General features: G+C 38.4%; 96 protein-coding genes (1 of these 96 only partly in view). 71 read left to right on the forward strand and 25 right to left on the reverse strand.

The features are described 5' to 3' along the window. Positions 1–205 precede the first annotated feature (205 nt). Positions 206–574 carry a winged helix-turn-helix transcriptional regulator gene (locus WH223_RS03760; RefSeq protein ID WP_340046192.1) on the reverse strand — a complete coding sequence of 123 codons (369 nt, stop codon included), beginning with the start codon at positions 572–574 and terminating at the stop codon, positions 206–208. 108 nt (positions 575–682) lie between these two features. Between WH223_RS03760 and WH223_RS03765 the strand changes: the two genes are divergently transcribed. Further along, positions 683–1,045 (forward strand): DoxX family protein, encoded by a 363-nt coding sequence (locus WH223_RS03765; RefSeq protein WP_340046193.1) that lies wholly within the window; start codon positions 683–685, stop codon positions 1,043–1,045. Positions 1,046–1,248: 203 nt separating this feature from the next. After that, positions 1,249–2,679 carry a S41 family peptidase gene (locus WH223_RS03770; RefSeq protein ID WP_340046194.1) on the forward strand — a complete coding sequence of 477 codons (1,431 nt, stop codon included), beginning with the start codon at positions 1,249–1,251 and terminating at the stop codon, positions 2,677–2,679. Between the two features lie 840 nt (positions 2,680–3,519). Here the strand turns inward: WH223_RS03770 and WH223_RS03775 are convergent. Beyond that, positions 3,520–4,188, reverse strand: a complete 669-nt coding sequence (locus tag WH223_RS03775) for a response regulator transcription factor (protein WP_340046195.1) — start codon at positions 4,186–4,188, stop codon at positions 3,520–3,522. Between the two features lie 89 nt (positions 4,189–4,277). Here WH223_RS03775 and tssO point away from each other — a divergent pair, with 89 nt between their 5' ends. The 26 genes from tssO (at position 4,278) to WH223_RS03905 (ending at position 34,837) form a co-directional block, all read left to right on the forward strand. Then, positions 4,278–4,799, forward strand: a complete 522-nt coding sequence (gene tssO, locus WH223_RS03780) for a type VI secretion system TssO (protein ID WP_340046196.1) — start codon at positions 4,278–4,280, stop codon at positions 4,797–4,799. An 8-nt stretch (positions 4,800–4,807) separates the two neighbouring features. Continuing rightward, entirely contained in the window at positions 4,808–5,335 is a 528-nt protein-coding gene (locus WH223_RS03785; RefSeq protein WP_340046197.1) for a type VI secretion system transmembrane protein TssO, read from the forward strand. 12 nt (positions 5,336–5,347) lie between these two features. Further along, on the forward strand, positions 5,348–6,265 hold the full coding sequence (locus tag WH223_RS03790; protein ID WP_340046198.1) for a PKD domain-containing protein: 918 nt from the start codon (positions 5,348–5,350) through the stop codon (positions 6,263–6,265). An 11-nt stretch (positions 6,266–6,276) separates the two neighbouring features. Next, entirely contained in the window at positions 6,277–8,652 is a 2,376-nt protein-coding gene (tssR, locus tag WH223_RS03795; RefSeq protein ID WP_340046199.1) for a type VI secretion system protein TssR domain-containing protein, read from the forward strand. Between the two features lie 116 nt (positions 8,653–8,768). Then, positions 8,769–11,249: an ATP-dependent Clp protease ATP-binding subunit gene (locus WH223_RS03800; RefSeq protein WP_340046200.1), complete on the forward strand. Its 2,481-nt coding sequence runs from the start codon at positions 8,769–8,771 to the stop codon at positions 11,247–11,249. Between the two features lie 14 nt (positions 11,250–11,263). Then, on the forward strand, positions 11,264–12,133 hold the full coding sequence (locus tag WH223_RS03805; protein ID WP_340046201.1) for a lytic transglycosylase domain-containing protein: 870 nt from the start codon (positions 11,264–11,266) through the stop codon (positions 12,131–12,133). Next, a complete protein-coding gene (locus WH223_RS03810; protein WP_340046202.1) occupies positions 12,126–12,566 on the forward strand; it encodes a GPW/gp25 family protein in 441 nt (146 codons plus the stop codon). The genes WH223_RS03805 and WH223_RS03810 overlap by 8 nt, the downstream gene beginning before the upstream one ends. Positions 12,567–12,578: 12 nt before the next feature. Further along, the gene (locus tag WH223_RS03815) at positions 12,579–14,462 is read left to right on the forward strand and encodes a type VI secretion system baseplate subunit TssF (protein ID WP_340046203.1); all 1,884 of its coding nucleotides are present in this window, start codon (positions 12,579–12,581) and stop codon (positions 14,460–14,462) included. Beyond that, positions 14,455–15,405, forward strand: coding sequence for a type VI secretion system baseplate subunit TssG (locus WH223_RS03820; RefSeq protein WP_340046204.1), 951 nt, complete (start codon positions 14,455–14,457; stop codon positions 15,403–15,405). The genes WH223_RS03815 and WH223_RS03820 overlap by 8 nt, the downstream gene beginning before the upstream one ends. A gap of 19 nt (positions 15,406–15,424) precedes the next feature. Beyond that, positions 15,425–16,333: a TssN family type VI secretion system protein gene (locus WH223_RS03825; protein WP_340046205.1), complete on the forward strand. Its 909-nt coding sequence runs from the start codon at positions 15,425–15,427 to the stop codon at positions 16,331–16,333. Positions 16,334–16,337: 4 nt separating this feature from the next. After that, positions 16,338–17,486: a hypothetical protein gene (locus tag WH223_RS03830; protein ID WP_340046206.1), complete on the forward strand. Its 1,149-nt coding sequence runs from the start codon at positions 16,338–16,340 to the stop codon at positions 17,484–17,486. Between the two features lie 30 nt (positions 17,487–17,516). Next, complete coding sequence (locus WH223_RS03835) at positions 17,517–17,900, forward strand: hypothetical protein (protein WP_340046207.1); 384 nt, start codon at positions 17,517–17,519, stop codon at positions 17,898–17,900. Between the two features lie 234 nt (positions 17,901–18,134). Then, on the forward strand, positions 18,135–19,481 hold the full coding sequence (locus tag WH223_RS03840; protein WP_340046208.1) for a DUF5458 family protein: 1,347 nt from the start codon (positions 18,135–18,137) through the stop codon (positions 19,479–19,481). A gap of 79 nt (positions 19,482–19,560) precedes the next feature. Beyond that, complete coding sequence (locus tag WH223_RS03845; protein WP_340046209.1) at positions 19,561–20,055, forward strand: hypothetical protein; 495 nt, start codon at positions 19,561–19,563, stop codon at positions 20,053–20,055. Positions 20,056–20,411: 356 nt separating this feature from the next. Then, positions 20,412–20,819 (forward strand): type VI secretion system tube protein TssD, encoded by a 408-nt coding sequence (gene tssD, locus WH223_RS03850; protein WP_340046210.1) that lies wholly within the window; start codon positions 20,412–20,414, stop codon positions 20,817–20,819. A 177-nt stretch (positions 20,820–20,996) separates the two neighbouring features. Beyond that, complete coding sequence (locus WH223_RS03855) at positions 20,997–22,925, forward strand: type VI secretion system Vgr family protein (RefSeq protein ID WP_340046211.1); 1,929 nt, start codon at positions 20,997–20,999, stop codon at positions 22,923–22,925. 2 nt (positions 22,926–22,927) lie between these two features. Continuing rightward, complete coding sequence (locus WH223_RS03860; RefSeq protein ID WP_340046212.1) at positions 22,928–24,424, forward strand: hypothetical protein; 1,497 nt, start codon at positions 22,928–22,930, stop codon at positions 24,422–24,424. Further along, positions 24,414–25,520, forward strand: coding sequence for a hypothetical protein (locus WH223_RS03865; RefSeq protein WP_340046213.1), 1,107 nt, complete (start codon positions 24,414–24,416; stop codon positions 25,518–25,520). The genes WH223_RS03860 and WH223_RS03865 overlap by 11 nt, the downstream gene beginning before the upstream one ends. Positions 25,521–26,091: 571 nt before the next feature. Next, on the forward strand, positions 26,092–27,066 hold the full coding sequence (locus tag WH223_RS03870; protein ID WP_340046214.1) for a hypothetical protein: 975 nt from the start codon (positions 26,092–26,094) through the stop codon (positions 27,064–27,066). A gap of 6 nt (positions 27,067–27,072) precedes the next feature. Then, positions 27,073–27,558, forward strand: a complete 486-nt coding sequence (locus WH223_RS03875; RefSeq protein WP_340046215.1) for a DUF4280 domain-containing protein — start codon at positions 27,073–27,075, stop codon at positions 27,556–27,558. Beyond that, complete coding sequence (locus tag WH223_RS03880; RefSeq protein ID WP_340046216.1) at positions 27,551–30,118, forward strand: T6SS phospholipase effector Tle1-like catalytic domain-containing protein; 2,568 nt, start codon at positions 27,551–27,553, stop codon at positions 30,116–30,118. The genes WH223_RS03875 and WH223_RS03880 overlap by 8 nt, the downstream gene beginning before the upstream one ends. A 71-nt stretch (positions 30,119–30,189) precedes the next feature. Next, positions 30,190–31,170: a DUF2931 family protein gene (locus WH223_RS03885; protein ID WP_340046217.1), complete on the forward strand. Its 981-nt coding sequence runs from the start codon at positions 30,190–30,192 to the stop codon at positions 31,168–31,170. A 62-nt stretch (positions 31,171–31,232) separates the two neighbouring features. Then, a complete protein-coding gene (locus tag WH223_RS03890; protein ID WP_340046218.1) occupies positions 31,233–32,210 on the forward strand; it encodes a DUF2931 family protein in 978 nt (325 codons plus the stop codon). A 62-nt stretch (positions 32,211–32,272) separates the two neighbouring features. Beyond that, positions 32,273–33,253 carry a DUF2931 family protein gene (locus WH223_RS03895; protein WP_340046219.1) on the forward strand — a complete coding sequence of 327 codons (981 nt, stop codon included), beginning with the start codon at positions 32,273–32,275 and terminating at the stop codon, positions 33,251–33,253. A 557-nt stretch (positions 33,254–33,810) separates the two neighbouring features. Beyond that, entirely contained in the window at positions 33,811–34,404 is a 594-nt protein-coding gene (locus WH223_RS03900) for a TetR/AcrR family transcriptional regulator (RefSeq protein WP_340046220.1), read from the forward strand. Between the two features lie 4 nt (positions 34,405–34,408). Continuing rightward, on the forward strand, positions 34,409–34,837 hold the full coding sequence (locus WH223_RS03905; protein WP_340046221.1) for a GNAT family N-acetyltransferase: 429 nt from the start codon (positions 34,409–34,411) through the stop codon (positions 34,835–34,837). Positions 34,838–34,898: 61 nt separating this feature from the next. Here WH223_RS03905 and WH223_RS03910 read toward each other — a convergent pair whose 3' ends face one another. Beyond that, the gene (locus tag WH223_RS03910) at positions 34,899–35,486 is read right to left on the reverse strand and encodes an RNA polymerase sigma factor (protein ID WP_340046222.1); all 588 of its coding nucleotides are present in this window, start codon (positions 35,484–35,486) and stop codon (positions 34,899–34,901) included. Between the two features lie 138 nt (positions 35,487–35,624). Here WH223_RS03910 and WH223_RS03915 point away from each other — a divergent pair, with 138 nt between their 5' ends. The 6 genes from WH223_RS03915 (at position 35,625) to WH223_RS03940 (ending at position 45,212) form a co-directional block, all read left to right on the forward strand. Beyond that, on the forward strand, positions 35,625–36,806 hold the full coding sequence (locus tag WH223_RS03915; RefSeq protein WP_340046223.1) for a FecR family protein: 1,182 nt from the start codon (positions 35,625–35,627) through the stop codon (positions 36,804–36,806). A 541-nt stretch (positions 36,807–37,347) separates the two neighbouring features. After that, positions 37,348–40,980, forward strand: a complete 3,633-nt coding sequence (locus WH223_RS03920; RefSeq protein ID WP_340046224.1) for a SusC/RagA family TonB-linked outer membrane protein — start codon at positions 37,348–37,350, stop codon at positions 40,978–40,980. Between the two features lie 12 nt (positions 40,981–40,992). Continuing rightward, positions 40,993–42,447: a RagB/SusD family nutrient uptake outer membrane protein gene (locus tag WH223_RS03925; protein WP_340046225.1), complete on the forward strand. Its 1,455-nt coding sequence runs from the start codon at positions 40,993–40,995 to the stop codon at positions 42,445–42,447. 7 nt (positions 42,448–42,454) lie between these two features. Beyond that, positions 42,455–43,324: a putative zinc-binding metallopeptidase gene (locus tag WH223_RS03930; protein WP_340046226.1), complete on the forward strand. Its 870-nt coding sequence runs from the start codon at positions 42,455–42,457 to the stop codon at positions 43,322–43,324. 18 nt (positions 43,325–43,342) lie between these two features. Continuing rightward, positions 43,343–44,356 (forward strand): DUF4302 domain-containing protein, encoded by a 1,014-nt coding sequence (locus WH223_RS03935; protein ID WP_340046227.1) that lies wholly within the window; start codon positions 43,343–43,345, stop codon positions 44,354–44,356. Between the two features lie 49 nt (positions 44,357–44,405). After that, positions 44,406–45,212 (forward strand): hypothetical protein, encoded by an 807-nt coding sequence (locus tag WH223_RS03940; protein ID WP_340046228.1) that lies wholly within the window; start codon positions 44,406–44,408, stop codon positions 45,210–45,212. Here WH223_RS03940 and WH223_RS03945 read toward each other — a convergent pair. Further along, positions 45,209–45,661, reverse strand: a complete 453-nt coding sequence (locus WH223_RS03945) for a hypothetical protein (RefSeq protein ID WP_340046229.1) — start codon at positions 45,659–45,661, stop codon at positions 45,209–45,211. The two genes, WH223_RS03940 and WH223_RS03945, sit on opposite strands and share 4 nt — an antisense overlap. Before the next feature lie 475 nt (positions 45,662–46,136). Between WH223_RS03945 and WH223_RS03950 the strand changes: the two genes are divergently transcribed. The 3 genes from WH223_RS03950 (at position 46,137) to WH223_RS03960 (ending at position 49,272) form a co-directional block, all read left to right on the forward strand. Then, positions 46,137–46,739: a hypothetical protein gene (locus tag WH223_RS03950; RefSeq protein WP_340046230.1), complete on the forward strand. Its 603-nt coding sequence runs from the start codon at positions 46,137–46,139 to the stop codon at positions 46,737–46,739. Between the two features lie 73 nt (positions 46,740–46,812). Further along, positions 46,813–47,493: a YdcF family protein gene (locus tag WH223_RS03955; protein ID WP_340046231.1), complete on the forward strand. Its 681-nt coding sequence runs from the start codon at positions 46,813–46,815 to the stop codon at positions 47,491–47,493. A gap of 66 nt (positions 47,494–47,559) precedes the next feature. Continuing rightward, positions 47,560–49,272: a WG repeat-containing protein gene (locus tag WH223_RS03960; protein WP_340046232.1), complete on the forward strand. Its 1,713-nt coding sequence runs from the start codon at positions 47,560–47,562 to the stop codon at positions 49,270–49,272. Between the two features lie 20 nt (positions 49,273–49,292). On the opposite strand, the gene idi is transcribed toward WH223_RS03960, so the two are convergent. The 7 genes from idi to WH223_RS03995 are packed head-to-tail and all read right to left on the reverse strand — an operon-like array spanning position 49,293 to position 54,496. Beyond that, the gene (gene idi / locus WH223_RS03965) at positions 49,293–49,811 is read right to left on the reverse strand and encodes an isopentenyl-diphosphate Delta-isomerase (RefSeq protein WP_340046233.1); all 519 of its coding nucleotides are present in this window, start codon (positions 49,809–49,811) and stop codon (positions 49,293–49,295) included. Between the two features lie 51 nt (positions 49,812–49,862). Then, a complete protein-coding gene (locus tag WH223_RS03970) occupies positions 49,863–50,552 on the reverse strand; it encodes a lycopene cyclase domain-containing protein (protein ID WP_340046234.1) in 690 nt (229 codons plus the stop codon). Continuing rightward, entirely contained in the window at positions 50,549–51,004 is a 456-nt protein-coding gene (locus tag WH223_RS03975) for a beta-carotene hydroxylase (RefSeq protein ID WP_340046235.1), read from the reverse strand. The genes WH223_RS03970 and WH223_RS03975 overlap by 4 nt, the downstream gene beginning before the upstream one ends. Before the next feature lie 2 nt (positions 51,005–51,006). Next, positions 51,007–51,474, reverse strand: a complete 468-nt coding sequence (locus tag WH223_RS03980) for an SRPBCC family protein (protein ID WP_340046236.1) — start codon at positions 51,472–51,474, stop codon at positions 51,007–51,009. Between the two features lie 49 nt (positions 51,475–51,523). Continuing rightward, positions 51,524–52,360, reverse strand: a complete 837-nt coding sequence (locus WH223_RS03985) for a phytoene/squalene synthase family protein (RefSeq protein WP_340046237.1) — start codon at positions 52,358–52,360, stop codon at positions 51,524–51,526. Next, the gene (locus WH223_RS03990; protein WP_340046238.1) at positions 52,344–53,837 is read right to left on the reverse strand and encodes a phytoene desaturase family protein; all 1,494 of its coding nucleotides are present in this window, start codon (positions 53,835–53,837) and stop codon (positions 52,344–52,346) included. Before WH223_RS03990 ends, WH223_RS03985 begins: the two co-directional genes overlap by 17 nt. Then, on the reverse strand, positions 53,837–54,496 hold the full coding sequence (locus WH223_RS03995) for a MarR family winged helix-turn-helix transcriptional regulator (RefSeq protein ID WP_340046239.1): 660 nt from the start codon (positions 54,494–54,496) through the stop codon (positions 53,837–53,839). Before WH223_RS03995 ends, WH223_RS03990 begins: the two co-directional genes overlap by 1 nt. A gap of 216 nt (positions 54,497–54,712) precedes the next feature. On the opposite strand from WH223_RS03995, the gene WH223_RS04000 reads away from it, so the two are divergent. From WH223_RS04000 to WH223_RS04035, 8 genes are all read left to right on the forward strand, one after another. Next, entirely contained in the window at positions 54,713–55,483 is a 771-nt protein-coding gene (locus WH223_RS04000) for an MBL fold metallo-hydrolase (protein ID WP_340046240.1), read from the forward strand. Positions 55,484–55,687: 204 nt separating this feature from the next. Continuing rightward, a complete protein-coding gene (locus WH223_RS04005; RefSeq protein WP_340046241.1) occupies positions 55,688–58,411 on the forward strand; it encodes a DEAD/DEAH box helicase family protein in 2,724 nt (907 codons plus the stop codon). A gap of 465 nt (positions 58,412–58,876) precedes the next feature. Beyond that, positions 58,877–59,407 carry a hypothetical protein gene (locus tag WH223_RS04010; RefSeq protein ID WP_340046242.1) on the forward strand — a complete coding sequence of 177 codons (531 nt, stop codon included), beginning with the start codon at positions 58,877–58,879 and terminating at the stop codon, positions 59,405–59,407. A gap of 3 nt (positions 59,408–59,410) precedes the next feature. Next, entirely contained in the window at positions 59,411–59,881 is a 471-nt protein-coding gene (locus WH223_RS04015) for a helix-turn-helix domain-containing protein (protein WP_340046243.1), read from the forward strand. Continuing rightward, positions 59,871–60,290, forward strand: a complete 420-nt coding sequence (locus tag WH223_RS04020; RefSeq protein ID WP_340046244.1) for a hypothetical protein — start codon at positions 59,871–59,873, stop codon at positions 60,288–60,290. Before WH223_RS04015 ends, WH223_RS04020 begins: the two co-directional genes overlap by 11 nt. 1,192 nt (positions 60,291–61,482) lie before the next feature. Further along, the gene (locus WH223_RS04025) at positions 61,483–62,097 is read left to right on the forward strand and encodes a TetR/AcrR family transcriptional regulator (protein ID WP_340046245.1); all 615 of its coding nucleotides are present in this window, start codon (positions 61,483–61,485) and stop codon (positions 62,095–62,097) included. Positions 62,098–62,257: 160 nt separating this feature from the next. Continuing rightward, positions 62,258–63,472, forward strand: a complete 1,215-nt coding sequence (locus tag WH223_RS04030; protein ID WP_340046246.1) for an MFS transporter — start codon at positions 62,258–62,260, stop codon at positions 63,470–63,472. Positions 63,473–63,548: 76 nt separating this feature from the next. Continuing rightward, positions 63,549–64,460 (forward strand): Rpn family recombination-promoting nuclease/putative transposase, encoded by a 912-nt coding sequence (locus WH223_RS04035; RefSeq protein WP_340046247.1) that lies wholly within the window; start codon positions 63,549–63,551, stop codon positions 64,458–64,460. Positions 64,461–65,057: 597 nt separating this feature from the next. Here the strand turns inward: WH223_RS04035 and WH223_RS04040 are convergent. Next, a complete protein-coding gene (locus tag WH223_RS04040; protein WP_340046248.1) occupies positions 65,058–66,524 on the reverse strand; it encodes a TPM domain-containing protein in 1,467 nt (488 codons plus the stop codon). Between the two features lie 346 nt (positions 66,525–66,870). Here WH223_RS04040 and WH223_RS04045 point away from each other — a divergent pair, with 346 nt between their 5' ends. Further along, positions 66,871–67,980 carry an AI-2E family transporter gene (locus WH223_RS04045; protein WP_340046249.1) on the forward strand — a complete coding sequence of 370 codons (1,110 nt, stop codon included), beginning with the start codon at positions 66,871–66,873 and terminating at the stop codon, positions 67,978–67,980. A 55-nt stretch (positions 67,981–68,035) separates the two neighbouring features. On the opposite strand, the gene WH223_RS04050 is transcribed toward WH223_RS04045, so the two are convergent. After that, complete coding sequence (locus tag WH223_RS04050; protein ID WP_340046250.1) at positions 68,036–68,356, reverse strand: winged helix-turn-helix transcriptional regulator; 321 nt, start codon at positions 68,354–68,356, stop codon at positions 68,036–68,038. Positions 68,357–68,477: 121 nt separating this feature from the next. Here WH223_RS04050 and WH223_RS04055 point away from each other — a divergent pair, with 121 nt between their 5' ends. Beyond that, positions 68,478–69,539 carry an NADH:flavin oxidoreductase gene (locus WH223_RS04055; RefSeq protein WP_340046251.1) on the forward strand — a complete coding sequence of 354 codons (1,062 nt, stop codon included), beginning with the start codon at positions 68,478–68,480 and terminating at the stop codon, positions 69,537–69,539. Positions 69,540–69,582: 43 nt separating this feature from the next. Here the strand turns inward: WH223_RS04055 and WH223_RS04060 are convergent, their stop codons facing one another. From WH223_RS04060 to WH223_RS04075, 4 genes are all read right to left on the reverse strand, one after another. Next, the gene (locus WH223_RS04060) at positions 69,583–70,254 is read right to left on the reverse strand and encodes a DUF6624 domain-containing protein (RefSeq protein WP_340046252.1); all 672 of its coding nucleotides are present in this window, start codon (positions 70,252–70,254) and stop codon (positions 69,583–69,585) included. A gap of 121 nt (positions 70,255–70,375) precedes the next feature. Further along, positions 70,376–71,260: a DMT family transporter gene (locus WH223_RS04065; RefSeq protein WP_340046253.1), complete on the reverse strand. Its 885-nt coding sequence runs from the start codon at positions 71,258–71,260 to the stop codon at positions 70,376–70,378. Between the two features lie 330 nt (positions 71,261–71,590). Then, positions 71,591–72,106 (reverse strand): GNAT family N-acetyltransferase, encoded by a 516-nt coding sequence (locus WH223_RS04070; protein ID WP_340046254.1) that lies wholly within the window; start codon positions 72,104–72,106, stop codon positions 71,591–71,593. 117 nt (positions 72,107–72,223) lie between these two features. Next, the gene (locus tag WH223_RS04075; protein ID WP_340046255.1) at positions 72,224–73,381 is read right to left on the reverse strand and encodes an FAD-dependent oxidoreductase; all 1,158 of its coding nucleotides are present in this window, start codon (positions 73,379–73,381) and stop codon (positions 72,224–72,226) included. An 80-nt stretch (positions 73,382–73,461) separates the two neighbouring features. Between WH223_RS04075 and WH223_RS04080 the strand changes: the two genes are divergently transcribed. Then, a complete protein-coding gene (locus WH223_RS04080) occupies positions 73,462–74,430 on the forward strand; it encodes a helix-turn-helix transcriptional regulator (protein WP_340046256.1) in 969 nt (322 codons plus the stop codon). Positions 74,431–74,467: 37 nt separating this feature from the next. Here the strand turns inward: WH223_RS04080 and WH223_RS20100 are convergent, their stop codons facing one another. The 3 genes from WH223_RS20100 to WH223_RS04090 form a co-directional block, all read right to left on the reverse strand. Continuing rightward, the gene (locus tag WH223_RS20100; protein ID WP_445265602.1) at positions 74,468–74,677 is read right to left on the reverse strand and encodes a helix-turn-helix domain-containing protein; all 210 of its coding nucleotides are present in this window, start codon (positions 74,675–74,677) and stop codon (positions 74,468–74,470) included. Continuing rightward, positions 74,617–75,321 (reverse strand): cupin domain-containing protein, encoded by a 705-nt coding sequence (locus WH223_RS04085; RefSeq protein WP_340046257.1) that lies wholly within the window; start codon positions 75,319–75,321, stop codon positions 74,617–74,619. Before WH223_RS04085 ends, WH223_RS20100 begins: the two co-directional genes overlap by 61 nt. Before the next feature lie 125 nt (positions 75,322–75,446). Next, positions 75,447–75,806: a RidA family protein gene (locus WH223_RS04090; protein WP_340046258.1), complete on the reverse strand. Its 360-nt coding sequence runs from the start codon at positions 75,804–75,806 to the stop codon at positions 75,447–75,449. A 381-nt stretch (positions 75,807–76,187) separates the two neighbouring features. Here WH223_RS04090 and WH223_RS04095 point away from each other — a divergent pair, with 381 nt between their 5' ends. The 10 genes from WH223_RS04095 (at position 76,188) to WH223_RS04140 (ending at position 94,597) form a co-directional block, all read left to right on the forward strand. Beyond that, positions 76,188–77,354 (forward strand): basic secretory protein-like protein, encoded by a 1,167-nt coding sequence (locus WH223_RS04095; RefSeq protein ID WP_340046259.1) that lies wholly within the window; start codon positions 76,188–76,190, stop codon positions 77,352–77,354. A gap of 227 nt (positions 77,355–77,581) precedes the next feature. Beyond that, positions 77,582–78,190, forward strand: a complete 609-nt coding sequence (locus tag WH223_RS04100; protein ID WP_340046260.1) for an RNA polymerase sigma factor — start codon at positions 77,582–77,584, stop codon at positions 78,188–78,190. An 86-nt stretch (positions 78,191–78,276) separates the two neighbouring features. Continuing rightward, the gene (locus WH223_RS04105) at positions 78,277–79,545 is read left to right on the forward strand and encodes a FecR family protein (protein ID WP_340046261.1); all 1,269 of its coding nucleotides are present in this window, start codon (positions 78,277–78,279) and stop codon (positions 79,543–79,545) included. A gap of 97 nt (positions 79,546–79,642) precedes the next feature. Then, positions 79,643–83,272, forward strand: a complete 3,630-nt coding sequence (locus WH223_RS04110; protein ID WP_340046262.1) for a SusC/RagA family TonB-linked outer membrane protein — start codon at positions 79,643–79,645, stop codon at positions 83,270–83,272. Between the two features lie 22 nt (positions 83,273–83,294). After that, the gene (locus WH223_RS04115) at positions 83,295–84,737 is read left to right on the forward strand and encodes a RagB/SusD family nutrient uptake outer membrane protein (protein WP_340046263.1); all 1,443 of its coding nucleotides are present in this window, start codon (positions 83,295–83,297) and stop codon (positions 84,735–84,737) included. Between the two features lie 25 nt (positions 84,738–84,762). Continuing rightward, positions 84,763–85,698 (forward strand): hypothetical protein, encoded by a 936-nt coding sequence (locus WH223_RS04120; protein WP_340046264.1) that lies wholly within the window; start codon positions 84,763–84,765, stop codon positions 85,696–85,698. Between the two features lie 62 nt (positions 85,699–85,760). Further along, the gene (locus tag WH223_RS04125) at positions 85,761–86,687 is read left to right on the forward strand and encodes an ABC transporter ATP-binding protein (protein ID WP_340046265.1); all 927 of its coding nucleotides are present in this window, start codon (positions 85,761–85,763) and stop codon (positions 86,685–86,687) included. Between the two features lie 21 nt (positions 86,688–86,708). Next, positions 86,709–89,036, forward strand: coding sequence for a Gldg family protein (locus WH223_RS04130; RefSeq protein WP_340046266.1), 2,328 nt, complete (start codon positions 86,709–86,711; stop codon positions 89,034–89,036). 18 nt (positions 89,037–89,054) lie between these two features. After that, positions 89,055–91,736 carry a MutS-related protein gene (locus WH223_RS04135; RefSeq protein ID WP_340046267.1) on the forward strand — a complete coding sequence of 894 codons (2,682 nt, stop codon included), beginning with the start codon at positions 89,055–89,057 and terminating at the stop codon, positions 91,734–91,736. Between the two features lie 20 nt (positions 91,737–91,756). Next, a complete protein-coding gene (locus WH223_RS04140; protein ID WP_340046268.1) occupies positions 91,757–94,597 on the forward strand; it encodes a M16 family metallopeptidase in 2,841 nt (946 codons plus the stop codon). A 165-nt stretch (positions 94,598–94,762) separates the two neighbouring features. On the opposite strand, the gene WH223_RS04145 is transcribed toward WH223_RS04140, so the two are convergent. Next, positions 94,763–96,301 (reverse strand): 3'-5' exonuclease, encoded by a 1,539-nt coding sequence (locus WH223_RS04145; protein WP_340046269.1) that lies wholly within the window; start codon positions 96,299–96,301, stop codon positions 94,763–94,765. A gap of 153 nt (positions 96,302–96,454) precedes the next feature. Between WH223_RS04145 and WH223_RS04150 the strand changes: the two genes are divergently transcribed. The 5 genes from WH223_RS04150 (at position 96,455) to WH223_RS04170 (ending at position 102,871) form a co-directional block, all read left to right on the forward strand. Next, a complete protein-coding gene (locus WH223_RS04150) occupies positions 96,455–99,076 on the forward strand; it encodes a DUF3857 domain-containing protein (RefSeq protein ID WP_340046270.1) in 2,622 nt (873 codons plus the stop codon). Positions 99,077–99,368: 292 nt separating this feature from the next. Further along, positions 99,369–100,406 carry an MBL fold metallo-hydrolase gene (locus WH223_RS04155; protein WP_340046271.1) on the forward strand — a complete coding sequence of 346 codons (1,038 nt, stop codon included), beginning with the start codon at positions 99,369–99,371 and terminating at the stop codon, positions 100,404–100,406. Next, on the forward strand, positions 100,388–101,194 hold the full coding sequence (locus WH223_RS04160) for a helix-turn-helix domain-containing protein (protein ID WP_340046272.1): 807 nt from the start codon (positions 100,388–100,390) through the stop codon (positions 101,192–101,194). Before WH223_RS04155 ends, WH223_RS04160 begins: the two co-directional genes overlap by 19 nt. A gap of 14 nt (positions 101,195–101,208) precedes the next feature. Then, positions 101,209–102,036: an SDR family oxidoreductase gene (locus WH223_RS04165; RefSeq protein ID WP_340046273.1), complete on the forward strand. Its 828-nt coding sequence runs from the start codon at positions 101,209–101,211 to the stop codon at positions 102,034–102,036. A 7-nt stretch (positions 102,037–102,043) separates the two neighbouring features. Beyond that, on the forward strand, positions 102,044–102,871 hold the full coding sequence (locus tag WH223_RS04170) for an SDR family oxidoreductase (protein WP_340046274.1): 828 nt from the start codon (positions 102,044–102,046) through the stop codon (positions 102,869–102,871). Between the two features lie 71 nt (positions 102,872–102,942). Here the strand turns inward: WH223_RS04170 and WH223_RS04175 are convergent, their stop codons facing one another. Further along, positions 102,943–103,734, reverse strand: coding sequence for an AraC family transcriptional regulator (locus WH223_RS04175; RefSeq protein ID WP_340046275.1), 792 nt, complete (start codon positions 103,732–103,734; stop codon positions 102,943–102,945). An 80-nt stretch (positions 103,735–103,814) separates the two neighbouring features. Here WH223_RS04175 and WH223_RS04180 point away from each other — a divergent pair, with 80 nt between their 5' ends. After that, positions 103,815–105,020 carry a CynX/NimT family MFS transporter gene (locus WH223_RS04180; protein WP_340046276.1) on the forward strand — a complete coding sequence of 402 codons (1,206 nt, stop codon included), beginning with the start codon at positions 103,815–103,817 and terminating at the stop codon, positions 105,018–105,020. 68 nt (positions 105,021–105,088) lie between these two features. Here the strand turns inward: WH223_RS04180 and WH223_RS04185 are convergent, their stop codons facing one another. Next, positions 105,089–105,904 (reverse strand): SDR family oxidoreductase, encoded by an 816-nt coding sequence (locus WH223_RS04185; RefSeq protein WP_340046277.1) that lies wholly within the window; start codon positions 105,902–105,904, stop codon positions 105,089–105,091. 197 nt (positions 105,905–106,101) lie between these two features. Between WH223_RS04185 and WH223_RS04190 the strand changes: the two genes are divergently transcribed. Beyond that, positions 106,102–107,067 carry an arsenic resistance protein gene (locus WH223_RS04190; RefSeq protein ID WP_340046278.1) on the forward strand — a complete coding sequence of 322 codons (966 nt, stop codon included), beginning with the start codon at positions 106,102–106,104 and terminating at the stop codon, positions 107,065–107,067. 65 nt (positions 107,068–107,132) lie between these two features. Here the strand turns inward: WH223_RS04190 and WH223_RS04195 are convergent, their stop codons facing one another. Beyond that, positions 107,133–108,014, reverse strand: coding sequence for an alpha/beta hydrolase (locus WH223_RS04195; protein WP_340046279.1), 882 nt, complete (start codon positions 108,012–108,014; stop codon positions 107,133–107,135). Between the two features lie 66 nt (positions 108,015–108,080). Between WH223_RS04195 and WH223_RS04200 the strand changes: the two genes are divergently transcribed. Further along, a complete protein-coding gene (locus WH223_RS04200) occupies positions 108,081–108,974 on the forward strand; it encodes a LysR family transcriptional regulator (protein WP_340046280.1) in 894 nt (297 codons plus the stop codon). Positions 108,975–109,050: 76 nt separating this feature from the next. Further along, positions 109,051–110,034, forward strand: a complete 984-nt coding sequence (locus WH223_RS04205; RefSeq protein ID WP_340046281.1) for a YeiH family protein — start codon at positions 109,051–109,053, stop codon at positions 110,032–110,034. A gap of 81 nt (positions 110,035–110,115) precedes the next feature. Here the strand turns inward: WH223_RS04205 and WH223_RS04210 are convergent, their stop codons facing one another. Continuing rightward, complete coding sequence (locus WH223_RS04210) at positions 110,116–110,265, reverse strand: lmo0937 family membrane protein (protein WP_340046282.1); 150 nt, start codon at positions 110,263–110,265, stop codon at positions 110,116–110,118. Positions 110,266–110,456: 191 nt separating this feature from the next. Here WH223_RS04210 and WH223_RS04215 point away from each other — a divergent pair, with 191 nt between their 5' ends. The 4 genes from WH223_RS04215 to WH223_RS04230 all read left to right on the forward strand — a co-directional run. Next, entirely contained in the window at positions 110,457–110,642 is a 186-nt protein-coding gene (locus tag WH223_RS04215; protein ID WP_340046283.1) for a CsbD family protein, read from the forward strand. 251 nt (positions 110,643–110,893) lie between these two features. Continuing rightward, on the forward strand, positions 110,894–111,577 hold the full coding sequence (locus WH223_RS04220) for a phosphoribosylaminoimidazolesuccinocarboxamide synthase (protein ID WP_340046284.1): 684 nt from the start codon (positions 110,894–110,896) through the stop codon (positions 111,575–111,577). A 1,092-nt stretch (positions 111,578–112,669) separates the two neighbouring features. Further along, complete coding sequence (gene glmS / locus WH223_RS04225; RefSeq protein WP_340046285.1) at positions 112,670–114,511, forward strand: glutamine--fructose-6-phosphate transaminase (isomerizing); 1,842 nt, start codon at positions 112,670–112,672, stop codon at positions 114,509–114,511. A 7-nt stretch (positions 114,512–114,518) separates the two neighbouring features. Continuing rightward, a protein-coding gene (locus tag WH223_RS04230; RefSeq protein WP_340046286.1) for a DUF4954 family protein crosses the window boundary here: on the forward strand, positions 114,519–115,343 show its 5' end (the start). The gene runs 1,350 nt beyond the window's last position; the window shows 825 of its 2,175 coding nt (coding positions 1–825); it begins with the start codon at positions 114,519–114,521; its stop codon lies off the right edge, out of view.

Here is a 115,343-nt window from a genome sequence, read left to right on the forward strand (position 1 = left end):
CGCTATTAAAGAATAGATTAAATGTACTTCTAACAAAAATGTTACGTCAGCTTTTTAGCAATGTGTATAGCTTTTGTGCTTTCGACCTTTTGGTTACTGCTCCCTGGCCATAGTTTTATGGTGGTATACCTTAAAATTGTACTGTATACAGCATACCGCCAACCTGTCTCTATATTGTCGCTTTGGCAAATAGCTCATTAGTTCTTTATCCTTTAGCTTTGATTTTCTGTTTGTGATTTGTGCCCCAATTGGACAGCGCTACAAGTACTTCTCCTAAGCTTGCTGCATAGGTTGTAGGTCGGTATTCGATGATGACAGGCGTTTTATCGGCTTGCACAACTCGCTCCACAAGTCCGTTGAGCTCTAGTTGCTTGAGCTCGTTTGAAAGCACGCGTGCTGATATGCCAACGATGGTTCGCTGTAGTTCATTAAAGCGGATATGCCCACTCAGAACGGCAGTCATTATTTTCAGTTTCCATTTTCCTCCAATTACGTACAAAGCATCCTCAACAGCAGATAAATGCCCTTTACACTGTGCGCTTGGGTAGGCTAAAGTTTCGTCTGATATATTCATTTTATATGTGTTACTAACCCAAAAGTTACTACTAACCTTTTGTATACTACTAATATTTTATTAGCTAATATAGGTAGATTTGCGCAGTAGAAAAAATGATACTATACAATGAAAACAACAAAAATAACCTATTACATCACTACCGGATTATTATCCGTGCTCATGCTTTTTTCGGCCTATGCCTACTTAACTAATCCCGATATGAAAGGCGCTTTTCAGCATCTAGGGTTTCCTGATTATTTTCGCATTGAATTGGCTATTGCGAAGTTATTAGCAGCTTTTGCACTTTGGGTTCCATTTCGTTTAGCAAAAGATGCTGCTTATATCGGCTTGTCAATCAGTTTTATATCTGCTACTATTGCGCATAGTGCTGCGGGCGATCCGGTTTCTGCGCGTATCGTTCCTTTGGTGATTTTTGCCATATTGGTGCTATCTTATTTGACAGGACGAAAGTTAGCAACAGCTAAATAAGAAACGTAGTAGCATCAAAAAATCATTAATACGATGATTTTAGGATATCTTGCGTTATATAAAGGGGAAATATTTCCCCTTTTACATTTTTAAAAAAAACAAGCTATTTCAGCGGGAGGTAATTTATCGAAATTGTATATTTGGCGATTAGCTTGAAAGTCTATTCTACGAGCTAAAGACTAACGATAATAACCAACCAAATAATGCTAAAGAGTAAACTAACATTGCTTTTTGTCTTGTTGCTTGCAAAATTTGCTATGGCGCAAGACTGTGACTGTAAGAAAAATTATCAGTGGATGAAGAAGACCTTTGCCGAAAATGATGCCGGTTTTCCAGAGGTCTTACGTAAAAAAGGAATTGATGCTTACAACTACCATAGCAAGAGTATCGAAAATCGAGTTTCCAAAATTCGTGATTATGATGACTGTAAAAAAGCCTTAGAAGATTGGTTGCGTTTTTTTAGGACGGACCATTTCAGGCTTACCAAAACTAAAGCTACGCTTGATAAACAACATAAAGCGCAACTTTATAGTCCGATTAGCATAGCTAATGAAATAGACCTCGCTCTGTTTAAAGATCAAGTAGCGCTGCTGCCGACTAGAAGTTTAGTTGGCCTTTGGGAGACAGGTGGTAATACCTTTGCTGTTCAGAAAATAAATAACCATTTTGTCGCAAGTTTGGTAGAGGATAGCGGTACTTGGAAAAAAGGGACTATACTTTTTAGCCTCGGTGAAAATCTAAAAGAAGGGACCCGTTACATGTCTACCTACCGACCAGTGCCGATCGAAAAGGTAAATTATTTGGATGACAATTTGCTAACCGTAAATGAGCTTACCCTTAAGCGTGTATTTCCCGAGTCCCATTTAAAAAGTAATGAAGATGAATTTTTTCGCTTGAAAAATTCCGGAGAAACCTTTGGTTATAAGCGAAATGAGAAAACTGTTTATGTACGTATACCATCTTTTAGCTTTAATAAAAAAGCTATCGATAGCTTATTAACAAGCCTAGATGATGTCATTAAATCTACGCCAAACTTGATTATTGACTTGCGTGACTGTCAAGGAGGTCAAGATAATAATTTCGCTAAGTTGGTGCCTTATCTCTATTCAGGGGCTACGCGTACGGTGCTGATGGAGGTTCTTTCTACTCCGAGAAATAATGAAATATGGAATACACTCATCAATAATCCGGATACGGATGATGAAGAAAAAGAATCCTACCAAGCTATTCAAAGTTTGTTGAATAAACACGTGGGCGAGTTTGTGAATATCTACGGGAAGACGGTTGTGGAAGCTAAGAATGGAAAGGTTTTGCCCTATCCACAAAATATTGGTGTCATCGTTCATGAAAATAATTTTAGCACTACCGAACAATTCCTACTGCTTGCTAAGCAAAGCCGAAAGGTTAAGCTTTTTGGGCGTAAGACTGGTGGAGCACTCGACGTGTCTAACATGATTGAAGCAACTAGCCCTATGGGTGATTTTGTATTTGAATATTGTATTTCTAGGTCGTTGCGCATCCCTGAAATGGAAGTTGACGATATGGGTATTCATCCTGATTTCTACCTCGACAAATCAATCGGTGAGCATAAATGGGTCGACTTTGTGAGCGACCGATTGAACGAGTGGAATTAGTCTGATATTCCAAAAAATAATGTTGCTAAGCCTCTAACAGGATAACTGTTTTGAGGCTTTTTTTTATGTAATATGTTCTTTGCTAAGGTCCGATAAATTAAATTTTCGTGATTAATTACTTTTTAATTTTAAGGCTATTCCATTTTTTATTGTTGATTTCACCAGCTTTTTAGGCTTTAGCCAGACTACTTTTATCTTCTTTATTGTGAAAATTATTATTATTTATTCCTGAGTTGGTTGAAAAACCGATAATAAATGCTGTTTATAGGGTGGAAATAAGAGATAAAAAGAGCTTTTGTTACCGAATTACACCAATATATTACAAAAAAGAAATTATTTTTCTTCTAAATTTCTGAGGTGAAAACCATCGTAAAATAAAAATAGATGTCAATTTAAATTTAATCGTATTTCATTGTTTGAGAAAACGATGGGAGAATCGATTAATACTTCTGTTTAAAAATTGAGGGTGTGCTTTTAGTTAATTATGTCGATAGTATTATAGGTTACTGAGTGCGGTTTTTTAATTTAAAATAACTATTAGTTAATTTTGTGGCTTTTTGTAAATGGTTTAATATCTTGTTTTTTTGTTATTGTAAAGGACCATCCTAAGCACTATTTTTTTTGTCGTAATTCCCCAATTTTCAACAAAAAAATATCAACTATTTAAGAACTCTATCTACAGGGATTCTAGTTTTTTTAAACATTTAGTGATCTACATCTTTTTTTTAATCATTGTTATTTATTTCCTTTGGTAGTGAAATGTTTTATGAAATTTAGCTTTATTCAAATATTTGTAAACAACTTAAACGTACAAAATCGTATTTGATAAAAGTGTTTTTTCTAGGTGCTTGAATTGTAATAACCTTGTTCAACAGAAAAGCGTATAAGATCAATTTTGTTTCTTAATCCGAGCTTTTGAGTAAGCCTTTTTATATAGGTCTCAATTGTTCTTGTACTTAAATTTAGGTGTTGACCCATTTCTTTATTACTCAACCCTTCATAGCATAGTTTCATAAGCTGAATTTCGACAAGCGATGGTGAATACCAGCCTTTTTGTTTGCGTTCCATGTATTGGCGCACAACATCGGGTTGTGCTTGCCATTCTTGAAGATAGGTGTCGTAATTTTTTAAAGAGCTTAAAACACAGTTTTTTAAGACGTCAAGGATTACAATACTTTTCTTTTCACAGTAATATACATTAGGAAGTGATTTCAGTAAGGAAAATATATCGTTTTGATAAGTGGAGGAATAAGTAACTATCGGTGTGTTACTTCCTGATTGACGAATTATTTTTATCACTTCGATACCACTTAGTATGGGCATGTAGAGATCTATTAAGAAGACGGTTTCTTGTTTTGAGTAGAGTTGGCTAGCTAATTCATGTCCGTTATTGCAGTTTTTTACCAGTTTATAGAAAGGATTTGTAAGTAGTGTGTTGACTAAAATTTCTTTGAAGTAATAGTCTGATTCTGCAATAGAGAAATGAACCTTTTGTATAGCATTTAGCATATTTATTTCCTTTTGTAGTGAATTAATTTTGGTAAATATAATCAAAAGATGTTTTAGTGTAAATCCAAGAGAAATAACTTTAGTTAACGATGAAAAATATACCAATTAAAAAAAATGGGTCAAGTAAAGGGAAAAGCTTTTTTAGGTTTTTATTCCATTTTGCTGTTCTTTCCCTGTTCAGTTTTCTATCTGTTTATCTGTTTTTTAAGAGCTATGCTGAACAAAGAAATAGCATACAAATCGATGTTATTTCGTACAAGGAAATCCTTAACAAGCAGCAAGTGTTAAAAGCGAAGATTGACACTATCTACTACCAGATGTCATTGCTGAACACAGGAAGGGTGAAGAATGATGTTTTCTTGGGGAACTATATATCTCAAAATATTCAGCAAACACGGGAAATTATTGGCGTCGACAGTATTACTGACTTTAAGCATTACTCATCGCTGTTGAATCAATTGGACTCCATCGTTGGGCTGAAGAATGAAATTATTGTCATCTCCGATCGTGAGCGTCTCGCCCTACGAGATTTGACCGAGTGTATGGGGAAAATAACCAAAGTTAAAACCGAGCTATCCAAAGATCCTACCCGCGGATTTCGCTCAGAATAATCAAAGATATGCAGATACAAACATCTTTATCGCAGCGCGAAAGGCGTTATCAGTTTTGCTATTTACTAGCGATGCTAACATTGGCCATTCTTGTGTTTGGCGTTATTATTCTTCGATCTTTTAGTTCTCCCTTTTCGGGCAATGATGTTTTGGAGGTGCAGATGCTATCTCAAAAAAACAAATTCTCTGTACAGCAGACTCTCGTTGCTCCTCTGCTGGAGACTTCCTATAAAAAGATAAATGTACTAAAGCATGAAACGCCACAGCCATTTGCGGAAAACGATATCAAAAATAGTATCAATAACGTGGCTAATTGTTTCGAGAATGTTAATGTATATGATACGCGGAGGGAGGGATATTTGCAGATAGCCCAGTTTTATCGCATGTATTTCGATGATAAGAAGATAGCCGCTAAAAAGGCCGAAAATATTGTTCTTTTTCAGCTACAATTTGAAGAATGTTCAATTGGCTTTAAGGACAAAGAACAGCAACTTTCTCAAAAACAGAATGCTATACTTTCAAGAAGTAGCCAGTAAATGAAATAACCAATGGAAAGCAATAAACACGAATATACAAAGACGAATACCTTCAAGATAATGCTTCTCGTGGTGGGAATGCTATTGGTTTTGGTGTTGCTCGGATTGTGGTTGCAGAAGAATTTTTTTCATACTGTGGCCGATATTCAAGCAGACGTTTATCCAACGACACTCACCGTGGGCGATACCTTGTTTTACACAGATAAGTCCTCTTTTTCGGCAATTAAAGAGTGGAATTTTGGGGACGGCAATGTCTCGGTGAACGATAGTGGTTACTATTTTTTTAAACACCCCGGCTATTACCAAATTAAGTTAACGCTCAACGGGAAATATAACAAGGTATTTTCTATCCAAGTGCTGGACAGCCCGAAAGGTAGTATCACAGACTCTATTACCACGATTGAAGCACCAATCCAAGCGATGCAGTTTGAAAATATCGTGTTCCGCGCTAATTCCATCAATGCTAAACTCTACAGTTGGAAGTTTGGCGAAAGTGGAACTATCGACTCTAAAGAGCAAATGGTGATTTATGCCTATCAAAAGCCTGGTGATTATACCGTAAGCCTATATACAGACGAGACGGCCTATCCGATTACGCATCGTGTGAAAATTCTACCTTCTTTTAAGGTGTTGGATGACTCTCTTTCTGTGGACGATATATACAAAAAAATAGATAATGATTTTAAGATTCATTTGCAGCAAATAGCGAATGGCTCCAATTTTAATCAAAACTATAATTACCTGTTAAATAAATACCTGTGCAAGGGTGAAAATGCCCCTGTGAAAGTGAATAACAACAAGATAAATACCTTTTACTATTACTGTGCGGGTTTGCAATTTGATAGAAATAGGGTTATTCAAAGCGTTAAGGTAAGCTTTGACGAAACGATGGATTGCGTGATTAAAGTAGATATTATCCAAGGGGAGTAAAAAGTACAGCTATGCAAAAAATTAACAAAATTATATTTTTTAACGTAGTCGGCCTTTTTATTTTGGCCGGTTGTGCTACGCGTGAGGTGATGAAAAGCCCCATGCCTTCATTCTACGATGAGCTGGATAGCACCCTTGTGGACGATGGGTTTTCCATCCAAAGACAACCTTTGATTGTGTTCTCTGATCAAAGTAAGAATAAAATAGCGTCCCGCGCTAATACAGAAAGTTTTAATAACCCTGTAGGTGTTTTAAATTTTTTATCACCGTTACTTGTGTTGAATAAGAAGAACGGTTTTCTTGAAGTGGCCGAGTATAAGCCTGATGTTGTGAAAAATGGAAGGCGCCCGCGCAAAAAGAAATTGAACGTGAAAGGATGGGTGCCAGAAGAAAACCTCTTGATGTGGACTGCAGCATTGAAAGCAACAGCGAACAATTTTGTCGTTAAAGCTGCAGTTGTGGTAAACAATGAGGCTGTTTTTGAACATCCTGAAAAATATCTCGATAAAGACTCTATCCTTCTGTATGATGGGCCAGACTTGAATGTCGCCGTCTCGAAAGTACAAGTAGGTAGTCTTATTTATGTGTACAAACAATCGGAAGATAAGCAGCGACTTTTAATTGGGAGCAAGCCCTTTTTTACCTACGATAGCGTAGCTACTGCTGTTTCTGGATGGGTAAGTAAAGAAGTCGTCTCTATGTACGGTCAGCGTTCTGCCGTAAAAGTAGTAAGTCCTTCAGATCAAACGAAGCTTCTTTTTGTTGGCGATACACTAGGAGAGACTATAGACATGCGTGCAAGAATGGGTATGGAGAATATATATCCGATATCCATGTGTTCTTTCGCTAATAAACCACGCCCTACTAAGTTTTTTGTGAATCCTTTCGATTATAGCAAGAACAAAATTTACAATGTATTGGGGCATGAGCTGTTTTACGATAGATACAAAGAAATATTAGCCGCCAATCGAAAACTAAATATTGTTTTTGTCGTTGATCTTAGCCAGAATAATGCCTTGTACATTCCTGCGGTGAAGTCTATGTTGCAGGAGCTACAGCTGAATATGCTGCAATTGCCTTATTATACATCAGTTCAGTTTGGAGGTGTTGTTTATAAAAATAATAACTGTCGTGTTCAAGACTTATCCGTTCCGCTGACTGCAGATTTTAGGACTGTTACTGACTTTTTTGAAAAAAGAATGGTGGATATGTCTTGCGGAGATAATAGCATTGATCAACCTGTAGATAGCGGAGTTCTAGCGGCTTCACGACTGTTGATTGACAAAAAGGATGAGGCTAATGTTATTATCGTGATTGGTACAACGGCCAATTTCGCTAATCAATCGGCTAGCGTGACGAATGCCTTAACAAGAGCACGTGCAAAGTTGATCTTTTTTCAGACTCAATCGAAGTCATCAGACTATTACAATGATTATGTATTGCTTGCTCAGCGCGCTGTTATGAATAGTGCCGCAAACATTGTAGAGCTCAAAAAGGAAAAAATCGTGAGTCAAGAAAATCTGCTGCTTCACAATAATTTCAATTTAACAGAAAATACATCGGGTGTTTATTTTTTGGATTACCCTAAAAAGAGTATGACACAAGGCTATGTTGTTTTTCCTAAAAAAGGAGATGCGATGCCTGTCTCTATCTTAAAAACTACAATCGATAGTTTGATTGTTCAAATTACCCATGATAACCAACATATCGATGAAGGATTAATGAAATATTTCAACTCTAATATTGGTCTTGGCAATACGACTATCCAAACGGCATATCATAGTCTTATCCAGGTTAATCAAAACATTGTTCCTCCATCAATGGCTGCCGATTTATTGCATAATAATACTTCCTTTTTGTTGAACGCTAAGCTTCATAGTACCGATAGTGTCGCTGTTGAAAAAGGCGTTTTACTGAATGAAGAAGAATATGATCAGTTGATTGCTTTCTACACGATGGTGCATACTGGAGTTTTTAAGCACAGTACGTTTAAACAGAAAAGAGCACTGAAAGATTATGCCTTGCTAGTGTATCAGCATAATACTGCTCGTGAGAAGCCAGCGCTTCATATTCTCTATCGTAAGCTGATTTTAGCCCAAGTTAATGCCATCCATACGGGGTATTTATTTGAAGACAACGAGTGGATGGGCTGTACGCTATATGAATTACGAAAGCAGGCTACAAAGGAACAAATACGCACCTATTTTGAAAGCTATAAAATATTAGCCTCGCATTTAGCGACGCAGAAAAATGACGTAACCAAACGAGTCGTGCATGGCGGACAAGTATTCTATTGGTTGCGTGCCGCGGATATTCCTGTGATAAAGCCCGTAAAAGAGGAATCCGAAAAAGAACCAGCTATTAAAGGTCAACCAAATTTTTCTTAACCTAAAAAGCTGTCTTTTCAAAGAATGTCATACCCTGATACAACTAAAAGTGTGTGGTGTGTGAATTTCTAGTATTGATTATGAATTAAGGTCTCAGGAATAAAAAAAATAGAATTATGAGCATTATCATCACAAACGAAACGATGAAAGAACTCTTTCATATTGCGCAGTCTATTGCGAAAGAGAACTACAATGAACATTACGGGATGCCTCATGTGCTACAAGCCTTGATGCATAAAAATATTGGTCTTCAGGGCTTTCTTGATAGTATTCATCAAGATTCAAATTATATCTACGAATGGGCTGATGTTCGCCTTGAAGAGTTTGCCGTGACAAGCAAAATGCCTTTAGAAGTAAAGCCTAATGCAGCAGTGGACATACTTATTGATGTTGCTGATGATATACGGCTAACGCTTGGTCTGGATGAGATAACACCATTGTGTGTACTCGCGGCCATTGTAAGACCGAACATTGGTTTTTCTGCAGAGCAGTTAAAATCGCTTCCATTGCGGGAGCATGATATTCTCCAAGGTTTTGGTAGCGTGACCCAAACCTTCGTGGCAGATCAATCCACGCTATTTGATCCTCAGGGCGAGAAGGGGCACACTTCATTTCCAGCTATACAAAGTTACTGTATCGATAAGACCGCCCAAGCAAGAGCGGGGAAGCTTGACGCAGTTATTGGTAGAGAGAAAGAAACCCGTAGCCTCATTGAGGTTCTTTGTAGACGAAGTAAACCTAATGTGATTATTGTGGGGGAACCTGGCGTTGGAAAGACGGCCTTGGTGGAAGGCTTAGCACAGGAAATTCTTAATGACAACCTACCAGCATTGTTGAACAATGCTATCCTATTAGAACTGGACACAAGTTTGTTGTTTGCAGGCACGACCTACAAAGGGGAGATTGAAGACCGATTTAAAAAAGTAATAACGGAATGTAAAAAATTAGATAAAGCAATTTTGTTTATCGATGAGATACATAGCCTTTTGGATAATAAAGGGAACGGTGGTAATGTCGCTAATTTGATTAAACCTGAACTTGCTCGTGGGGAGATTACCGTGATTGGTGCCACCACGCAGGAGGAGTATCGTAAAATAATAGAGCCTGAAAAAGCATTTAACAGGCGTTTTGAAATCTTATCCTTAGAGGAGCCTGATGCGGATACTTGTGTAAAGATGATTAGCACGTTGCTGGATAGTTATAAGGAATACCACACGATTGATGTTGATAAGGATGCTTTACCTGAGTGTGTCAGACTTGCGAAAAGGTATGCTAAAGGTAAGAAATTGCCCGATGCTGCCATTGATTTGCTTGATCGCACCATGGCCGCGATTAAGATGTTGGGAGAGTTGTCTCCTAAAGAACTAGCGCTTTGGAAAGTTGAATATGATGGGACTCTCGCGGCCGAATATGACGATGACACGGAGAAAGTAAAAGAACTACAGTGGATGTATAGTCAGCTGAAAAATCGCATAAGCCCTATACTTTGGGGATCGCTAATAAAGCAGCCTGAAATAGAAGCTATGATGCCTATCGAGGAAATTGTACCATTAATCGATAGTGTTTATAATGAGCTATTAGGCTACTCTGCCATCAAAAGAGAGCGTGTTGGCAAGTTAGAATTGGCTGCCGTTATGGCTGCCAAGACGAATATTCCGATTGGTAAAATCCAAGCGCAAGAGAAGGAAAAGTTGCTGAACATGGAGGCTCATCTTCGTAAGCGTGTCGTTGGTCAGGACCATGCTCTAAAAGTTTTGTCCGATGCCATTGTTGAAAGCCGTAGTGGCCTTAATAAACCAGGTCAGCCTATTGGTTCATTCTTTTTATTGGGACCAACGGGCACAGGGAAGACGGAGTTGGCTAAATCTATCGCTGAGTTATTGTTTAATGACGAAAAGGCAATAATCCGATTCGATATGTCGGAGTTTAAAGAAGAGCATGCTGCAGCATTACTGTATGGGGCGCCTCCAGGCTATGTCGGCTATGAAGAAGGGGGGATGCTGGTCAATAAAATCAGGCAGCAACCTTATGCTGTGGTACTTTTTGATGAGATTGAAAAAGCCCATCAGTCGGTATTTGATGTTTTTTTACAGCTTATGGATGAAGGTAAGATTCATGATAAATTGGGTAAGGAGGGAGACTTTAGCAATGCTCTTATCCTGTTTACCTCCAACATAGGTAGTGCCACGATTATAGAGAAGTTTGAGCAGCATCTTGTGCCCTCGTCTTCCGATTTGATGCAGGTGATGACTAGCCATTTCCGTCCGGAATTTTTGGGTAGGATTACAGAAATCATTCCTTTTGCTCCTATATCGGAGCAGATAGCAGAAAGCATTTTTAAAATCCAATTGCAATCGCTAAACCAGTCTCTTCTTCGGTTGGGTATCAACTTCACGATTACTGACGAGGCTTCAAAAAATCTTGCCATCAGTGGCTTTAGTAGTAAATATGGAGCTCGGCAGATTAGTGGGGTTATTCGTACAGAGTTGGCTAGGCCTATTTCAAAAAAAATAGTAGCAGAAGAGCTTAAAAATGGACAGGAAGTAGCGGTCGGATGGGATAGTGAGGAGCATAAAATAAGTTTGATTATCCGTTAAATAAAAGTTCAGCTATGGTTTCATCTTATGTCTATACCTTTTTTCTCTGTGTCTGTTTGTTGCAGAATTACACGGGCTTGGCAGCACAAGAGTTTCCTGTTGTGAAGGTGTCGGCAAGCAAGACAGCTATGTATCGGACAATCCTTGCTAAGCATAAAGATATGGTTGCATTTATCGAGTATACCTTGGTGCAGAACGGTCTGCCTAAAATGATGCGAAATCTGGCTTTAATTGAGTCTAGTTTTGATAAAAGGACGGTTTCTACGGCTAAAGCTGTTGGCGTATGGCAGTTTATGGAAGAGCATGCCGCCGACTATGGGTTGAAAAGCGAAGATCGATACGATGTATATCATAGCACCCAAACTGCGATGAAGTCGTTGAAAAACTTGTATGCGAAGTATGGGAATTGGATAACTGTGGTTGCTGCCTACAATTGTGGCGAAGGTAATGTAGCGAAAGCAATGGTTAAGGCTAATGCTAACCACTATGATCGTTTCTACATGTACCTACCGCGGGAGACTATTCGCCACGTAGACAAGTTTATTGAAGCTTGTGCTGCCACAGGAGAGCTGTCCTTTTTGATAGCCGATTATAAGAAGTCGGCCTTTAAGCAGGATCCCGAAATATCGGTTAAAGCAGAAATAGCGGCTGACCTGATGTTGGCATCTACAGCTATCAATTCGGCTTATAGCTTAGCCATTATCGCCGAAGAGATGGCTATACAACGTACTGATTTGGAGAAATGGAATCCCAAGGTGGCCGAAGAGCTGCTAACGAAGGGTACATCAACGTTGTATCTTCCGATAGATAAGATGCCCGATTTCATCATACGGCAGCATAGTATTCTTATTCGTTCCATTCAGATGCTAAACGACCATGATTAATAAAAATTACAAAATGCCTTTCGACCCAGAAAAACTGATGGGCGAAGATAGCACGGTGGAGATGTGCAGTTTGGCAGAAAGCATAGCACACAATCTGATGCTACTTATTACGACGAAGAAGCGCGAGAATAGGTTTGATTTCGATTATGGTAATGCGGTCTGGGATATTGAGTTTGAAAATGCCGTTACCACGGTGGAGTGGGAAGCCCTATTCGTTGCTAGCATGAAGAGTCATATTGCAAAATATGAACCTCGAATACATGCGGTTCGGGTAAGTGTGCATATTGAATATGTAACGCATACCTATGCCACAAAAAGGTATAGTGAAGTAAAGAAGAAGGCTAAAATTGCTATTAATGCCAAGCTTACAGAAACGGGAGAGACTTACAGTTTTGCAACAGAGCTTTTTTTAAGCCCAATGTCTATTGATTAAAAATTGAAGGTTATGAAAGAAAAAATAAGTGTATACGCTAAAGAAGCCATAAAAGCACGTATGTCTCAAAATGCAGCAAGTATTTGGGGGCTTAAAAGTGTGCGTTCGCTCGATCCGTTTGTATCGTTATTAATCGATGTTTTTGCTACCGAAATATTTAAGGCAAATAATGAAATTCATAATATTAACGCGCGGATATTGGAGAAGTTGGCAAAGCTCCTTACGCCATCCATATATACCTATCCGCAACCGGCGCATGCTATTGCTTATACGACGTCGGAGGAGGCACAGAGTGTCCTCTCAAATCAGACTGAATTTTTTGTAAAAAAGGTATATCCTTCATCTGTAAAATCGGGCGGTGATGTTCAAGTAGATGTTCATTTCACCTCGGTAGGTAAGATTGATTTAGTGAATATGAGTACGCTGATAACGGTGACGGCGAACACCTGTTATTTGTATGATAAGGCGCAGAATAAGACGCCTATTGCGCGAGTTCCAGCACAAGCTATTCGGCATAATAAAATTATTTTGGGTATCGACGCCACCCACTACAGCGCTGTCAAGCTACCTGAGAAACTAACTTTTTACTGTTCGAATCCAACGTTTGAATATATAGACTACGTCTTCAAACTATTGCCTTTTGTTTCGGCAAGTAATGGAGGACATCCCCTTCAAGTAAAGCCAGGTATAACCTACGAAGATTCATCGTCAACAACAGGCTATGAGGAGATTTTTGAAGAATACAGTATGCGGAAGCAGATGGAGGATAACGTAAAGAATCTGTATAAGAACAAATTCATGGAGATATCTGGTTTTTCCGCTACTGCCATAACAGAAGAAATACCTGAAGCATTGCATTTCTTGGAGGAGCATAAGGAAACGGTCCGATTCCTACAAGGGAAGAAGATAATCTGGATAGAAATGGAGTTTCCTCCGCAGTATAGTACCGAGATATTAGAAAGCTTCTCCTTTACCCTAAATGCCTTTCCTGTTTATAATAGAAAATGGAAAAGCAACGAATACATATTGGATATAATGGGCGATAATATTCCCTTAGCGACAGAGGTTGGCGAGCATTTTCTGTACGTAGATAGTGTTGAAGATAGTCATGCTAACCTATATCGAGAGATTCCGTTTCAGCAAACGGCGGATAACAATACAAAAGGGCTTTATACCATTCGGAAGGGAGGGATGGAACGTTTTAATGAGCGCAATGCCTTGGAGATGATTGCTAACGTATTGGAGCTTACAAGGGATGAGGTATCAGCTTTTGGTGCCTTAGGAAGAGATAAGGTCATGGAAACATTAAGGGAAATGACCAGCCAGATGCGAGGTATGGAACAAAAGGTTACCCATGCCGAAAGAATGGCGACGCAAGAGATTAACTACGTTATTGTTAATCCGCATGAAAATATTGAAAATCTGCGTTCAACCTATTGGGTGACGCATTGTGGATTGGCCAATAACATCCGGATTGGTACTACCCTTGTAAAGCCTAAAATGGCTGATGTTAAGGATGAGAAACAGATTGTGCTATTGACGAATACTAGTGGAGGTACGGAAGAACAGCAGGGAACCAATGCTATACAGGCTTATAAATATGCGTTAACCACACGGGATAAACTAATTTCCATAGAAGATATTAAAAATTACTGTCGTCTTGTATTAAAGAATGACGTGAAATCTGTAGAGGTAAAGCGAGGTACCATTATCAGTAGTAAGCCTAAAGAAGGTTTTGTGCGAACTATTGAGGTTGAAATTGTACCCAATGCGTACGAATATTTAGGAGATAAGTATTGGGGTGACTTTTCGGATACATTGAAGTATCAGATTATGCTTCGCGGCATAGACGGTATCGAGTATATAGTTCGCGTTAAAAATGAAGATCATGCGTAAAGATATATTCGAAATTACGGCAAGTACGCAGGAACATAATACGTTGTATTCGGATTATAAGGCTGAGATATTAGCCATTAATCTGCTGAAGTATTATGATAAGGTAGACCATGTGTTTTTAAAACGCCTAGGGAGCAATGACCGATCGTTCAATAAAGATATTAACCAAGTAAGCAGCCGCGTAGAAGATTTAGACCAATTGACGGTCTCTATATCATCCTTCCGAGAAGGGTTTTATGATTACCTGCCAGAGGGAATCTTTCATCCACCGTCGGTGGGCGATTATCAAACGCAGAAGGATAGTGTTATTCTTAAAATGCAGCACCAAAAGAAGACTGAGGCGCATGCGCGTAACTTTTTTTGGCCTTTTGAGCTGGAGTCTTTTTTTCTAGAAATTAATGCACTTACCAAAGAAAATGAGTTCGAGATTACCGACGATTCATCGCTCCTCCTGGACCTATTTAAAGAGCTGTGGCCTTTATTGGAAGCTCTCGATGAGGGGAGTGCCAAAGTGTTTAGTTACCTGTTACCCTTTTTTCATAAAGTGAAAGGTAATAGGCGATGGTTGGAAAAATGCTTGCAAGCCTTTCTGGCTATTCCTGTAAACATATCTTTCGTACCCAATAGAGTACGCAATATTAAGACTGCTTCGGATGCGATATCTCTGGCTAATTTCCGCCTAGGAATTTCTATGGTGCTCAGTGGGGAGCATATGGATGGCGAACGAAATTGGGCGATTCGTTATGGGCCTATTCCCGACAGCAGCATTGCTCAGTATGTGCCACAATCAGGCCTTCGCAAGCTCCTGGAGGTTATGTACGACCATTGCTTACCAGCTACGGTAGAGGTAGAAGAACATTTTGTGGTCGACAAAAATAGCTCTTCATTCTGCCTAGACAAAAATCAGGATACCAGCCGATTGGGGTATTCAACATTCTTATAAAACGAAAAAATATTTACCTATGGATACTCTTGTTATAAAAGGCATCTTTCTCCGCTATATCCTCTTGCCATTGATTGTTATCATATTGGCCGTCGTGTTGGGATATATGAAAAAACAAACCCCGTTACTAAAGAATGGCGTTTTGATTGTCTATATCTTGTTGGGCAGTTTATGTTTGGCTGTTCCTGGCTTTTTAGGATTTGCAGGCAATTTGTTTAATCCGCATTGGTACTTGTTGGCTATGCTGATATACCTGCTCTTAGGGGTTCTACATGTCAATCTGCTAAATAGCTATTTTGATCAGAAGGACAAGCCTATGTGGTTTATGCTTTTTTTTGAAAGCCTTATCACACTTATGGTGATGCTGCTCGGTGGATATCTTTTCTTTTTGGTGTTCGATTGGATCAGTCCTTTTGAAGGGTATGCCTTAATGGCTACGACATCTATTGTTATTTTTATTGTACCACTTTCATTCTACTACTGCTACATCCAATACCTTAATATTCCTTTTGAAATCCATAAGACGTGGAGCCATGCGTCGATAAATGCAAATGTTGATTTTGAGAAAATTGATTTCAAGACGCTGCTGCTACTAAACTTGGAGCTCACGAAAACCGTGGTCGACGGCAAGCGGGTGCGTATAGATGCCAAATCTCCTGAAGAAGGAGTGTCTATAGGAGATTGGTTTTATCGGGTTGTTGACGATTATAATTATAAATATCCGAACAGTACGATTCATTTTACTGACCTCGAAGGGAAACCCTATTCGTGGATTTTCTACACGAAGAAATCCTTCTTTCATTTTCGTCGATTTATTGATTTTGAACAAACGATGCGTGAAAATAGAATTACGCAGCATACCACGATAATTTGTAAACGAGTGATAAATAATGAAATAGAAAATAAAAATACGGCTTCAAAAATATAAAAATATGATACAATCTATAAAAAACTTTGCCGTCAACTGGACTGATGGTATGAAGATATCAGAAAAGCATCTCATTGCTCATGATGATTTTTTGTTGGATACGGTTCGGGATACTAATTCCTTACGTTGTAATAATTTTAATTACGGATTGTTGCCTATACCCACGGTTAAAGGCAGTGACGATATGATTTTTGATGTGCTTAATACGGCAACAAATGATGTTCAAGTGGTTATTAAGCATTGTTCTGCCATCACAGCGGCGGGCTATCGCATTGATTTATCGGACTACCGAACCAATGTAAAATCATTGATGAAATCCGTCGATGATAAGCAGACGCATTTTGATGAGGCTTATTACATACTAATATCTTCGAATCCGTTTGCTCGTATACCTTTTGGTGATATTGATCCCGAAGAAACGCCTCCTAGGCATCCTTATACACAGACAAAATATAGCATTGAGCTGCTGTCAGAATCATTCCTAAAAAATGGGGCTACGAGTGGTAACTATCTCATCATAGGTAAGGTTAATATGAAGGATAATATTGCCTCGGCGGATAAAAATTTTATTCCTCCCTGTACAAGTATTCATAGCCATCCTGTTTTACTAGGCTACTACGGCACTTTTGCGAAATCTATGGGCGATTTACAGCAATATGCGCTTACGATAATTAGAAAGACAGCGAAGGTAAATCAGAGCTCTACATTAGCCAGCAATGTTAAAAACCTATGTGGCACCTTACTTAATCATTTATCAAGTATTTATTTCAACTATAGAAATATAGTACCTCAGCAAGCCCCCATTTATATGGTAGACGTGTTCTCCAGTATGGCTTTACGTATATATTATTTTACAGAGGTGCTAGAAAGTGGGGAGCTAGAAGAAATGCTAAACTACACGTTTGAATGGAGTGAAATTGCACCGCATATGCTAACGAACCAGCTATCGGCGGTTGCCGATTTAAATTATGATCACAACGATTGTGGTGAACACTTTCTGGCAATACAACGCTTGCTGAAAAGCCTTGAAATTATTTTCAGTAAGCTTAGTGACCTCGATTATATCGGACAGCGTAGAGAGAATATCATTGTTCACGACACCGACATTACGCCGACGCCTAAAACAAAATCTGGGTGGAGCCTCCTTGATTAAGACGAAAGTTAACTATTAAACTTCATCAATATGATACGTTTTAAAGAATTAATGAAGCTTGTTAAAAACAAAATTCGAGGTGCTCCCCGGGAGGTCGAACAGCAGGCGGAGCAACCAATAAGTGTTGCAAATAAAAAAATTAACATAAATATTAAATCTCAAAATCAAAAAGCTATGTCAATGTTCAACTATGGTGTTGGAGGAAACGAGGTAAAAGTCGATGCCAACGAAGCAATTCAGGAAATTCAAGAAAACAAGACCTTATTGGTTAGTAAGCTAACAACAGAAGATACGATTTCTCCTGAGGTCGTGAAAGGTCTTAAAACTGTTGAGGATGTTTTCAATCATTTCAGACCTACCATCTCTGTTAATCATGAAACAGCAGATGGTGAAATGGTAAATGAGTCGTTTTGATTAAATAATATTGGGGTTTTTAACCTAAGAGCCTAATTAAGCATTACGAGTTTTTGAATAATAAAAAATTATAGCAAGAGCAGTACAACACGATTATTCGCCAGTTGCGTAATAATAAAGTATTGAACAGCGCGCTTACGAATCCTGAAGCGAAAGCTGAATTTATTGAAGTCCTTAGAGCTGTTGCCTCTGAATTGGAAAAAAAGTAATCATAATTCACTAAAACTAATTATTATGTCTAAAACACAAATAAGTGCCGTTTCAGCAAACCAGCAAGGGAGTCTGGCGGGTCATCAAGCAAATCCATTAGCCAAATTGGGCGGATTTAGCTTCGTAGAATCAGTTGTCGATGGTATTGCCAATATGAATGGCGACCGAAAAGCTCGAAAGCAAATTTTCTTGACAGATGCTAATAAAGCAATCGAGCGCAAAGATTTGTTAAAGAAGCTTAATCTATGGATTGAGTTATTGGAGTCTAACGATTCAACTGAAAAAATACTCGATAGCTGTAAAACGAAATCATTGGCTGCTGCTGATACCTTGAAAAAAGGTCTTAAAAATGCCCTTGTTCAAACGCGCGAGCTCGAGACATCCTATAGGACGGTAGCACAATTTTACAAAAATACTGAGCTAGACAAAGTAGACAATGTTCATATTGTTAATGCTTCTCTAGAACAGGTTAAAGACCTCGATAATCCTTTGTTTATCGATCATATTGAAGCCGAGTTTAAGCAATATTATGACCGGTTAGATTTACGGGATAACTACTCTATTCTTGCTGTACCAGGCTACTTAGGGTCAAATAAGGTTGTTGAAAAATGGGCTAAGGTTTGTAGCGAAAATAAGGTCATGTTGGTGACAGATTTTGCCGATTTAGATAAGGCAGATGATGTGGTAGATCTATTCCATAGTGCAAACCTTACAGGAGGCGAAATACATCGTAGTAATGTTATTATGACATGTAACTGGATTGTTGGTCGTGGAAGGGCTAAGGAAGTTGGTGAAGAAGATAGTGTTTTCTTACCTCCTTCGACTTCTTTAGCCGGTAAGATTCATAAGACGTTAATGTCTCAAGTAGCTGCCGGTAAGAAGCATGGTAGTATTAGTGAGGTGGATGCGGTGAAGTTTGACCTGAAAAAGAGTGAAATTTCACAATTAGAGAAAATGGGATTAGTACCGATGGTTAATGAATATGGTAAAATTATGGCTTTCTCTGCCAAGACTCTCTTCACCGGAGATAACATCGGACTGCAAACCTATTCTGTGGTTCGTGTATTCGACTATGTGACTAAAGTATTGCTTGATTTCTTAAATAGAAGAGCTTTTGAAAACTGGACAGCGAAAAATGAGGATGATCTTAGAAAACAAATCGTTCGTTTCCTTGACGGTATAAAGGGAGCCGATAAATTGATAGAGAAGTTTAAAATCGTCCGTTTTGAGCAAGATAAGTTGCAAAAAGATAGAGTTTGGTTAGATATAAGACTTACTCCATATTTCCCAGCGAAATCCTTTGTTATCAAATTAGATGGACATAAAGGAGATGACGGGAATGAATGGGATGCCGAATACGTGCAAGAGTAATTTTTCCATTTTAAGGTTATTTGTATCATTTAATGAACGAGAATCTGAGCCGTTTTTCAGATTCTCGTTTTCAACAGCTATGAAGTATCATTCAATTTTAATTACGGTATGGTTAGTAATAAGCGTTTTTGGCTTATTAGGAGTGTGTAGCTGTACAGACGATGTGCAAGTAAGGACTGTAGATGACAAGAATAATCGGAGAAATACACAGGCTATTAATCTTTTTCCTGAAGAAGATGTTGTCGATTATTATGTCGATAGAATAACAAGAGAGGAAGCTTTTATTCGTAGTAAACTGGTCATACGATCCACCAATTTGAAGCAAATCAGTAATTCCAATACGCGAAGTGCTAGGCCTTTTTACGTTTATCAAGTGGGTGATGGTAGTTTAGAGAAATCTGTCGGTAAGGAAAAACTTAAGCTTCCTTTATTATTTGTTTCTCGTAGAGAGCTTTTCAAAGGGAAGATACTGCAAGATTCTGTCTATCTATATTTATCGCCTATTAAAAACTATAAGATATTACAGAAAAATAGAGGTATTGCTTTTGTATGGATGGATGAAGCTCCTTTTTAAGTTTATACAGGCTTCTTTGGAAGGCCTATTGTCAGGCTAAATGGCATCGTTCGCTCTTTGTGAACCAAATAACGCATTTAGTTCGTTAGCTATTTCCCTCTCTTTTATATAGGACTTCAAGGAAGATTGTTTTCGCTGTTTAAATAGCTTTTAAGCTTGTTTTTGAGAGCTGCATTAAGCTTGTGTGCTTGTTTTTTAGTAGATCAGAATCCTCCTTATACTACGATAAAAGCCTATCTGAGCAATCGTAGTTTTACTACACTTTCTCAGATATACTTCCGATTGCTAGGAAAGGGCAAAAGGCTTTGTTAGGTTTGATATCAGTAAACTATTAATTCATTATAAATCAATTAGAAATGGCAGAAAGTAATGCAAGAGCCGTGTTGAAATTCAACGGCGGTGATGTTCAAAAAGTTTTGAAACTTCACTACAATGTAGATCGTGCAGTAGATGTGTCGGGGCGTGTGTCTTCAGATCCTTCGAATGCGATTATCAAGGTCACGGTAGAGGCTACGGATAAGTCTGATATCTTGGAGAGTTTGTTGAACGGTAAATACAAGCCTACAGCGGGCGAGGTTACCTTCAACAAGTCGCACGAAGAAGGTACGTTGATTACGCTAAATTGGGAAAACGGCTATGTGATTCAGCATTCCGTGGACTTTGATGCGGTAGACTCGAATAGTATGCTAATCAGTTTTGTGGTTAGCGCCGAGAAAATCAACTATGGCGGAGGTGCCTATGAAGGTGTCTGGCCTAGTGCTTAATTTTTAGCTGCTTAGGCTACCTTCTCTCCTATAGGATAGCCTAAGTAGCTATTTTTTGTAAAAATAGCAGTGTCTATTGCCCGCCCAGCAAGAAGACTAACAAAATATATAAGGACGAGCTTCAGTTTATGGCTCCTGTTTGTCCGTTTCGGATAGTGCATTAAAATGAAATAGCATATGATACCAGGTAACACAAAAGCAAGTAACGCTGTACTTATTGCTGCCAACGAACAGATGGGGGTATCCCATTTGGTTAAGCTCACCATTGTTGTGGAGGGCCGTTTGATTGCGAGTTACAAAGATTTCCGGTTGACTCAACATACGGGTGGGCACCACCAGTTCACCTTAGTTTTAGACCACGACTCTTTAGGTGCTGTTGAAGATCATCACATGGAGCAGGCACAGAAGCTACTGGGCAAGCGCATCTTGGTGACTTTTCGCTATCGCAACCTTACGGAAAGTCCCGAGCGTGATTTTATTGGGGTGATTACCCAAGTTGGTTTAAGTCGAGAGAATAAAAATCATGGCAATATTATATTGTCGGGCTACAGTCCCACGATACTGCTTGATGGGGCAACAAATATGCAAAGCTTCGGCGGTGATGTCACAATTTCACTAAATACGATAGCCCAAGAGGTAATTAAGCAAGGCTTGGGCACTCAAAAATATCAGGTGGCCGTAGAAACGGAGTTTGGTCATGTGACGTATAGTTGTCAATATGAGGAAACACATTACAACTATCTCGTTCGTTTGGCCAACGAACATGACGAGCAGTTTTATTATGATGGCGATACGCTACGTTTCGGCCGCTTTCCTTTTCCTGAAAAAGCGATACAGCTAACCTTTGGACGTAATGTAGATCAGGTAGATATACGGATGAAAGCTCTCCATGTGAAGCCCAGCTATTATGGCTACAATAGCAATAGGCATCAACAACTTTATACAGGTGCTAGTGATATTAAGCATCAGTCTTCTTTAGGGCAGTCTGCTTATAAAATTTCTCAGAACACTTTTACAACGCATGCTTTACAAATAGCCCCTTTGCGCGCTCACACGTCTAAGGACTTGGACGCGGCGCAAGATAGCGCTGCGGGAAGTAGATCTGTAGATACTTTTGTAACCAGCGGTCGATGCTCTATCCCTTTCTTATATCCGAGTTGTCTGGTAGAGATGGAGATGATCCGGCCAGGCACCAAAAAGGCAAGCTATTTTACGCGGTTGATGATTGTCGGTGTGGAGCATCATGTCGATAAACTGGGTAATTATACAGGTCATTTTGAGGCTGTGGGGTACGGCACAGGCCACTTACCTAAGGCTTCCTATCAGCAACCCAAAGCAGAGCCTCAGTTTGCCACCATCATTGATAACAAGGATACGCAAGGGCGGGTGCAGGTTCGCTTCGACTGGCAGAGCAAGGGCGAGCAGAGCGATTGGATACGGGTGCTAAGTCCTGATGCTGGAGCTAGCGAGCTCGTGCAGAAGAACCGTGGTTTTGTCTTTATTCCTGAAGTTGGCGACCGGGTAATGGTGGGCTTTGTGCATGGCAATCCTGATAGAGCCTATGTGATGGGCGGTTTGTTTCATGGAGGCATTGGTGCAGGTGGCTATCAGGATAATCACCTGAAGACTATTCAAACACGCAGTGGCTGTATGATACAGATTAATGACACCGAAAATGAAGGTAGTATTACGATTAATGATCCAAGTGGCAACAGCTGGTATATGGATGGCGATGGTAATGTAACGGTGACGGCGCCAGGAACGATGACCCTAAATAGTAAAACGATGAATATCAATGTTAGCGAAACAATGACGACATCTGTTGGACAGAATCAAACAAGCGTGGTAGGGATGAATAAATCGGAGAGTATTGGACAAAATGAAGTGCAAACTATCGGGGCTACCAAAACGGTATCTGTTGGCGGAAGTTTTATGACTAATGTTATTGGTAGTTTAATCGAGTTTGTGAAAGGAAATCGGGAATCTAAGGCAAAAGAAGTAAAAGAAAGCGCTAAGAATAGACAAATTATTTCAGGAGGTAACAATGATATTCATGCGCAACAGACTTTTAATAACAATAGTGGTGATAAATCAAAACTTCATTAACCATGTCTATCATACGTATAACAGAAGGAGATTTTATCTCACATATAGAAGAAGATTGGAAAGTATTTACGGAAACGTTCGACGCTTATGCTGTAGAAGGTAGTCGATTTACGGCCAAGGAAGGGACGGTCTTTGGAAAGCCGCTGAAAGCTGAAGAGGAAGCTGAAAAACATTATTTTTTGGACGGCTGGTGGAGTTCCGACCCTAAAGGGAACAATAGAATTACGAAGGCTAATATTGGACAGACGGTATATTTTACGTTTGAAATGCAGAATGTTGCTGATGGTGCAGAAATCTTAGTGTCTTTATTTGATTATGAGGGAGAAGGGTTTGAGGATGAGTATATTAAAATAGAAAAACACGGTAAAGGAGGAGAACCTATTTATTATCTTATTTTAAAAAGTAAAAGAGGTACACTGCCGCTGACCCTTAGCCCAGGCATAGAAGGTTATGCGGCGAATGATAGAGATGATGAAATTCAGCTTTATTTTTCTTGCACTTACCAGGATGATGTGATGGTTAAGCTACCCTCTAGTAAGGACAACTACCTTACCGTATATACTTGTGACAAGACTGTGGTACGTAGTTACGAAAATATAGGTTTTGGGAAATGCGAGTTTTACCAATTTAGGTATAATGATTTTATGCGAAGACATAAAGATTGCGGACATGTACCTCCTCATTATTACTATGGACCCATGTTGGAAATGAATGAGAAAACAACACGTTTCTATGACACCTACGCGCTGACCCAAGAAATGAAGAGTGCTCCTGTGAATATGCTTGCTTCAGCGATAAAAATGGAAAATCGAAATGGTGTAGATACTAAACCCCTTTTGTCACATAGTTACGGTTTTAAGTATTGTGTACGGTTTACTCAAGTACTTTATCCAAAGATGTCTTCTGTGGGTAAAGATTGGTTGATGAAAGCAAGAAAGAGATTACAGGTTCTAATGGAGGAAGGTTTGATTGATTATTCATATGAAGCTAAGTATGATAAAATTATCGACTGGATGGAGGGAAGTTTTAATGTTAATTTTAAACCTAATACGCAAGAAATTAGAATTTATGGAAATGATGATAAGGCGAAGTCTGCAAAAAAAAGAGATTATTACAAGAATATAGAGTTGATTAATCATCGATTTCAAGAATTTGCTTTTGCGACACATCCTGAGGCCTATGATCCAAAGAAAATGTCCGAATTGCCGATTATAGATTTGGCTAGGATAGGCTTATCGCCCGATCTCAAAGAATGGATTGGAGAAGGGGCTTATGGGACTTGGCTGCAGGCGGCTATTGTTGCAGCTAATATGGATTATGAAAAGCTAGTTAAAGAAAATATTAACTATTACAGTGCTGAAGATAATAATATCCTTCGCGATGCCTGGTACATCATCAAGGAAGGAATCACTAAACTTAAAAACGAGGGGTACGATTACATTATGAAAGAAGATGTAACAACATTTGTGAAAAAAAATACAGTACAACATGGAGACTAAAGGAACCTATATATTCAAATTAGGCATGTGGATAAGTTGTTTTTTATTTTCCATGCTTTCCTGCTCACCTCAAATACCTGATAATAATATGAAATGGACTGCTAAATATGATTTTTTTGATTTGTACAAGGTACGATTAGGTAAAGGAAAGTTTAATCCAGGAAGTGCGATTAGTCTTAATAAAATAGTTATCCCGAGTGAGGAGGTAATTATCTTAGGTGGAGAAAAATGGGTCTGGGAATTTAATGAAGATTTAGAAGGCCCCACAGTTGTTGTTCTTTATGTTTCTAATGACAAAGGCAAGAGCTATAAGGAGATTAATTTAGAGGATAAATATCTATATAGTTTAGAATCTAAAAGAGATTATACCTTAATTCAAACTAATTTTCGCAATGATGAGTCTAAAAAGGTTTGTAAGATTTACCTTTTGGATAATAGGACTTTTGAACTTCGTCAGGTTGATGAATATATAGAGCCTGAAGATTTTATGAATTATGGCTATCGTAATTTTGATGGTAAATTTATCATTCGCACCTATTATGGAAAAAATACTTTAGTTAATCTATTAGAAAAAGAAGAGGTATATGAAATTCCAAAGGAAGTTGTCGGTGATTATTTTTTTAATATTGGAAATCGGCAAATTGTATATAAGAAGGGTCAGCAAATATTAGCTTATGATGTAAAAACTGAAACGGTAGAAATCATAAGTCAATTAAAAGATAGCTATGATTATTTTCTTTACGAAGGAGATCAGTTATGTTTAATAAAAACTGAATTCGAAGAAGGAAGGAAGTTTCGATACGGTATTTATGATTTTTATGAAAATCAATTGTATATAAAAACGAATGAGAATGAAAGTTTCTATCGCTATAAAAATTTTGTTTGTGATTATCGCAAAATCGGCGTGAAGCCAGAAATTCGTTATTCTTATGATTATGGTAAGACATGGAAGACTCATCGTGTTCAAGGTTTTACCATTTTGCAAGATATTTTTGGTTTTTATAAGGATGAGTTTTTGGTAACGGAGGGCATTTTTTGGCATTTTGATTCACCCGAGAGCGGTGGTCGTGTTATGGTTGGTGAATTTGTGAAATAAGGTTATTTAGCAAACGTACTTTTCTTATTTTTTAGGTTTGTTTTAACCATTATGCTTAAAAACCTTTAATAGTTAATACAGTATTTATAAATCTATTAAAGCTTACGTTATTTATTTTAGAATATACTTAAATAACGATGTTTTTAGTCTAAAAAAAACGCTTTATAGACAAGACAAAAGCAAACTATGCTTTTGATAGAATACAAAATGTATTGCACAAATATTCTTTTTTCTATTGTTTTTTACCCGGTTCTTACGAGAAAATAATACGTAAGAAAAGTCTTATTTTGTCTTTTTTAAACTTTTACGGGATTTCTTAGTTCAGGCTTTACTTTATTTTAGTTTACTAAATTAAGTCGTGGTTTTGTGGATGGATTATCCTTGTTTTTTGTAGTACAAATAATTGTTCCCAATATAATGTCCTAGTACTTAATAGAGTGGTTTTTATGCTAAGCAGAGAGATGATGAGTGATAAAAAAGATTCGTTTTTAAATTCCATTTGTTGAAAACTAAATTTTACAGCGCTTGCTCTCTACGTGTTGAAGTGAATTTGACAAATTAATTAGACAGTATGCGTAAAGAAGAAGATTATATTATACTACAAATAAACGGGTTTGTTAATATCGAAGAAAGGGCGCACAGGTATGCTATTTTACCAGAAGAGTTGGTTGAATTTCATAATCTTCATTGTGGGCTTGCAGATTTGCTGAGTTTGCGATTACCAAAGTATATAGAGTACTTGTATGTCCCTAGAGTTAACTATGAAAAGCAACAGGCTACACTTGTATCAACTACGGATCTGTATCTCCCTCGTGATGAATCTGTGAATGTATATGGCGTTATCATTAATTTCCTGCCTAAAGGAACCGAGATTGATTATACCATGAAGGTAGAACGCCTCTATAAGAATGTAGAATTAACGAAATATCAAACTTTTGTCAATCGTTGCGAAGTCGATTTGCAAATTGAACAGTTTTATGAACAGGCAGGGAAGAGTTTGTATCCTCTAGAGTTGCTTATTAATCAAGATGGGAGCATCGCTCGAATGGCAAGTGGGGAGGAATCAAAAAAACGATGGAAAGAAGAGTATAGACCTCAATTCCTTCGACTTTATAAGTCTGAGCTTGCAGATGAGATGATTAAAGAGCTAGACGATGTATTCATAACTTTAGATGCTAAAGTTGCGAATCTTAAAAGGAGTTTATTTTACAAGCTTTTCTTTCTACCTATTTATCGTTATTATCCAAATTTTGAACTTGATGTAAAGCTTTCATTTTATTTCTCCCCACTGGCAAAAGAGATACTGTATGAGGTTAAGTGTCGGTTGATATCAACCTATACTGAAACGGGAAAAATGGTCGTAAGCATGAATGGTGTCGAGGTTGAAGATATTTATAATGCGCATACGGAAAAAGGGACGCTGGAACTTGTATATCTTCTTCATAAAGATACAAACGAGATATTTTCCATCAAGGCTGAGCTCACAGCGCTGGAAAAAGGGCAAGCGTATAAAGTTGTATTTCAGTTGTATGAATTAAAAAAATAGTGTGTTATGGGAACCAAGTATTTAGTATGCCAAGGTGCTACCTGTCGGTGTAATTACGGAACAGTACCTGATAAATTAAAAGTGTTGACCCAGCGGAAGCGTTACATTAACGATAAAGATGGAATAACGAAATTGATGGCTACACATAAAGATTTAGGAGCAACTTTTGAAAAAAATACTTTTGGCTCTTGTAAAAAACAGCCAACCGTGTTCGGCTATAAGACTTGTCAGGCTGTTGTGGCGGAGTGGACTGGTTTTTATGATAAGATTACACTAACCGATAATGATGGGCATGCGTTGCTTGAAGATAGTAAAGGTAGCTGCCCCATAGGAGGTAAGGACTGTATAGCGATTGTTCAACATGGACAAGAGATAGTCCTTACCGCTCAAAATGTGCATAAAGCTGCACAGGAGGTTTTGTTAGAATTATTCCCTTTTGCAGCTGTAAATAACGAAGACTTATTATCAATAAACCAAGAAGGATATGAATGAATTGCATTTGCAAACTGTTGCGCCTGCTGAAGTTGATCGTTTAGGGGTATTGACTTTGCCTAAGTCTGAATATTTTGAAGTCACGATAGCAGAATATTGGGAGGAGTTAAACCTATGTAGTAATGAAAAAAGTAGGGCTGCTGTTAAAGATAAATATAATAAGGTGGAATGGGTATGGTGTATTCTTCCGTTGAAGCGGACATTAAGTGCTATCTATAAACAGAATGTTTCTCTTAAGTCTGGGCTTGATAAGGGAGGTATTAAAACGCTTTATGTTCCTGAGTTTTTGGTCGGTGGCGGACTTTTGTATGCGGAGGCTTTTTTTCCTGAGGAAGTGCCTGTTGGTAGGTATCCATCAGGACTTTATGTTAAAGCAACGGGTACGCCTACTTTTCTTAGAGCACAATGGACAGATTTCGCTTATTTACCTATCGAGGGACGGGAATTGGCTTTTGGCTCCGAGGTATTACTTCATATCTATACAGCTGGTTTATATGGAGAAGAGATTGAGGTGAAGTTGTTTGATTATGAGTTTTTTTTTGGAAATGAGCGTGTTAATATTTCTGATGGATGGGCTTTTACTAGAAGAGTCGATATTCACGAAATGCATGACTTTGAAATTGGAAAAACAGGTTCGGGCGGGACTATTTATAAAGACGATAAAGGAAGTCAGGTACATGGAGATACTCACATACAAAAAGTGGTTATTAAAGTTAAAATAGATCATCATTGGGCCAATCTTGCGGGGAGTTTTTTGCTACGGGATAAGCTTGATCTTTTTGCAAAAGTTTATCATAATGGAAAACTGCTGGCTATTAGTGAGAAGGAGGCGGCTGAACAGCTAAAAATACGTAAAGATGGTACCTTATATGATGATCCGCAGGAAATAACCAATCAGCCCGTTTTGGTCGATGATTATGTGGATAATTTCCTTGGGGAGTTAAAATCTCCTGTAGACTTTACCATTGGTGTTTTTTTTGACGGCACGCTCAATAATCTGTACAATACGGAGCTTCGGATGAAGGTGGATGAGTCTCGAACAGGAGAGGCGTTGGTTGATGCTACAGGCTTTGGCCTAACAGATAAGGAAGCGAAGGATGTTTACCGCAAACGGCGTGGTAACAAAGTTTTTAATAATCCGAAAGAAGGATCTAGTAGTTATGAAAGTGGCCTCTCCAATCCAGCTATTTTGTTTAAAAATTATGAGATCACTGAGAAAAGTAAAACTTTAAAAATTTATGTCGAGGGAATAGGGACGCATTCTGCTCCTAAACAGCAAGGACAGAATTTAGAAGCCGAAGATTATAGAAATGATGATTTTGTGTGGGGACCTGCTTTTGGTATAGGTTCAGCGGGTATTATTGAAAAGGTACGACAAGCCATAAGGGATATTCGGTCGACTATTACTAATAACATATCGAAAAAAAATGAAGTTTTGGGCGCCCTTACGTTTGATGTTTTTGGTTTTAGTCGGGGAGCAGCGGCTGCCCGACATTTTGTTCATGTAGTTAAGCATGAGGCCTACAAGCCAAAACAATATGATGAAAATGTGTGGGATTTGCATGGAGAAGATCTCGATTCAAAGAAATACCTCAATCAACTGATGCCTGAATTTGGTTATTTGGGGCAATTGCTTCAAGAAGCAGCATTGTTAGATCTGCGGACTAGGGTTGTTATTCGTTTTGTAGGGATTTATGACACCGTTCCACATCATGGTCTGTTTCAATGGAATGATATAGAGCATTTGGGGCTTGATGATGTCAATAAAGCTAATTATGTAGTGCATATGGTTGCTGCTGATGAACATCGTTCAAACTTTAGCTTGGTAGACATCTCTTCGGTTCGGAAGGTAGCTCCTGAATCGGAGAAGAAGGGAGGTATAGAGGTTAGTTATCCAGGAGTTCATAGCGACGTGGGAGGTTCTTATGTGGAAGGATGGCCAACAAAAGCCTACAAACTAGAGACCACTTTATTAGCTAAAGACTTAGAGCTAATGCGCCAAGAGCTTATTCATAAAGGTTGGTTTAATGAGTTTGAAGCTAGTTTATTAAAGGTGTTTGTAAGGTTTAGGAGAAATAAGACCAAGGTGTATCAGTATCACTTGCAGGTTAGTAAAGAACGCTTGAGTAGTCAATACAGTTTTATTCCGTTACATCTTATGGAAGAGATTTGTGCTATGAGAAAAGTCGCGATTAATAAAGATAAGCTTTTGAAATTCTACGATTTTCAGGAAAATTGGATTACTGATAATGTGGCCTTTTTAGAAAGGGTTAAGGCTAGATTGAGAAAGCAAACCTTTGAAGGAGGAAACCCTTTCGTTTTTAAGGATTATGAAGCTTATCAGGAACCTGGTCTACTCTATGATACAGGGGTTATGGAATCTCAAGAAGCTTGGCAAAAAAGACAAGAGGCTGTACAAGAAAATCTAAAAGCAAAAATTGATAAGGAAAATGAGGATATTAAATTTCTACGTATGCATTATCTACACTGGAATTCAAGTAATAAGGGAATTAATGCGGCCAATATAGTCAGCGGGAAACGCAAAAGAAAAATACGTTAATGAAACAATTTGGAATAATTACGCTGTTGAGCATGACAATGCTACTACCGGGGTGTAAAAATGAGATAAAAATGGATAAAGAACAGGTTTCGTATAGTACTACCTTTTCGGCACCACGAGAATATCCTGCTGAAGTATATTATGGTTATTTTGCGAATAAGGAAAAAACTAAGATTGTATCAGGAGTATCAAAGGCGGGGATGGCAAATGACTCTTGGCAGTATGACGGTGCAAAAGCAGGCCAAGGGGGAAGTAGTATACCCGCTCACTTACACTTGGTTTATGTCGCTTATGCAGAAAAGAAATTTTATGAGGTAGATGCGGCTTTGCCTAGCGATAAGATATCGGCCTTATTTCAGGAAGGTTTTTTTATAGAAGGAGAGATAGATACAGACGGAAATTATCCTTGGGTTCCAGCTAGCTATAATGTCTTGACGGTAGGGGCTGCGCCAGGCGGTGTTGTTGTTGTGTGGCTATCGGGCAATCATCATCGGCGTGAAGTCTGCCGTCTGCAGGCGAAGGAAGTTGAAATTGATAAAAATAAGTTTCTTCCTTATCCTGATTTGAAAGAAAGTCAGCAAGATTTTTTTGAGTCTTTATTTAAAATTACAGTTCCCAAACCTGTACAATTGGCTATTGAAGAGAAAGGGATTCCTTATGGCTTGTGGGATAAATACCGTTTGAAGTATCGGTATCGTTTCGTGCTAGATTCCTATAAAGAGGATGATTATCTGGTACAAATTTATCGTATTAATTATAATGGAGAGCGAGAATATTTGAAGGATAGTACAGAAGTGGGACAGTATAAAAACGATGCTATACCTTATAATGTAACTTTTTCGTTTTACAAGAATAATACAGAAATCACCTTTGATGATACGGAGCTAATGAAGGTCTTTAGTGAACTCAAGCGTCAATATCCTAATGATCCGATTGATGTGGTTATTCGTCCAAAATTCAGGTATAAGGATTTTGAGATTTTTGTGCAATGTCGGGATAAACGAATACAGTTGAAAAAAATAGTTATCGAACGGGCATGGGGAATAGGCTAGTTTTTTGGTTTTTTATGCTAGGCATGATGATGCTACTTCCAGGGTGTAAAAGTGAGACAAAAATGGATAAAGAACAGTTTTCGTATAGCACTACTTTTTCAGCGCCTAAGGAATATCCTGCTGAAGTATATTATGGTTATTTTGCGAATAAGGAGAAAACAAAGATCGTAGCAGGCGTACCCAAGGCGGGGATGACCGGAGGAAGATGGCAGCTTGATGGGACTAAAGCCGGCCATGGGGGAAGTAGTATACCGGCTCATTTGCACTTGGTCTATGTCGCTTATGCAGAAAAGAAATTTTATGAGGTAGATGCAGCTTTGCCTGTCGATAAGATTTTAGCCTTATTTCAAGAGGGTTTTTTAATAAAAGGAAAGCAAGATAAGGACGGAAATAGACTTTGGGATCGAAGTACTTATAATGTATTGACTGTAGGGGTTGCCCCAGGTGATGTTGTTGTAGTTTGGTTATCCGGCAATCATCATCGGCGAGAGGTCTGTCGATTACAAGCAAAGGAGACTTTTGTTGATGTAAATAAATTTTATCAAAATGCAGATGAGGAGAATCAAGAGCAGTTTTTTGAATCGTGGTTTAAAATAGCAGTTCCTGAGCCTGTACAATTGGCTATCGAAGAGAATGGTATTCCTTATGGCTTATGGGATAAATACCGTTTAAAGTATCGGTATCGTTTCGTGCTAGATTCTTATAAAGAAGATGATTATCTGAAACAGATCTATCGGATTAATTATAATGGAGAACGAGAATATCTGAAGGATAGTACAGAAGTGGGGCAGTATAAAAACGATGCTATACCTTATTTTGTAACTTTTTCATTTTATAAGAATCATACAGAAATCATCTTTGATGATACAGAGCTAATGAAGGCTTTTAGTGAGCTGAAGCGTCAATATTCTGATGATCCAATTGATGTGGTCATTCGTCCAAAATTTAGGTATAAGGATTTTGAGATTTTTGTGCAATGCCGAAATCAGCGAATACAGTTGAAGAAAATAGTTATCGAAAAATCATGGGGAATAGGCTAGTTTTTTGGTTTTTTATGCTAGGCATGATGATGCTACTTCCAGGGTGTAAAAGTGAGACAAAAATGGATAAAGGACGGTTTTCGTATAGCACTACTTTTTCAGCGCCTAAGGAATATCCTGCTGAAGTATATTACGGTTATTTTGCGAATAAGGAGAAAACAAAGATCGTAGCAGGCGTGCCCAAGGCTGGGATGGCAAATGACTCTTGGCAGTATGATGGGGCCGAAGCCGGCCAAGGAGGTAGTAGTATACCGGCTCATTTGCATTTGGTTTATGTGGCTTATGCAGAAAAGAAATTTTATGAGGTAGATGCGGCTTTGCCAGTCGATAAGATTTTGGCTTTGTTTAAAGAAGGCTTTTTAATAAAAGATAAACAAAATGCAGAAGGGAATTATCCTTGGGTTCCGGATACTTATGATGTCTTGACTGTGGGAGCTGCCCCAGGAGGTATTGTTGTAGTTTGGTTATCCGGCAATCATCATCGGCGCGAGATTTGCCGCCTGCAAGCAAAGGAGGTTGAGATTGATAAAAATAAGTTTCTTCCTTACCCTGATTTGGAAGAAAGTCAGCAAGATTTTTTTGAGTCTTTATTTAAAATTACTGTTCCTAAATCTGTACAATTGGCCATTGAAGAGAATGGTATTCCTTATGGCTTATGGGATAAATACCGTTTAAAGTATCGGTATCGTTTCGTGCTAGATTCCTATAAGGAAGATGATTATCTAGAACAAATTTATCGAATTAATTATAATGGGGAGGCTGATTATTTGAGAGATAGTACAGAAGTTGATCAGTATAGATTGGATGCAATACCTTATAATGTAACTTTTTCATCTTATAAGAATAATACAGAAATTACTTTTGATGATGGAGAGCTCATGAAAGCCTTTCGTGAGCTGAGGCGTCAATATCCGGACGATCCGATTGATGTGGTTATTCGTCCAAAATTTAGGTACAAGGATTTTGAGATTTTTGTGCAATGCCGAGATCAGCGAATACAGTTGAAGAAAATAGTTGTCGAAAAATCATGGGGAATAGGCTAGTTTTTTTTGTTTTTATGCTAGGCATGACAATGCTACTACCGGGGTGTAAAAGTGAAATAAAAATTTAATTATAAATAGACTTTTCAATATAGGTTTCAAATCATAGTGAGCGCTATGCATTTTAAGTGCATCGGATATCTATACCAATTACTACAAACCAATTTTTTCTTTATTGCATACCCCCACTCTTTGTTTGAACTCTCTACAAAGTATTCTTCTGAATTATTTTAAGGCTTATCGAAAATACGGATGAGTACAGCTTTTATAAGCTTTTGAGTCGTTTGATATTGTGAATTAAAAAGTGCACTTTTGAGTAAGTCAACAGAAAAAGTCAAACTGTAACTCCCTTATAGAAACGTTTAACAACGACGCTTAGTCAGGACATATAGCTTATTTTAGGATTATAGAGATTGATTCGTTTCTAGTATAGTTTAAAATGACTTTTTACGTGTAATTTTTTAGCTATGAGACACAGTAAAGCGCAAACAATAACTCCTCAACCCGAACCTAAATTAAAAAAAGTGCCCTCAGGACCAGTGCGAGAAAAGACGCGTACAATGAATAAGTTGATTTTGGCTGTGGGCAAAGTTTTACAAAAGAAAGGCTATGCTGGCCTTACCATCGGAAATATTAGTACTGAGGCGGAGGTCGATAAAAAACTTATTTATCTATACTTTGGCAATGTAAATAATCTAATAGAGACCTTTCTTAAACAAAGGGATTTCTGGAATATCGCCGAAAAGGGAGTTGTTGATGAAATTCTACAAAATCCAGATGAGTTAGGAAAAGAGGCTGTTTCGAAGTTGCTGCAAAGTCAATACAATCGATTCTATAAAGACAAACTTTTTCAAAAATATATACATTGGGAGTTAGGTGAAAAGACTGAATTACTTCGAGATATTGCAAATACTAGAGCAGAAATTGGCGAAAAATTGTTTGAAAGAATTGAAAAGGATTTTTTAGTAGAAGACATTGACTTACGGTCCATATTAGCGTTGCAGATGGCCGGAATATCTTATTTAGTCTTACATGCAAAGACCAATGGAAGCCCGTTCTGTGGGCTTGATATCAATAAGTCTGATGATAAGGAGCGTGTCAATAAAAGTATCGACTACCTCGTTAACCTTTTGTATAAACAGGTGAACAAGTAGTTTCATGCAAATTGTTCCCTTTCAATTAGTCTATAAAGATCAGCTAAGAGCACTTTTTCTGGCCAGTCGGCAAAAGAGTTTTTCGTGGCTTGATACGAGTACGTATAGGTTGGATGACTTTGAGCAACAAACAGCGGGGGAATTAATTTTTGTTGCTCTGCTTGATGGTCATGTTGTTGGTTTCATATCGATATGGGAAGAAGATAATTTTATTCATCATTTATATATCGCTGAAGGGCATAAAAATCAGAAAATAGGTACTACCTTACTTACCACAGCTTGTCAATATTTGGACGGTCCTGTCCAGTTAAAATGTCTTGTTGAAAATGTGAACGCATGTTCTTTTTACAGGAAAAATGGTTTTGTAGAAAAGGAAACGGGAGATTCTGCTGAAGGAAAGTACGTTTTGATGGAGAGATTGCCTCAGCAATAATTTCCTTTTGTAATATTTTAAGTGTCTTTGTAAGTGGTCATCTGTTTTACTAACCAATTATTTATCGTACCCAGAGGAAGAAAAATAACGTTTTTAATTCTTTTTGATGTGTTGCCATGAATTTTCGTAAAAACTTCATTGCGATAACTATTTGACCGCTGACGGTCGATTTAGAAATTGATAACTCATCACTTATTTCTTGGTAGCTTTTACCTTCTAATTTGAAAAGGGTAAAAATTAATTTACGTTGTGGGGGAAGCATATTTATTCCTTCTTCTACCATTAGCCATTCTTCCTTTTTAAGATAGGCTTCTTCTACTGAAGGAGTTTCCTTATTGCCTGTTATGAGTAGATTTTCACAAACAGCCTGTGTTCGAACATTTCTACGCAAGAAGTCAATAGCCATTGAGTTGGCAATTTTTAAAAGATAGCTGTAAAAATTTTTATCTAGGTCTATAGCCTCTTTTTTAGTCCAAACTTTCAAAAAAGTGTTGTGGATAATTTCGTCCACCTCATCTGAATCCTTCAGCAAATACAATAGATTTCTATATAAAGGCATTGAATACGTTTTGTATATGTGTTCAAAGGCCTTTATGTCTCCTTTAGACATTGCTAAAAGAATAGATTTATCTATATTTTTTACATGCATCTAGCGATTCAGGTTAACGATTATGTGAATCTAGTAAAAAAAAAATGGTTGACGGAAAATATTTTTAGTTTTTGAATAGTGACTTTTTACTTCCCGTTCGTATTAGTATTAAAGGGGGGTTGAAATTTTTAATATTATATGAATAAAATAGATATTCAGTATTTGCTGAGGAAATATTTAGAAAATTCTTTGAGTACTAAAGAGAAAAGGGAGTTTGCAAGTCATCTTAATTCGGTTTCTGATAAAGAGCTTGTAGATATTCTGTCTGAAATGGAATTTTCGGCTGATTTTTCTGTCGGTATATCCGATTTAATAATAAAACATCGTACAGATAAGATTTTTGAAAATTTATTGTTAGATGAACGGTTAAATAATTTCCCAAAAGTGGTAAAAGTAAATAAGGCTCGGTTTAATCGGTCGCTGTGGATAGGAATAGCAGCCACTTTTTTACTTTTTATGGGTGTTTTTTTCTACATCAGGTATAGTGATTCAACAGTAACGATGGCTGTAAATTTAGCGAAGGATATTGACCCTGCTCAATCGATGGCTATGATTGTTCTTGAAAATGGTGATAAAATTCATGTGGATTCTACGACATCTGGTTTGGTGTATAGCAAAGCAGGACTAGAAGTGTTTATTAATAAGGAAGGGGAGGTTGTTTATAAAGATGCTACGAATAATGAGTTAACACCGCAATACTTGACTGTAAATACGCCAAAAGGCGGACATACGAAATTGAAACTTAGCGATGGGACCGTTATTGAGCTGAGTGCTGCTTCATCTATTCGCTACCCCATGAGCTTCGCAAGAGACAAACGTGAAATTTATGTGGAAGGGCAAGCTTTTTTTAAAGTTAGCCATGATGAATCAAGACCATTCATTGTGCATTCTAAGAAGCAAGATATTGAAGTGTTGGGTACGACGTTCAGTTTGACTTCGACGGCAGAGTTTGCGAAAACGTTTCTAGTAGAAGGTAGTGTTCGCATAGTTTCCGAAAAAGGTAGTTATGTGTTGAAACCTGGTCAGCAGGCCACGGTAGTAGACACAATGGATATTCGTTACTTAAGACCTGAGGTGATTAAGAGTTGGAATAACGAAAAATTTGTATTCGATAATAGTTCATTTAAGGAGATATTAAGAGAAGTGGAAAATTGGTATAATGTAAAGATGGTTTTTTACGATGCTAACTTTGTGAATATTGAATTATCAGGTACCGTTTCGCGAAACGTTCAGCTATCAGAATTATTAAAAGTTTTTGAAATAAATACAGGCTATAAATTTGAAATTGAAGGAAGGAGGGTTCTTGTAAAACGATACTAATCAAACAAAAACTAGAGGTGTTGTAGCACCTCTAGCAGACGGTTTTAAAATCTGTACATCTAATCACAAAATTTTGTTAACCAGTACAAATATAAGGGAATGTTTAGAAATGTAGTAAACTTTCTTATAGGCGTATCAAGTAGACATTAATGAAAAAATAAGTTATCCTGTTTCCGTATGGGTTAGTTTTTATACCTAAATCAAGCCTTTACGTCATTATTCTAGGTAGAGTCCGTAATTGGAAATCAGTTGTATTCGTTTTCTTTTACGGATGTCAATAGACCTAGCGGCTTTTGTTTGACATGTTTAAAGCTATTTAGTTATCTCGTTTTTCGGGGTAATTCTCGATGTAGGCTTGAAATGGAAAGAAACTTTCAAAGCGGCATGATACTTATTTTTTTAAGCTAGCAGTGTTGTAGCACCTCTAGCAAACTTTTTTAAGACCAGTACATCTAATCACAATTTTTATTAACCAGTACATCTATTAAGGTGTTTTCAGCAATATGTTGGAAAAATCTACAGTTGTGCTTCACTAACATTTATGAAAAAAAAGGAAGTTACAGTGCCTTTTTATGAAGTCCTTCATAAAAAATGGGCCGAGCTTAAACTCAGTTACTCAACAATTTTAGGGATGAAACTAACCGCAGTACTCGTCTTTTTATTCTCAATACAGGCCTCTGCCAATATTTTTGGACAGCAGGTTACGTTGAATTTAAAGAAGCAGAATCTTGCTGTAGCCTTAGGAGAAATCGAAAAGCAAACAGGATATAGCTTTTTGATTAATTCTAGCCACTTCAGGAATTCTGAACCCGTAACGATAGCTGTCAACAAAGTACAGCTGAAAAATGTGTTGGATGAAATTTTTAGATTTCAACCCTTCAACTATATTATTTCGGACAAAATTATCACCATCAACCCAGCGTCTTTACGCGAGGAAGTTGCACAGCAATCGATCTCTGGCCGCGTTGTTGATGCCTTTGGAAAACCCATAGCAGGGGTTACCGTTTCAGCGGTTAATACTTCAAAAGGAACGAATACTGATGGTGATGGGCGCTTTAGTATTGCGATCAATGAAGGTATTACTTTACGATTTTCGGGGGTAGGTTTCAGATCGATAAATAAAGCTGCAGCACAAAATATGACTGTTACGTTGGCGAGTGAAGATCAAAATATTGACGAGGTCGTAATCACGGGTTTTCAGAAGGTCGATAAAGCTAAGTTTACAGGTTCAGTAAGCCAGGTAGATAAAAAGAATATTGACCGATCTGGTTCTTTGGATGTGTCGCGTATGCTTCAAGGAGCAGCCGCCGGTGTTTCCGTACAAAATACATCGGGTACTTTTGGGGCTACTCCCAAAATACGTATTCGTGGTAACTCCTCTATTAGCGCTAATCAGGAACCTTTGTATGTTATTAATGGTGTGCCTATTACATCTCCATCTAACGTTTCTGTTAGTCAGTTGTATAGTGGCGACCCGGCTTCGGTACTTGGGTCAGCTATTGCTGGTTTAAATGCTCAGGATATTGAAGATATTCAGATTTTAAAAGATGGTTCAGCGACTGCGCTTTATGGTACACGTGCTGCAAATGGTGTTATCTCTATTACGACTAAAAAAGGTTCGTACAATAAGAAAGATATTAATCTAAGTACGGCATTGTCTATTGGGGTGAAACCGAATGTCAATAGATTCAATTTGATGAACTCTAAGCAGGAGATGCAGTTGTATAAAGAAATGTATGATAGAGGCTATTTATCTAATGCTAACTGGCCAACTTTTACTGGTGCATTTACGGAAACCTACCGTCAGCTTGCTTTAAGGAATATTAACTTAGATCAAGCTTATGACGAGCTGAATCGTTCAACGAATGCAAATACAGATTGGTTCGACGCCTTGTTTCGAAACAACCTGATACAAGAGCATAATATATCTTTTTCCGGCGGTGGTGATAAGCACACCTATTACGTTTCTGGAAGTTTAGCGGATGATAATGGGCAAGCCATTGGCTTTGGAACTAAACGCTATACAACCGATTTGCGTACCGTTTTTAATATCACTCCTAAGTTTGATGTTGACATTAACTTTAACTGGAATATGCGTAATCAACAAACACCGGGAACGAATGAGTCTGGTGATTTGTCTACGAGTAACTTTTTCGAAATAACACGATCTTTTGAGATAAATCCATTTTTATATGCGATGGGCACTAGCCGTGCGATGTATCCCTATAATCCTGATGGATCTTATAAGCAATATATTGAAAATCTAGCTCCTTTTAACATCATTCAAGAGTTAAAAGAAAACTTTAATGATATTAAAACACAAGAGGTCCGTTTGATTTTAAGACCTTCCTACAAGATTTCTAAGAATTTACGCTTTGATGGTATCTATGCTATTCGTAAAAATAATAGTAAAATCAGCCATATCGTTACCGAACGTTCGAATATGGCTAATGCTTATCGCGTGGATTACAACGATGTCTTGAGAAATCAAAACCCATTATTGTATCAGGATCCCAACGAGCCATTTGGTTTCCGGGAGACAATTTTACCGGAAGGTGGTTTCCGATATATATGGAACACTTGGCAATCTTTTTGGAGCGTGCGTAATCAGTTAGCTTATAATCAACAAATAGATAAACATAAGATCAATCTATTAGCAGGTATGGATCTTGAAAAAACGTTCGTTGAGAGAGATTATGCTAAGGCTTATGGCTATATGTACTACGGTGGGAAAATTGCTTCTCCTTCTCGTTTAGGGATGATTTATGCCGTTAATAGAGATGACCGTACTTATATTGAGAATTTTCAAGATAGAAGGAATGTTGGTTATTTTATCAATCTACAGTATACTTTTAATGATCGCTACAATGTTGATTTAAGTGGCCGTCAGGATGGAAGTAATATGTTTGGTAAAATGCAACGTTCAAAATTCCTTCCTAATTACGGGTTAGGTTTCGCTTGGAATGTTGAGAAAGAAGGTTTCTTTCAGGCTATTAACTCAAGTGGTGTAGTAGATTATTTGAAATTTAGAGTAAGTCATGCCTTACGAGGAAATAGCTTTGAAACATCTCCGATGCTTAATGCCAATATTATCAACATGCCACGTTTGGATGCTGTTAATAATAGTAAAGGTATCCGTGTGATAGCTCCTGAGCTTTACAATTTAGCATGGGAAAAAGATTATACAACGAACTTTGCCTTTGATATATCACTTAAGAATAGATTAACGCTTACAGCGGAATATTATTCACGCAAAAATAAAGATTTGGTTGTTCCTTTTAATGTTGCTCAAGAAGACGGTTTTAATTCTAAACGGATCAATTTTGGAACGATGACAAATAAAGGTGTTGATATTACCTTTGGTTACCGTAATGTGTTGAACAAGAAAGATTTTATCTGGGATTTTAATTTAATCTATGGCTATGTTAAAAATGAATTGATTGAAGGTGAGTTACAATCGGCTTTACTTAGTCAGATTACTAATCCACTTGGTTATCCTATTAAAGGATACCCGTTGGAGGCTCTTTTCGGGTTTAATTATTCTCGATTGAACGAAAATGGACGTCCACTTTTTAATGGTTCATCTGGCGAAGTTAATGGAATTGTTACTACCTCAAGAGATCGTTCTCTAGTTTCATATTTGGGAAGTCGTCAGCCTTTAGGTACAGGGTCTATTGCAAACTCCTTCCAGTACAAAGGATTAGAGCTTCGTGTCTTTTTGACCTATGCTTATGGTCATAAGGTATTTACAAGCCCTATTGCCTCCCGTTCCTATGATGATTCTGGTTCTAAATCAGCTGATTTGAATTACAGATGGCAGGTTATTGGCGATGAGGCTCATACGAATATTCCAGGCTTGTTGAGTACCATTCAGCGCTCATATTTAGGTAGTGTTAATAATATGGACGAGACGGCTTATAATAGAAGTGATTTTCGTGCAGCAAGTGCAAGTAACTTACGTATTAGCGAAATCTTGTTAGCCTATGATTTGAAAAAACTATTAAGTAGTAATGCTAGTTTGGTTAAGAATGCACGAGTGATGTTATCTGCAAATAATATTTACTATTGGGCGAGCGGTCGCTTAAGAGGTGTAGATCCAGATTTGTATTTGATGGGAGGGACTTCTTTGCCTAACCCAAGATCATTCTCAATGCGTTTAACATTTGGTTTTTAGGAGGAATTGTAAATGAAAAAGATAGTAATAATAACGACCATTTTTCTCAGTGTACTGTTAGGGTCTTGTGGAAAATTTTTAGAAGCTCCTTATGATAATAGAGTCGAGCTTACTGATGTAGCGGATATTGAATTGCTTGCGATTAATGCTTATCCAATGCGTGCCGACTTGTTTTCGGAAATATTAACGGATAATTTTCATCATTATGCAAGCACTATGCAGGCTAGTAATGCTGCAACATATGTACCTATTTTTAAATGGGAGGACGAATATTCGGATGCCATTACAACGGCAACGCCAACCCATGCTTATGCTGAGTATTATAAGAAAATTTATGAGGCGAATTTAATAATCGAATCATTGAGCCTAGCAAAAGGTAGCGACTTAAAGAAAAAATCCTTACTAGGAGAGGCATTAATTTTACGTGCTTATAGCTACTTCTCCCTTGTGAATCTTTTCTCACTTCACTATAATGAAGCTACCAATGCTACAAACTTAGGGGTTCCATTGATCTTGGAAGTGCCAAAGGAAAATAGATCTTTATATAATCGTGCAACTGTTAAAGAGGTTTACGACCAAATTGATAAAGACCTTGAAGAAGGGTTAGCCATGTTTAAGGATGGAATTTCTTTAGCTCCACGCACAGCATATCGATTTAGTCTAAGCAGTATCTATGCTTTTCTAAGTCGTATTAATCTTTATAAGGGAAAATGGGATGAGGCAGCTAAGTATGCAGACCTCGTTGTGGCAGAGAAAGGTGTTGTTGTCCGTAAAATGGTTGAAGATTTTCAACGTAAATCTTCAACATCCGAGCAATATTGGGCACAAGAGATTATGAATCCTTCTATTCATCCTAATTTGTTGTTAGTGAACCAAGTTACCTCTACATTTTTATGTAGACCGTTTGGCTACCGCTTGGGTGGGTTCTACATTGCCCATGATATGTTTTATGCTACACCGACCACCGATTATCGCTATCAACATTTTAGTGCTAGTGGTACCGTTATCGATAGTGTTGCTCTCGTCGTTAAGTATGGTAATCAGCCTAATAACCCGAGCGCTGTGCAGGTGAGATACGACTGTTTCACGATGGAGGAAGTTCTATTTAATAGAGCCGAAGCAAACCTACGAAAAGCAAACCCTGATATAGCAAAGGCAATGTCCGATATAGAAGCGATTCGTAAAGAACGTTTCAGCACCGCAAATTATAGACCTTTACCTACACCAGCAACTGTAGAAGCAGCTATTACCGCTATTTTAAAAGAACGGAAACTTGAATTTATAGGACAAGGTTTGCGTTGGTATGATATTAAAAGACTTGGCATACAAGTAGAGCATCGTTTAGTTCGAACAGATCCAAAATCAGCTACGATATTACTACCTAACGATAAGCGTACAGCACTACAAATTCCAGTACAAGCACGCATCGGAAATCCATTATTAGAAAATCAATTAAACCCTAGATAGAGAAGCTATGAAAAGATATTTGTGTTTATTGCTAGTGGTATTCTTTATCACAAGCTGTCAAAAGGATAATAATCCATTGGGCGAAGTGGACGAAACAATTGATTATTTCTCCAAAAAACAAGTGAAGCCTAAATCTCAATGGAATGAATTGGATTACCTGTGTGATTCTATTCAAAAGGCTTTTGGTGTAGAGATTATTTATGAATACTCTCCACGTATTATTGGAAGTTCTACCTTCTTTATGCCTCCTCAATATGAGTTTGCATTGCCTTATACGAAGGTGGTGTTAAATAAATTATGGCTGAAACCTTTGAAGGAGTCCTTTCCTAAGTTCTTCGATAATGAAACCCCAATAGAATTTATTCTTGCCGGTGGATTTGTACACTTTAACGATCCAACGACGACAGCTACGGCAGCTGGAGCTGGTATGAATGCGCAGTACTATCGTTTAGGAATGGGAGGGGTGAATAGGTTTTCTACATCCAAAGCTTGGCTTTGGGACCATATCGTGACCTTATACCATGAACATGCTCACCAAATTGATCATAAGTATGGTCGAGGAATTCCTTTTGATCGTACGTCGCAGGGTAAGTATTATGGTATTCCTGGCTATGCTTCTGTCAATCAGGCGCAAGCACGAAGAGATGGCTTCTGGACAGGATATGGCGGTTTTGCAGTAGAAGAAGATTTTGCCACTACCGTAGAATATATGCTTCGATTGAACCAAGCTCAACATGCTGAACAAAGAAGAATCAGTGAAAGTGCTGCTTTGGAAAGCAAGTATAGATTGGTTTACCAAAAATATCTAGACATGGGCGTGGATTTACATAAGCTAAATGTCATGCTTGACTCTGTGGTGTATAAAGTAAATTATTAAATGCATAAACGTATTTTTATGAAAAGTATAAGTAAATTTTTTGTGTTATCCTTTCTGGCCTTCCTATTCGTTGGCTGTGAGAAGGACAATATCACAAATTCATATATAGATGAGAACCCTGAACGTTTAGATAAAGTAGCCGCTGATCTTCGAAAGACATTGGCTTCTGCGGAAAACGGTTGGGTTATGATGGTGAAGACGGATCTTAATAGTGAAGTATATACTCCTATTGTCTTAAAGTTTGATACAGCAACCAATAAGGTAGATGTAAAGACCGTTTATGGAGAAACGGCTGATACTGATTCGTACTTCCGTATTGCTAACGGTACGGGGTCACCACAGTTAACCTTCACAACAGGGTCTATTATGTCATCTTTGTATCGCATCGGTGCTCGTGGATCCGATATCACCGACCATATTTATAACTTAGTGAGTGTCTCTACAGATACGGTTGCTATTCGCGGTTATCGTAGTGGACGAATCTATGCGCCAGAAGGTGGTGTCATTTATAAATTATTCAGACGACCAGCAAATTGGAAATGGGCGGACGGGGTAAATTATTTTGATATGAATTCTACCGTTTTTAAAACAAACATCGAGTCTGTAGCTTCTACAGTGAGATTTGAATATGCCAATAATCCGAATAAAAACAGAACAATAAACTCTGTATTTACTAATGTTCCTGCGGCTAACGTTCAAACGATGCGTAATGGTTTTATTTTTGCCATCAGTAGAAATATTGGTGCCGGAGGATTTAAGAATCCTGATTATATCAATTTCAGGTTTCCTTATCTTACCACCACGCAGGATGCTGCTCCTGTGCATGGGAATAATGCATTAAGCTTTTTACCGCAAGCGGCTGGCTACACAAGTAATGTGACCAACATGAATAATTTTATCAACACGTTTAATTTACATTACCTAATTTGTACGAATGTGACGCGTGCAGGCAATAATGTGAAGATTGATTTTGAAGCCTATGATCAAAAGGGGAACCCAATCATTAAAGCTTTTTACGATAATCAAAGATAAGTAGTCACCATTAATAGGCATGAGATTTTTTCTCATGCCTTTTTTTACTATGCGAAAAATCATTCTATACCTTCCTATCGCTTTCTTACTTTTTTCATGTATAAAAAAGAGGGAGTCGACAAAATCTACAGCGATTGTAATAAAAAATATAGCAATAGACTCTGTTGGAGTGCGGTTAATCCATTATATGGATGGGAAAGAGCTTGTAGATACTTTGATTGCTGTGAAAGATACATTGGTCTTAGACCAATTGAAAGATGATATGTACTTGGTCGCAATCTCTTGGCCACGAACGCTCATACCACATCAGATATATCGAGATAAATCCTTTAATAAGGATATTGATGAATACTATGTGTTGAGCAAGGCTTTTTATGTTGACCCTCTTGTTTCTAGTAAATATGAGTTTTATATGGACTCCATATACACCGGTGAAGAAATAGAATTAAATAGTATTGCTAAGGTTAATGTGAATACTTCATCCTGCGAAACATGTGCCATTGCCGAGAAATATTGGAATAATTACAATATTTTTTTTGATCGAAAAGATATGTTGGTTGATGCCTTAAATTTGGCTTATTATAAATCTGTAGATGGAAATAATGATGCCTCTAGGAATCGTTTTTTAAAGGTTGATTCTGTTAAGAAAACTGTATTTACAGATTCGCTATACAAAAGGGATTTCGATCAGCTGGTGCATCTGTATCCCGAGAGTAAAGCCAGTACATTTTTTGTTTTCTATCAACTATATGTTGAGCGTAACTTTGAAAAATATAAAAATAGCGTCAATCTGTTACAAGGTAAAGCCAAAGAATCTAGGTATTACAAAATGATTCAAAATCAGTATAAAAACTAAAGTGAAAACTCACTACGTATAGCATCGCTCAACTTATCCGGTTCATCTGTTCCAATCCGAACTATCGTTTCCGTACCATTGTTGTACTTAATTTGAACGGCTTTATTCCCTTGAATATTGTAGAGCATGCCATTTAACGTAAAACGAATACCATAGCCGGCCAAAACAGAGGTCTTAACCGCTTGTACATTCGTGATTTTTTGTGGTTTTATGTTAATACGAATAAGACCAATGCCGTAAATTAATTTTATTTTATGATCGGCTACGACAACAGTTAGTTTATAAAAACATAAGGTGACAAGAAGTAAAAAAATGCCAATGAAGCCCAATTTTGAATAATCACTAGTATTTGTTCTTCCCCCGAATAGAAAAGAGAAAGCTACAAACCCAATCATTATGGAGAGCAAAATAATAAGTAACCATCCAACCTGTGTTTTTTGATATCTCATAGTCATTTTATTTACAAAACATTACTATATCTAGTATACGTTTTTATAATTAATTGATTTTGTTTGGTATGTTTAGTTAGTAATAACTTACTATTTAAATATAAGCATTATTTCTTGAAAAGAAAAAGGACACCAAAAGTTCAATAATTGATGTCGTGTTGTGCTTGGGATGGCCAATAATTTGATTCACCATTTAGATCTGGACGAAGGAGATAAAAATCAGTCTTGTTTTACTTGCCACGACTTATCAATATCATGACGCTACTGTTCAGTTAAAATTTCTTACAGAAAATATAAGGGCACGCGCTTTTTATAAGAAAAATGGTTTTGTATAAAAGAAAATCGGTACTTCCGCCGATGGAACCTATGTGCTGATGGAAAAATCGAAGAAGTAATAATGTTTTTTTTTGATGTTTTTATTTTAAGTATCTTAGATAAGTAATTATCTGCTTTTACTAACCAATTAATTTTTTGAATGAAAAGAGCTATTGTTGTAAACCTCACACTTTTTATCTTAGCGAGTATCAATTCTTTTGTGGTAAAAGGGCAAGAGACAGCCGTTGAGAAAAGAATCTATTTGGAGACTGATTCTGTTCCTAAAGTTATCTATAACTATAATGGTCGAGATAATAAGCTATGTGCTTTTATCAACAATGTGTATCTTCCATTAGAGGCTGTTGCGTACACCATTAAATCTGAATCTATTGAGTCTGTATCTGTAGATAAGCAGAAGAAAACCATACAAATTGATGGTGTTGAATATTTTGGAATCATAAACATTATCTTGAAACCTGCATATAATCCTATTTGGATTAGTTTTAACGAATTGATAGCTAAGTATACTAACTTAAAAAATGAACGTATGATTCTTTCGATAGATGGTGTACTCGTAAACTTTTCCAGGGATTTGAAGTTTATGGACGAGGGAAATATTATGCAGGTAAAAGTTGAACAGCTTGATTTGCTAGATAGTACTGATCCTATTCATGCAGTCAAATTGCTAACCCGTACGAAAGAGAATTTAGAAAAGGCTAATAGAATTTATATTAGAGGTAACGCCGTTGCAAAATTAGATTAGTGGTTTAGTAAGGTTTGACAAAACAGCCAGTAGGGAAAGCAAAACAAGAAGTTTTTTTAATAGCTTAAAAATTATGACTAAGCTTCGCGAAATCAATAAAATACCTATTCCTCCAGTGATGTCAGCTGATATGATAGCGGCATTGACAAAGCTTTGTTTCTTTAGCGCTGCACTGCGTTCCGCGGATGTACTCTTTGTTTTTGGATCTCACATAAGGCACAGGGAAATTGCACATATCATTACAGATATCCTCCATGAGCATCTTATTCCGACAGTTATCCTGACAGGTGGTATTGCTGATTATAAGGCTACGCAATATGTACCTCAAGCAGAATCTTCTTTGTTATTTGAGCTACTGCCAAAAAATGAATTTTCACATACTACGTTTATACTAGAGGCAGCTTCTAAAAATACACTGGAAAATGTACAAAATGCCATGATGCTTTTTGATTTTGACGATGTGAAAAAGGTCTTATTTATCTCACACGCTTATGCTGCGCGTCGAGCAGCCCTGACGCTTAAAAGATATCTACCCGATGTATCTTTTGGGAATTATCCGGTAGTTATTCCATCGATAGATTCCGATTTCTCCTTATCCAAACAAGAATGGTATAAAACGGAATATGGTCGTTCCATAGTTTGGGGTGAATATTTGCGCATTAAAACGTATGGTGAGCGCGGTGACTTTCCGATAGGAAATGTGCGTGAGCTTATGGATAATGTCGCGCAGTATTGGCAATCTGCTAAACGCTAAATTATACTTTTTACTGTGTTTTAATTTTGAAAACCACTATTTTTAGTCCAAAGCTTAAGAATCTTTATGGCCCATAGGATCTATATTTACAACGTTGATTTAAAGGATAAGGTAGAATTTCCAACGCTATTAGCAGAATGGAATTACGTGTTGCCGGCGTTACTCACTCCTTTGTTTGCCGTTGGAATTCGTACCAAAGGAACGCTACTTTATGCCGATAAAGATGCGGGAGTGGAGCGCCTGCGTCAGTTTTACGATTTGCTTGAAAAGACGTACCAACTGCAAGAGAATACTTCGTTTGTTGTCGCTAGAAATCAGCTATTTGATTTTTTAGAAAATTTACCCTTCGAAACGTTTAAGATTGATGGCCGTGATGTGTTCGATATGCAGGAGGAAAAGCATAGCGAGCAGGCTAAAAACTGGGTGCTAGAAATAAAGCAAGATATACGCTACTTTGAGGAAGCGCTTGTTACGCAATCTTTAGCGCCGCTTGATGAGGTACTTGACCGTGTAAGCATTCGTAGTTTCTTGGATATCTTGGAGACCGACTGGATTGCTTATGGTGTAGGCTATTGGGAGAAAGCCGCCATTCAAGATAAAGGCGTTTCGATTTATGAAGAAGGTGGGAAATATGGACTGAAAGACCGTTACGGTAATACCTTAATCGGAGCAACATATACAAGGCTTCATGCTTGGAATGAATCAGGCATTGCGCTTGTTGAAAAAGATAATCGTTTTGGCTTTATCAGCAATTTAGGTGAAGAGCTGGTACCTTGCATGTATGATTGGGCCGTTGATCCACATGAGGTTGATGGAAAGCATTATGCTGAAGTGAAAAAGGGTGAAAACTGGGGCGTTTTGGAAGTCGAAACAGCGCACTGGGCTTTAGAGCCTATATATGATTTCGTACGGTGGGTATATGAAGGTTACTTTACGACAAAGCAAGATAATGCATTTCAGCTCTATCATATCGATGGTCGCTGCATTATCGATGAGTCATCAGCTGAACCCTTTCAATTTGACTTTAAAAATCTGTTTTTTGTACAAGCTAAGGGTTCTATAAGTCGAAAGTACTATCAGCGAAATGGTCTTGTCTTTGGCACTTTTATGGAAGATGTCCTGCAGCCTTTGGCCAACGGTTACTTTTGGACTAAGCCCAATAAGTTACAAAAGAAAATAAACATCTTGAAGCCTGATGGACAGGCTTTGGCTGCCAATACCAATAGAATCATCGCACGCGATGGCTATCAAACTATCGCTTATCTAGATGGTAAAGAGTGGAAAATATATAGTCTTGAAAATCATGTTTTCCGACTAGAAGAGGACGTTATTTCTAAATTGTCGCTGGATGAAATTGGAGATTACGTCGTTGATGTTTTTGTGCTGACGACTGCACGTGGGCAGGGCATTTATCAAGCTTCAGCTGGAAGATGGCTACTACAGCCGGAAGTAGATCACCAAAAAATTACGTATTGTTTTATGGAGTTTATGCGTATCACAACAAGCCGAGGTATGTGTTATTTTGACGTGAAGCTGGAGGCCTTAAGTGAGGGTTACGACTATATCTGCGAACCTATTCATTATCCAAATGCCTCATGGAAAAAAGGTGAACTACTTATCCTTTTTAGAGAAGACCGCCTTTATAATGTAGACTTACAGAAACAGGTTGTGGAAATATCCGCTTTGGAGATACCTAGTTTTTACGCAGATATGCAAAACCTCAATGTAAATGACCAGCAGTATTTTGATGCTTTTTATCAGCGGGTGATAAACGTTTAAGTTGTCTAATTGATCAGTCTTTATTTTTGTATTGCAGAAAGCACCTCATTAATAGCCGTTCTAAACCAAAAGGTGTACTTTGCTGGGTTTTCATGGATGTCTAGCAATAGGCTTTCTGGATTAACCCATTTATAGTTTTGAACTTCTGCTGGATTTGGTGTAGGATTTGTATTTGTATAGCCTACAAATACATGATCGTATTCATGTTCTATCAAATCATTTTCTACAGCGGTGTGGTAAATGAAAGAAAATACATAATCCAGCTCGCAGGTCATTCCCATTTCATAGGCTAAGCGCTCGATGGCCGCAACTTTTACATCCTCATTCCATTGCGGATGGGAGCAGCAAGCGTTTGTCCATAGGCCAGCACCGTGATATTTATTTTCTGCACGTTGTTGTAGGAGTAACTCCCCATTTTCATTAAATAGAAAAATAGAAAATGCGCGATGAAGGAGACCTTTTTCATGGGCAGCTAGTTTTTCGATAACAGCTAGTGGATTATCCTGCTCATCAACCAATACAACTTCGTTTCTTTCCATACTTTTTCTTGTGAATTATCTAATTATTATTTACGCGCGGTATTCGTGAACTCAATCTTTTTTGCTGAATAGCTTAAAAAAGTAAATATTTAATAAAAACTGACTATAGCCATATACGGCATCTTCAATAGGGATTGTCCACATCCTAATGCCTAAAAAGTCATGTGGATTATAGTTTACAATGGCCGACGGAAGTCCCGTTCCTGTTAACAAACCATTGACGGGGAAGAATCCCAACATCAAGATGAAGAAAATAAAAGAAGCTTGTCCGATCCATATTTTCTTGGCTACAAAGTGTAGATACAGCAACGTGAAAAGTGTGATTAAAGCGGTAACTAGCGTATATATTTTTTCGTGATATAGTAGGGCAACCACAATGAGGGCGATAGCACTTAGAAACACAATAATGTTGTTCCATAGATTCGCCCAACTTAAGTCGAAAAACTTGTCTAAACAGTAGTAGGTAAACACACACGAAAAGGGAATACACCAGAAGAATAACCATTCTTCGAGCGGTAATCCAGCAATGGTTATACCAAGGGTATATGATGTGTCGAACCACCAAACGCCTAATTTTGTAAATGCTATATCCCAACCGACGAATGGTAAAGCCACAAGCGTACTTGATATTAAGAACGTTCCAAAGTGTTTGTGAAACTGTATTCTCTTATCAAAGGAAGCTACAAAGCAAATGATAATGGTGAAAAAAAGAATGAGTATATAAGTATAAGGCTGCATCATTGTTTTTTCTTATAGTACATTTTAAAATATTTTAGGGGTACCCACAAAAAGCCAAAACATTCACCCTCTTCTTTTCCGAGATGCTTATGGTGCTGCTTATGTGCTCTGCGGATAGCGCGTAGGTAAGGGCTTTGCACTTTGCTAAGTACGGGTGCTCGTTGATGGATAAAGATATCATGCACAAAGAAGTAGGCCATACCGTAGATTGTGATGCCGAGTCCTATAAAAAATAGATAGTTGAAATCTCGCTGCACACCTTGGTATAGTAGGATGATGGCCGGAGTTGCAAAAATCACGAAAAAAAGATCGTTTCTCTCCAGAGGACCATCCTGACTATGGTCATGGTGGTCTCGGTGTAGAAACCATAGAAAACCATGCATCACATATTTGTGAATAAGCCAGGTGGCACCTTCCATGCAGATAAAAACGATGATTAAGATGAGTATTGCCATGATCAGACGTCTAGGTTTGCAAATGATTTATCCAAAATCTGATAGCGATAATCAAATATTTTCTCCAATTTATTTTTCACGAAAAGCTGATGTGCTAATGTTCCTAATGGGCCAAAAGGCAGCTCATAGTCGACCGTATCTTTCATCAGTACACCTTCTTCATTGGGAAAGAACTCATGATAATGGTTCCAATATTTGTACGGTCCTTTTTCTTGAAAATCGGTGAAGCTACGTTTAAAATCTACTTGCGTAATTTTTGTTTTCCAATGTAGTGGGATCCCCAAAATAGGAGAAACGGTATAGTCAATGACCATCCCAACATGTATTGCCTGATTGCTTAAGTCTGTCAACACCTTAAAACCCATGTCTTGTGGTGTGATTTTCTCAAGATTATAAGGCGAAGAGAAAAAGTTCCAAGCAGTCTTCACATCACAGTTCAATTGCTGTTCTCTAAACAACCGGTATCTCATATTCTTGTTTTATAGGTGTGATCTTTAATTTTTTGAATCATCTAGCTTATTACAGACTAGCAACTTTGTAGCGAACATAGCTCTTTAAGGCTACGATTGCTTTTTGCGAGTCAGGAATACGTATCCTGCTTTCTAGAATATCCTGCGAAGCAGTTTTCTTGATTTTTCGGAATAGCGATAAATAGTATTGATATGCTAAGTACACGCCAAATTTGGACGAGTTAGGTAGCTTTTTGATACCTACTAATGCTTCCTTAAACTCCGTTTCTATTTCTTTTTCAATTTGCAGCTTTACTTCATTGTTGAATATGCATAGATCTATGCCCGGGAAATAAGTACGGCCTAATATTTTATAGTCGTCCTTCAAATCTCTCAAGAAGTTTACCTTCTGAAAGGCAGAGCCAAGTTTCATAGCATATGGTTTTAAAGCTTCATACTTACTCTTGTTACCTTCGGTGAAGACTTGTAGGCACATTAAACCAACCACCTCAGCCGATCCATAAATGTATTCGTTATATAAATCTACACTGTAATCAATTTTTTGAAGATCCATTTCCATGCTATGTAGAAATTGGTCAATCAATGTTTTGTCAATGTCGTATTTGTTCACCGTTTCTTGAAAGGCTTGTAAAATAGGGTTTAGCGATATACCTTCTTCTAGCGCCTGATTCGTTTCAATTTTTAAACGATCCAATAGTCCTTTCTTATTGTAGCCATGAAAGCTATCGACAATCTCGTCAGCCAACCGCACATAACCATAGATAGCATAAATGGCCGGACGAATTGCTGGCGTTAGGGCAAGTATACCCAGCGAGAAGCTGGTACTATACTTTTTTGTAGTCCGTTTGCTTACATCGTAAGCTAACTCATCAAACAGTTTTTTCATGACTCATTGGGTTTAGTTGGTTGACTTCTTGCGCGACAATTCTTCCAGAGATAATAGAAGGGGGGACGCCAGGCCCTGGAACCGTGAGCTGCCCCGTATATAGTAGATTGCTTACTTTTTTATTTTTAATCTTCGGTTTTAGGACGGCCGTTTGGCTTAGCGTATTTGCCAATCCATAGGCATTTCCACCGTAAGCATTGTAGTCTGCCATAAAGTCTTTCACGGCATAACTTTTCGTATACACGATTTTCTCGCGCAGGTTGGTGCTCCCAGTATGTTTCTCTAGACGGGAGAGCATCTCCTGTAGGTATTTTTCGCGTACAGACTCCTCATCTGCCAAGCCGATAGCGATGGGCATGAGTAGGAAGATGTTTTCGCTATCTGGCGGTGCTACAGCTGGATCTGTTTTACTTGGACAGCAGCAGTAAAAAAGTGGCTTCTCGGGCCATTTTTGCTCCTCATATATACAATCGATATGTTCGTCCAAGTCGTTCTCGAAAAATAGCGTATGGTGTTTCAGGTTTGGAATTTTCTCGTTGAACCCCAAATAATAAATCAAACTAGACGGAGCAAAGGTCTTTTTACGCCAATAATCATCGGTGTAGTTGCGGTACTCTTCATCCAATAAGGTTTCCGTATGATGATAATCTGAAGAACTAATGACAGCATCAAAAGTATAGTCGCGACCATTAATATGTAAAGAGGTAACCTGTCCCGATGCAACGTTAATCTTATCGACCTGATGGTTGAAGTGGAATTGTACACCTTGCTTTTTGGCCACCTGTTGCATAGCCAAAACCAACTGATAAAAACCTCCTTTAGGGTAGTGTGTCCCTAGAACATAACCACCATAATTCATTAAGCTGTATAGTGCAGGGATATTTTTTGGTGATGCCCCTAAAAATATAACCGGAAACTCCATCAACGTGCGGAGCTTCTCATGCTTAAAATATTTAGCAACGTAGCTTCTGAAGTTGGTCAGTAAGTCGAACTTGAGCGAGTTTTGTACGATTTTGGGCGATAGGAACTCAAACCAGCTATGGCATGGCTTATTGACAAAATCTTGCATGCCTACTTCGTATTTAAACTTCGCTGCTTGCATAAACTTAACCAATTGCTGTCCTGCTCCGGGCTCAATTTCTTCAAATAAGCGCTGTAGCTCTTCGTAGTTTTCGGGTACAGCGAGTTTAGACTCCGCGAAGATCATTTCAAACTGTGGGTTTAAAGAGATAAGCTCGAAATAATCCGTCGTTTTCGATTGGAAATTTTGAAAAAACTGCTCAATAATATCGGGCATCCAGTACCAGCTAGGCCCCATATCAAAGACAAAGCCATGCTCAGTTGTAAATTGACGGGCTCTGCCGCCAGGCTGTCCATGTTTTTCAAACACATGAACCTCATTGCCTGCTTTGGCAGCATAGGCTGCCGCTGATAGGCCTGAAAAGCCCGAACCGATGATGGCGATTTTCTTCTTCATTATTTCCACGCTTTTAATACTTCATCTAAAAGATGTGCTACGTCTGTGTTTTTCTCATAAATAGGACGATGAAAATCGTTCAACTTGTTTAAAAGTCGGATAAGTTCGTTTTTCTCAGTCGTTGTGAGATCACCCGCTACAATTTGTGTTGCTTGGCGTATTTTAGGCATTTGCTTTTCCAAAGCGTCAAGCCCTAGGGGAGTAATCGCAATAATTTTGCTTCTTTTATCTGTTGGCGAATCGCTTTGTACAATCCACCCTTGTGCTAACAAACGATTAATGATTTGTATGCCAACAGGCTTCTCGTGCACATTTTTTTTGATTAAATCCATCTTGGTCATCGCTCCAAAAGCTTTTAGATTGATGAGATAGATGAAATCTTCTTGCGTAGAAAAATCTGAATTATGAATCGCAGATTTTGAATAGGACTTCGCATATCTATTCATATGGACGATTAAGGTGTTTATTACACTTTCAGCACTACGTCCATTTTCGATTCCTTCCCAACTAACCGTTGTAGCAGTTTTATCCTGTTGCAATTGCTCGGCCATCCATGTTTTGAAGCCCACGATATCATTTGTATAGCTCGTATTTTCCTCGCTTTCAACTTCGAAAAGTTGAACCATATCTACAACCTCTTTTAGCAGCGTATAATTCATGATTCTATAATAATAGTATGTAAATATACTATTTGTTTTTAATTATGGTTTGTTTTAGTACTAATTTATTCGCCGTGGGAAATTTATAAGAACAGATATTATGGAAGTAATTGCATAAAAAGTGAGTTTTAGTAATTCTAAGAGGCTTAATTTATTGATGGGGTTCAGGTAATTTTCTATATTTTAGGGATGTGAAAATTTGTTGTAAAAAGTAAAATGATGCCAAAAATATACCATTTAAACTGTGTGAAGATTGTATCACCTGTGCAAGATAATGTGAGTGGACATTGTTTATTGTTGCAGGAAAAGGACAGACTTGTGCTTATCGATACCGGAATTGGTTTGTTAGATACACAGTATCCACAAGAAAGAATCGGACAAGCACTAATAGATATCGTGGGGTATAGGTTTCACGAAGAACAAACGGCTTTGCGACAAATAGAAAGTTTAGGTCTTAACCCGACCGCGGTAACGGATTGTATTATATCGCATCTCGATAACGACCATATTGGCGGTCTTGCCGATTTCCCAAAAGTAAGGGTTCATGTTTCTGAAGAAGAGTACGCTAGTTTTAAAGGTGGAAATCCGCGTTATTTGCAAATCCCTTTAGCCCATAATCCAACAATAAAAACGTATGCTAAGTCCGACGTCGATTGGTTTGGATTTGAAGCACGAAAAATAGAGGCTAATTTGGAAACCGAGATTTACCTTATTCCGCTATTCGGACATACGCTAGGGCACTGTGGTGTAGCTTTAAAAGTAGGAGAGAAGTGGATTTTTTACATAGCTGATGCCTATTATTTACGGGCTGAACTAACAGATAGCCAACATCCGGTACATGAGTTAGCGCGTATGCGTGCAGAAAACAACGATTTACGTATCGCAAGTTTGGATAAGATTCGCCAACTGCTCGGTAAACATCCAGAAATTGAAGTATTCGGCTATCATGATATCGAAGAGTTTTTATCATTTAATTCGTTTGTCTAAAGATACGGCTTTGAGCTAAGGCGATTTTTTCTTTTCCATTGTCTTTGCTGATTAGTAAAGTGTAAAATAGTTTTTTAATTACCTTTTTAAGTTTGAAAATAGCTTGTGAAAAAATGTTACGTTTGCGGAAAATACCCATCTTTTTTTGTGTAAACCAGCGCTAGTTGTTATTTTGAACATGCCCTATAAAATATTGTTTCATCTATGATTAGATACCCTGAAGGTATAGCATTTAAGTATCCCTGGCGAAAATATCAGCAACGTGTGCTTGATGATCTACAAAGCCATTTAAGCGATAAACATTTACATGTAGTTGCGCCACCAGGCTCCGGAAAGACTGTGTTAGGTCTTGAAGTGGCTATTCGGATTAATAAACCGACCTTAATTCTTGCGCCAACCCTTGCTATTCGGAATCAGTGGATACAGCGATTTTGTGATCTTTTCCTGCAAACAGACGAGATGCCTGACTGGATTTCAAGAGATATCAGAGCGCCGTGTTTTATGACTGTTGTTACGTATCAAGGGCTTCATGCTGCTTGTAATAATATAAGGATGCAGGAATCTGAACTGGAAGAGGAGGAGGAAACAGATGAGAATGATACGACAAGGACACACAATACGAATTTAGAGGCTATTGTGCGTGGCTTGAAGGCGCAGAAAATCCAGACGATTGTAGTAGATGAAGCACATCATTTGAAGAATGAATGGTGGCAGACTTTGATAAAGATAAAAGAGTCCCTTAATCCTATTATTGTTGGTTTGACGGCAACTCCTCCTTATGATGTTACAGCAACGGAATGGCAACGCTATATTGCTTTAAATGGGCCTGTCGATGCGGAAATCGCTATCCCTGAATTGGTCGTGGAAGGAGATTTATGTGTACATCAGGATATGGTGCATTTTAGTGCTGCTACTGCCCAAGAAAATGAACGTATTGTCTCATTTCGGCAGAAAATAGAAAAGTTGTTTCAGGAAATAAAAGGAGATGAAGCACTTAAAAATGCATTAATGAACCACCCCATTTGGGTAAATCCAAATGAAAACTTAGAATGGATTTATGGTAATATTTCTTGCTATACAGCATGTTTAGTTTATCTGCATGCCAATGCTATTAAGATTCCAAAGATTCATTTCGAAATTATGGGCGATAAGGATCTAGAAGTTCCTAAGCTTAACTATACTTGGATAGAAAACTTGCTCGATTTTTATCTCTACCGCGATAGAGGGCGATTCAAATCTGTTGAAGAACATCAAGCTCAGCTTGAAAGTAAGCTACGGACATATGGTGCGCTGGAGAAAAGACAGATTAACTTTACTTACAATCGTGAAGTGATGAAAGGGCTTACTTCAAGTATCAGTAAGCTTGATGCTATCAAGGATATTGTTGATTTTGAGTATCAACAGATGGGGAAGGAATTACGTTTAGTGGTCCTTTCTGATTATATCCGTAAGGAGTATTTCATCAGTGAACGCGAAAATCAGCTACCACTCAATAAACTAGGTGTTATTCCCATTTTTGAAAAATTACGTCGTGAAAATTCGTCGGGTATGAAGATTGGCGTATTAACGGGGTCGCTGATTATTATTTACAAAACGGCTTATAGTGCCTTTGAACAGCATGCTACTCGAGCTGGAATACGTCATTTTGATTCATTTGTAGTGCCATTTGATGAAAATTATATTGTCATACAGCAAAATGAACACCTAAAAAATGTGATTATACATCTGGTCACAGAAGTTTTTCAATCAGGTGATATTGAAGTTTTAATAGGCACAAAATCTTTACTCGGCGAAGGCTGGGACGCTCCCGCAATTAATGCTTTAGTGTTGGCGAGCTTCGTCGGTTCCTTTGTTTCGTCTAATCAAATGCGTGGTCGTGCCATTCGTTCACAAATTCATAATCCTAGTAAAACAAGTAACATTTGGCATTTAGTAACCATTGATCCGACTTCGTCTACGGGTGGTGTTGATTTTGAATTAATGAAACGTCGGTTTAAAAGTTTCGTAGGCATTTCTTTTCAGGAGGAAAAAGGTATTGAAAACGGTGTCGGACGGTTAAATCTACCTTTACCTATTTTGGAAAAGGAACAAGCGATTGAGAAAAATCAAGAAATGTTCGCTTACGCGGCGGATAGAAATAATTTAAAACATAAATGGGAGGAGGCGCTGGAAACAGGTGTTTCACTCGTTGAGGAAATAAAAATTCCTTCTCTTACGGCCAAAGAACGTAAAGTTACGAAGTCGGTATATTTTACGAAGACGATTGCTAACTTCTTAGCTACGTTAGTGTCGGGGATGCTGGGTTTTGGTTTTGATGCCCTAAAACTTCTCTATAAAGAATCTAGAAATATCAAAACAGCACGTGATTTATATTTGGTATTAACCGTTATTGGTTTGGTGGGGATGATTGTCTTTGGAAGACAAACCTATAAAACTTTCCGTTTGTACCTCAAGTACCGTGATATCGGGAAAGATATGCACAAAATAGGGAATGCTTTGGTACAAACCTTCATCGATGCTCAACTGATTCGGACAGCGCCGTCAGAATTAAAGGTTGTAACTAAGACGGACCTCTGGGGAGCAGTTTTTTGTCATTTAGATGGAGGAACAACTTTCGAGAAATCGATATTTATTCAGGCCTTACAAGAGATTATTGCGCCCATCGAGAGTCCTCGTTATTTGATTGTCAGAAAGAGTCTATTGTTGTTTTTCGTGAAGCAAAAGGATTATCATGCTGTTCCGGAGCTTATTGGTAAAAACAAAAACTTGGCTCTCCGTTTTAAAAAGAATTGGAAAGCTAATGTGGGGCGATGTGATTTGCTATTTACACGAAGTTTGGAGGGAAGAAAACTCGTCTTGCAATCTAGAATGTTAGCCTTATCGGCTCAGTTGGATGAACATGCGGTGCATGTCAATAAATGGCGATGAGAGAAATAGGAGGAACTCGTTATTCAAAAATTCTAAATATTGTAGATTGATGCTTAATATTAATGGACCGAATTGATTGATGACATGCATTTAAGATCGTAAATTTCGAAAACAAATTTATAAGCATCCTGGAATTGAATTATTCGGCAACCATGTTGTTGATTAATTTTTAAATATCATCGATTTAAAAGGTTGACTGTTTTAGTATTGTCTGTAACAATCTTGCTTATAAGGCAGCTTTGTTGATTTAGAAAGTGATTTTTTGATTAACATTTTACGGGAAACCTTTTTTTTGTTGTGTAATATGTCTGTAACTTCGATATAAACAAATGAGTAATGGAGTTTTGTTATAAACTCTGATACTGGTTAATTTGATGTTTTATCATTTAGAACAAAGTATGAACCCCTCTTAAATTTTATTTACATAGGGCTTTATAAATAAAATAAACCTACAGGTTGATTGAAATGGAAATTATAACTATCTTTGCTGAGAGACTACTTTCTTTTAAATATGATGCAAACTTTGGGTCAGAGTATTCTAAAAAGCTTAGTGAATGGGAAAATCAAGAATTTTTATTTACTAAAGCTCTGGAAAACAATATTGGTATAGATTGTATTGATCAGTTTTTTTATGAAGTTTTTTACGATAGAGAGTGTTTAATGAATTTAATTAAAGATTGTTGTAGTCGTGATTCTCTTTATGATGTTTTTCAAAATCTGCATTTAAATTCTCATCAAATACAGAGATATGAAGAATCGAAAATGAAATTTAGAGTTAAGGAACATAAGCATAGACTTTCAAGACTCCGCTTGTATGCATTAAGGGTTAACAATTCTTGTTTCTTAATTACAGGTGGTGCAATTAAATTTACTCAAGAAATGCAAAGCCACCCTGATACTTTGCTCGAATTAGAAAAGCTTAAAAATGGAAGGCTTTTTTTGATGAAGAATGATTTCAATGAAGAAGACATTGTTGAAAACCTTTACGAGTCTTAAAATATGAAAAAATTAAATAAACTTCTAAGTCCATCGATTTCTCATTGTAAAGCTAATGTAGAAAAGTTTGACGAAGATATTCTGTTAAAATTTACTGCAAAAAAAGTCGCTTTTAAAATATTTTACGAATTAAAAAGAAGACAATTAAATCAAAATGACTTAGCTAAACTACTTAATGTTACTCCACAGAATGTGAGTAAGTTATTAAAAGGTGAGGATTATAAAATATCAACTTTAGTTAAATTAGAACAGGTGCTCGATATTAATTTTATTGATAGAGATATTTATAAAGAGCCACATATTCAATTTATCACAATAGAATTTGTTAATGTTAATGTTTTGAAAGATTATTCGACTTTATTGAATTACCGGACTGCAGATTTAGCAGAGTTTTTTCACATAGCAGATAAGGCTGTAATTTTTAATGATGAATTCACTTTAGGATATGATAGAGAAATAGCATATGAAATTTAAATTAATTAAAGGCGAAATAGAAGAGTTTGCTATAATAGAAGACAAAATACCTGAAGATTTAGATAATATAATCGTTAAATGTGGAATTATAGCAAAAATTAATCCGAATGAAAAGATTATTGCTATTTATAATACCGTAAGGTTTTGTATTGGAATCAAAGATCTCCTGAAGATAAAGTCAGTATTATATTTTAAAATTCATGCTGATACATGGGATTCTTTAATTTTTGAGGAAGAAATTATATTGAAAAAAACGCAAGTACAACACTTTGGAATAATTACAATTGGTGCAACTAGAGGGATGCTAATAGCCAAAACTAACAATACACCATATTCGAGCATGCTCTTACCCCCATTAAATATTAATGATATTATTAATGAAGATATAAAGTTTTTAAAAAACCAATAATTAATTTCTGAAATAATAAATATTCTTACTGTAAATTGTAGTTCAAAATTTATTTAAATTTTTAGGTTATTTGTAAATAAAACAACTTAATTTGTCTTTATTTTTTTGTAAAATATACCATTGAAGGTTATGTCCTTTTTATGGTAAGTTTAGCTAGGTGTTTCATATTTTTGTTATAAACGATTTATGAGGTGGCGATATTTTATTTAATTGGGAACTTTCTTTAAGAAATTTTTCACCGCTATTCATCTTAAATAGAAAGGTTGTTTTGTTCTAAATTCTTATTTATTTCCAATATAGACATTAACCTCTTTGCTATTAATAACTTTTGTATAGTTGACTTTTACGAGATTGCTCTTTCTGGTCATTGCATTTGAAATATATAAGCTGGAAAAATTCCAATTTACCTACCAACGCAATATAATTGTACAATCCAAGAAGGGGCGACCTATGCGTATATGGACGTCAAGGCGATGGAATCCCTTACAGGAACTTTCTTAGTGTAGAAACAAGGCTTCCCAGCCGAGGGCGTGAGTGAGGGGATTGTGCACCAGAGGCCTAGGGATTCCGCCCGTGGGATGAAGTCAGCCGTACGGAACATATCCGCATGAGTCTTGATTTTTGCAAAGCTTTTCATCAAGGAAAAGCTTGAAGCCCCGTCCTGGCGAAGGACATGCGCTATAATTAAGCAAAAGACTCGAATAAGCGTTGCAAACGCTATCCTCAAGCATCCTCGTTGCAAACGAGGACGATAGGCAGTGCAAATAAGCTATTCTAATACGATGCTTGGACTTGTCATCCTGAGCCTGTTGAAGGACAGCGTAATAGTATGGGAAGGTTTGTAAAAAAAAGCTTGAAGCCTAGTCCTGGGGAAGGACACGCGCTATAATTAAGCAAAAGACTCGAATAAGCGTTGCAAACGCTATCCTCAGGCATCCTCGTTGCAAACGAGGACGATAGGCAGTGCAAATAAGCTATTCTAATACGATGCTTGGACTTGTCATCCTGAGCCTGTCGAAGGACAGCGTAAGAGTATGGGAAGGTTAGTAAAAAAAGCTTGAAGCCCCGTCTTGGCTAAGAACATGTATACGATTACGAAAAAGAACCTACCATTTTACGAAAGCTTCAAATAATCAATTTTTGACATTTAGAAAAAAAATGTAAATTTGTCAAATTGTAAAATCTAGTGAAGATGCATATATCCAATACAAAAGACGAGTTGTTTGTCAATTTGGTGTTGAAGACAACAAAAGATCTTTATCAAAAGTTTGGCTATAAGAAAGTCACGATGGATGATGTAGCGCGAGAGGTTGGTAAAACACGTAGTGCGCTATACTATTATTTTAAAAATAGAGACGAGCTTTTTGAGGCCGTTCTTTTTTCATTAGTCGATGAGGTGAAAGCCGAGCTTTTGGATGTGATGGCTGCAGAATCTACTCTAGATGCCAAATTGAGCGCCTTTTGTGTGGTAAAGATTAATGGTTCCAAACTTATTCAAGCCTTTTATTCTGCGCTAGAGTCGAGCATGAACAGCGATGAACAGTCAAAATATGCACAATTGAAATGGCAGGTTCATCAAAAGATGATGGCTACAGAAATTGGAATTTTGCGCGATGTGGTACATGTGACAATAGGAAAAGGGGAGATTCCTGCGCAGACGGAGGAACAATTGCAAACGGTGCTATTTGTTTTCCTTGGTGGTATCCGTGGAATTCGTAGAGAGTTGGCTATAGACGCATATTCCAAATATTGGGAAGCCGGTGTTACGATGCTGGTACGCATGGTTATTGCCGAGTTTAGACGTTGAGTCAACGTTTGCGAAAGATTTTTCATTGCTTTGGTATAGACCGTGCTTTTGTGTACCATGTTGTCTATATGATAGCCTTAAAAGGAGGCTATATTTTTTAATCAAAATTTGACAAAAAGATAAAATATGTCAAATTGTTTGTTTTAATTGAAAATCAGATATGCGAGAGATAGCCGCCTTTAGTGCGTTAAAGAGTCCAAATTTTGTTTATTACTTTGCCGGTCGTTCCATTACCCAGTTTGGCACATGGATGCAGCGTACAGCCGTGGTATGGCTTATTTACAGCTTAACACATTCTTCGTTTATGCTGGGTGTGACTGTTTTTGCTGAGCAGTTTCCTTCTTTTCTTTTTTCTTTCGTTGGAGGTGTGGTTGCTGACCGTTATGATCGCAGTAAGATTATTAAGATAACGCAGGTTGCTGCTGTTCTACAGACAGTTTTGCTAGCTGTTTTGTTGCTGTTGGATCATCTCGTTGTTTGGCAAATTCTAGCCTTAAGCGTGTTGCTCGGTATTATTAATGCTTTCGATGTGCCTGCGCGACAAACGTTGATCCACGAAGTGGTAAACTCGAATGATGATTTACCCAGTGCGCTATCTTTAAACTCTGGGATGTCGAGTATAAGTAAGATTTTAGGCCCTGCAGCTGCTGGATTTGCCCTGGAGCACCTCAATGTAGGTTGGTGCTTTGTGTTTATTGCTTTTGCCTTTTCGGTTGTTATCTACTTGTTTTCGAAGATTAAAGTGACACCTAAAGTGTATGCATCATCAGGAAAGAATTTCTTTGGTGAGTTTAAGGAAGGGGTAAATTATCTGCTGGAAGCTAAACCTATTGGTTTGGTTATTTTGATGTTAAGTGTTGTTGGTTTGTTAGTGTTGCCATATGATACGTTGCTGCCCGAATTGGCCAAGGTCACTTTTAAAGGTGGAGCAGCCACATTTGGCTACATTGCCGGGTTTATAGGCTTGGGCGCTGTGGTAGGAACCGGTGTATTAGCTTCAGTGCGCAATAAAGATAAACTTCGCTACTACTTAATCTTTAGTACGCTATTTCTAGGCGTTGGTCTTATCTGTTTTTCTTTGACGTCTAACTTTTATGTAGCGCTATTTTTTGCCGTAGTCACCGGTTTTGGTACGGTTATGCAGTTTACCTGCTCCAATATTATTGTGCAGGCAGAGTCGGCTCCTGCTATGCGTGGGCGAGCTATCAGTATTCTGCTGACAGCTATTTTTGGTATGGTACCTATAGGAAGTCTGTTAACCGGACTTGCTTCTCAATATATCGGGAGTCAATTGACCTTGCTCGTTCAAGGTAGTTTGGCTATCATCATCGCTTTGTTATTTGCAAAAGCTTTTGGCCTGTCTAAAAGGCGGTGAAGTAATTGAGATAATATAGTGGCTTGTGGTGTTATTGTTCTTATATTTAGAATGTTAACCAATTGTGAGCAGGCCCATGAAAAAAGTGAAACAAATACTAGGGCGGTATGTTGACATAAATACCGACTTCGGCTGGAAGTTCTATTTCGGACGCGAGGAAAACAAAGGTTTACTCATCCAATTTCTGAATGATATTTTTCAAGGAGAGAAAGTAATTCAAGATTTGATTTATGTGACACCTGAGCAGGATGGTGATTATGAAGAAGATCGACGTGTTATTTTCGACCTCCATTGTATAGCAGATGATGGAGAACATTTTATTATCGAAATGCAGCAGATTTATCAAGATTTTTTTAAAGATCGTGCTTTGTTTTATACCTCTCGCTTAATAAGTAAGCAAATTCAGAAAGGCAGACTAGGCGATAAATACAAGCTGCCAGAAATTTACTTTATTGGAATTTTAGAGTTCTCCCTCCAGGATACCGATACAGAACAGTACTTTATCGATGTCGGCCTAATGGATAAAGTGAACAAAAAAATGTTCTATACTAAATTAGGTTTTAAGTTTATCGTGTTGCCGCACTTCAATAAAAAAGAGAATGAATTATGCAACGATATGGAACAATGGCTTTACCTATTAAAGAACTTAAGTACGATGAAAGGTATTTCTAAGTACTTGGATAGGAGAGTTTTTGGGCGTATCTTTGATGTAGGAGAGGTTGCGAAATTAAAACGGGAGGACCAAATGAGTTACGAAGCCAGTTTAAAAAGAAAATGGGATTGGGAGAGCGTTCTCTCAACAACCGAGCGTATAGGTAAAGAGGAAGGTAGAAAGGAAGGTAGAAAGGAAGGTCGGGAAGAATTTCAAACTGAAATTATTGAAAGTCTAATTGTAGAGTCTCGTTTGTCGGATGAGGATATTGCTCGTATAACTAAGGTTTCTTTAACATTTGTGCAGCAAGTGCGTGAAAAATTAAAAACACGTTAATACAAAATTAGCTTTTTCTGGTACGTATATCTTTTCTTATTTATCCGATTCTAAGGAGTTACTGCGTAATATGTGAAGGGGTTAATTTTATGAATTGCCAATCTATTAGGGCTGGCGCTATAATCCATAGTCACTACTTTTTTTAAAGTTTTTCCTTTAGCACTGTTGTTTTTTTCTGTTGTTAAAATAACATTATTGCACAGACTATGAGTAGCGACCTATGCGTAGATGGTATCAGGGGGATGAAACCCCTTCTTGAAACGCCATAATGTAGAAATAAGGCCTCCTAGACGAAGGTCTAGTGGTTTTTCTCCTTGGGAGGAAATCTGCTGTATAGAATATAACCCCCATAAATATTGATGTGTGCAAAAGCTTTTGGCTTGTCTAAAAGGACGGTGAAGTAGTTGAGATAATATAGTGGCTTGTGGGTTTATTGTGTTTATATTTAGGGTGCTATCTTCTTTAGTGTCCTTGTGAAAGCCGAGCTTGATTCGTTTATGCGTGGACGGGCCATTTGTTTACTAGCATTTGTTGAACAAGTAGGTGAAATATTGAGGTGTTGTTATTAAAAGTGAAACCGGATGCTTGACAGACGAGCTACCAACGGCCTCCTGCGCCTCCACCGCCTGATGATCCACCACCAAAACTACCGCTTGAACTACTACTACCTCCGCTGCTGCTACCACCTCCGCTACTGCTATGCGTAGTTGAACTCCGCGTCTTTTTGTCTATGGTATAAAAACTGACGTGCTCAATATGGTTGCAGTATTCACAGCGATTGAATTTTTCTCCTTTTCCTTCTCGCGTGTAGGTCGCGGGATAAATAGTTTTGTTTTGGTTAGGTAGCAATGTGTAATACTTACATTGAGGGCAACGACCAAACTTATTAGTAATATTCCATGGTATATATAGTAAGGCTTGTGTTTTCGTATTTTGCCATATTTCATAACGTCGGCTCTTTAAACTTTCCTCTTTGTGTTGGCCATTGTTGAGGAATTTTTCAGTTTGTGCATTCGTATTCGAACGTTTTATACGTTCCCAATCAATGTCGTTGTTGGGCGGTGTAAATCGCCCGATATTACCATTTAATCGTTTTGAAATTATAACCCAATCTATCCAAGCTATGGGGGTTAAGAGTAAAGGAATGTAGATTCGTCTAAGGTATTTGCGCAAGGTGATGTCTATATCCTCTTCGTCCTTAAATGTTTTAATGATGAGATCGCGTCCATCCGTTATTTTTAATGTAATGATGAGTGTTGCTAAGATTGCGATGAAATAAGGAATATGCTCTTTTTTGTATACATAGTCAAGATTGTTTAGTAAAAAAGTAATAGGAAAAATAGAGATAAACATCAATGCTAACATGCAGCCCATACCAAAGAAGATGGAACCCAAAAAACTAACCTTTGTTATTTCATCTTTTAAAAGATTCGTGGTAACTACATGCACATAGACATATACAATTATTAAAACTAGTAACCACCAAGCTGCATCTTCCAATATAGGGCTTTTAAGACTCCAAAATGGTATTGCCTCTGGCATCATCTGTTGTAATTCGGAGACTGAGTCGGGTGATCTTAATACTTTTTCTATGAATTCGACAGCTTCAAGTACTCCTTTGTTATAGTTACCTTCTCGAAAGTTAGGAACTAGATATTTTTCACCTACGCGTTTTAGAAATATGTCAGGAAAGAGTCCTTCCATCCCATATCCCGAGATAAATTGGTAAGACCGTCTATCTTTAGCTATAAATAATAGTAAACCTGTGTTAAGATCCTTTTTTCCTATTCCCCATGTATTAAAGAGATTTAGAGAGAAATCAAATACATCATCTCCATTGAAATTATCAACAACGACAATAGCAAATTCGACTTGGGTATCTTCATCCAGGTGTTGCAGTATCGTATCCAGTTGACTAATCGTAGATGCTGATAGATTGTAGTCGGGGTCACTTACCCATTTGTTTTGTCCTGTTGCTTTCGGTGATGGAATCGCTGCGTGTTGTGCATAGGAAAAAAAACTTAGTAACAACAGCTTACAAAAGATCAATATTTTTTTCTTCATAGGTTAAGTTCGAAGACTAGGTCAGTGTTGTGTGTTTTTTGTTTAAAAACCAATTTTTGGACAAAGTCTGTGCCAAATGAATTGGATGGAATAGTGTTTATTTAAGCTTGGTGAGGGAAATTAATTTTATAGATTACCCTCGTTTTAGGACTTTAATTTTAGAAAGTCTTTTTGTTTGTTGCAAACAAAGGTAAGAATAGATTGTACTATCTTTTAATAATAGCTTATTATTCCCATGATTGTTTTTTCATAGATTAAAGTGATATATTTAATAGCAGTGTCGCTCCTTAACAGCCTATTTTTTAAATGAGGAAGGTGTCGTGCGATGAACAAGAAATTATTAAATTTGAAAATAATAAAGATAAATATGCCGGAGAAACCATTATTGAAATTGCCCAGTCTTCCTTTCATTGCAAAGTTAGCTTTTGCGCTGGTTAGCCTTATCGGACTTGGTTATCTTTTACACTTAGGACAAACAATCTTAGCCCCATTTTTTCTGGCCTTTTTAATCTCTATGTTGTTTTTGCCTTTCGCAAATATGTTGGAGAATAAGCTGAAGTTTGGACGTGGATTATCGTCTATAGCCTCCGTGTTTGTGATGCTATTAATTCTCTGCGGATTAGGTTATTTCTTTGGTTCGCAAATAGCAGATTTTAGTGAGGATATCCCTTTGTTAGAGAAACAATTTAATGTTGTTTTTCATCAGTTGCAAGGTTGGATTTCGAGCTCTTTCCATGTGAATGCAGAAAAGCAGTTTGCGTATATCAATAATGGAGTAGATCGCTTATTATCCTCTTCAGGAGTAATTTTAAGCTTCACGTTGGGCTTGTTTTCCACGGGATTGGGGTTCTTCTTTTTCTTTATTTTGTTCTTCATCTTCATTCTGAACTACAGAAGAGTATTGTATCAATTCATCATCAATATATTCTCTGATAGTCACAAAAGTAAGGTACGCGAGGTGGTGAATGAAGTGCAGCAAATGACTAAGAAATATATTATCGGTTTGTGTATTCAGATTGTTATTGTTTCTGCTTTAACCATGCTTATGCTTTCATTGATCGGTGTGAAATATGCGCTGCTGTTGGGAGTATTGACAGGGTTGCTTAACGTCATTCCGTATATCGGTGTTTTCTCGTCTATGCTCGTTTCCATGCTTATTGCTTTTGCGACAGGGGCTCCTGTAACGAGCTTGTATGTTTTGATTGGCTATATTATAATGCATGCGATTGATGGAAATATTGTATTACCTTTTGTGGTAGGCTCTAAGGTTAAAATCAATGCATTATTCTCCTTCATCGGCATTTTAGTAGGCGAGCACCTCTGGGGTATATCCGGTATGTTTTTATGCATTCCTGCCTTGGCTATTATAAAAATTGTTTTTGAGCGTATTGAATCCTTACAGCCTTGGGGGCAAGTACTGGGAGAAGGCACGAATCCTGATAAAAAAGGCCATTAGATAGTTTATCGGATTGTTTTTTACGAATAAGAGAATTATGAGACTTGCAGTTCTCTTATTCGTGATATTTTTTTTCCCATTCTTCAAGCAGGTTTAAAATAGGAAGGAGGGCTAAGCCTTTTTCTGTAAGTGTATATTCTACCCGTGGAGGAAGTTCTTTAAACTCTTCACGTGTCAGTAAACCATCGACTTCCATTTCGCGCAATTGATCAGTCAATACTTTGCGGGAGATCGTTGAAATGCGGGAGGCTATTTGTCCAAAGCGTAGTTTCCGATCTGAAATAACGACAACAATAATAGGTTTCCATTTATTGCCTAAGTTGGACATAGCCTTACTTAAAGGGCACATGCGTGCTATTTCTAATTTGCTTTTCATCTCTATAATGTCAGTTTCTGACGTTTGTTACCACAAAGTTACCACTTTTTGTCTAGCATTAGGTACAATAGTATACTGTTATTAGTTACTTTGTGTAACAAATAGTAAAACATATATTGAGATGCAAACAAATTCATTATTTACACCTTTCAGCTATAAAAACCTTCAGCTTGACAATCGGATCGTTATGGCTCCGATGACGAGAGCGCAATCAGACAATGGTGTTCCTACACAAGCTATTGTGGATTACTATGCACGTAGAGCCGAAGCCGAGGTGGGATTAATTCTTTCCGAAGGTACTGTAATCAATAGACCAGCCTCAAAGAGTGTACAAAATGTACCTGATTTCTTTGGTGAGCAAGCTTTGCAAGGCTGGAAGCAGGTTATTGATGGTGTACATAAATATGGTGGAAAAATGGGACCTCAGCTATGGCACGTAGGAGACACACGTTCTAGCGAAGATTACCCAACGGTAGCGATGGAAAGTGTTTCTGGCATGAGCCTTGCCGATATTGAAGATACCATTCAACAGTTTGCGAAATCTGCAAAATCAGCTAAAGATTTGGGCTTTGACTGTTTGGAAATTCATGGTGCTCATGGCTATCTTATTGATCAGTTTTTCTGGGAAGGAACGAATACACGTACGGATCTATATGGTGGAAAAACATTAGCCGAAAGAAATCGTTTCGCTATCGATGTCGTGAAAGCTATACGTGCTGCGGTAGGTGAAGATTTCACGATTATCCTTCGTCTTTCACAATGGAAGCAACAAGATTATAAGGCACGGTTGGCAACGACACCTAAAGAAATGGAAGAATGGTTACTACCGTTGAAAGAGGCTGGAGTTGATATTTTTCACTGTTCGCAGCGTCGTTTTTGGGAGCCTGAATTTGAAGGTTCTGATTTAAATTTCGCAGGATGGGCAAAGAAAATAACTGGACAACCAACCATTACGGTAGGTTCAGTAGGCCTGGCGGGAGACTTTATGGGCTCTTTCGCAGGTGAAGGCTCTGCTAAAGCAGATATTACGGAGTTATTACACAGACTAGATAGACAAGACTTTGATCTTGTAGCAGTAGGTCGCGCTTTGTTGGCTGATCCGCTATGGGTGAAGAAAATCAAAGAAAATAGATTAGATGAAATTGCTGATTTTTCGGCTTCAAGCTTAGGTATTCTATACTAGGGGATTGTTATACAAAGGCCGGAATTGTAAATTCCGGCCTTTTTTACTCGCTATATAAATCAGGCGCTGTATAGCCATTTTTTTCGTAAGAATCTTTATTCATTTGAAAGTGCAGCTTCGTCATGTCATTTAGATACTTCTTCAATGGGGGGAGATTGTACATTGCCCGTCGCTGATCTACATGTATCGAATCTACTAGTCCAATTTTCGGAATTGCTCTGCCTGTTGTTTTTGCAAGGTAGGTGACTTGTGTTCCAAATTGTTGTTTTTCTCCAGCATTTATTTGTACCCTGTCAAATAGATAAGCATAGTTCTCTGGCTTAGCATTCTTCTTCTTTATTTCCTTATCCATTTTTGCGAGTACGCGTTTTTGAAATTTAGGGTCATGGTCGCAATGTTGAACGAGCAGCCAGAAATGTTGTGAGCTCTCTTCGCCAACTTCTTTAAAACCTAAGAATCCGTATTTAGCAAAATAGCGTGCTATATTTTTCTGATTAGTCTGAAACACACTGTCTTTGAAACTTTGCCAAGCTTCTTCACTATAATCTTTGTATACTCCTTGTTTTTGAAAGGCGGCCACTTGATCAATCTTTACCATTGCGCGGAGTTCTTCCTGCATCTGTTTACGTGTTGAATCGTTTATGTTTTTTGTTGTATGGCAACTAGCCAATAGAAAGATGATGCCTATAGCAAAGCTTATAATTTTAGGATGCATGGTATGAGGTTGTTAAGCGGTAAGCAAAATAATGATTTCTGCTATAATACCAAAAACTGAAAGATACTTTTCTATACTGTTAATAAAATAGCCGCAGCGTAAATTACGCTGCGGCTATTGATTATGTTATTTGGATTTTACTCGTCTTTCGTGTAGAAATTATTGTTTGTAGTGCCACAGAGGTCATGATGAGCCCCAAACCAATATAGAAGGATGTATTGACATCCTTGCTTTCATCAAAGAATAGAAAAGCTAAGATGATCGCATAAATAGGTTCCAAGTTAAAGGTGAGGTTCATGGTGAAGGCTGGAATCGTACGTAGCACCTCTGCAATTAGCATGTATAGGCCAACTGTACAGAAAAGTGCAAGTAAGAGTAAATAGAAGGTATCTGTGCCACTAGGAATAATGGTTTCTACTGGAAAAAAATGTAAGTAGATAGGCATTAAAGCTCCCCAGGTTATAGTTCCGGCCACCATCTGGTAAAAATTGATTGTTTTACTTTCGTAAACACGTACTAATTTTTCGTTATAAATGGTGTATAGTGCGCCCAGCGCGGATGAAATAACACCCAATATGATGCCCACTTGGTAGGAGCTGTCAAAATGGAAAATTAAGCTTATGCCGAGTAGGGTCAGCGCACTCAACATAAGTTCCGAAAATTGAAACTTGGTTTTGTTAATAAGCGGTTTGAAAATCGCTGTATAAAAGCTGATTAGGCAAAAACAAATAACACCAATGGAAATATTAGCATACTTGATACTGGCATAGAAGAATATCCAGTGGGTGGTAATGAGAAGACCCACTTTGCCAATAGCAATTTTTTCTTTCCAGCTGATTGGTTTTGTCGCCTTTGAGAATTTTAAAATAGCAAATAAAATAAGTGCCGAAAAGAATACACGGTACCAGCTGAGTAATCCCTCATTAAGGGATATTAGTTTACCAAATACACCCGTAAAACCGGCTAGGAGCACAGCGCTGTGCAATAAAAGATATGACTTTTTCATATAGAAGGAACTGTCTGTTCATAATGAACAAGACCTCTTTAGTAAGAATTAAATTGAAATTTGATACATAGAAATAGCGTCGGCAAAATTGCCGATCCTTATATTTCTTAAAACTTGAGAAAAGTATTAAGCAGTTGGAGGAGGAAGACTATTCTTTCTATTCACTTTTTTAAATTCTGGTTATACAAGTATAGTGAAAAAGCGGAAAATCTGAAAGGCTGTTTTGTAGTAATTTATTTTTTAAGGGGATAATCCGCAGAGGGGATAAAATAAAGACGATACCTATTACATGTATCGTCTTTATTTTTCATGCGTTGAAAATCTTATTAACTACGCTGGTTTATGAAGTACTTTCTCAAATGCTTTTCGTGCAGAGCCTCTGAAGGTTACTTCACCACAATATTGGTAACCTAGTTTTTCAAAAATGCGAAGCATGCCCGCATTGTCAAAGTTTGTATCTGCTTTTACGCTGTAGATATTGTGCTGCAGAGCAAAGGTATCAATATGTTTAAGCATGGTTTGTGCCAGCCCTTTGCCTAGATAATCTTCTGAAAGCGCTACACGATGGTATACGACGAAGTCGCCATCAGTAAGCCACTTACCTTCGATATTGGCATACTCAGGCTCATCATTTATGGAGATAGAGCAATAACCAATAACGGTATTTCCATCGGTCAGAACATGTGCTGAACCTTTAGCAATATCATTTTCAATAATGGAAGGATTTGGATAGCCGTCCTGCCATTGGTCACTACCGTCTTCACGTCTGCGTTGGATGGCTTTTTCTAAAATTGTCCATATTGAGGCTGCATCTTGTGTATTCGCTTGTCTAAAAGAATATTCCATAGTTGAGGAGGATTTTTGACTTGTAATATTTCAAATCTACTTAAAAATAGAAAATTTAAGGTCAAAATAAGTCCATAAAAAAGGCCGAATTTCGTTTTATTGACTTGGCCTTTCTGGTTACAAAGTTTTATTCCATTCTTCTCGTCCTTTGATGTGGTCTTCGATAGCCGTGTCTGAGAAAAAATCAGACTCTGCAGAGGCGGTGTCACGCTGGGCCTCACCAGCATAGCCAAACATGTTATGCTCATAATCTTCCATCGCTTCGCGAATACTATCAAATTTGTCGCTTAGTAAGTTTTCAGATAGCCGTAGCGCGTCTAGCAGACCTATGTTTACACCGACACCAGCGAAGGGAGGCATGGCATGTGCAGCATCACCAACTAAAGTTATAGCATCTTCCGTTTGCCATTTTTCGTCTAGAGGCATGTTGCGCATAGGAAGTACCCAGAAGCTTTTGGTAGCCTCAAATAACTCGATAAATTTAGGATCCCAGTCACTACATACCTTTTTAAGATAGTCAGCCACTTGTGATGATTCACTTACATCGATGTTTTCATCATTAGCAAAAGTCTCTTCTGCCTTAAAGCAGAAGAAGTAGTTAATCGTTCCTTTAGATTTTATTTGTGAAGCAAACATTGTTTTATCAGCAATAACCATCACATTATCTTCTTTACATAAAGCTTTATAGTTGGGCGCATTAAGCTCAGGATTGAATACTTCTCCTTGGATAATAATCGTTCCCGTAAATTTTGGTGTCGCAGTGGTGAGCCTTTGACGAACTTTAGATTTACTCCCATTTGCACCAATGACAACATCGGCATAAACCTCCGTACCATCTTCAAAGCGCAAAATAAAGTGCTCTTCAATTTTGACAATTTCTTTTAGCTGTTTGCCCCATACAACAGTATCAGGCGTTAAGTTTTGTAAGAGTAGCTGACGCAAATCATTACGGTCTACTTCTGGACGATGATATAATTGTTCTTCATTCGGAAAATCGTACATGAGCGACTCTCCATTTTTTCCAACCAAGTGTTCACCTGTTGGTCTTGCTGCTGCGTAAAACGCGTCGAGAAGTCCTGCCTTTTCCAAGGCTAATTGTCCGGTGTTTTTATGGATATCCAGGGTTCCACCAAAGATGCGTACCTCTGCATTATTGTCCCACTCGTATACATGAACGTCTACGTTGGCTTGTTGTAATAATCTTGCCGTAGTAAGGCCTACGGGCCCTGCACCAATAATGGCGACTTTTTTATTTTGGAGTAAGTTCTTTTTCATTGCTTTATTATTTTGATAAGACAAAATTAAGAGCTTGATTTTGGTTAAAATAACTACATTTGATATAAAAATAGTCCATTATGATTTTGGAAATTGATGAACCTTCGGATATGCACACGTATCTTATAAACCTTGGTGGACATATGGATGACCAAGGTTTATTACATTTTCCATCCACAATGGGAACGGGATACATGCGTTTGATAAATCCTTTTCCGGGTATTGCCTTATTAGTTCAGTCTTTTGAATTAAATGAGGAGTTGTTGATTAAACGACTGAAGGGGAGAGCCGAAGATAAAGTGTTGATTTTTAGTTTTCGTAATGTGTCGCCGCTTCAGGCAGAATTGACTTCTGCTAAAGACACGCTGCATGTTAAAACCTGGCCGTCAGTGCAGGTCTCTACGTCAGACATGGCTCTGGATATTCATGTTCCTGCATTTTATCCGGTAACGAATTTGATTATTGGCGTTGAAATAGATTACCTAAAGAAAATTTTAGAAGCAAACGCGAAGCACGAATTTATGGAGTTGCTCCTTGGTAATGGACAGGCTTACTTATATGAAGAGCTTATTTCACCTAATATACAAGCAGTAGCGACGGCTATTTTTCAATTAGATGCTAAATATTCCTTAGCTCATTTTTTTTATAAACTGAAAGCAGAGGAATTGATTTATCTTTTCTTGTCCGAATTGCTGAAGCGTGAGCAATTAACATTTTATCCTTTAAATAAGGAAGATATAAAACAAATCTATCGGGTGCGCGATGCATTGGTTTTGCAGGTTGACACACCGCCCGCTTTGGAACAACTCGCAAAAGATGCAGGCATGAGCGTTAGCAAATTAGGTCGTCTTTTTCGTCAGGTATTTGGAGAAAGCGTCTATCATTATTATCAAAAAATACGCATGCAGCAGGCTGCTTACCTATTGCGCGAGCAGCATCTTTCGGTAGCGGAAGTCGGCTATCAGCTAGGCTTTACTAACCTCAGTCATTTCAGTCGTCTGTTTGAAAAACATATCGGTGTTAAACCAAAAAAATATAGTAAAGGTTAGTCCTATATTTCGGATTATACGTAAGCATCAAGTCTAATTAATCTTGGCTTGTTTTACGAAAATTAATCGCCGTTGTGCCAACGTGTTTCTTGAATAGACGTGAAAAATAGGCAACATCATCGAAACCCAATGCAATAGCTATTTCTTTCACAGATTCATCTGCATGGTATAAAAGTCTTTTTGCTTCTAGGATGACGCGCTGATTGATATGGTAAGACGCGGAAAGTCCGGTCGTTTTGGTTTTGATTCATTAAGGTAGGCTGTTGTGATATTTAGCTGTTGCGCATACTGTCCTGGTCGTTTCTGTGCGATAAAATTTTGCTGAATTAGTAGATGAAATTTATAGGCAATGGCCTCGCTGCGGGAAGGCTTTTTTGTTGGATTAAACGCGCCTAAAAATTGCTCAATAAAGAGTGATATGAAAGTCTTTACCGCATCGCGCAGTGCTTTAGCATAAAAAGGACCTTTTTGCTGATGGATAGCCATACATAATTGTATGGACTGCTGTAGTAAAAAAAGAGCGTCAGCATGAGGCACTAAAGGGCGGAGGGGAGCTATTTGATCTAGAGTTGTAATTTGATCGCGTTGTAGCCACTCGTTCTTGACAGCCAAAATATAGGCCGTTGTATTTTTTAGTTTTAGTATACGATGTACTTGGTGTGGATGAAGGTAAAAGAGACTTTGCTCTTCTAGATCATATTTTTCAAAGTCTATTTCTACAGAAACCTTGCCTTTCTCTAGTAGTAAGAAAAAATGAAAATCATGCCGATGCGCTTGTTGCGCACCTTCTATCTGAATCAGGTCTTCCAGCGATAGCTTATCAATAGAAAATCCATCGCTATAGTCATCTTCTAAAATTTGAAGTGGTATTTCTACGCTTTTACGTCTCATAAAGCCATGGTACTACGTTAAAAATTGATTTCGTTAATTAAAAGTCGCTGAGGCTATAGCATAGTGTACAGTTAAGCTACTAATTGTTGATAAGTAGCTTAACTTATTTGTGTTGCTAAATACTATTATTGTTGACTTTTGAAATGCGCAATACCTGATATTTCAACGGTAGCATTAGAAGGTAGATCTGCTACTGCGATGCACGTACGTGTTGGAAATCTTTCTGCAAAATAGGTTGCATAGCGCTCATTCAAAGCAGTATAGTCTTTCATGTCCTTCAAGTAGATGATCGTGCTTACAAGGTCTTCACATGTTAATCCATGAGCATGCAATTGACTTTGTAGATTTTCCATCACTTGTTTTACTTCAGCATCAAAGCTTTCGTTGACCATCGTTCCTGTAGCTGGGTTTTTCCCCACTTGTCCCGAGATATACAATAATTGGTCTACTCTCAAGGAAGCACTTAAAGGATATTTACTGTTCATTTTATGTTTTTTTGATATATGACTGTCTTTTCAAAGATAAGGAAAATCGAATTTCTATCGTACGCTTTAGACAAGCTTGCCTAGGAATACGTTTTGGAGATTTCATGTTCTTTTCTGTAATTCTTTTGGCTGTGGCTATTTATGTAAAAGAAAAAAGACGGGGCATAATACATGGACGTATGGTGAACTGTGTTTCTTTTGTGATTAAAGTTACTCTTTGTTGGTTAAATTTTTGTTTGAACGTATTTGATAAAACGTTTTAGTTTTTGATTATTCTTTTTATCTTGTGCGTATAAAGAAAAGATACTTAACCTTTTTATTTCAACTAAACCCAAATCTGTGAAAAGAAACCTTTCAAAATGGCTTTTGCCATTTACTCTCATGAGCCTTTGTTTTTCTACTGTAGCATGTAGCAAGAGTACAAAGGATGCTGCAACTGAAGTAGGCACGAAAGAGCCCGAAAAAGAAGAGACTATCGTTCGTATGGATGTTACGGATAAAGCAAAACTTGTTGTTAATATAGAGAATGCGAATGGCATTAATAGTGTGGAGTCATCTAGAAAACTCGTTGATAATGATAAGTCGACGAAGTTCTTAATTCAATCTTTTAAGCCTAGTTTTAACATCGATTTTCAGTTTGACACGCCTCGTTTGATTGGTACCTATGAGTGGACTTCTGGCAATGATGCTGAAGGCCGCGATCCCATGGATTGGAAGTTTATGGGGTCCAACGATGGGACGACATGGACGCAGCTTGATCGTCAGCTTGGTGAACTTTTTCGGTCACGCAACCTTACTAAATCCTATTCTTTTGAGAACAAAGTAAAGTATAAATACTATCGCTTGAATGTGACGGCCATCTATTATGGCGATATGTTTCAAGCGTCGGAATTACGCTTGATTCAAGTGCCTATTAGTGCGCAGCAAACAAATCCAATTACACGTATAGATAGTGTGAAAAAGGATGGCCTGTCGTTAATTTTTTTAAATAAAACGCCCGAAGAAACATTGTCCTACAAAGACAAAATGATTAATACCTTCTTCACAGTATATCCTAAACTATTGAAAGATTTTAATACAGATGCGCAGAAGAGTCTATATTTTATAATTGACCCTACGTATGACGGTGCGGCTTACGCGATTAGTAATGTTGTTGTTTATAGTTATAATTTTATGAAGAGCAATCCGAATGACATTGATATCGTTACGCACGAAATTATGCATCATATTCAGGCCTACCAAGGGGGCATTGCTCCAGGATGGCTGTCTGAAGGTATTGCTGATTATGTGCGTTACGCTTATGGCTTAAATAACGCGAGTTCAGGTTGGTCGCTGCCAAATTATTCGCCAAACCATAACTACACCGATGCCTATCGCGTGACGGCACGTTTCTTAGCATGGATTGAGAAACATGTAAAACCAGGTTTTGTACAAGCAACTGACAAAGCGATACGCAATAAAACATATACTGAGGGTTTCTGGAAAAGTACAACCGGTAAAACGTTAGATGAGCTATGGGCTCAATATGCACAAAATCCTGCTTTGTAGTTTTTGTTCTTCGTGATTTATAGCAAGCCGCCCTATTTTTGGAGCGGCTTGCTTATTTACGAAGCTTTGCGCCATAACTAATGTGGTGAACATAGATTTGCTTTCAAGCGTATTTCATGTTTATTTTAGGTTAATTTAAATATTTATTTATCCTATAGATAAAGTAGTGTTTGAATATTAAAGAAAGATTCCTTTTCTTTGTCGCTCTACTAAACCCAAGTTTATACATGAATAGCCAGCCCTTGTATGATGATAAAAGGTTACTGCAGCAACTGCAGGCTGGGGAGACTATGGCTTTAGAGGTCGTGATAAACAAATACCAACGGGAGGTCTGTTATTTTGCTACTAACTTATTGAAAGATGAAGATGTGGCGGAAGAAATTGTTGATGATGGTTTCCTAAAAATATGGAATGGTCGTCAAGAGTTTGCTTCCTTGAAAGATTTACGATCGTATTTGTATGTGGTGATTCGGAATGCCTGTTTAGACTATCTTAAGTCGCCACGAAATCGTCGATTAGATACGATAGAAGAGAAGGCCAATTTAGTGCCTAGTGAAGAAAATATTGAAGCACAGCTGATTTATTCGGAATTGTTGAGTGCGGTGTATGAGGAAGTGTGTAAGCTGCCGTTTAAACAGCGTGAAGTTTTTCTATTAAGCTTTTTTGAAGGCTTATCAACCCAAGAGATAGCCCTTAAGTTGGGTATTAGTACCAATGCCGTTTTTATTAATAAGCATGAGGCTACCAAAGCCATTCGACTTATTTTTAAAGAGAAAAATCCTTTCCTATATCTACTGTTTGTGTATCATTTTTCACAGACATCTATCTTTTCTTAATTTTTTTAATTTTTTACCAAAGATTTAGGTTCTGTTTCTCGTCTTCTATATATGGAGCCGAGGTAGGGCCCCTATGAAGCAATTTTATGCATAGAAATAGACCACAAATTATCGACTTGTTGCAGCGCTATCTTCGTGAGGAACTTACGGAGGAACAGCTTTTTATGCTGCAAGAATGGGCTGACCTTCATCCAGACAATCAAAAGGTATTGGATAAGGTTGCTGACCATGATTTGTTTTTCGAAGACTTACGACAATTCCAAGCGACTCGTGTTGATACGAAAAGAACATTACAACATGTGCTGGAAAAACAAAATATCGATCTTGAGAATAAGGAGTTGGTAGGAAATAAAGAACCTCTGGTTTCTATGCAATCAAAACGTAACTGGTGGGGGCTATGGCCTTATGCTGCGGCTTCTATCTTGCTTTTGTTTGGTTTCTTCCAGCAGTTAAACCCACAGTATGGCGATACGCTATGGCGGGGCATTCAGCAAGCATTTGTTGCACCTATACCTCAGGGGCTTGAAAAACAAGGCGTAACGCTAACGTTATCCGATGGAAATAGTATACAGCTGGATGATGCACGACACGCGATCCAGATGATCGATAATCATATTTATTATGAGGATGGAGAGTCTATTCTTCAAGGAAATAAGTTTCAAGAGGTAACTATTAATGTGCCTCGCGGGGAGCAGTTTCAAGTTTCCTTATCGGATGGGAGTACGGTAATGCTGAATGCGGAATCCTCGTTGCGCTATCCGGTTGTATTTCCAGAAGGAGACCGTAAGGTTGCTTTGACTGGAGAAGCTTACTTTACTATAGCCAAAAAAATAGACCCTCAGGATGAAAAGTCTTTAGTTCCATTTACCGTAGACTTCGAGCATTATAACGTTCAGGTGCATGGTACGCAGTTTAATATTCGCAGCTATGGCGATGAATCGATGAGTAAGGTGTCGCTCGTTACAGGTAAAGTATCTGTACACGGTGACGGTGAGCGCTTAAATAAAGGTGTTTTCTTAAAGCCAGGCTTGCAGGCTAGTTTACAGGGAAACCAAGCTAAAGTTAGACCCGTTAATCTAGATCAAGAAATAGCGTGGAAGAATGGTCTTTTTACGTTTGATAACAAGCCCTTTCAAGATGTAATGGGTGAGTTGGCACGCTGGTATGATATCGATGTCGAATATCAAGGTGCCGTACCCAATGTGTCTTTCTTTGGGCGTGTACATCGTAAAGAGCCTTTATTGTCTACGCTGAACTTATTGAAAAGTGCTGATATCACCTATAGACTGTTGACCTACGAAGGAAAGCAGAAAAAGAAATTAGTCATTATTAACAAAAGAAAGGAGGCACTATAAGGAAGGTATAACCCATTACTCTAAAAACTAAACCTTTGATTTTTTTGTCGGCTATCTCCGGATAGACGTCATCATTAACCTAACCTAACCATACTTAATGAAACAAAAAACTCTTGTCCTTACAAAAGGGCGACTTGCTGCCTTACTTTGTGTTTGCTCGTTAACCATCGGCAACACCGTATCAGCACAAAATATAACACTTAAAAAAAGAAAAATAACCTTGAGCAATGTGTTCGATATTGTATACGAACAAACAGGCTATGGGGTGTCTGGCGCTAGTGCACTTCTCAAAGAGATGGAGCCTATTGATGTCGATGTAAAAGAAATGGCCTTGGCTACATTTATGAACCATATCATGCGTGATAAAGGTTTAGTAGCCAAAATTGAAGGCAAAAGTATTTTCTTATATCGCACAGCAATCGTAGAGAGCGCCCCTGCTGAAAAAGCGGCACAGCAAGAACGTATAACCATTTCAGGAACTATCGTGGATAGCTTGGGAAGACCTATTCCGACAGCAACAATTAGTATTGTTGGTGAAGAAAATCTAGGCGTAAGTACTAATGATGCCGGTTTTTTCCTATTCAGTAATGTATCAAGAGATGCGGTCCTTAATGTGTCTTCTATCGGATTTAATCCGGTTCGTTTTAATGTAAACTACCAAGAAAAAGATAAAAAAAGCCTTCCTCGAAACGTTTATCCTAACGTGCTCGGTGAATATGCGATGCGCTTCAACGTGGTGCTGTCGCCAGCTAAGAACGAAATTGATCAAGTTGTCGTAACCGGCTATATGGATATCGATAAAAGTAGATTCACAGGTTCTTCTTTCACCATTAAAGCGGAAGATATTAAGATAGCCGGCGAAACGAGTATTGATATGATGCTACAAGGTGTTGTTCCCGGCATGTTGGTAACGATGCAATCCGGACAGGTAGGGTCCACCCCTAAAATTCGCGTGCGTGGTACCTCAACTTTGTTGGGCAATCAAGAGCCTTTATGGGTCGTTGATGGTATTGTACAACGTGACCCTTTGCCGATGCAAAGTTCAAACGGTAACCTTGATGGCGATATGACTAACATGCGTATGTTAGCTTCTAATGCTATATCCTGGTTGAATCCATCAGATATTGAAACAATCACCGTGCTTAAGGATGCTTCAGCGACAGCCATCTATGGTTCGCAAGCTGCCAATGGTGTGATCGTTATCAAGACTAAAAAAGCAAAACCCGGTACAGTGTCAGTTTCTTATGGAACGGATCTTTCTTTGGGAAGAAGACCGCGCTATTCGGACTACAACTTCATGAACTCGCAAGAGTTAATGCAATTCTCACAAGAGCTTTATGAAAATAGAGACAGCTATACACAAGCTATTCTACCTTTTGGATATGGTGGTTTAGTACAGCGTTTACAGGCTAAAGAGATTGACTATGACACGTATGTTCGTGAATTTAGAAAATTAGAAAATCAAAATACAGATTGGTTCGATTTACTTTTTACATCGCCAATTTCTCAAAATCATAATGTTAATATTAGCGGAGGCACGGAGCGTATCGTCAATCGTACGGGCTTTGGTTTCCAAAAGCAAATCGGTGAAGCTAAGGGTAATAATTTGATGAGTTTCACGGGAAGCTCTAATACAACGGTTCGTTTTGGAGACAATTTATCTGTCAATTTATTACTCAATGGAGGAATGCGTCAGACAGATGGTTTTGCTTTTGGCGTAAACCCTTTTGATTATGCTGCTAAGACATCGCGTACACTACCCATGTATAACGATAATGGAACGTTGTTTTTTCATGAGAAAATAGGTCCTGGCAGTACAGCTATTCCAGGGAAAAACAGTTACCTATACAACATCCAGAATGAGTTAGATAATACGGGAAATGTTGGTACGACACGTAATTTATCGACAAGTGCTGACATTCGCTATAAGGTACATCCTGATTTTGAATATCAAGGATTGTTCTCTTTTAATGTGAGTCATTCGGATTCTAAGATGTATGCTACGGAGTTAAGTAATTACATCACGCAGATTCGTGGTTATGAATTTGGATCTGTAACCTCCAACTCGCCAGAAGAAAGGTCAACACGTTTACCTTTCGGTGGACTCGTCGTAATGGACAATGCGGTAAATACTGGCTATACTTTCCGAAATAATATTGTTTACAATAAAGTGTTTGAGCAGAAGCATCATGTAACTGTTCAATTAGGTATTGAAGCACGTTCCGGTATTTTGAAAGGTAATATTGATACCCGTTATGGATACCTACACTACCGAGGAGAGAAATATGCAGCGATACCGCAAAATCCCGTTTTGATTTCTAATACTGGGGCGGAAAATTTGCATGAAGCAATGCGTGCAAACTCTCGTATTACCAATCGTAAAAGCAACTATTTAAGTGAATATTTCTCAGGAGTATATGGCTATGATAATCGCTATGTGGTCAATGTCAGTGGAAGGCTCGATGCATCTAACCGTTTTGGACAAGATCAAAACAAACGCTTTGCGCCAACTTGGTCGGTAGGTGGTAAGTGGTTGGTGGGCAACGAGAAGTTCTTCAAATCGCAAACGTGGATGGGTTCTTTAGATATTTATGGCTCTTATGGATTCCAAGGAAATGCGGTAGAGGCTGTTTCTCCTTATTTAATCGCACGTGATGGTGGTTTGAATACCTATTTCCAGCAGTATACACTGAATATTCAGTCTTTGCCGTATCCGAATTTGGGATGGGAAAAGACAAAATCTTGGAATTTAGGAGTCGATATATCTTTCCTTAATGGTCGATTAAACGCAACGGCGAATATGTTTAGAAAGAATGGAAATATTCTTTCTTCAAGAGAAGTGCCGATTGAAAATGGTATGGCTTCGGCTATTGTTTTAGGTTCGCGTGTTGAAAATAAAGGATACGACCTAATTGTTAACATAGTACCTGTACGTACAAAAGATTTTACGTGGCAGTTCTCGGTTAACACAGGTTTGACGCGTAATAAATTATTTAATAATGATCGTGTTAATACACGTGCTGATTATTTAAATGGTACTGCTATCGAAACTGGTGAGGCATACTCTACCTTTTATTCCTACGCGTATAATGGTTTAAAGCATGAAAACGGGATGCCTTCGTTTAAGTATATGGATGTTCAGAAATCAAATAATGATTTAGATTATTTGGTAAATTCCGGAAAAATAGAGCCTGATTTCTCTGGAGGTTTATCTACGAGTTTACGATACAAGAATATTTCTTTCCGTGCGCAGTTTGCGATGGCCTTTGGCAATCAAAAACGTTTACCACGCATTTATAATAATTCGGGGGCGCCAACTCCAGAGCAAAACGTTTCTCGACTGCTTATTGATCGTTGGAAAAAACCAGGTGATGAAGCATACACCAATATACCTTCTGTTCCTCCAGGAAGTCCTTCTAAAGCAGATGTTTTATTGCCTACTGTAACAGGTGGACTTTCCTCGACTGTAAGCGCTTACGAGATGTATGCGTATTCAGACTATCGCGTGGCAGATGCAGATTTTATTCGTTGTCGTACGATTGGTTTTACCTATGACTTGTCTGCTGATGCGTTAAAGAAATTACGTATTAAAAGATTAAGTATCTCAGGATCACTCACTAATCCATTCTTAATAACCTTTGACAAAACTTGGGATGGCTATGATCCTGAAACAGGAGGATGGCCAGCACGCCGTACAGGATCATTGGGATTAAATCTATCCTTTTAAGTAACCAACTAAAGCTATAAAAATGAAAACAACAACGATAAAAAACGTCTTTGGCTTATGGTTATCCGCAGGCCTTCTACTTTCCATGAACTCCTGTAGTGATTTTCTTAAAGAAGAGTCGCAAGATGAAGTTATTCCGCGTACAGTTGTCGATTATAAAGAATTACTAATGGGCTCTGGTTATCAAGGAAAAGAAGAACCTAGCACTTTTGTTTATTTTTTGGATGATGACGTTGAGTTTAACTTGTTAGATGAGAATGTTGTCGGTTCTAACGATGCTAGACGCGATCGCCTTCAGTTTACGTGGCAACCTTCGTTTGTAAATTATGATGGTAATGGGTTAGAAATTGCGAGTTCGCCGGGATCTACTCCGTATGCTCGCTACTATGCGTGGATAATGGGCTGTAATGCCGTTTTGGATAATATTAATGCCGCAATTGGTACTGAGCCAGAACGCAATCGGGTGAAAGCTGAAGCTTTGGCCGTACGTGCTATCTACTACTTCCAATTAGCAAATTTATATGGCGAACCCTATACGGCCAATCCTGAATCACTAAGTATTCCATTGAAGTTACATTCAGGTATTGAGGAAACATATAGCAAAAGGGCTACGGTGAAAGAAGTATATACACAGGTGGTAGGTGACTTGGAAGAAGCGCTCCGCTTGATGGAGCCTTTACAAATCATTCGTGGTGATTTCCATATTAATCAACGTGCTATTCATACTTTTTTATCGCGTGTTTATCTACACATGAATAATTGGGAGCAAACGATAAAGCATGCAGATGCGGTATTTGAGAGCGGTGGTCGTGTAGCGATGTTACTTCCTTTTGTTGGAGCGGCTACAGGAGGCTCTAACACGTATTTAAACTATGATAATCCGGAGGTCGAATGGGTTTTTGGTGGCTATACACAACCTAGTCAGTCGACCTACATGCCTTCGTTGGATGTTGTTTCAAGTTTCGAAACCGCCGATGTAAGGTTATCCTACCTAGGGAAAGCAAGCCCAGCAACACATTATTATTTAGTAAGTAAGTTGGTTTCTGGAACGCAGTTAACACAGGTGATTCGTTCTTCAGAAGCGTTATTGAATCGTGCCGAGGCGTATGCTGAGTTAAAGAATACCGCTGCGGCTACTGCCGATTTAAACTTATTAAGAAGTAATCGCATTACGAACTATGCAAATCAGAATTTCACAAGCGCTGAGGATGCTTTGGAAGCTATTCGTACAGAACGTCGTAAGGAGTTTTGTTATGAAGGATTTCGTTGGTTTGACCTACGTCGCTACGGTCGTCCTGCTATTGAACATCGTTATCAGGAGGAAGTCGGTGGACCTATATTAACGTTTACATTAACGAAAAATGACCCGATGTACACCTTACCTTTTCCAAGTTCTTTGTTTACGAATAACCCTGGATTTGTTCAAAACCCATCTGCTTTAATGGGCGAACGTGTTGGCAAATAAATTAGCAAATTAATCGACCTAAACCATGAAAAAGAATATTTACATACTATTGGCTTTTTGTGCCTTCACATTGGGAGGCTGTGCCGATAAAGATAAACTTGGAGAACCTATCGCGATAAATGACGAATACCAACTACCGCAGTTAGGTGCTTCAAAAGCAGATAACGACCGTATACTAGCGTTAAAAGGTACCTATGGTTCTTATTTCTTATACAATGTAACCCAAAAGGATTTTGAATGGACACAATCTTCAGGTACAGGATCGAGCTCTTCTATTGACTCTATCGTTCTGGGAAAACCAGAACATGTCGGATTGATGTTGGATTTTATCAATGATATCTGGTTGAAATATTATCCAGAATCCTTTAAAAAGAAAGGAGGTTTACTTTATCGTGTGATTATGGCAGACCGTATTCAACGTAGAAGACCAGGAACGGGCTTTCCCCCAGGGCAAGAGTATCTATTCTCTAATCTAAAGATTAATGGAAAGGGTATTACCATTGCTGGGATGAATGCCAATCTAGCTACCATGAGTAAAGCTGATAAGATTGTACGTAGAAATGATTTGCAAGTGGCTTTGTTGCAATATTACATCGCTAATAAGCTGTTGGATATTCCAAATGCCTTTTATAATGTAAGCGATTATGTTACCGTTCCTGCGACGCCCGTTAATGTAGTTAATTCAGATAACCAAAAAGCTTATCGTGCGCGTGGATTCTTACCAAGTAGTTATACCGCTGTAGGTAATCCTGGAGAATGGTATTATGGTACTTACGCATGGACGACGGCCAAGAGCAATGACTTGAGTTCTTATCTCTTAAACTTAACCCAACGTACGGATGCAGAGATGGCACCTTATCTGAAATATCCGCTGATTAAGCAGAAGTTCGATATTCTAATTAACCACTTTAAAACGAAGTACAATTTCGACGTTCGCGCAATGGCGAACGATCGCTACTAGAAAAAAGGGGAGTAGCGTGCTCCCCTTGAACCTAAACCTTTAAAATTCATTTTATAAATATTATGCAAAATACGCTTGTAAAAGTTGAGAATCTCTCGCATAAGTATGCGAGTCAATGGGCTGTGAAAGATGTCAGTTTCGAGATTGACTCCAAGGGCGTTGTCGGCTTGTTGGGGTCCAATGGTGCAGGTAAGTCTACAACGATGAATATCATCTGTGGCGTACTAAAACAATCCAAAGGAGAGGTGTTTATCGATGGCATCAGCATGAAGCAAGATCCCGTAAATGCGAAGAAGCAAATCGGATTTATGCCACAGAAGCTGCCTTTGCACCTTGATTTTACGGTGCAGGAATATCTTACCTATTGTGCCGAGTTGAAGATGGACGATAAGCATGCGGTAAAAAAAGCAGTAGCCGACGCAGCGGAGCGTTGTGGTGTAGCTCACTTCAGCAATAGACTCTTAAGAAACCTTTCTGGAGGCTATCAGCAGCGTGTAGGAATTGCACAAGCGATTGTGCACAGTCCGAAGTTCGTGGTGCTTGATGAGCCAACAAACGGTTTGGATCCAAACCAGATTTTAGAAGTGCGCCACTTAATACGCGAGATAGCAACAGAGAGATCGGTTTTATTATCCACGCACATCCTTTCTGAAGTACAAGCAACGTGTCAAGAAATCAAAATGATCGATGAAGGACAGTTGGTGTTTTCTGGAACCTTAGAGATGTTCGACAACTATATAGAACCAAATTCATTGGTCATAACACTTGATAACCCACCAACAGAAGACATACTTCTTAAAGTCGAGGGCATCAATGATCTAGAGGCTTTAAGTCCGACACGCTTTCGTCTGCGTTATGACGGTGAAAAACATACCGTTCAGCGCTTAGCAGAACAATGTGTAGGATTGGGTTGGGGATTGATGGGGCTGAATATTGAGAAAAGCTCTATGGATGATGTGTTTGCTAGACTCTCTAAAAAGAAATCATAATATATACTAGTTTAAAAATAAATGAGAAAGATTTTAAAAATTGCTAAAGCGGAGCTTTTTACGCTATTCTACTCGCCTATAGCTTGGTTTATCTTGATTATATTTAGTTTCCAGACAGGCTTAGTCTTTATGGAGCTTATGCAAGGAATGTTGAAAATGCAATTGACGGGTATGCCGCAAATAGCGTTGTCAGCAAATATTTTCGGTGGCCAGTTTGGTCTACTGATAAAAGTACAAGAATATCTACACCTTTATTTGCCCTTATTGACGATGGGCTTAATGAGTCGAGAATATAGTAGTGGATCCATAAAGCTACTTTTCTCTTCACCCGTAAATCCACGACAAATTATCTTTGGTAAATTCCTAGCCATGATAAGTTATGGTTTCCTGTTAACCTTAATTCTACTGGCTTACGTTACTATCGGCTATTTCACGGTTGAGAACTTCGATTTAACACCTGTCCTTATTGGGGTATTGGGGATTTATTTGTTAATCTGTGCCTACTCGGCAATAGGTTTGTTTATGTCTAGTTTGACTTCTTATCAAGTGGTTGCTGCCTTAGGAACATTAGTTGTTCTTTCCGCTTTAGCCTACATGAATAAGGTATGGCAAGATATCGAGTTTGTTCGTGAAATTACCTACTGGCTGTCCCTTTCTGGAAGAAGCTTAGAGTTTGCTAAAGGATTAATATGCACCGAAGATGTACTTTACTTCATCATCGTAACAGGTATGTTTTTGGCCTTCAGTATTCTTAAAGTTCGTTCCTTCCAAACGTTTGAAACGAAAGGTGCCATGTGGGGTAAATATGCGCTGGTAGCTTTGGTTGTTATGACCTTGGGGTACATCACATCGAGACCGAAAATCATGGCTTACTATGATGGTACACGTTTTAAATACAATACATTGACACCGAATAGTCAAGACGTCGTAGCAAAACTAGATGGAGGCCTGACGATTACAACCTATGTAAACTTGTTGGATAGAGAGTATGTACATGGTATTCCGACTAATGTGAAGGAAGATATGGAGCGTCTACGTCAGTATGTACGCTTCAAGCCAGAGACGAAAATGAAATACGTTTATTATTACGACAAGCCAAGTAACAACCCTTGGGTGGATAATAAATTTAAAGGATTGTCGCTCGAAGATCAAGCTAAAGGAGTTGCTGAATTGCGCGATTTAGACTTTAAATTGTTTATGCCTCCGGCGGAATTGAAAAAAACAATTGACCTAACGGATGAAGGAAATACGTTCGTTCGTGTGGTACAACGTGATAATGGGCAGAAAGCATTCTTACGTATCTATGAAGATTTCCAAAAATTCCCTTCCGAAGGAGAGATTACAGCTGCTTTAAAACGTATGGTTACTAAGTTGCCACGCATAGGCTTCTTAACAGGCCATGGCGAGCCTAGTTTAACGGGCGATCGTATTCGCGACTATTCGAAATTCAGCTCTGCAAAGACTTTCCGTTACGCATTGACAAACCAAGGATGTGACGTTGAGAATCTAGATCTAACGGGAAGCAAAGCTATTCCTGAAGGTGTAGACATCATCGTGGTGTCTGATTTGCAAAAGCCACTAACGCCAGAGGAGAAACAAAAGCTTGACCAGTACATCGCTAATGGTGGTAATATGTTTATTGCCTTCAAGCCGAACTCGCAGATTATGTACGATTTCATTGCTGACTTCGGAATTGGTGTATTGCCAGGCCGTTTGGTACAACCGAAGCAAGATGTGTTAGCTAATGTGGTGTTGTCAAGACCTACAGCAGAAGCTGCTGCGCAGAATGAGTACTTCGCAACAGTATTAAACAATCGTGCTTTTATAGGGATGGAGAATGCAGCTTCTTTAATTAAAAAAGAAGATAAAGGATTTAAGGTTGTTCCAATTTTACGTACAGACTCCGTAAAACTATACGCAAGTAAGGATACCGCGCAAACTTGGAATGAAGTAGAGACTATTGACTTTGTAAACGATAGCGTTTCCTGCGACCCAGCTAAAGGAGAGAAAGTAGATTGGCATACGACAGCTATGGGATTGACCCGTCAAGTAAAAGGTAAAGAACAACGTATCTATATCCTTTCCGATGCTACAACGTTGAGCAATGGTGGATTGATGCCACAAACTCGTCGTTGGCCAACCTCTAACTTTAATATCGTTCCGGCTATGTTTAACTGGTTATCAGATGGAAAAGTTCCTGTCGATGTAAGCCGCCCAATGCCGGATGACAACATCTTGGAAGCTACCAAAGAAGGATTGAAAATATTGAAAATGATACTTACCGTAGCTATTCCTGTAATTTTATTATTAGCTGCTACCATCATTTTGATTAGACGTAAGCGTAGATAGATTTAGAAAAAAGAAGCGATGAGATTCTTCACCGATAAGCAGACATTAAGTGACTTAGGCTTTTCCTCCACAGGAGGAAAGCCTTCCTTAAAACAATTCTTCACACGAACGAAAACGCGTGGAGGAACCGATTTTCTAGATGAAATCATGGATAACCCCATGTCGGACGCCACGGCCATAGCCGAGCGTATAGCGATTGTTCGGTATTTCTTAACAAACCAGATCGCCTTTCCTTTCGAAGGAATGATGCTCGATGCCGCTTCTTCCTACCTCGATAATGCCGACGAAAGAACACGTTTGAGTGGACAGAAGGCCAGCCATGATTCGGCGTTAAACAAGGTTTTAGGCGTAGATACGCAAACGAAATTGGTGATGGAAGGCGCTAAGGCTGTCTTAGATACATTTGCCACGATGCGCGCATTCTTAGCTAAGATGAATCAGCAGGATACCTATTTCACCAAGATAATGGGGGATATGGACATCTTGTTTGAGGAGTTGGATGGTTTGAGACTTCCAGAGCTGAAGCAGAAAGTAACATTCGACGAATTGAGTGCTTATGATGCTTTGTACCGGTTTAAGAAAAGAGCACAGGTTCTCAAAGTGTTCGGGCATATTTATCAGCTAGATGCTTGGGTATCGGTTGCAACGGTAGCGCGTGAAAAAGGATTTGCACTGCCTACGGTAATTGATAGAGATACATTAACAAATAAAGATGCTGTTTACCTAGCGATAGACGGGCTTTATCATCCGCAGGTACCCAATGCGAAAGCCAACTCGTTGACGATGGATGGTAACGACAATTTGGTATTCCTTACGGGTGCAAACATGGCAGGGAAATCCACGTTTATGAAATCCGTTGGAATAGGGGTTTATCTTGCACATATTGGTTTTCCAGTGCCAGCAAAGTCGTTGATATTTGCTGTTTTTGATGGATTGATTAGTAGTATAAACCTATCCGATAATTTGGATATGGGCTATAGCCACTTCCTAGCGGAAGTAAAGCGCATTAGGAAAGTGGCACAAATGGTGGCTCAGGGACAACGCATTTTTGTGTTGTTTGATGAGTTGTTCCGAGGCACCAATGTTAAAGATGCTTACGAGGGAACGGTAGAGCTTAGTAAAGCTTTTGCCGCTCGTAAGTCTAGTGCTTTTGTGATTTCGACACATATTATTGAAGCGGCCGACGACCTTAAGGCAGCGACTTCAGGTATTCAGTACTTATACCTACCCACCGTCATGGAGGGTAGTAAACCGGTGTATACCTACAAGCTACAAGAAGGAGTGACGGCCGATCGCCACGGGATGTTGATTATCAATAACGAAGGAATCTTAGAAATGTTGGACGGTGCGCAAACGAATACGCCTGCCCAACAAGAAGCTGCTTTTCTGACGGATGCACAAACGCAAAAGGACCTTAACTTATTGGGCCGATTTGATCCACATTCTATCTTCTCTTTATTTAATCGTACGCGAACAAAAGGTGGAGAAATATTATTGGAAAAATGGTTTCATGAACCCTTTGTTAATCCGGAGAAGATTAACAATCGTTCCCATCTATTCAAGTATTTTGCTCGTCATGGTTTGGTTTTGGAACTTGATGAAGCCGATTTTTCGTTGTTTGAACGCTATATAGCGAGTCGCAAAGCGACAAGCAAGATCGCTGTTGCACTAGGTGTTCTTTCACATAAAGTAGCCCAGCAGATTGTTAAAGACGAGAAATATGAAGAAACTATAGTCGGAATATTAGCCAGCCTTCGGGTATTGAAAGTCTTAAAAAGTTACTTTGAAAAACCTGAGCTCCACGTGGAAGCTGGTGCTTTTGGCGAACGGTTGAACTGGGCTAACGATTTGTTAAATCTTATCCATAAGCAGGGCTTATTAGCTACGCTTCGTCAAGATGACTTTACCTGGAAGGATACCGTAAATTGTGATTACAACCTGAGTCAATATGCTGATAAAATTCTTGAGTTAGTCGACTTAATTTATGAAATAGATGTATATCAAAGTGTAGCGTCTATTGCTAATGAAAGAGGATTTTGCTACGCCGAGGCGTTAAGCCAATCGGCCGCGGTTTTAGCGATTGAAGAAGGAAGGCATCCTAAATTGGAAAAAGGAGTCGGCAATAGCATCCACATGAAGCAAGGAAACAATCTAATTTTCTTGACAGGAGCAAACATGGCCGGTAAATCTACCTTTATGAAGACGGCGAGTATAAATCTGTACTTGGCACATATGGGATTTCCCGTAGCGGCACGATCAATGCACTTTTCCGTGAGGCAAGGGATTTTCACATCCATTAATGTGAATGACAACTTGCAGCAAGGTTTTAGTCATTACTATGCCGAGGTGATGCGTGTCAAAACCATAGCAGAGCAGGTAAGCCAAGGGAAGCATCTTTTTGTTCTTTTTGATGAGCTTTTCAAGGGTACAAATGTAAAAGATGCCTTTGATGCTACTTTAGCAGTAACAAAGAGCTTCGTAACTTTTAAGAACACCTTTTTTATTATTTCCACACATATCGTTGAAGTGGGAGAGGAAATCGCCAAAGAAAATAATACGGTTTCCTTCCGATATATGCCAACCGTGATGGTTGATCAAGTACCCACGTATACCTATCAGGCATTGGAAGGAATCAGTGCAGATAAACACGGTATGATCATTATCCGTAATGAGGGGATCCTAGATTTATTGAATAACTAAAAATATATAGCTATATAAAAATGAACTTATACTGGAGAGAAGTAAAAGTATTTGGTACGGCTGCTATGCTGTTTATCAGCATGGCAACTTATGCCCAAAAGGATGTTAATACAAAATCCTATGTTAAACAAGGGTCAAGCCTACAAATTCCTTTGGATCCAAAGGTAAAAACAGGCGTATTGCCCAATGGTTTCCGGTATTTTATATTGAAAAATGTAGAACCTAAAGACCGTATGGTTATGTATCTAGCGAATAAAGTTGGATCTATCTTAGAAAATGATAAGCAATTGGGGCTTGCGCACTTTTTAGAACATATGAACTTTAATGGGACGACTCATTTTCCAAAAAATGAATTGGTCGATTACTTACAACGTTCAGGTATACGCTTTGGCGCAGATTTGAATGCTTATACGGGCTTTGATGAGACCGTTTATCAGTTGCCACTGCCAAGCAACAATCCTGAATTATTGAAGCAAGGTCTCGTTATTATGCGCGACTGGGCACACGGTGCCTTACTCGAAGAGGATGAAATTGATCAAGAAAGAGGGGTTATCTTAGAGGAAAAAAGACAGCGTGGAGGTCTTTCTGCACGTATGTTGGAGAAAAGCTTCCCTATGCTGACCAATAAGTCACGCTACGCCTATAGAATGCCAATCGGAACAGAAGAAGTTTTGAAAAGTTTCGACTACAAGGAGATACGTGATTTTTATAACGATTGGTATAGACCCGACTTGCAGGCCTTGATTGTTGTTGGTGATATTGATGAAGCGGCTATCGAGAAAGAGGTTATTCGTTTATTCTCAGATTTAGAAAATCCTAAGAATGCTCCAGCACGTAAATATTATAATGTAGCGCTGACAGGTAAAAATCAGTTTTTACAATTTACCGATGAGGAGATTCCATCATTGAGCCTTCAAATAAGTTATAAAGTACCTGCATTTGCCGTTACGAAAGACGCTGATTTTAAGGTCGCTTTGGAGCGAGGTCTTTTTACATCTTTGCTAAATACGCGCTTAGGCGAGTTGACACGTAAAGCAACCACACCTTTCCTTTCTGCAGGATTTGGAACGAGTGAATTACTTGGGGGCCTAGAAACGCACTCCATTAGTATATCTCCAAAACCAGGCTTATTGAAGGAGAGTATCTTTGCCGTGTATGAGACTTTTGAGCAGGTACGTCAGTATGGATTTACAGAAGCTGAATTGCAGCGTGCTAAAACCAGCTACTTGACATCCCTAGAAAATAGCAAGAAGGAACAAGATAAAAAACGTTCGGACGCCTACATGTCCGAAATATTAGCCTACTTTCTAAAGGATAAACCAGCGCCGTCTTTCGACTATATTCTTCCAATCATGACGGAAAATATCAAATCTGTTCAGTTGAAAGATATAGCAAAGCATGCGCATTTGTATACGGATGGTAAAAATAGAGATATGGTACTCATCGCTCCGAAAAATCAAGAAGGTGATTTGCCATCAGAAAAACAACTGTTACAATGGATCAACACAGCCGCAAAAGTAAAAGCTACCCCTTATCAGGAAGAAGTTGTCGCTGATGCACTTGTCGTAAACCTTGCAGCGCCAGCAACGGTTGTCGAGCGTAAAGAAAATGATGCGGTAGGCTCCAAAACGATTGTCTTGAGTAATGGTGTAAAGGTAATTATGAAGCCAACGGATTTTCAGAATGATGAGATACAAATCACATCTTTCAGTCCTGGTGGATTCTCATTATACCCGTTGAAAGACTATCAGTCTGCGGTAAACGCAATTTCTATTGTGAGTTCTAGCGGTTTAGGCCCCTTCAACTCCTTGCAGCTTTCACGTTATTTGAATGGTAAAAGTCTATCGGTAGCACCTTACATCAGTGAGATTGGTGAAGGTATTAAAGCGGCTACCATAAAGAAAGATCTGAAGACAACGTTCGAGTTGATTCAAGCTTACTTCACACAAACTCGTTTAGACCGCGACTTAAATGAGTCAAATATCGAAAAGTCTAAATTGGCTTTAGAAAATAGACTCAATAATGTCTCTACATTCTTTACCGATTCGGTAAGTAAAGTGTTGTATAATAATGATCCACGGAAAACGGGAGCTACTGTAGCAAAGATTAATGAGATCAACCTAGACCGTGCTTGGGAAATATACAAAGATCGTTTTGCGGATGCATCTGATTTCACTTTCGTAATTGTCGGGAATTTCGATTTTGAAGAGATGGAAACCTATGCGAAGCAATATTTAGGAACATTACCAAGCTTAGGACGTAAAGAACAGTTTGTTGATAATGGTACCTATCCACCGGCAAAAGGCTTTTCAATGGATATCCATAAAGGCCATGAAGAGAAGTCTACGGTCGTTATGGCTTACCTAGGAGACTATGATTTTAATGACCGTGACAATATGTTGATGGATGCATTAGGAAGCTGCATAACGGTGAAATTAACACAACGTCTACGTGAAAAAGAATCCGGCGTGTATAGCGTTAGCGCATCCCCATCGGTCGTTAAACATCCGCGTCAGCGCTATGGTCTAAACATTTCTTTTACGACAGACCCTAACTTAGTGAAAAAGCTGAGTGCTGCGGTATTAGAAGAACTTGATAAAATCAAAACAGAAGGGCCTGAGCAAGCAGATATCGATAAGTTTATCGCCGAAAAGCTGTTGAGTAACTCGCAAGTGTTGCGTCAAAATGGATTCTGGTTATCTTACTTATTAGGTAGTGAAATTGATCAGAAAGATCCAGCACGCGTATTTACGGCTGATGATCGGGTGAAAAGCATTACCAAAGTAGAAATTCAAGCGTTAGCGAAGAAATACTTAACGAGAGAAAGCTTGTTTGAATTTGTGCTATATCCAGAGTTGTAATAGCCGTAAACTTTAAAAATTAACAGTAAGATAAGGTAGTAAACCTGCCTTATCTTATTAACTAACCTTTAACCTATTCGCAGCATATATTTCTTGCGTAAAATCAATGAAGTATATCCTTGATTCTGACAATAACGGTTAGAATCAAGGCTGCGAATTATCAGCCTATCCTTTGGCGGTATTCACTGCGCCAGTCTTGAGTTTGTAAATATGCTTGGATTCAAAGCGTACATTCGGAAATAAAGACTCAGGGACATAGACACGATTTCTACTACGTGTGACAGCGACATAAAGCAAGTTAATCTCTTCGTTGAGTTTTAAACGCATGTTATGGTCCATCACGGACGATTCTACCAGCTTTTTAATCTTTTCTTCACTCATAAAATCATTAACTAGCTGCACCGTATCATACTCCATACCTTTGCAGCGGTGCACCGTGGAAAAGATAATATCTGCACGCTCTTTATTGTCATCTTTGATATGCTTTTCTTTAAGCATATTTAATAAAGAAGGAATCTTTTCGCCATATTCTTCCACAATATCCAACATCATACGCAACTGTCTATCGCCTGTTTGGTCGATATAATCACGTAGCTCGTTAGCATTACGCATGCCCAGTAGCAGTTTGTCGCGAACTAAATGCTTGCGTCCAAAGAAAAGATGCATCACATCGTAAAGCGAAGCGCCTTCATCGGCATAGGTATATGTATTTATATTGCCTTCAAAGTAGATATGCTTTATACTCTTCCGTTGGCTGATATAAGAAATGGCCTTTAGCAATAAGCCAATATTCGTACGCGCAATAATGGCTTTCGTTTTAATGGAAGTACTCGTTCCTTTTCCTTTTATAGGCAAAGGGTCGAACGGCTTGATATGACGCTTGAATTTTAAAATATGCATCGCCAATTCGGCTATATCTTGGTTGAAGCGAAAGCTTGTCGATAAGTTCGTCGCATCGAAGCGTGTATTTTCAAGTGAATTGACGGCATAACGCCAACTGTAAATCTGCTGATGCGTATCGCCCACAATAACCTTAATTGCCTTTTGCTTCAAAAATACATCCAGCATGGCCGCCGAGGCATCTTGACCCTCATCGAAAAGAAGGTAATCATAAGGGAGATTCGGGCTCAGCAGCTGAAATTTCTTGAGGTAGAAATCATGAATAATGGGAATCAATCCTTTGTCCATTTTCGCTAAAAATAGACGTGTTTGCTGTACGATGAAGTCATAATGATGCTCCACAAATTGACGTGCTTCTGGATCAATAATCGTGTTGCAGTAGTCCAGATCTTGAACACGCTTCTTATCGCTATTGCAGAAAAAACTAAGTAATTTGTTTACGTGATTGGCTACGACAAAGGCTTGATGACCTTGCCCAATAGCGCCAAGGCCTAGAAGCTCTACAATTTCAGCAGTGCTGTAAGCTTGTGCTTTAACGACATAATTATGCTGGAAGACTACATGTTTATAGGCCAATGCATGAGCCGTTTCTACCGTGACATGATCAAGACCCATCTCAGCAAATTTCTTGATAGCTTCTATTTTTACGGATTTATTGAACGCTAAGTAAAGAATTCGGCTGTTTTTAGGGCGATTGCTTGCATACGCTATGAGTGTACTTGTTTTACCAGCTCCCGCTACAGCATTAATTTTAATATGTGTATTCGAATGTATAATGTGTAGCTGCTCGCGTGTTAATTTCATCAAATCCCCCTTTGCGCCGAAATTATAGATTTAAATCGGGGATTTCAAATGCACTGGCTCTTTAAATTTTTGCTTATTATCATTCTGTGAAGTACTGTAAAAAATAAATAATATTAGCTAACTTCAACAACGAATAAAACCAGATTAACTTTTATGAGATTTTTCCGATTTATAGGCCTTTTGGTCTGTATGTTTTTCGCTGTATTTGCAACAAAAGCACAGGTTAAGCATAATTTAACGCATGCTCCTGTTCCTTCATGGGCGCGTAATAGTACCGTTGGACCAAAGGAGGTCGATCAACTTGATGTTAGCGAAGGCTACTATTATGAAAAAAGCGAATATCAAGTCAACCTACAACAACAAACGAAGTTTTATAGAAATGTCAAAGTTTTATTTGACTCCAATGGAGCCGAAAATGCGGGACAGATAAATATCAATTATGACCCCAAATATCAGCAACTTATCTTGCATGAAGTCAAGGTTTTGCGTGGCGGACAGGCCATTGATAAACTAGACCTCAATAAATTTGAAGTTGTAGCTACCGAGACCGATTTATCGCGCTTTATATACAACGGTAGTTATTCCGCTTATTTCATTTTGGATGATCTACGCAAGGATGATAAAATCTTAATTTCCTATAGCTTGAAAGGCTTCAATCCTGTTTTTGAGCAGAAGTTTTTTGATCGCTTTTATCTCCAGAGTTATGAGCCTAGTGGCTTGTCTTACGTGAATTATATTGTTCCTACAGGGCGAAAGTTGCAGTTTAAAATGCATAATGGCGCTCCTGAACCAAAGATTGAAAAGACAAGTGAAGGACAGTCGTACTCTTGGGAAGTTGCTGGGTTGCCTGCTGTTCCTTACGTTAGTTATGCGCCATATTGGTATACAACGTTGCAGTGGGGCGAATGTACGGAGTATAACTCCTGGGCCGAAATCGGGCAGTGGGCAGCGCGTATCAATCCCATTGGGACACTCACAGCAGGTACTGAATTGGCAAATTTAGTTGATGATTTTTGGACCGATGTTAAAGGAGATAAGTATAATTTTTTAAAGAAAGTAACCGACTTTGTCCAAAATGATATCCGCTATATGGGCGTCGAGATGGGCGAATATTCGCACCGCGCTAATACCCCCGAGAAGGTTTTTACGCAACGCTATGGTGACTGTAAAGATAAATCGGTGCTGTTGGCCACCATGCTAAAACGTAAAGGTATAGACTGTTCGTTGGTCTTAGCCAACAGCTACAATTATCACGGCTTGGATAAGCGATTGCCGTCACCTTATCTGTTTAATCATATGACGGTTCAGGTGACGATAAATGGAAGAAGTCAGTTTATCGATCCGACAATTACCGATCAAGCAGGATCCATACAAAAGCGCTATTACCCCGATTATGGCTCTTTGTTGGTGATTAATAAACCAGAAAAGTTAGTGCCTTCTCCCGAACAGAAACAGGGGAGCATAAACATTGTAGAAACTTATCTGCTGAATGATAAAGGAGGAGCTATTCTACAAGTACGAACCGAGTATAAAGATGCAGAGGCCGAAAGTATACGTAGCTACTTTAAAAGTAATGCACGCAATCAAATTCAGAAGAGCTACCTCGAATATTATCAGCGTGTAGCCTCAACATTGAAGTTGAAAACACCCTTGGAATTTGTGGACGATAAAATCATGAATTTGGTTGTTGTTAATGAAGAGTATCAGATCGAGAAGGTAGGGGACGAAGAGAAAGGACAGGATAAACGTATATTAGGTCTTTTTGCAAACCATATTAAAGATAAAATAACGGAAATATCATCTTTAGAAGGTGAGGCACCCATTGCCATAAGCTACCCTTTGTCTCTCAAATATAAAATACGAGTGGTTAACCATGGCGGTTTAACCTATGAGCCGTTTGAAGTTGATCCCGAAAAATTTGGCCGATCGAGTTATTATTTTGGAAAAAAGATTAGTGCTACAGGTGATGTGTTAACAATAGATTATGAGTTGAATTACTACAAACCTTTTATTGATGGCAACGAAAAAGAACTATACTTCAACGATTTTAAAGATCTCAATACGCTGCTTTATAATGGCTATTACCTCCAAGATGATGGAACTTTAATGGTTGACACCAAAGGTGGTGGTACTGATATCTATTTTCCATTGCTTTTCGCTATTGTTGCAGGGATCACCCTATTTATTATCCTTCGTTACAATAAAACGAAGCCCAGTAATTTGGTTCGGTTAAGTAAAAACCCTAAATATGGTCAGATTGATGGATGGCTTGTTGTTGTGGGGCTTTTCATGCTGTTTAGCATTATACGCATAGGTTATGATGTCATCGATACCTATTTGATTGCCGATGCAAATATATGGTCGGCACATCTATACATCGAATCAATATCGGAATTTGAGTACAAAATGCTTTTGATTGTGGAGCTCATTATTAATACGGTTTGTTTAGTACTTATGATTTACTGTGCTTATTTGTTCTTTAAGAAAAGAGATCTCTTTGCGCAGACTTTCCTGTTTACAGCGGCTTTACTATTTGTAGGTACAGTCTTGATTACGGCGATGCTACTAATTTATAAATTCAATCAATTTTCAGACGTTTCTGTTTCGGAAAATATAAGAGGCTTATTCCCTCTTTTGATTTGGGGAACCTATGTTTACAACTCCGAAAAAGTGAAAGGTACCTTTGTTCAACCGTATGAACAAGAAATAGAGGTTGATGAAGAAATAACATACAAGCCTTTGCTAAGCCAGCAAGAAGAGGCGAAAGAGGAATAGCATGTGTGAATAAATATTCATTTTTAAAAGGAGAAGCCAAATAAAAAGGCTTCTCCTTTTTATTTTGTGTACCTTCTTTGGCCTGTATATACACAAAATAACGCTTTCCTTACATGAGCTTTTTAGGAAACCTAATTTGAGCTTTTCAAGAAAGCCTATGTCGTAATTTGGCTTTATCTTTGTATTAGAAATTGAAATGATGACAACTGTTAAAAAACCGCAAAGACGGTGGCGAATACTCAAATGGGTTGTACTGTCCATCGTAATGCTTTTAGGAATAACAACGCTATATATGATGACTCCCGTATTTGGTAAAAGACCTTCAGGCGCACGCTTAGAGCGCATAAAAAAATCACCTAACTATCGTGATGGTAAATTTCGCAATCTACATGATACGCCACAGCTTACCCAGGGTTTAGGAACAGCATTGTATGATTATGCATTCAAGAAATCGAAAGATGGAGAACCAAAAGAAGATTTACCCTCCTTGTTTGTCGATTGGGAGAAAATAGACAGCACTAAACCGACATTGGTTTGGTTGGGGCATTCTTCTTATTTAATTTTTATCGATGGGAAGAAAATTCTCGTAGACCCTGTGTTAAGCCAGAGTGCATCACCTATTCCCGGAGGGGGAAAACCCTTCAAAGGGACGACGGTGACTAGTGCCGAAGCGCTTCCAGCGGTAGATTATTTGATCATCACCCATGATCATTACGATCATATGGATTATGAAACGCTCAAGAAAATTAAAGATAAAGTCGGACATGTAATAACCGGACTTGGCGTAGGGGAGCATCTTGAATTTTGGGGATACAAACCGGAACAAATAACAGAAACAGACTGGTGGGATGAGACTGATTTAGGCAATGGTTTTAAGCTAACTACAGCACCTGCACGTCACTTCTCTGGTCGTAATATCTGGGCTGCCAATACCCTATGGACTTCCTATGTGTTGCAGACGCCCACCAAGAAGATATATATCGGCGGCGATAGTGGTTATGACGATCACTTCGTGGAAATCGGTAATAAGTTTGGTCCCTTTGACCTCGCTATTTTAGAAAATGGTCAGTACGATAAAAGTTGGGGATTCATCCATATGCAGCCCGAGCAGGTGTTGCAGGCGGCTCAAGATTTGAAAGCTAAAGTTTTGTTACCTGTGCACTCTGCGAAGTTTTCTTTGGCGAACCACTCATGGCATGAACCTTTAGACCGTATTGCGGAACTGAGCGAGAAGCAGCAGTTCCCCATAATAACACCTATGATTGGAGAGGTTGTTGATTTGGATCATACGCCAAGAGAAAAACGCTATTGGTGGAAAAACGCAAAGTAATGGTAAAAGAAGGTAATTTACACGGCATTCAGTTAAGCTGCTATACGAAGAGCAATAAGTCGGGCGAGCAGTTTATAAAAGATCATGGCATCGCCTATATTATTTCGGGCGAGCTAGAGGCTTATGATGGTCAGGAAACCCATATATACCGTTCGGGAGAGGTCGTTTTGTTTCGTAAAAACACCTTGATTCGTTTCGTGAAATATCCGGAAAAGGATGGTGAGTTTCAAGCTATCTCTGTCAATCTAGAGGAATCCTTCTTGCAGGATTTTGCTAGTCACTATGGCATTCATGCGCAGCATCCTCCTAAAGGTAGCTTGTTTAAGATGGATCGTGACCCATTAATCACGCATTACTTTACCGGACTGTTGGCATGGTTTGGTCAGCAGGTAAGCCCCGAATTGATGGATATCAAGAAAAGTGAAATCATACATTTACTATTGCGTCATGATGAGCAATTGAAGGATATTATGTTTCATTTTGCGATACCCGGAAAAATCAATTTAGAAGCTTTTATGAATAAGCATTTCCGTTTCAATACGCCTTTAACACAATTGGCCTTTTTAACGGGAAGAAGTTTAGCGTCTTTCAAACGCGATTTTGAGAAAATATTTAGTACATCACCTAGCCGTTGGCTGCAGCAAAAAAGGTTAGAGGAAGCTTACTATCTATTAAACACGAAAAATTGGAAACCCAAAGATGTGTATTTGGAAGTCGGTTTTGAAACCTTATCCCATTTTTCTTATGCATTTAAAAACAAGTTCGGTGTAAACCCATCGAACGTCTAAAGAGAAAATTACAAATGAAAAAGACTGTATTAATTACAGGTTCATCCACTGGAATTGGAAGAGCCGCGGCGGAGCTATTTTCAAAAAATGGCTGGAATGTAGTAGCTACAATGCGTAATCCTGAAGCTGAAGAAATATTGCAAACGCTTGAAAATGTGTTGGTAACACGATTAGATTTAGAAGATGTACAATCCATCGCTGATAGTTTGCATGCTGCTGTTGAACGTTTTGGCAAGGTAGACCTTTTGGTTAACAATGCAGCGTTTGGTCAGTATGGTATTTTTGAAGCTCTAAAGCCTGAGCAGATAGAAAAACAATTCGCCGTAAATGTGTTCGGTACCATGAATGTAATACGTGCCGTGTTACCTCATTTTAGAGCCGAAAAGCAAGGTGCTATTATCAACGTAAGTTCTGCGGGTGGACGTATTGGTATTCCGTTAATCTCTATGTATGTATCTTCAAAGTTCGCTCTTGAAGGATTTACAGAAGCCCTTTCTTATGAGTTGGCATCACAAAATATTAGTATTAAGCTGGTAGAGCCAGGTGGCGTAGCAACACCATTTCATGAGACATCAGCGCAAGTTTTTGCGGCCGACCCGAACTTAACAGCATACGATGATTTTGTTGCGCAAGCAACGGCACAGCTTGGTGCGATGAGTACAGACTTGAGTACCGCAGAAGCGGTGGCTGACACCATTTATGAAGCTGCAACAGACGGTTCTGACCAATTGCGTTATGCCGTAGGAGCCGACGCTAAAGGATGGATTAAAAACCGTACATCGATGGATGACCTGCAGTTTGCACGTCACATGCGCGAATACTTCAACCTTAATACTAAATAATTAGCTCATGAAAAAAACACTTTTTATAACGGGTGCTTCTTCCGGAATCGGACAAGCAACGGCATTATATTTCGCAAATAATGGTTGGAATGTTGTAGCAACCATGCGTAACCCTGAACGTCAGAATGTGCTTAAGGATGCTGATAATATATTGGTTGTAAAGGTCGACGTAGAGCAACCCGATACTTTTGAACCGGCTATCCAAGCAGGTATTGCTAAATTTGGTAAAATCGATGCCCTATTGAACAATGCTGGATATGGTCAACATGGTCTCTTCGAGGCAACCAGCGCAGCACAGATTAAACGTCAATTTTCGGTTAACCTTTTCGGGACGATGGAAATTACACGTGCACTATTACCTTATTTTCGTAAACAAGGAAGTGGAACAATCGTCAATATCACCTCAGGTGTGGGCCGCGTGACTGTCCCTTTGGTATCCATTTATGCAGCATCAAAGTTTGCCTTGGAGGGCTTTAGTGAGTCGCTATCTTTTGAATTGGTTTCTCAGAATATTCGAGTAAAGATTATTGAACCTGGAAATATCAGCACTAATTTCGAGCAAACAACGAAGTCTAACTTTGCAATAGATGCTGCGTTGACCGATTACAGTGATTATTTGACAGAAATGGATGCCATCTTCAAAGCGATTTATAGTGGTGGATCCGCTTCCGCGAATGATGTAGCTGCTGAAATTTTCAAAGCAACGAATGATGAGAGTCAAACCTTGCGTTATGTAATTGGTGAGGACTTGCAACCGTTGATTGATATCCGTAATGGTGGAACAGATGAAGCCTACATGAATGTGCTACGCGATACATTTGTACCTCAGAAATAAACAATAACAACGAACAAAAGTAAAGGCTGATTTGGAAACAAATTAGCCTTTTTTAGCTTTAAAATAGCGACCTATGGTTGGCGCATACGTTTTAAGAAATCACTTGGACTACTACCCATCAGCGAATGAAAACTTTTGTGGTAGGCTTGTACACTTTTATAGCCCACTTGGAAAGCAATCTCCGATATCGTTAAGGTTTGTGTGCTGAGTAGCTCCAAGCTTTTGATAATGCGCAACATCTGTTGATATTTGATTAAAGTAAGTCCTGTTTGTTTCTTAAAAATACGTTCCAAACTACGTACAGAAAGTGCCGCTAATTCACTTAGCTTGTGGATTTGGAGCTCTCCAGTATAATTAGCGTGTAGATAGTTCATCGCTTTTGTTAGACGCGTGTCCTCCGGTACTATCAGATGGAGTTGTAAAGACTGAGCGACAAAATTAGGCAGCTCATGCAAAAGGGCACCCAAAAATATGGTTTCATCAGCTTGTTCCACTGTGTTATTTGACCATTTCTCCGCGTAACGAATCATCTCCCGTAGAACAGGAGGAGCTAAGAAAATAACGACTTCCTCATAAAAAGGTTGGGAAACCGCTATATCAAAAAATAAAACCATCAATTTAATATACTCCGAATGGGTATTTGTTTTATGCATAGCATCGGAGGGAATCCATGCTGCATGATATTGTGGAACAACATATTTTTTATCAGCGACAGTTAGGTATTGAAAACCGCTATCTACGTAAATCAATTGTGCTTTTTTATGCTTGTGGAGTATATCATCATGCACCCAGTTATTTTCAAACCATACGAAATAAGGTTTTTCGATACTTTCTACTTTCAGACTATGTTTGTAAGTTGTCATGTCGTTTGAGATTAACAATATGGCAAATGTATGTAAAAATACATGATTACCTTTGCCACATTAATTGAATAGTGTGTCCTATGGAAGAGTCTGTAAAGAAAAGGTCTTACCTTTTACTTATAATTAATGTGTTAGTTGTTGTTTTGGTGTCGAGTAATTTGCGGTCACCGCTTACCGCTGTTGGTCCTGTCTTAGGTCAGTTGTCAGAAGCGTTGAGGCTTGATAATTTGCAAGGAAGTCTGTTAACGTCTATTCCACTTTTTGTCTTCGCTACATGTTCCGTTTTGGTCAGTAAATTTTCAAGTCGCCTAAAGATACAGCAGTTCTTAGCCTACGCGTTACTCATGCTTTGCTTAGGGTTATTCCTTCGCGTTTTTGGATCCATCTACACGCTGTTTATTGGTTCTGTATTTATCGGTTTAGGCATTTGTGTTGGGAATGTGATTACACCAGGTTACGTTAAGCAAAATTTTCCCAACCAAATTGGGTTAATGACAGGAGTCTTTGCTGTGGCCATGAATTTGACGGCAGCTTTGGCTTCTGGATTTAGCACCCGCATAGGAGAGTGGACAGGACTTGGTTGGCAAGGTTCTTTGGGAATATGGATCCTCTTAACAGCTTTAGCGTTGAGCGTAGTATTGATAGAGCTTTTGTTCATCAAAAAAAGTGCGAATCTTGATGTGAAGGTTGCTCAGAAATCAGATTTTAATATCTTTAAATCTAAGCAAGCGTGGAACATCAGCATCTTTATGGGGCTGCAATCGTTAGTTTTTTACAGTCTTATTTCTTGGTTGCCTGCTGTACTAAAAGATTACGGAATGCCCGAAAGTGAACCCGGATGGGTACTTTTTGCCATACAAATGGCGATGCTGCCGATTACTTTTGTAGGACCAATTATTGCCAACAGGATGAAAAATCAAAAAGCCTTAATCATCTTTTTAAGTGTTTTGATGTTGTTGAGCATGATTTTGTTCGTCTCTTGGAAGGCCGAAGGCGTCTATTTAAGTGCCGTTTTATTGGGGCTGGCAAATGGACTGTCGTTCAGCTTGGCGATTCTATTTTTTTCCTTGCGTACACAGTCTAGTGCAAATGCTATTAAACTATCCGGAATGGCACAGTCTATTGGTTATTTTATCGCAGCTTTTGGTCCGCCTATTTTTGGTAAGCTTCATGATTGGGATGCTTCGTGGCGAGCGTCGTTTTACTTCCTATCGGCCGCGATTGTATTGATGCTTTATTTTGGCGTTTTGGCAGCAAGACCTAAACAGGTGGAAGAAGGGCTATAAAAGGTTAAAAAACAAGCGCTCCACGTGAAATGGAGCGCTCGAACTTTTAACAAGAGACTCGAAATGGTTTATAAACCAAATTGTTTTCGCATATCACCAATAAATTGGTGGTCGGATTCTTTATTACGTTTTTCAATTAGCGATACAGCATCTGGTGTAGCTGGATACCGTAATTGATCTGTACCATCTGTTGCCGCCTCAAATACTTTTTCAGCAACAACACGTGGAGATACGCTATTTGCGCCAAGCTGATCAATCATATCAATCATTTTTTCCATTAAACCTTGATACTCCGTTAAGCTTTCATCATTTTGAAAATCAAACGAACGTCCTGCGAAATCCGTTTCCGTAGCACCAGGCTCAATGATTTTTACTTTCACACCGAAGGGAGCAACTTCAAAACTTAGTGATTCAGAAATACCTTCAACGGCATATTTCGTACCGTGGTATAAGCTGCCGAATGGGAAGGTGAATCGTCCTCCTATCGAAGAAACGTTGATAATAACGCCTGATTTCTGTGCTCTGAAATGTGGAATAACAGCCTTTGTAACATCAATTAGGCCGATTACGTTAGTGTTGAACTGACGAATAACATCTTCTCGTTTGAAGACTTCCAACGGTCCGTATGCACCATAACCGGCGTTATTCAACAATACGTCAATAGATCCGAAGCGCGCAATACCAGCTTCTACCGTTTGCTGAATGCTCTCCGGAGATAATACATCTAAAGGAGCAACCCATACATTTTCTAGCGTGTTTAACTCCGTTTCTTTTTCAGGTGTACGCATTGTCGCGATTACATTCCATCTTTGTTCTGCAAAATATATGGCTGTAGCACGGCCAATACCGCTGCTGCTTCCTGTAATTAAAATAGTCTTACTCATCTTTGTTTATCTTATGTTTGATGGTAACAAATGTCCATCCTTTTTAGCTTTTTTTGTTTCCTGTGAAGCTCAATTTTTGTTTCTTGTAAGGCTCATGAAAAAAGATGCATCATCTGCTTGGGCTTAGTTTTCTTTATGAAACAAGGGGATCTTAAATTCTCTATTATCTTTGTGAGACAAGTCAAGTAGAAAAATAGATGAAGGTTACAAAAGATAGTTTAGAACAGGGGCAAATTGGTATCTATGTATTAACCATTCTTGTTAGTGCGGGGATAGGACTACTATGGAAGGAGGCTACTCAGTTGGCACATTTCATTGAGCCCGTCATCGGTTTACTCTTGTATAGCATGTTTTGCCAAATTCCTTTTTTCAAGTTGAAAGCAGCTTTTCAAAATCGGTCATTTTTCAAAGCTTTGCTTGTCGGTAACTTTGTATTTATCCCTATTCTTGTAGGTGTATTGCTTAGCATATTTCCATTAACTCCCATCTTGACCTTAGGTGTTTTGTTAGTGCTGCTTACACCATGTATAGATTATGTGATTGTATTTACCCACATGGGGAAAGGAGATTCACATGCCGTGCTTGCTGCAACACCGCTGTTGTTTGTCGTGCAGATGCTTCTGCTCCCTGTATTTCTATATGCTTTTTTAGGAAAAGAAACGCTCGATATCATAGCTATAGCACCCTTTGTGCAATCTTTTGTGTTGATGATTGTGATTCCATTTTCATTGGCTTTGTTGACGCAATATTCTACTAAACGAACGAAAGTAGGAGAAGGGATAATAGATTTTTCGGGATGGATGCCGGTGCCTATGATGGCCTTGACTTTCTTCTGCGTGATCGCTTCGCAAATAGGTTCATTAATTGGAAATATGGAACCTATTTTGTCGGTGTTACCTATTTACATAGGCTTTGGTATAGTGGCACCATTTGCTGGTCTGCTAGCCTCTACTATTTTTAAAACTGGATTAGCAGAAAAAAGAGGCGTAGCTTTTTCTACAAGTACGCGAAACTCATTGGTCGTACTGCCACTAGCATTAGCCTTGCCTGCTCCCGATAATCAGCTTGTTGCGGTTATTATTGTAACACAAACCATGGTGGAAATACTATTTGAATTGGTTTATATTAAATTGATACCGCGCTTCACGAAAATTAAAGCTTAGCTTCTGGTAAAACGATATTGGACTAAAAAGCTCCGTTTAAATAGATATAAACGGAGCTTTTCTTATTATTTTTTATCAAGCTGACTAAGCCATTTGAAAGCATTAAGGATAGATTGATGACCTGAGGTAGCATGGTTCTCATCACGTAAATGGTCGAAATGAACATGGAGGTTTTGAGGGTTTCCTTCTTGCAGCCTGTCGGCTAAAATCTGAGCAGCTTCTTCCATACTTTTTATGCCTTCATACATCTTACCCTCTGTACCCACGCCAATATATACCTGTGTTGGATTTTCATATTTTTTAGACCAAGTATACGTGTCCTGAAGCATGTATTCATTGCGCCACCACAAACTTGGGCTAGCGATAATGTACGTATTAAATAGGGTAGGCTTGTCGTGTAGAATTTCTAATGCGAGCAATCCGCCTAATGACTGTCCGATTAGCGTGTTTTTGCCACTCGTCTTAAAAGCGCTGTTTATGTAGGGCTGCAACTCTTTTGCAATAAACTGAATAAACTTGCTGGAACCACCATTATTCGGAATGTAGGCTAAATCCTCTTTCACCGTACTCGTAGTGGTAAAGTCTTTTTTCCTATTTGTGTTGGCTATGCCAACAAGGATGGATGGTTTTGTGCGATCCACCCATGGGAAATTGTTATGCTGTAAGATGCCAGCAACATGAATAAAGTCTTCATCAGCAGAACCATCCAACAAATAGATAACAGGGTAGGATAGCTCCTTGCTGTAACCTTCCGGCAGGTAGATGTTTAATGTACGTTCTTCACCCAATATTTTAGAGTGCAACTTATCAGTCTGTCCCAGAATAAAAGGGCTACTTTTTCGTCCTGTTTCTAGGTGTTGTCCAAAACTTTTGATTCCTGTCAAAAGTAGGATAAAGAATATAAATTTGATTTTTAAAGCCATCTTAATGCGTACTTCTTTCCACAAAGATAACTCAATTTCGTTTTGTCGTTAAGGCAAATTAGCAGATGAAATAATTTTGTATCTTCACGTATGTTTGACTTCCGATTAAAAGTGTTTCATACCGTTGCTAAACGTCTAAATTTCACAAAGGCGGCGGAAGAATTGTATATCAGCCAGCCGGCGGTCACGAAGCATATTAAGGAAATAGAACAATACTATAAGGTCAAAATATTCGATCGTAATGGAAGTAAGATAAAGCTTACTGCACCAGGAGAAACCCTCTTAAAGTATACAGAGCAGCTATTCGAGGTGTATAGTAAAATCGATTTCGAACTTAATACCTTCACTCAAAGCTGGTCAGGTACGCTTCGTATTGGTGCGAGTAGCACCGTGGCTCAGTATATATTGCCCGCTCTATTGGCTGCTTTTCGTGCCAGCTTTCCCGATATTAAAATTACACTAACGACAGGAAATACCGAGCAAATTGAACATGCCTTGCAGCATGGTAGTATTGATCTAGGTCTTGTCGAAGGGAAGTCCAAGAATAACGACTTTAAGTATACTCCTTTCATTAAGGATGAACTGGTACTCGTGGTCAATGCCTCCCACCCATTGGCGAATAAGAATAGCATAAAGTCTGAAGAACTCCTTAAACATCCCTTTTTGCTACGTGAACCTGGTTCTGGAACTTTGGAAGTGATAGCTCATAGCCTGAAAGAAGTCGGTATAAAATTAGCTGATCTACACGTAGAGATGCAGTTAGGAAGTTCCGAAAGTATAAAAATGTATGTGTTGAACTCCAATGCCATAGCCTTTCTTTCCGTTTATGCCATTTATAAAGAATTGAAATATAAAGAATGTAGCATCGTTGATGTTCGAGGCTTACGCATAGAGCGTGATTTTTTATTTATCCAAACGCAAGGAGATACACTTTCTCTATCAGTTATGTTTATGCGTTTTGCGAATAGCTATAACTTAAAGTAATGATAGATTACCAATAGTGATTTCTTTCCAAGGACTATCCTAACCAAATTTGCATAAGTAATTTATACAAATTGTTATGGAAAATCAGCGTAAACAAATACAAGTCAAAGGAAAGTCTGCTCGCTTTTTTGATAGACGCATAAGTACACGCGAGCTTATCTTTATTCTTGCTGTAATCCTGTGTCTTTCGCCTTTTATATCTGCTCCCGTAGCTTTATTTTTAGGATTAATTATCGCTCAATTTGTTGGGCATCCTTATTTACATCTAAACCATAAAGCCACACATATATTATTACAAGTTTCAGTTGTCGGATTAGGCTTCGGAATGCAAGTGGATCGTGCACTAGAAGCAGGAAGGTCTGGTATCGCTTTCACAGTCGTGTCCATCGTCGGAACCCGAGTTTTAGGGTACCTACTCAATAAGTTCTTGAAAATAGAACAAAAAACAGCGTTCCTTATTTCGGCTGGTACTGCCATCTGTGGTGGTAGCGCCATTGCTGCCGTGGGACCGGTTATTAAAGCTGAAGAAAAACAATTGTCTGTAGCCTTAGGGACGGTTTTTATTTTAAATGCCGTAGCACTTTTTGTTTTTCCAGCGGTTGGTCATGCTTTAAATTTGACACAGCAGCAGTTCGGCCTTTGGAGCGCTATTGCCATCCATGATACAAGCTCTGTTGTTGGTGCCGCAAGCAAATACGGAACGGAAGCATTAGAGGTGGCGACCACAGTCAAATTAGCACGTGCTTTATGGATTATTCCCTTAGCTTTTATCGCTCCATATTTCTTTAAGACAAAAGGAAGTAAAGTAAAAATCCCTTGGTTTATAGGTCTGTTTGTGGGAGCTATGCTATTGAATACTTATGTGCCCGCCATACATGCATTTCAACCTTACCTGACAGGAATTGCACAGGCCGGGTTGACGCTGACTTTGTTTTTAATCGGATGTGGCCTAAACCGAAGCCTGTTAACGCAAGTCGGAATCAAGCCATTCGTTCAAGGAATTATTCTGTGGGTCGTGATTTCAGTCTCCGCATTGTGGGCCGTAATTGCCTTGCTATAATACACTTGTTAAGTATTCCTTTGCTTGCTTTTTATTAGCAAACAAAGGAATACAAGTTTTAATAGAAAGCGCCTAAAGGTATTAAGCTCCTCGAATAATTCTTAGTAAGATGGCGACAACGGCAAGTACTAAGAGTACATGAATAATACCTCCTGTAGCATAACCTCCAAGAAAGCCAATGGCCCAAACAATGACCAAAATAACTGCGATAATATAAAGTAGGTTTCCCATGATATTTAAGTTTTAGTGAAACAGTATAGTTAAAAACGGGTGAATCCTAATTTTGTTTGCTATAGATGTAAAATAGCCTTTAAAGTGTCATTGAGGGCCGGTTTTGAATTTTAAGACTTTTTAACAAACTTTTCTTTTGCTAGGCTGTTCTTTATATAGTTAGTTGTTTTATTCATTAAATCTATAATATTATGGCAGGTCTAAAATTAAAAGGCGTTTGGAACGAAGTTAAAGGTAAGGTTAAGCAGCAGTATGCTGATTTAACAGATGATGATCTTCTATTAGAGGAAGGTAAAGAAGACGAATTAGTAGGTCGCTTGCAACAAAAGGTTGGCAAAACACGCGATGAAGTCGTTGACTGGCTTAACAACTTGTAAAATTTAAGAATAATCAGTTTAAGCTTTAATGAGGCGCATAGGTGTATAACCTATGCGCCTTTTTATTTACTCCTAAAATGCTAAGATCATGGTTGAAATACAAAAAATGCAATAGAGAAGCTATATCTGCCAAAAAATTATAAGCTTTCATCATTTATATATTGCTTTTTTTAAGGATTCTTCCCTAAGCGTAAACCTATTCTATTTTATAATGTTAGTTTTGTAGCCAATCACTAACAACATAATATTTTATGAATTTACTATATACGGGAAAGACCAAAGATGTGTATGGCCTAGAGAACAATCAGGTTTTATTGAAATTTAAAGACGATGTAACAGGTACTGACGGTGTATTCGATCCAGGAGCTAACACGGTAGGTTTAACGATTGATGGAGCAGGGAAATCAGGCCTGAAGATGACCAAACATTTCTTTGAATTGTTGAACAATAAAGGCGTAAATACACATTATGTTTCTGCCGATATCGAAGTCGTAAGCATGGTTGTGAAAGGTGCGGAAGTATTTGGCAAAGGATTGGAAGTTATTTGTCGCTACAGAGCAGTAGGTAGTTTCTTAAGAAGATATGGTGCTTACTGTGAAGAAGGACAGCCGCTAGATGCTTTGGTAGAAGTAACAATTAAAGATGATGAGCGTGGCGATCCAACAATCTCAGAAGATACATTGGCGTTTTTAGGTCTTCTTACAACAGCCGAGTATCAAGTATTAAAGAACCTGACGAAAACTATTTGCGGCCTTATCAAAGAGGAACTGGCAACGAAAAATTTAGAGCTTTACGATATCAAATTAGAGTTTGGTAAAGATAAAAACTCCGGTGAAATCATTCTAATCGACGAAATTTCTGGCGGAAATATGCGCGTTTACAAAGATGGTCAATACATCACACCATTAGAATTGGAAAAACTATTCTTAGGTTAATCAACCTAATGTACAAAAGATAAAATGAATAGAAAAGGAAGCCTTAGCTTCCTTTTCTTGTGTAAGAGCATCCATTAAATCATTTCAATATTTATCACGAAACAAACCGTAAGAGATAAAAACTACAAGCAAGATTCCGGTAACAACAACAACAACAACAACAACAACAACAACAACAACAACAACAACAACAACAACAACAACAGAAAAACAGCAAGAAAATCCAAGGCTCGACCTATTCTTTTAGGAACAATAAGGCAATGTAATCCGCTGTAGAACCAGACCAAACTGTATAATACAAGGCTTCCCCAGGCGAAGGGTCAGGCAAAAAGCATTGGGGGCCTAGGGATTCCGCCCGTGGGATGAAATCGGCCGCCTGGCACCAAAAAGAGTCAGTCTTGATTTTTGGTTCTTTTCATTAAGGAAAAGGACGTAAAGAGAATATGTTCCGAAATAAACCAAAGGCAATATTTCATTACGATAAAGAACCTAAATAGAATCGCTTTAAAAAGTTTTTGTAGAAGAACGCAAAACAAAATCCCATAAAAAAAAACAACCTAATTATAGCCTGTTTAAAAAGTTATTCCATAACAAATTTGAAGAGATAGCAACATAAAAAAACAACAACCAAATCAAAATAACATCCCATATTTTTAAAATTGCAAAGCAATAAAAACCGTTGAACAAACCACGAGCCTACATCAGTATAATACCCCCATCAACAAACACTAAAATAGTTCGTGAGATCTTTGAAAACTCTAAGCTCCACCACCTAATTTTTTTCATTATAAAACAATCAAAACAACAAAATGGAAAACACTTTAAGAAGTCACTGCAGAAATGAAAATAATGACGTTTTATGGGGATGCTCCTCTAAGCCTAAAAAGGAGATGACAAAATGCTATTCCTGATTATGCATGATATAAACCCTGAAATAATGCATGTTTGCCCTTTTTTAACCTCTTTTTCTCTTTGTTCTTAATTGTTCTTGCAGGTTTTTGCGTAGTCCTAAAATATTGTGAAACAATCGATTGCAAAACCTCATTTTCTTATCTTTACAACCGATTAATCGTTTAAAATAATAAAGATAATATGTGTGGAATAGTTGGTTATATAGGCACTGATTTAGCCTATCCTGTATTGTTAGATGGATTAAAAAAGTTAGAGTATCGTGGCTATGATAGTGCGGGGGTAGCCCTTCATTTAGGTGATAAAGTAGCCGTTTATAAAAAAGAAGGTAAGGTCAGTAACCTAGAGAATTTTGTTCAGGGTAAAAATGTGCAATCCCTCGTAGGCATTGGACATACACGATGGGCTACACACGGAGAACCTTCCGATCGTAATGCACATCCGCATTACTCCAATTCCGGAAACATAGCGATGATTCATAACGGAATTATAGAAAATTATGCGCAACTAAAAGAAGAGCTTGTGCAGAAAGGATATACCTTTCAAAGTGATACAGACTCCGAGGTTTTATTAAACTTTATCGAAGATATAAAAATCAATAACGCATGTACTTTAGAAGAGGCTGTGCGAGTAGCTTTAAAAAGAATTGTAGGCGCTTACGTGATTTTACTTTTAGATAAAGACCTGCCCGACACGATTATTGCTGCCCGTAAGGGAAGCCCGTTGGTGATAGGTATCGGTAAAGGCGCACACTATCTAGGCTCTGATGCATCACCTATGTTAGCGTATACCAAAGAGGTCGTTTATATCAACGATTATGAATTAGCCATCGTAAAAGCAGACGAGCTGATTCTGAAAAACCTAGGAAATGAAACGCTAACACCTTTCGTGCAGCAATTAGACCTAGAGTTAGCGGCGATAGAGAAAAATGGTTTTGACCATTTTATGTTAAAGGAAATTTATGAGCAGCCAAAAACTATTTTCGACGCTATGCGTGGACGATTGGATATGCAGCAGCAGACGATTACACTTAGCGGCATTGACAAGATAGCTGATAAGCTGTTGGCAGCAAACCGTATCATTATCGTTGCCTGTGGTACGAGCTGGCATGCCGGACTGTTGGCTGAATATGTCATCGAAGAGCTATGTCGGGTAAACGTAGAAGTAGAATATGCTTCCGAATTCCGCTATCGCAATCCAATTATCACCGATAAGGATGTAATTATAGCGATTTCACAAAGTGGAGAGACAGCAGATACCTTGGTAGCCTTAGAAAATGCGAAGCAGCAAGGAGCAACCATATTCGGATTAGTCAATGTCGTAGGATCCTCTATCGCACGATTATCCCACGCAGGGGCGTATACACATGCTGGACCAGAAATCGGTGTGGCGAGTACCAAAGCCTTTACAGCACAGCTAGCTGTATTATATCTGTTTGCTTTAAAATTAGCAACATTAAAAAATACAATATCCCAAGAACGCTATCATAGATTAATCAATGATTTAGCCGAGGTGCCTACCCATGTACAATGGATTTTAGATACCCAAGATGAAGCTATTAAAGCTATTGCAGAAAAGTATAAAGATGCGCGTGACTTCCTATACTTAGGACGTGGCTATAACTTCCCAATAGCGCTCGAAGGAGCACTCAAGCTAAAAGAAATATCCTACATCCATGCGGAAGGATACCCTGCCGCAGAGATGAAGCACGGACCTATAGCCTTGGTTGATGAAGAGCTACCGGTAGTTTTTGTAGCGACCAAAGATAGCTATCACGATAAAATTGTCAGCAATATGCAAGAGATTAAAGCCCGTAAAGGACGTCTTGTAGCTGTAGCATCAACGGGAGAGAAGACCCTTGCCGATTTAACTAGCGATTTGCTTTATGTGCCACTAGTAGATGAAGTAATAGCACCAATTTTATCAGTAGTACCATTACAACTTTTATCCTACCATATTGGGGTGCTGCGTGGATTAGATGTCGATAAACCGCGCAATTTAGCCAAATCAGTAACCGTAGAATAAGGGAAGTATGGCAGTAGTAAAAAAAGAACCTTTAAGTCGTTTAGGCTATGGCTTCGTCGCCGATGAATATTTGATTCAAGGCGATGAATACCATCAACGCAACAGGCAGCTAGCAACGAACAAGCAGTATCGTAATCTCCACGATGAGGAGATTGAAATCTTGAAAAAACAAGATAATTATGCTGCTAACTGGCAAGATATCTGGGTGACAGACACGTTTCTTCCCGAATTGATAAAACATGTTAATTTCTATGGGAAAGTCCGTATTGGTGATATGGAGGCTGTTTATCTAAACTATCGTGACCTAAGATTGCCTGCAGGAATCTATAACTCTACCGTGATAAGTTGCGATTTTGGCGATACAGTAGCTGTACATGAGGTACAGTCTATGGCTCATTTTATCATAGGTGATGAAGTAATATTGGCCAACATCAACGAGATGATGACCAGTGATAATGCTAAGTTTGGAAACGGTATTCTGAAAACAGGCGATAGCGAAGAGCGACGTATACATTTAGAGTTATGTAATGAGAATGGAGGACGCTCCGTTTTACCTTTTGATGGTATGCAGGCCGCTGACGTGTATTTGTGGTCTCGCAATCGAGCAGATAAAGTTTTGCAAAAGCGTTTTCAGGAAATTACAGAAAATGGATTCTCCAAAGAGCGTGGCTTTTATAGCACCATCGGTGCACGCTGTGTGATTAAGAATACGCATACGATCAAAGATGTTAAGATTGGAACTGATGCCTATATCAAAGGTGTTAATAAGTTGAAAAATCTAACCATAAACTCTTCCGAAGAGGCTTTCACCCAAATAGGAGAAGGATGCGAA

It is taken from the genome of Sphingobacterium sp. MYb382, assembly GCF_037572665.1.
Classification (GTDB): domain Bacteria; phylum Bacteroidota; class Bacteroidia; order Sphingobacteriales; family Sphingobacteriaceae; genus Sphingobacterium.

Excerpts from the sequence above, each read along its gene's own strand:
- WH223_RS03760 (WP_340046192.1), bottom strand. The coding sequence starts at position 574 with ATGAATATATCAGACGAAACTTTAGCCTACCCAAGCGCACAGTGTAAA.
- WH223_RS03765 (WP_340046193.1), top strand. The coding sequence starts at position 683 with ATGAAAACAACAAAAATAACCTATTACATCACTACCGGATTATTATCC.
- WH223_RS03770 (WP_340046194.1), top strand. The coding sequence starts at position 1,249 with ATGCTAAAGAGTAAACTAACATTGCTTTTTGTCTTGTTGCTTGCAAAA.
- WH223_RS03775 (WP_340046195.1), bottom strand. The coding sequence starts at position 4,188 with ATGCTAAATGCTATACAAAAGGTTCATTTCTCTATTGCAGAATCAGAC.
- tssO (WP_340046196.1), top strand. The coding sequence starts at position 4,278 with ATGAAAAATATACCAATTAAAAAAAATGGGTCAAGTAAAGGGAAAAGC.
- WH223_RS03785 (WP_340046197.1), top strand. The coding sequence starts at position 4,808 with ATGCAGATACAAACATCTTTATCGCAGCGCGAAAGGCGTTATCAGTTT.
- WH223_RS03790 (WP_340046198.1), top strand. The coding sequence starts at position 5,348 with ATGGAAAGCAATAAACACGAATATACAAAGACGAATACCTTCAAGATA.
- tssR (WP_340046199.1), top strand. The coding sequence starts at position 6,277 with ATGCAAAAAATTAACAAAATTATATTTTTTAACGTAGTCGGCCTTTTT.
- WH223_RS03800 (WP_340046200.1), top strand. The coding sequence starts at position 8,769 with ATGAGCATTATCATCACAAACGAAACGATGAAAGAACTCTTTCATATT.
- WH223_RS03805 (WP_340046201.1), top strand. The coding sequence starts at position 11,264 with ATGGTTTCATCTTATGTCTATACCTTTTTTCTCTGTGTCTGTTTGTTG.
- WH223_RS03810 (WP_340046202.1), top strand. The coding sequence starts at position 12,126 with ATGATTAATAAAAATTACAAAATGCCTTTCGACCCAGAAAAACTGATG.
- WH223_RS03815 (WP_340046203.1), top strand. The coding sequence starts at position 12,579 with ATGAAAGAAAAAATAAGTGTATACGCTAAAGAAGCCATAAAAGCACGT.
- WH223_RS03820 (WP_340046204.1), top strand. The coding sequence starts at position 14,455 with ATGCGTAAAGATATATTCGAAATTACGGCAAGTACGCAGGAACATAAT.
- WH223_RS03825 (WP_340046205.1), top strand. The coding sequence starts at position 15,425 with ATGGATACTCTTGTTATAAAAGGCATCTTTCTCCGCTATATCCTCTTG.
- WH223_RS03830 (WP_340046206.1), top strand. The coding sequence starts at position 16,338 with ATGATACAATCTATAAAAAACTTTGCCGTCAACTGGACTGATGGTATG.
- WH223_RS03835 (WP_340046207.1), top strand. The coding sequence starts at position 17,517 with ATGATACGTTTTAAAGAATTAATGAAGCTTGTTAAAAACAAAATTCGA.
- WH223_RS03840 (WP_340046208.1), top strand. The coding sequence starts at position 18,135 with ATGTCTAAAACACAAATAAGTGCCGTTTCAGCAAACCAGCAAGGGAGT.
- WH223_RS03845 (WP_340046209.1), top strand. The coding sequence starts at position 19,561 with ATGAAGTATCATTCAATTTTAATTACGGTATGGTTAGTAATAAGCGTT.
- tssD (WP_340046210.1), top strand. The coding sequence starts at position 20,412 with ATGGCAGAAAGTAATGCAAGAGCCGTGTTGAAATTCAACGGCGGTGAT.
- WH223_RS03855 (WP_340046211.1), top strand. The coding sequence starts at position 20,997 with ATGATACCAGGTAACACAAAAGCAAGTAACGCTGTACTTATTGCTGCC.
- WH223_RS03860 (WP_340046212.1), top strand. The coding sequence starts at position 22,928 with ATGTCTATCATACGTATAACAGAAGGAGATTTTATCTCACATATAGAA.
- WH223_RS03865 (WP_340046213.1), top strand. The coding sequence starts at position 24,414 with ATGGAGACTAAAGGAACCTATATATTCAAATTAGGCATGTGGATAAGT.
- WH223_RS03870 (WP_340046214.1), top strand. The coding sequence starts at position 26,092 with ATGCGTAAAGAAGAAGATTATATTATACTACAAATAAACGGGTTTGTT.
- WH223_RS03875 (WP_340046215.1), top strand. The coding sequence starts at position 27,073 with ATGGGAACCAAGTATTTAGTATGCCAAGGTGCTACCTGTCGGTGTAAT.
- WH223_RS03880 (WP_340046216.1), top strand. The coding sequence starts at position 27,551 with ATGAATGAATTGCATTTGCAAACTGTTGCGCCTGCTGAAGTTGATCGT.
- WH223_RS03885 (WP_340046217.1), top strand. The coding sequence starts at position 30,190 with ATGGATAAAGAACAGGTTTCGTATAGTACTACCTTTTCGGCACCACGA.
- WH223_RS03890 (WP_340046218.1), top strand. The coding sequence starts at position 31,233 with ATGGATAAAGAACAGTTTTCGTATAGCACTACTTTTTCAGCGCCTAAG.
- WH223_RS03895 (WP_340046219.1), top strand. The coding sequence starts at position 32,273 with ATGGATAAAGGACGGTTTTCGTATAGCACTACTTTTTCAGCGCCTAAG.
- WH223_RS03900 (WP_340046220.1), top strand. The coding sequence starts at position 33,811 with ATGAATAAGTTGATTTTGGCTGTGGGCAAAGTTTTACAAAAGAAAGGC.
- WH223_RS03905 (WP_340046221.1), top strand. The coding sequence starts at position 34,409 with ATGCAAATTGTTCCCTTTCAATTAGTCTATAAAGATCAGCTAAGAGCA.
- WH223_RS03910 (WP_340046222.1), bottom strand. The coding sequence starts at position 35,486 with ATGCATGTAAAAAATATAGATAAATCTATTCTTTTAGCAATGTCTAAA.
- WH223_RS03915 (WP_340046223.1), top strand. The coding sequence starts at position 35,625 with ATGAATAAAATAGATATTCAGTATTTGCTGAGGAAATATTTAGAAAAT.
- WH223_RS03920 (WP_340046224.1), top strand. The coding sequence starts at position 37,348 with ATGAAAAAAAAGGAAGTTACAGTGCCTTTTTATGAAGTCCTTCATAAA.
- WH223_RS03925 (WP_340046225.1), top strand. The coding sequence starts at position 40,993 with ATGAAAAAGATAGTAATAATAACGACCATTTTTCTCAGTGTACTGTTA.
- WH223_RS03930 (WP_340046226.1), top strand. The coding sequence starts at position 42,455 with ATGAAAAGATATTTGTGTTTATTGCTAGTGGTATTCTTTATCACAAGC.
- WH223_RS03935 (WP_340046227.1), top strand. The coding sequence starts at position 43,343 with ATGAAAAGTATAAGTAAATTTTTTGTGTTATCCTTTCTGGCCTTCCTA.
- WH223_RS03940 (WP_340046228.1), top strand. The coding sequence starts at position 44,406 with ATGCGAAAAATCATTCTATACCTTCCTATCGCTTTCTTACTTTTTTCA.
- WH223_RS03945 (WP_340046229.1), bottom strand. The coding sequence starts at position 45,661 with ATGAGATATCAAAAAACACAGGTTGGATGGTTACTTATTATTTTGCTC.
- WH223_RS03950 (WP_340046230.1), top strand. The coding sequence starts at position 46,137 with ATGAAAAGAGCTATTGTTGTAAACCTCACACTTTTTATCTTAGCGAGT.
- WH223_RS03955 (WP_340046231.1), top strand. The coding sequence starts at position 46,813 with ATGACTAAGCTTCGCGAAATCAATAAAATACCTATTCCTCCAGTGATG.
- WH223_RS03960 (WP_340046232.1), top strand. The coding sequence starts at position 47,560 with ATGGCCCATAGGATCTATATTTACAACGTTGATTTAAAGGATAAGGTA.
- idi (WP_340046233.1), bottom strand. The coding sequence starts at position 49,811 with ATGGAAAGAAACGAAGTTGTATTGGTTGATGAGCAGGATAATCCACTA.
- WH223_RS03970 (WP_340046234.1), bottom strand. The coding sequence starts at position 50,552 with ATGATGCAGCCTTATACTTATATACTCATTCTTTTTTTCACCATTATC.
- WH223_RS03975 (WP_340046235.1), bottom strand. The coding sequence starts at position 51,004 with ATGGCAATACTCATCTTAATCATCGTTTTTATCTGCATGGAAGGTGCC.
- WH223_RS03980 (WP_340046236.1), bottom strand. The coding sequence starts at position 51,474 with ATGAGATACCGGTTGTTTAGAGAACAGCAATTGAACTGTGATGTGAAG.
- WH223_RS03985 (WP_340046237.1), bottom strand. The coding sequence starts at position 52,360 with ATGAAAAAACTGTTTGATGAGTTAGCTTACGATGTAAGCAAACGGACT.
- WH223_RS03990 (WP_340046238.1), bottom strand. The coding sequence starts at position 53,837 with ATGAAGAAGAAAATCGCCATCATCGGTTCGGGCTTTTCAGGCCTATCA.
- WH223_RS03995 (WP_340046239.1), bottom strand. The coding sequence starts at position 54,496 with ATGAATTATACGCTGCTAAAAGAGGTTGTAGATATGGTTCAACTTTTC.
- WH223_RS04000 (WP_340046240.1), top strand. The coding sequence starts at position 54,713 with ATGATGCCAAAAATATACCATTTAAACTGTGTGAAGATTGTATCACCT.
- WH223_RS04005 (WP_340046241.1), top strand. The coding sequence starts at position 55,688 with ATGATTAGATACCCTGAAGGTATAGCATTTAAGTATCCCTGGCGAAAA.
- WH223_RS04010 (WP_340046242.1), top strand. The coding sequence starts at position 58,877 with ATGGAAATTATAACTATCTTTGCTGAGAGACTACTTTCTTTTAAATAT.
- WH223_RS04015 (WP_340046243.1), top strand. The coding sequence starts at position 59,411 with ATGAAAAAATTAAATAAACTTCTAAGTCCATCGATTTCTCATTGTAAA.
- WH223_RS04020 (WP_340046244.1), top strand. The coding sequence starts at position 59,871 with ATGAAATTTAAATTAATTAAAGGCGAAATAGAAGAGTTTGCTATAATA.
- WH223_RS04025 (WP_340046245.1), top strand. The coding sequence starts at position 61,483 with ATGCATATATCCAATACAAAAGACGAGTTGTTTGTCAATTTGGTGTTG.
- WH223_RS04030 (WP_340046246.1), top strand. The coding sequence starts at position 62,258 with ATGCGAGAGATAGCCGCCTTTAGTGCGTTAAAGAGTCCAAATTTTGTT.
- WH223_RS04035 (WP_340046247.1), top strand. The coding sequence starts at position 63,549 with ATGAAAAAAGTGAAACAAATACTAGGGCGGTATGTTGACATAAATACC.
- WH223_RS04040 (WP_340046248.1), bottom strand. The coding sequence starts at position 66,524 with ATGAAGAAAAAAATATTGATCTTTTGTAAGCTGTTGTTACTAAGTTTT.
- WH223_RS04050 (WP_340046250.1), bottom strand. The coding sequence starts at position 68,356 with ATGAAAAGCAAATTAGAAATAGCACGCATGTGCCCTTTAAGTAAGGCT.
- WH223_RS04055 (WP_340046251.1), top strand. The coding sequence starts at position 68,478 with ATGCAAACAAATTCATTATTTACACCTTTCAGCTATAAAAACCTTCAG.
- WH223_RS04060 (WP_340046252.1), bottom strand. The coding sequence starts at position 70,254 with ATGCATCCTAAAATTATAAGCTTTGCTATAGGCATCATCTTTCTATTG.
- WH223_RS04065 (WP_340046253.1), bottom strand. The coding sequence starts at position 71,260 with ATGAAAAAGTCATATCTTTTATTGCACAGCGCTGTGCTCCTAGCCGGT.
- WH223_RS04070 (WP_340046254.1), bottom strand. The coding sequence starts at position 72,106 with ATGGAATATTCTTTTAGACAAGCGAATACACAAGATGCAGCCTCAATA.
- WH223_RS04075 (WP_340046255.1), bottom strand. The coding sequence starts at position 73,381 with ATGAAAAAGAACTTACTCCAAAATAAAAAAGTCGCCATTATTGGTGCA.
- WH223_RS04080 (WP_340046256.1), top strand. The coding sequence starts at position 73,462 with ATGATTTTGGAAATTGATGAACCTTCGGATATGCACACGTATCTTATA.
- WH223_RS04085 (WP_340046257.1), bottom strand. The coding sequence starts at position 75,321 with ATGAGACGTAAAAGCGTAGAAATACCACTTCAAATTTTAGAAGATGAC.
- WH223_RS04090 (WP_340046258.1), bottom strand. The coding sequence starts at position 75,806 with ATGAACAGTAAATATCCTTTAAGTGCTTCCTTGAGAGTAGACCAATTA.
- WH223_RS04095 (WP_340046259.1), top strand. The coding sequence starts at position 76,188 with ATGAGCCTTTGTTTTTCTACTGTAGCATGTAGCAAGAGTACAAAGGAT.
- WH223_RS04100 (WP_340046260.1), top strand. The coding sequence starts at position 77,582 with ATGAATAGCCAGCCCTTGTATGATGATAAAAGGTTACTGCAGCAACTG.
- WH223_RS04105 (WP_340046261.1), top strand. The coding sequence starts at position 78,277 with ATGCATAGAAATAGACCACAAATTATCGACTTGTTGCAGCGCTATCTT.
- WH223_RS04110 (WP_340046262.1), top strand. The coding sequence starts at position 79,643 with ATGAAACAAAAAACTCTTGTCCTTACAAAAGGGCGACTTGCTGCCTTA.
- WH223_RS04115 (WP_340046263.1), top strand. The coding sequence starts at position 83,295 with ATGAAAACAACAACGATAAAAAACGTCTTTGGCTTATGGTTATCCGCA.
- WH223_RS04120 (WP_340046264.1), top strand. The coding sequence starts at position 84,763 with ATGAAAAAGAATATTTACATACTATTGGCTTTTTGTGCCTTCACATTG.
- WH223_RS04125 (WP_340046265.1), top strand. The coding sequence starts at position 85,761 with ATGCAAAATACGCTTGTAAAAGTTGAGAATCTCTCGCATAAGTATGCG.
- WH223_RS04130 (WP_340046266.1), top strand. The coding sequence starts at position 86,709 with ATGAGAAAGATTTTAAAAATTGCTAAAGCGGAGCTTTTTACGCTATTC.
- WH223_RS04135 (WP_340046267.1), top strand. The coding sequence starts at position 89,055 with ATGAGATTCTTCACCGATAAGCAGACATTAAGTGACTTAGGCTTTTCC.
- WH223_RS04140 (WP_340046268.1), top strand. The coding sequence starts at position 91,757 with ATGAACTTATACTGGAGAGAAGTAAAAGTATTTGGTACGGCTGCTATG.
- WH223_RS04145 (WP_340046269.1), bottom strand. The coding sequence starts at position 96,301 with ATGAAATTAACACGCGAGCAGCTACACATTATACATTCGAATACACAT.
- WH223_RS04150 (WP_340046270.1), top strand. The coding sequence starts at position 96,455 with ATGAGATTTTTCCGATTTATAGGCCTTTTGGTCTGTATGTTTTTCGCT.
- WH223_RS04155 (WP_340046271.1), top strand. The coding sequence starts at position 99,369 with ATGATGACTCCCGTATTTGGTAAAAGACCTTCAGGCGCACGCTTAGAG.
- WH223_RS04165 (WP_340046273.1), top strand. The coding sequence starts at position 101,209 with ATGAAAAAGACTGTATTAATTACAGGTTCATCCACTGGAATTGGAAGA.
- WH223_RS04170 (WP_340046274.1), top strand. The coding sequence starts at position 102,044 with ATGAAAAAAACACTTTTTATAACGGGTGCTTCTTCCGGAATCGGACAA.
- WH223_RS04175 (WP_340046275.1), bottom strand. The coding sequence starts at position 103,734 with ATGACAACTTACAAACATAGTCTGAAAGTAGAAAGTATCGAAAAACCT.
- WH223_RS04180 (WP_340046276.1), top strand. The coding sequence starts at position 103,815 with ATGGAAGAGTCTGTAAAGAAAAGGTCTTACCTTTTACTTATAATTAAT.
- WH223_RS04185 (WP_340046277.1), bottom strand. The coding sequence starts at position 105,904 with ATGAGTAAGACTATTTTAATTACAGGAAGCAGCAGCGGTATTGGCCGT.
- WH223_RS04190 (WP_340046278.1), top strand. The coding sequence starts at position 106,102 with ATGAAGGTTACAAAAGATAGTTTAGAACAGGGGCAAATTGGTATCTAT.
- WH223_RS04200 (WP_340046280.1), top strand. The coding sequence starts at position 108,081 with ATGTTTGACTTCCGATTAAAAGTGTTTCATACCGTTGCTAAACGTCTA.
- WH223_RS04205 (WP_340046281.1), top strand. The coding sequence starts at position 109,051 with ATGGAAAATCAGCGTAAACAAATACAAGTCAAAGGAAAGTCTGCTCGC.
- WH223_RS04210 (WP_340046282.1), bottom strand. The coding sequence starts at position 110,265 with ATGGGAAACCTACTTTATATTATCGCAGTTATTTTGGTCATTGTTTGG.
- WH223_RS04215 (WP_340046283.1), top strand. The coding sequence starts at position 110,457 with ATGGCAGGTCTAAAATTAAAAGGCGTTTGGAACGAAGTTAAAGGTAAG.
- WH223_RS04220 (WP_340046284.1), top strand. The coding sequence starts at position 110,894 with ATGAATTTACTATATACGGGAAAGACCAAAGATGTGTATGGCCTAGAG.
- glmS (WP_340046285.1), top strand. The coding sequence starts at position 112,670 with ATGTGTGGAATAGTTGGTTATATAGGCACTGATTTAGCCTATCCTGTA.